The sequence below is a fragment of the Anabaena sp. PCC 7108 genome, from assembly GCF_000332135.1.
Lineage (GTDB): Bacteria > Cyanobacteriota > Cyanobacteriia > Cyanobacteriales > Nostocaceae > Anabaena.
On the sequence record NZ_KB235896.1, the window covers coordinates 887,026 to 989,953 of the forward strand.

Consider the following 102,928-nt stretch of genomic DNA (forward strand, 5'->3'; position numbering starts at 1 on the left):
GAATGAACTCATTAGCAAACAAAGTTGCGCTAGTTACGGGTGGAACTTCTGGAATTGGACGCACAACAGCGATCGCATTTGCTCGTGCAGGGGCTAAGGTTGTGGTGGCTGGAAGGCGTGAAGAAGAAGGTAATGAAACTATCCGTCTTATTCGTGAAGCTGGTAGCGACGGTTTATTTGTGAAAGCCGATGTAGCTCAAGAGGCAGATGTCAAAGCACTCATTACCGCCACAGTAAATACCTTTGGTAGCCTTGATATCGCCTTTAATAATGCGGGACTGCTGGGGGAAAATGCTTTGTTAGCAGACCAATCAGAGCAAGCTTATGACCGACTTTTTGGAGTTAATGTTAAGGGTGTTTTTCTCTGTTTGAAATACGAAATTGCCCAGATGTTAACTCAAGGGAAGGGGGGAACGATTGTTAACACTTCATCTATTAACGGTTTCCGTCCATTAGCACCTGGACTTTCCCTGTACGACACCTCAAAAGCTGCTGTGGTAATGCTGACAAAATCAGCAGCGTTAGAATATGCAGCCCAAAAAATTCGGATTAATGCGATCGCTCCTGGCCCTATTGAAACTGAGATGCTAAATCAGGCTACAGGCGGCAATTCTAAAGCTTTTGAAAGTTTTGTGCCAGCAGGACGTTTAGGACAGCCTAATGACATTGCTAATGCTGTCCTCTGGCTTTGTTCAGATGCTGCTGATTTTATCAATGGTCATACTCTGGCAGTAGATGGTGGAATTTTGGCTGCTTAAATATCTGTTTGGAAAAACAAAAGGAATGTAATTATGAGCAAATTAGCAGGTAAAGTTGTATTTATCCCCGGTGGTGCAGGTAATGTAGGTGAAGGCATTGTGCGGTCATTTCTCAAAGCTGGTGCGATCGTTGCAGTTCCATCTCGTAAACCCGAAAAACTAGAGGAACTACGCACATATCTAGGTGATATTGCCACAAGCGATCAATTTATTCCCATTGTCGGAGAAATTAGCCAAATTGAAGATGCAGAACGCATTCGTGACCAAATACTCAAGCAGTTTGGTAAACTTGACGCTGTGGTTGCTTCCCTTGGAGGTTGGTGGTTTGGAAACAAGCCGATAACAGAGGTATCAATCGCTGAATGGCAACAATATCTGAATAGCAATTTAACCAGTCATTTTATCACTGCTCGGACTTTTCTGCCTCTTTTGAAAGAACAAAAAGGCGCTAGTTACACACTCATAGGAGGAGCAGCAGCAGAAAATGCCGTTCCTAATGTTAGTTTAGTCAGCATTCCAGCCGCTGGACAACTGATGCTGGCTCAGATATTGATGGCGGAAAATAAGAATAGTGGTGTGCGAATTAATGAAGTTATTATCCATAGTTGGGTAGCAACTCGTGTTAGCCAAGAACAAAGTCAACCTAGTTGGATTACAACTGAGGATATTGGTGAGTTTACCGCTTGGCTTGCTTCTGATGCTGCATCTATGGTGAATGGTAGTCTTTTACGTTTATATGAAAAGCCTGCTGTTTAAATTCGGCTTGGTGATGTTTTAAATATAGTCGTAGGGACATAGAAATCCTGTGTCTCTACATAGTCTATGTACTGGAAAATATATTATTGTTTACTCGGAATTTGGATGATAAATTCAGTTCCCCTGCCAATATTAGAGGAACACTCTAATTTACCATGATGTTTTTCAGTAATAATTTGATAGCTAATAGCCATTCCTATTCCTGTTCCTTTACCTATGGGTTTGGTAGTAAAAAATGGGTCGAAGATGCGATTTTTTACATCTTCTGACATTCCTATTCCATTATCATATATCCTGATTTCTACCCATTGCTTATCTATAACCTTAGTCCTAATTGTAATCTGATTGGGATTTGCCTTAATCTCTTGAAAAGTTAGATTAATATTGCTTTCTTCAAGAGCATCAATTGCATTAGCTATAATATTCATAAAAACTTGATTTAATTGCCCAGCATAACATTCTACTTCGGGTAAATTACCATAATCTCGAATAATCTCAATTTCTGGCTGTTCAGATTTAGCTTTCAGACGATGTTGTAAAATTAATAAAGTGCTTTCAATCCCATCATGTAGATCAACTTGTTTAAATTCCGCTTCATCAAGGCGGGAAAAATTACGCAAAGATAGAACAATATCACGAATACGTCTAGTTCCTATCTCCATAGAATTAATAATTTTGGGCATATCTGCTAGTAAAAATTCTAAGTCAATCTCTTTTTCTAACTTTTGAATTTTTGGATTATTATTACTATGATTTTCTTGATATAAACTAACTAGTTTTAATAAATCTTCAGAATACTGCTTCAAATGGGCAATATTGCCATGAATAAAGTTAACTGGATTATTAATTTCATGGGCAACTCCTGCTACTAATTGACCTAAACTGGACATTTTTTCACTTTGAATAACTTGTGACTGGTTTAACTTCAATTCTTGGAGGGTATCTTGTAACTCTAAAGTCCTTTCTTCTACTTTTTCTTCTAAAGTTTCATTAGCTTGTTTGAGACGAAATTCTGCCCACCACTTTTCTCGAACGGCTGCGGATAAAACTAAAGAAGTGAGGGCAAATACCCCAATAAAAGATTGTAATAAAACCATAGATGCTATCGTTGATGGACGATGGAACGATCCTGTACCGCTAACTACTCCCCATACAGCAAGAGAATTAATTAAAAGTGTAATTAATGTGGTTTCTTGTAACCGAAAACGAAAAGCACACCAGATTAAAATAGGTAAGAATGTATATTCTAAAGGATAACCCAACCCAAAAGAAATTTTACTAATTATCCCCACTATAACTATTATTAAAAATAATTCTATTTTCCCTGATGAAGGAAGTTTTTGTTGGTGTTTAAAGGGTTTAATCCATATTAATAAGGTAGGACTAATAACTAAAATTGCTAAAGAGATGCTAATCCACCATCCCCACCAAATGAGAGCATAAGCATCCCAAGAAGTAGCTTTAGTAATATATAAGAATCCTGCAGCAATATTAGAAGTAATAAAACATTCACTCAACACAATTCCTATAAATTTAAAGATGTCTTGAGTTTTTTCTAGAAAATTACGATTAGGAATAAACTTATTAACTAATAAGTATATGATTACCGGATCTAAAGTATCAGTCAAAGAAATAACAAGAGCAATTAATTTACCATGATTATAATTGTGATAAAGCCACGTATTAACAATTATTTCACTTAAGAAAATAGCTGGTAAGAATGAAAAATCAAAAAGGAACATTCCTGCCATATAAATTCCTGATGATGGCCAAAGAACTGTGCTACCATTATCAAAGGAAATACTAACAATAAGTTTAGTTAATAAAAAATGAATTACAGGCAAACAAATCAAAGATAAAAGGGCTGTTTTGTTAAAAACAAAAGAGATTTTATTCTTAAGGGACATAAAATTAAATTTGTTCATTGATTTATTGATAAATCAATATATTAGTACTTACGCATGGGAAAGGAGAAATCATAAGTTTGGGCTAGGTATTGGACATGAAAAATTTCCAATGCCATAAAGCAACATATCCTATTACTCACCTCAACAAATAATCTATTTGCATTAATTGGTATCGCAATTGATTTAATTAAAAATAAAATTTAATGCCTGTTTGATAATTAATTCTTGATCTACCATATTTTTTAACGTTAATTCATCATAAATTCCGCCAAAAGCTTCTAAAGAAGCATTATCTAAAGCTCGATTATACGCTTCTGCTAAAATTTCCTCTATTTCTTGTTTGTTCAGGTAATATCCTCCAGCTTTTCGGCGCTTGTTGATCCGATCAATTGCGTCAATAGCATTGCGAAGGGAAACATCCCAAGAATGAGTTGTCCTTTTTTCTGCCTGTTGTTTAATTAAATGGACTAAAAGCACTACACAATAGCTATAAATTTTATTGATTTTATCTTCTTTGCTCATTTCTTCTAATTCGTCAATTAAAGATAAAGCCGCTTCTAGGTTGCCAGAAACGACTAATTCTCTGAGTTCTAGTAATTCTTCCATGATTTGCTCTCTCCTTGAAGTTTGCTATTTCTAGCATAGCGCTGATAATACTATCAACTAAATATCCAGATCCCCGACTTCTCCAAGAAATCGGGGATCTAAATACTACTCAAATTGTCATTAGTTAGCGGAATTTAACAGCTTACGCTTCATCTAAAGCTGCAATACCAGGTAAAACCTTACCTTCTAGCAACTCTAAACTAGCACCACCACCGGTAGAAATGTGGCTCATTTGATCAGCCAAACCGACCTTTTCCACAGCGGCTACAGAGTCACCACCACCGATAATGGTAGTTGTGCCGGTTTTGCCGATTTCTGCTAGAGTATGTGCGATCGCTTCCGTACCCGCAGCAAACTTATCAAACTCAAATACACCCATTGGACCGTTCCAAATCACAGTCTTACAATCAGCCAAAGCCGCTTGGAAAACCTTGATAGAATCGGGACCAATATCTAAACCCATACCATCGGCAGGGATATCTTCAATGCTGACAGTAGTAGCATTAGCATCAGGCGCAAACTTATCTGCGGAGACGATATCTGTAGGTAGCAACAAAGCCACACCGCGTTCTTTGGCCTTAGCTTCCAAAGACTTCGCTAATTCCAGCTTATCTTCTTCCACCAAAGACTTACCAACACTCAAACCACGGGCTTTGTAGAAGGTGAAAATCATCCCACCACCAATGATCAGTTTGTCGCACTTTTCCAACAAAGTTTCAATTACGCCGATTTTGCTGGAAACCTTGGAACCGCCAATAATTGCTGCCAAAGGACGTTGGGGATTTTCGATCGCATTTTGCAGATATTCCAATTCCTTCTCCACCAAATATCCAGCCACAGAAGGACTGAGAAACTTGGTTACACCTTCAGTAGAAGCATGGGCGCGGTGTGCAGTACCAAAGGCATCATTTACATAAAAATCAGCATTAGCTGCCAACTTCTTCGCAAATTCAGGATCGTTTTTCTCTTCTTCTGGGTAAAAGCGGACATTTTCTAGTAACAGCACTTGGCCATTTTGCAAAGCCGCAACCTTAGCCGCAACATCATCACCGATACAATCATCAGTTTTGACAACTTCTTGTCCCAACAACTCAGAGAGGCGTTTAGCAACAGGCGTTAGACGCAATTTTTCAGTTACACCCTTGGGACGACCAAAATGGCTGGTTAAAATCACCTTAGCGCCCTTTTCGGTCAAATCCTTGATGGTTGGCAGCGCAGCGCGAATGCGAGTATCGTCGGTAATGTTACCTTGATCATCTACAGGAACGTTAAAATCAACCCGCACCAAGGCGCGTTTACCAGAAATATCAGCCGCAGATAAACTTGCTAAACTTTTTTTGGACACAACTAAACCCTCCTGATTGCCTTTTTGTTATTGTTTTGAAAGTATAACTATGAAGATTTTACCGGAGTACGGGGTGTCCCAGTGATTTATGTTTAAGACAGTTCTGTTTCCAATTGATCAAAGTCGGGCTGCGCGGGAAGCTGCGGATGTAGTTGCCAACGTAGTACAGAAGTACAGTAGTCGCTTAGTACTCCTGTCAGTCGTGGAAGAACCAACCTCAGATACCCCTAATCCTGATCCTATGGTGTCTCCAGAGGCGGTTGCTAAACTGTTAGAAAATGCCCAAGCCTTATTTTCTCAGCAAGGAATTACAGCCGAAGTGTTGGAAAGACAAGGTAAACCAGCCTTTACTATCTGTGATGTTGCTGATGAAATCGAGGCCAGTTTAATTATTATGGGCTGTCGGGGGTTAGGCTTAACGGATGAAGGCGCAACTGATAGCGTCACCAGTCGCGTCATTAACCTTTCCCCTTGTCCAGTTTTGATTGTTCCTTAGTGATTTATTTGGGCAGGCATCTCGCCTGTCCTACTCCTTCCCACTAGAAGAATACGGTTTAAATGAACCGCGAAGACGCGTTCGCGGTAGCGTTGCGAAGCAAAGGACGCGAAGAAAGAAGGAAGAAGATAAGTAATCTTACACTGGAAAGGGAGTATCATGAATTTCTCACAGACTTTTAATTGCTATTAATATTGGTAATTTCCCGCTAGGATTTTCTCAACCAACTGTTTTATAGTGAAAAGAATTGACTTAGGCAATCAAAGGAGTGGTCATAGGATTGCGGGCAAAAATACCTGTTAATTGAAATTTTGGCTTCTCGTGTTTTATCTTCCTCTGAGGAGAGATAAAAAAGTTTGAGATTGGGGAATCTCTGGAAAAGACTCGAAACTTGCGTAAATCGGCTTAGTTTATAGCCCCACATTTGTTGTGTGTGGGTACAGACTTAATTCCCCAACCGGCTAGAGTACGCCAATTATGACCCCTAGTATTACAGATTCAGCAGTCAAAGCAGCGATCGCAGCTATTGCTTCGGAGTCAGCAACAGCAGAGGAAAAAATCCAAATGCTGATAGAAATGGCGCAAGGCTTTCAGAAAAAGCCGAAAACTGCCCAAGACTTGCGAAATGCGGTAGGGTTGTTTTATCGTGCCTATGAAATGTGCAGTGACAACTATCCTTTGTTAAAAGCACGGACTAAGGTGGGAATAGCAGGTACTCTGCAAATGATTCCTGATGCAGATTCTCAACTGTTGCTACAAGCAAAGGAAGGTTATGAAGAAGCCTTACCAATATTACAACAATTTGCGACACCAGAGGAAGTAGCAGAAGCACAGATGAATTTGGGGTTAGTTTTGCAATCCCTAGTTCCCGACAATTTAGCGCGGATAACTGACAGCATTCAAGCTTATCATCAGGCTTTGCGGGTGTTTACCTGGGAAGATTACCCACAGGAATATGCGATTTTATCTAACAATATAGCGATCGCATATCTTTCTATGCCCATGGCATCAGAACGGGAATATTTACGTCAAGGGTTAGCAGTGCAGTCTTTTGAAGTAGCACTCAAACATATTAACCTCATTGACCATCCGAGGGAATATGCGATGTTGCAAAATAACTTAGGTAACGCTTTGCAATATTTAATCAGTTCCCATCCTGTAGAGAATAACTTACGCGCTATTTCTGCCTACAACGAAGCCTTAAAAGTGCGAAATTCTCAAGATACACCCTTAGAATATGCTAACACAATTTCTAACAAAGCCAACGCCCTATTTAACTTACCCGACAACCCAGAAAAACCCGAATTAGGTAATCAGCAAAATCTCTTAACAGCCAAATCCTACTATCAAGAAGCTTGGCAAATATTTACCGAAAATCAACAACTAGAACAAGCAGAAGTAGTAGCCAAAGCACTACAAGATATAGCAGCAGAAATGCAAGCAGTTATGTTGCATTAAACCCTCAATCGGAGAATTCCATGTTTGATTTTCTCAATAACCCAGCATTTAAAGAATTTCTGTATAGTTTGAATACAGAATTAAATTTCACGACAGCATTTACTTGGTTAATCATTGCTGTGATTTTATCCATGATTGGTGGTGCAATTGGCGGCATGATACTTGCAGGTAAAGACTTAGGCTATAAATTCGCTGCAACTATTGGTAGTTTATTCGCACCTGCGGGAATAATTCCTGCCCTGATTCTCGGCTTATTAATGATGAATTTCTTATCTAACTACTAGGAGGATATATGTTAGAACTAAGCTGGTTTTCTTTCAAGTTACTTCTCAAAGGTAAACTATTACGAGATCCTATCTATTTTCTCCGTCAAACCACTATTGCTAGTGGTGTTGGTACACTAATAATAGTATTATTAGCACAGGCAGCTATCCCTCTTTGTATTCCCATCACTGTAGCGAGTTTAGTAACTGGTGTCATGATGCCTTTTCTGCTACAAGACTTTAGAATGAAATGAGTTTGCATAAATATCAAATTAAAAGTTATCAATCCCTACAGATTTATCTGTGGGGTTGAGTTTTAATGTTTATGATTAATTAAGCGCAGATAACCGCAGATTAATAATGACTCAACTTGAAGAATTGATTACAGATATTAACAGATTTGAAGCGATTATTTCTGAATGGGATGAAAGTCAAAGGTGTGTAGCCGTAGGTTTACAACGGGCGATTGAATCTTTACATAAAGCCGCATTAACTAATTTAATTAAAAGTCTTAAACAAGAAAATTTATCAGCTTTAAATCAAGCTGTAAATGATGAAATTGTTTATGCAGTTTTGTTATATCATAACTTAGTTAAACCTCCATTATCAGAACGTATCCAAACAGCATTAGCCGAAGTTCGTCCCAGTTTACAAAATCATCAGGGAGATGTAGAATTAGTAGCTATTAAATTACCAGATATAGTTGAAGTTAAATTAATTGGCAGTTGTAGTAATTGTGCCACTTCCACCTTAACTTTAACCCAAGGAATAGAACAGACTATTAAAAAACATTGTCCAGAAATTACAAGAGTAGTTGCGGTTAAGGGTAATTCTCATCCTCTTGCTAATTCTCTCCCTACAGATTCCTATTGGGTGAAAGCAACAACATTAAATGACATAATTGAAAATCACATTTTAGCAGTTAGAGTTGCCAATAATGATGTAATTATGTATAGACAAGGTGATAACATTAGTTGTTATCAAAATAGTTGTTCTCATTTGGGTTTTCCGTTAGATAAAGGTAAGATTGAAAATGGCATTATTACTTGTGCATCACATCAGTTTCAATATAATTTAAATACAGGTGAATGTTTAACAATACCTGATGTTTCTCTACAATCCTATGAGGTAAAAGTTAAGGGTGATAATGTTTATGTGAAAGTGCAAAAATAAACACAGATGAACTGAGATAACTATCTGCTTTTATAGGACTCCTATTTTATTTTTGTTGGCGCAGCCTGCGCTTTGCGCTTACAAAACTCGTATACCTTGATTCATTCTTCTCTCTTCCCTGTTCCCTACCTCTACGAGTAAATATGGCTACGCCACGCAAGCTATCAGAAACCAAACCGGATTCCTATATATGCATTAAATACATTCATATGTTTTATCTGAACCTAGCAATGAGAAATCCGGGTACAGCATTCTGAAAGCACACGTAAATTGAAAAACATCCTTTAAAGCTTTTTGGGAAACAGGCAAAGTAAAAAATTACAATACACTTTGGGTGATCTTGGACAAATAACCCAAAATGGGTTATACTGTGATCAGTCAAAACTTAATTTCAGAGTAGGTGTATCAGTGAAGACTAACAGAGATAGTCTACCTTTAAATCAGATTCTCTGGGATGATTGCTTGCTTATGCTTAATAATCTACCAGATGAATGTATCGACTTAGTTATATCCTCACCACCATATAATCTAGGTAAGGAATATGAGTCAAGACAGGCTATTGAGATTTATTTAGAAGAACAAACAGCCATACTGCGTGAATGTAGTCGAGTTCTCAAAAATACAGGCTCACTATTTTGGCAAGTAGGCGCTTTTTCTGAGAAAGGGATGCTTATCCCTCTAGATATTCGCTTTTTTCCCATTCTTGAATCTTGTGGTTTAATTCCCCGTAATCGAATTATATGGGCTAGACAGCATGGGCTTCATGCTCAAAAAAAATTTTCTTGTAGACATGAAACTATTCTCTGGTTTACTAAATCTGATACCTATAATTTTAATTTAGATGCCATTAGAGTTCCACAAAAATATCAAAATAAAAAACATTTTCGTGGAAGTCGTAAAGGTGAACTTTCTTGTAATCCAGATGGTAAAAATCCTGGTGATATCTGGCTATTTCGTAATGTTAAACATAACCATGAGGAACAAACCATACATCCCTGTCAATTTCCAGAAGATTTAATAGCTAGAATAATTTTATCTACAACTGAAAAAGGTGATATAGTTTTAGATCCTTATATGGGTTCTGGTACTGTAGCTGTTGTTGCTAAAGATTATGAACGATATTTTATTGGCTCAGAGATAGAACAAAAATATCATCAAATTGCCTTACGTCGCTTAAATGGAGAACCTGATGAAAATGGTTATTTTCCAAATTTAAAAACATTGCGTGATTATGTAGAAAAAACTGGTCAACCTATTGAAAAATTTAGATTTGATGTGCAAATAGGAAATAAAGCTTCAGAACGCACCCAAGCTAAAATTTATCCTGAAGAGTATCACTTACAGACAATGGAAGAGAGATTAATCTATGAAGAAGCTGCTTTTGCTGCTAATCTACGTAATGAAAAAATTCCCATAGATCCAAAACTGAATGGAAACGGAAAAAAGGCACAATTACCAGATCAAAAAGTTGAACAAATTGAACTGAAATTGTGGGGCTAAATATTTAATCTCACAGCAAGCGAAGCTGACAACGACTACGAGAAGAAAGTCCAGCAATTATCTCGCATTGTCGAGTAATTCTATTATTTACTGTTCTGGAGTATCTTTCAGATAAATATTGACTCCAAATTACAGGTACTGTTGTATTTTTTTGTTCAAATAAACCTATTAGTCTGATTGGTATATCAAACACTTTGTTTATAACTAAAGCCGTCAACTGATTAACAGCTTGCTCATAATAAAGGGTACTATTAGAAGCTGGAAACATCAGTGCTTTTGTAACCAAAATCAGTATATTTGTTGGGTGTCCAGCAAATTCTGTTTTGGCTTTAAAAAATAATTCTGAGCGTAATGTATTATTTAATAAAAAGGGATAGTTGGAAAACTGAATCTCAATAATAATACCAGATTTACAAAAATCTACTTCTTTGCCCAAAAACCTATAGGGTATAGGAATAGGTATATTAGATTGCCAACCAGATTGAATTAAAGCTGCTTTAATGTACTCATTTGTGCCTACTGGATCAAATATTGGATTACCTTGAATTCCTGCTTGATCGGAAGCTTTAATATGTAATGGCATTTGAGTGAGAATAGCATTAAGCGACTGCCATTCCTGATTGTATTGACTATCAATGATAGTATCTGCCGCATTAAAATCGGTGTACTTAATAAGAATAGTTATTTCTCCTTTTGAGATTCTATTAGGGTTTGTATAAAATCAATCGGATCTATCTCCAAAGCTTCAGCAACTTCTAAAAATTCAATTAAGTCTAAACGACGTTCTCCCCGTTCATATTTTGATACATAGGATTGTGGATGTTGTAACTTAGTTGACAACTCGGCTTGAGTGAGATTTGCAGCTTTGCGGGCTGCAATCAGCATTTTACGAAACCGATGGTATTCCTCTGTATAAACGGATTTAGACACTTTAGCTGGAGATGGGTTTTCATGAGCGATCGCATATCGACTTTAATCTTAAAACCTAATATGGGATAAACCCAAAATAGGTTTTTATGGCACAAGCAGTAATAGCAAATCAAATTGCCATTAAAACTACATCTTTCCATCCCCAAATATCCTTAAATAAATAAACCCCCAAAAATTCTATCTTCTCTCTGTACCTATGCCTGAGATAAATAATGACCTTAATACCCAAAATACCAAACCCAACACCCCTTTCCCCTCATGGTGCAGAAGTAATATTAGGAAACAACACCACACCTGAACAAATAGCCATACCTATTGCACCTACCCCTTCAACAATGTTCGGTCCCCGTGCAGCTTGTTTATTATCAGAAACAGGAATATTATGGGTAGCAGATACAGGACATCATCGTTTATTAGGTTGGCGAAATTTACCCACAAAAGATCATCAACCTGCTGACTGGGTAATAGGACAACCTGACTTTTATTCTGAAGGACAAAACGCCAAAGGTACACCAGGAAAATCTACATTTAGTGTTCCTACAGGTATTTGTAAATGTGGTACAGGTTTAGCCGTTGCCGATGCTTGGAATCATCGCATTTTAATCTGGTATAATGTTCCAGAAGATAGTAATGTTCCCGCAGATTTAGTATTAGGACAAATTAATTTTATTGATAATGAACCAAATCGAGGAAATCGAGAACCTGCGGCAAATACCCTACATTGGCCTTACGGTATTTTCTATCATCAAGGTAAGTTATTTGTAGCCGATACTGGAAATCGTCGTTTATTGATTTGGAATCAATTTCCCACCGAAAATGGACAACCTGCGGATATAGTTTTGGGACAACCGAACATGATATCACGCAATGAAAATGGTGGTGGTTCTCCCACTGCTTCCAGTATGCGTTGGTGTCATGATATCACCCTTTGGGAAGATAATTTAGTGGTTACTGATGCAGGTAATAACCGGGTAATGATTTGGAAAGGAATACCAACAGAAAATAATACCCCTTGTGACGTGGTTTTAGGGCAAAAAAACTTTAATTTGGTGGAATTAAATCAAGGGGTTTATTTTCCTAATGCAAGTAGTTTAAGTATGCCTTATGGAGTAGATATTGCAGGAGATTGGTTAATAGTTGCAGATACAGCTAATTCTCGTTTGCTAGGATGGAAGAAACGAGAATCTCTTTTATTATTACAGGGTGCAGTTGCTGATGGTTTGGTTGGACAAGATAACTTTACCAAGAAAAGCGAAAATCGGAATTTTGGACTACCAACAAGACAAAGTTTAAATTGGTGTTATGGAATTAAAGTTTGTGGTGAGATTGCGGTAATTGCTGATTCTGGGAATAATCGCGTTTTGATTTGGAAGTTTTGATTATCTCACGCAGAGGCGCAGAGGAAGAAAAATGCCGATTGAGGAAATTCGGGTTTGTGGGACTGTGCAAGGTGTGGGTTTTCGTCCTATTGTGTATCGTTTGGCGAAAGTTTTTGGGTTAAAGGGTGATGTTTGTAATGATGGTGAAGGTGTTTTAATTCGTGTTTCTGGTAGTGAGGAAGAAATAACAAAATTTATAAATAAATTATATCAGGAATGTCCTCCTTTGGCAAGAATTAATGAGGTGAAGAGGAGTCCATATTTGGGGGAATTTGATTTTAATGACTTTGTGATTTCTTCTAGTGTTAATAGTGTGGTGAAAACAGAAATTTCTCCTGACGCTGCAACTTGTCCCCAATGTCAAAAGGAGATTTTTGATCCTTTTAGTCGTTATTTTCGTTATCCTTTTACTAATTGTACTCATTGTGGACCACGTTTGAGCATTATTGGCGCTATTCCCTACGATAGAAATAACACCAGCATGGTGAATTTTCCGATGTGTGGAGAATGTGAAAAGGAATATAAAAATGTAGAAAATCGTCGTTTTCATGCCCAACCTGTCGCTTGTTATCTATGTGGTCCTCATGCATGGTTGGAAAGGGCTGACGGTAAACCTGTCATTTCTGATATGTTCTCAATGTTAGATGATGTGGATGCTGTTTGTACTTTATTACAAAAAGGTGAAATTGTCGCTATTAAGGGTTTGGGTGGGTTTCATTTAGCTTGTGATGCAACTTTAGAAAATGCAGTTATAAAACTGAGAAGCCGCAAACAACGTTATCATAAACCTTTCGCTTTAATGGCAAGAGATATTAATATTATTTCTGAATATTGCTATATTAATGATTTAGAAAAACAATTATTAACAAGTCCGGCTGCACCAATTGTTTTATTAAAACTAAAAACTGATAAACAATTACCATCTTCTATAGCACCAGGACAAAATACTCTGGGTTTCATGCTTCCTTATACCCCCTTACATCATTTAATTCTCAGACGTATGAACAACCCGATAGTTTTAACTAGCGGGAATATTTCTGATGAACCACAATGTATAAATAATGAAGATGCAAAAGATAAATTATCAAAAATAGCCGATTATTTTCTTTTACATAATCGAGATATTGTCAACCGAGTAGATGATTCTGTTGTCAGAGTTATTGATAATAAAATACAAACCCTGAGACGTGCTAGGGGATATGCACCTGAATCCATTATTTTACCACCAGGATTTGAAAAAATACCGCCAATTTTAGCAATGGGTAGCGAGTTAAAAAATACCTTTTGCTTATTAAGAGAAGGTCAGGCAATTTTATCACAACATTTAGGCGATTTAGAAAATGCTGCTGCTTTTAACGCTTATCAAGAAACATTGAATTTATATCTAAACTTATTTGCACATAAACCCGAAATTATTGCTATTGATAAACATCCAGAATATCTATCATCTAAACTTGGTAAAGAACTAGGAACAGCTAATCAAATTCCACTTGATCAAATCCAACATCATCATGCCCATATAGCAGCTTGCATGGCAGAAAATCAAATTCCCTTAAACTCAAAACCAGTTTTAGGAATAGCATTTGATGGATTAGGTTATAGTGAAGATGGTCAACTATGGGGCGGAGAATTTTTATTAGCAGATTATCATGATTTTCAACGATTAGCGACATTTAAACCCATGCCCATGATAGGAGGACAACAAGCAATTAATCAACCGTGGAGAAATACATACTCTCAATTAATTAATGCTTTTACATGGGAAGAAATCAAACAAAAATACAGTGAATTAGAAATAATCAAACTTTTAGAAAATAAAAATCCCAAATTACTCAACCAAATCATAGAAAAAGGTATTAATTCACCCTTAACATCATCAGTAGGGAGATTATTTGATGCAGTAGCAGCCGCAATAGGTATTTGTCCAGAAAAATGCAGCTATGAAGGACAAGCAGCCATAGAAATGGAAGCAATAGCTGATACAAATATTTTAAACAATGATAAAGAAACTGTAAATTATTCCTTCAAACTTGAAAAATTAGATAATATTTATTATATAGATACATCTTCCACATGGCAAAAAATACTCAATGATATTAAACAGCATATCTCACGATCAGAAATAGCAGCAAGATTTCATCAAAGTTTAGCCATAACCATAGTTCAAACAGTTAAAAAACTTCAACAAGAACATGAATTTCATCAAGTAGCACTAACAGGAGGAGTATTTCAGAATCGAATTTTATTACAACAGGTAAAAATGCAATTAGAAAAATTAGAAATAAACGTTCTCACTCATAGTATAGTACCTGCAAACGATGGCGGTTTATCACTAGGACAAGCTGTAATTGCTGCTGCTAATTACTTAAAAACATAACATAAAAATCTCCGCGCCCTCTGTGGTTCGTAAACCTTAAAAAAAAGGAAAAATAAAATGTGCTTAGGAATACCCGGACAAATAACAGAAATAACCAACATAGAACATAAACTAGCCATAGTTAATATTGGAGGAGTAAAACGCCAAGTAAACATAGCTTGTATAGTTGACGAACAACACCCACCCGAAACTTGTATAGGAGACTGGGTACTCGTCCACGTTGGTTTTGCAATGAACCGAATTAACGAACAAGAAGCCGCAGAAACATTACAACTATTGCAAGAAATAGCAGCAGCCCAAACAACAATTACCAGTTAAATATTCTCTTCCTTCTTCCTTCTTCCTTCGCGTCCTTCGCGCCTTTCCTGCGGAACGCTTCACGAACGCGGTTTATTAAAAATTGATATGAAATACGTAGACGAATTTCGTAACCCAGAAAAAGCCCAAGCATTACAAAAAGAAATCGAAAAACTCAGCCAAAAAATAGACAAACACATCAAAATAATGGAAGTATGCGGAGGACATACCCATTCAATTTTCAAATACGGAATCGAAGAAATATTACCCGATAACATCGAACTAATTCACGGCCCAGGCTGTCCAGTTTGCGTAATGCCTAAAGGGAGAATAGATGATGCGATCGCACTTTGCCAAAATCCTAACATAATCTTCACCACATTTGGCGACGCAATGCGCGTACCCGGTTCAAAAACCAGCCTCTTACAAGCCAAAGCCCAGGGTGCAGATATTCGCATGGTTTACTCACCCTTAGATAGCCTGAAAATAGCCAAAGAAAACCCCAATAAAGAAATAGTATTCTTCGGTTTAGGCTTTGAAACCACCGCCCCCAGCACAGCATTTACCATACTCCAAGCCGCAGCAGAAAACATCACCAACTTTAGTATGTTTTCTAATCATGTATTAGTAATTCCCGCCCTGCAAGCATTATTAGAAAATCCAGATTTAAAACTGGATGGTTTTGTCGGTCCCGGTCATGTAAGTATGGTCATAGGTACAGAACCCTACGAATTTATTGCCCAGAAATATCATAAACCAATAGTTATTTCTGGCTTTGAACCATTAGACATATTCCAATCAATTTGGATGTTGCTAAAACAAATAGTCGAAAAACGTTGTCAAGTAGAAAATCAATATAATCGCTTAGTAGAACCAGCCGGAAATCAAAACGCATTAAAAGCTATGAATCAAGTTTTTGCAGTCCGCGAAAAATTTGCATGGCGTGGTTTAGGAGAAATCCCCAATTCTGGTTTTAAAATCCGCCCAGAATATGCCCAATTTGATGCTGAAGCCAAATTTACAATTCCTAACTTAACAGTAGCAGATCATAAAGCTTGTCAATGTGGAGAAATTCTCAAAGGAGTCTTAAAACCTTGGCAATGTAAAGTATTTGGAACAGCTTGCACACCAGAAACACCCATAGGAACTTGTATGGTTTCTTCCGAAGGTGCTTGTGCAGCATATTACAAATATGGGCGACTTTCGACTATGGCAAAAAGAGATAAATCAGGTGTATCGACCGAACCCCTATCAGTCTAAATTGCACAATTTGAGGAAAATTACATGGCTTATGTAACCATCAGAATTAGTAAAAATAACTCCATAGAGAAAAAACGGAAATTAGTCAAAGCTATGACTGATGCTTTAGTTTCTATTTTAGATACTAAATCTGAATCAATAATTATTCATTTTGAAGAAATTGAACGAGAAGATTGGGCAGTTGGTGGCGTTTTGCATTATGACAAAAACAGCAATAAGCGCGAAGATAGAGATGACAGAAAAGACAGAGATGAAAGAGATGAAAGGAAGAATTGGTAAATAATTTAAAACGACAGGCATATGCCTGTCAAAAAACACAAAAAATATACTTATAAAACAATTTAAAAATGACAATTAACTCAAATCAAAATTCCCTCTTTCAAAAAATAGAACAAGTTCGTCGTCGTCAAGGAAAAATCCGCGATACCCATATTAATCTCGCACATGGTAGCGGTGGTAAAGCCATGCGTGATTTGATAGATGATGTCTTTGTAAAAACCTTTGATAATCCCATTCTTTCCCAATTAGAAGATCAAGCAACATTTGATTTAGCCAGCCTTTCCCAATATGGAAATAGATTAGCATTTACCACAGATTCCTATGTAGTAGATCCCTTATTTTTCCCAGGTTCAGATATAGGAGAACTAGCTGTTAATGGCACAATTAACGATTTAGCTGTGAGTGGGGCAAAACCTTTATATCTTACCTGTAGCGTCATATTAGAAGAAGGTTTACCAGTAGAAACATTACGCTGTGTAGTTTCCAGTATGCAGCAAGCAGCCCAAAAAGCTGGAGTACAAATAGTCACAGGAGACACAAAAGTTGTTAATCGTGGTTGTGCTGACAAACTATTTATTAACACTGCGGGAATTGGCATAATTCCCCCAAATATTGATATTTCTCCCCGCAATATTCAACCGGGAGACGTAGTAATTATAAACGGAGAAATAGGAAATCATGGCACAGCAATATTAATTGCTAGAGGAGAATTAGCATTAGAAACAGATATAGAAAGTGACTGTCAACCATTACATGAATTAGTCGCTGAAATTATCAAAGTTTGCCCCCAAATTCACGCCATGCGAGACGCTACCAGAGGAGGTTTAGCCACAGTATTAAATGAATTTGCCCTCACAGCAAACGTAGGAATACGCATCAATGAAAATGCAATTCCCATTCGAGAAGAAGTCAATGGAGTATGCGAAATACTCGGTTTAGAACCATTATATCTAGCCAACGAAGGAAAAATAGTCATAATTGCACCACCAGAAAAAGCCGATTTAATTTTAGCAGCAATGCAAAATCACCCAACAGGAAAACAAGCATCTATCATTGGTGAAATTATCCCCACACCACCAGGAATAGTCCTCTTAAAAACCGCCTTCGGTGCAGAAAGAATAATTGATATGCTAGTAGGAGATCAATTACCACGAATTTGTTAAAAATACCTCATTTTTCCTCTCTTTGCGCCTCCCTTCGGGTTCACCAGTCGCCTACGGAGGGAAACCCTCCTGCAGCGCTGGTTCACTGCGTCTCTGCGTGAAATAAAATCATAAACATTATGCACGAACTAGGAATTACCCAAAACATCATCGCCATAGTTAGGGAAAACGCCCAAGGTAAAAAAGTCCAAAGAGTATTATTAGAAATTGGTCAATTATCAGCAATTATGCCAGATGCGATTAAATTTTGTTTTGATATTTGCGCTAAAGATACAATAGTGGAAGGTGCCTTATTAGAAATATTAGAAATACCAGGAATGGCTAAATGTCGTCAATGTGGGAAAAGTTTTGGTATAGAAAAACCTTTTGGAATTTGTGAATGTGGTAGCGTACAGTTAGATATAATTACTGGTGAAGAACTGAAAATTAAAGAAATTGAAGTGGAGGAATTATGTGTGTAACTTGCGGTTGTTCCGATGATAATCAAACGACAATTACAAATATGGAACATGAACATCATCATACTCATACTTTAGCAGATGGGACTGTAATTACCCATACTCATCACCAAAAAGAAGCGCCCCAAATTCATGCGAAAATCCATAATACAACAATATCTTTAGAACAAGAAATTTTAGGAAAAAATAACTTATTAGCTGCACAAAATAGAGGTTGGTTTAAAGGACGAAATATTCTCGCTTTAAATTTAATGAGTTCTCCTGGTGCGGGAAAAACTACTTTATTAACTCGGACAATTAATGATTTAAAAGATAAATTAACTATCAGTGTTATTGAAGGAGATCAAGAAACTACTAATGATGCTGAAAAAATTAAATCCACAGGCTGTAAAGTCGTGCAAATTAACACAGGTACAGGCTGTCATTTAGACGCATCAATGATAGAAAGAGGTTTGCAGGAACTTAACCCACCTTTAAATTCTGTGGTGATGATTGAAAATGTCGGAAATTTGGTTTGTCCGGCTTTGTTTGACTTAGGAGAACAGGCTAAGGTTGTAATTTTATCGGTGACGGAAGGGGAAGATAAACCAATTAAATATCCTCATATTTTCCGCAATAGTGAAATTATGATTCTCACGAAGATTGATTTATTACCTTATCTACAGTTCGATGTAGAAAAATGTATTGAATATGCTAAACAGGTAAACCCAAAAATTCAAGTTTTCCAAATTTCTGCTAATACTGGTGAAGGGTTAGCAGGTTTATATAACTGGTTATATCAACAGGTTAATAATTCATCAAATTTGATTTCTGTTTAAATATTATAGCGTTTCCTAGTCTCATGAGGTACAAAATCATCTGCGTTCCATTCGGACTGTTTGTACTTCACTTGAAGGGAATTGCCATATAGGAATAATATTTGATTTATGAAAAGATACGTAGGGTGCGTCAGACTCCATAAATTCTATTAATAAACAGATTTGTAATATCTGACGCACCCTACAATACCTAATTTTTTTCAAAAATCAAATATGACTTCTATATATCAAAATGGTGCGTTATCCTATTGCTAACGCACCTTACGCAGATTATCTTTCAAAAATAGTTAATAGTACAAATCCTAATAAGTAATAATGATCTATACAAGTTAACCCAGCCTTATTACCCATTTCTTCTCTTTGTTTTTGGCTATAAAACTCAATTCCTGTAGGAGAATGGGGCGTAATTGGACATGGTGATGAGTTATTAAAAGTTATATCTACTAAATAAAACTTACCACCGGGAGAAAGTACCCTTGCTACCTCATTTAAAACCTGTTCTGGTTGAGGATAATGTAAAAAACTAATAGTATTAAAAACCGCATCAAATTGTCCCTCAGCAAAAGGTAGATGTTCAGCATTACCTTCAAGATAAATTAACCGGGGACGGTGACGGTTATTTTGTCTAGCTACCCGTAACATTTGCGGAGATAAATCTAAACCTGTAGCTGTAATTTCTGGAAAATGAGTTGCTAATCTATCTAATAATCTGCCTGTTCCACAACCTAAATCTAGAATATTTGCATGAGGTGATAATTCAACTTTTGTGAGTAATCTTTGGTGAATTGCTTGGTAGATAAAAGAAGGAAATATCCAATCGTAACTATTTGCCCAACGGTCAAAAAGTCCTTTTTTATTATTGATAAAGTTAGTAGTCATGGCTGGTATATTTTTGTATTGATTGTATTATAACAAGATAGATCCCGGACTTTTTTGACAAGTCGGGGATCTGGTGATTAAAATATAACTTAAGACTTACAACCAGTCTCGATAAGCCGAGATTTCATTAATGCCAATTTCAAAGGGCATTCCTTTGCCAAATGGCGGATAAACTCGAATTTTTGCGTCTGTAGTAAATCTTTCCAGTCGATTACCCAATTGAGGAATATTACTGACTATATGCCAGTAGGATACTATATCTGGGCAGTCTACAATCAGCATGAGAGTGGTAATATTAGTTGTCATATACCACTGACAATTAGATAGTAAAACTTGGGTAATGCGATCGCACGAATGATAAAAGCACCTCCCAATAGACTGTTCTAATTCCATATGTAGCATTCCGTCCTGTTTTGTCACCTCTACAGGAGGTAAGTCATCAGGAGGAAGCAACGGTAATTTAGACATAATTTCGCACCTCTTGATTGTAGCGTTGCAAACTCTCTCGATTTTTTTGCAGAGACGAGGATGAGGGTTTGAGTGCTAGTGTGCCGATATCTAATTCGTCCTGAAATTTCTTGATTTTGTCGCGGCAGGTTTCCACATCACCAATAATCGAATTTTCAAGCAAATAGTCTTCATCAAAACAGATATTTGTTCGATCAAATGGTTTCTGAGGCTGGGGACTATTCTGCATTACTTGAGTTGTGTTAGCGATCATTTTTTGGCTAAATTTACGGATAAAAGGTAAGGCTTCACTTACGGCTTCATCAGAGGTTTTAGCCACAAAAAAGAACCGTGCTAACAGGAATTTATCTGCACCACTGGAATTTAATTGCCGATATTTGCTGACTGTATTCTTTAATCTTGTTAGCGAAAAGGGTGGACCTCCCATTAAGCCAAAAGAATTTTCGGCAGCAAATTTAATAGCATCATCATCACCACTGGCAATATAAACAGGAATAGGTTTTTGTAGTGGTTGGGGATAAACTGTCAAGCGATCGCACTGATAGAATTGCCCATTAAATGATACGTCAGTTTCATATAATAGCTTTTGAATAAGTGCTACTGCTTCCAGCATCATGGCGCGGGATTCAGACATCAATACACCAAAATGCTGATTTTGTTGAGGAAAGGGTCCCCCTTTAGCTATCCCAAAAGCCAATCTACCACTACAAAGATTATCCAAAGTCGCAATATCCTCAGCCACCCGAATTGGGTTATAAAACGGCAATAATACCGCCCCAGTCCCTAAACGAATAGTTGACGTAACACCCGCCAAATGTGCCATTAACAGCAAAAGTGACGGGCTGAGATTGGATTCATTAAAATGATGTTCACTCACCCAAGCTTCTTCAAAACCTAAATTCTCCGCTTGTTTCACCAGTAAAACCTGTTCAAAGATGGCGCGACGGACATCTTGATGATGATTTTCGTAATTGCAGAAAAGTCCAGTTTTCATTTTTGGCAAAATTTTAGTACAGCATGGCAGGAATAATTAAACAGTTAGAATTAGACAAAAACGTCAATTACATAAACATTATTGCCTTTTAACTTCTGCCTCCTTCCACTAAGCTGCCACTAAATGCAACTCCAACCATAACCGTGGTTGGGATTGCTTCAGTTTGGACATCGGGTCATGTAGCAATCGCTTGGCACTCATGCAAACAACTTGAATAAGTCCCATATTATCTGCTACTTCCCTCAGTATTTCTTTTTGCGCTTGCACATAGGGCAAAATATCTTCAGAACAATAAATCCCTACATATTGAAACCGTTTAGCAGGTCGTCCCCAGAAGCAGGTGATGACTTTCACATGGCACCCTTCCAGTAGTTCCCCAGTGTTAGGGTAATAGTGGTTAACGACTCTTGTGAATTCTTTAGCTAGGATATCTTCAGCAATCATTTGACTGACTATTTCTGTAGCGTCCATCACTCTAATTAGCATAACATAAATTTGTCAAACAAACCTGACATAATGCCAATTAAAGTTAAATATATTCTTAAAATAATTCGTAATTCGTAATTCGTAATTCGTAATTCGTAATTCGTAATTCGTAATTCGTAATTCGTAATTCGTAATTCGTAATTCGTAATTCGTAATTTGTTAAATATATCTTCAAAAAAAAGAGGTGTACTCTAATTAAGTATCACCTCTAAATAATGACCATATATAATGAATTCAAAATTTATTAACTGGAACAATTGAGTAATAGACACTGAGTAATAGACACGGAACAAGAGTCTTTTATCAGCTGTTTATTGTTGGGCAAAAAACAGTAATATCATGTCCGACTAATCACCTATCAAAAAAAATCTCCGCGTCCCCGCGTCTCACTGTCTCCGCGTCAGTTTAAATGATAAGTATATCTCTGACGAGACGCTACGCGAACAACCGGACATGATATCCTTTCCCCATCTCCCGCTGATTAGTACAGCACTTCTGAATTAACGGGAATTGCGTTCAGCAACTAAAACATCAGCGATGATATCTGGTACATTCTTTAAATCCACATATCCCTCAGAACCAGAGATAGGAGAATTAAATGTATAATTTGGGTCACAGGCTCCTGTATCGTAAACTTGAATAAACCACTTATCAGGAAAACCTTCAACACCCAATTCTACAATGTACCAAAACTCACCCATTAACCGCGAGTTAAAGATAGTGAACCAATCTCTATAATCTTCAGAAATATTCCAGTCTGCCAAAAGGAATTCTAGAGCTATTTTTCCAGCATCAGTTGAAGTCAATAGCATTATTACTCCTGATGTGCAACCTCATTGGAAACTTCAGGATACAAACCCAATTGTTTCGCTAATTCCTTGGCTATAAAAAATAAAAATTGAGCGCCATCTTGATTGCCTTCATGAGCAAACATAGTAGCTACTTGTAACATTGAATGTACTAAACCAGAATCAACCAATTCAGGCTGAGATTCTAAAACTTCTGGTTCTTGACCATTAGGACATTGGAGCAATTCATCAATCAAATTAAAATATTGTGTTTGGCGTTCGTCTGTCATGGTAAATTAATTTAGGGTGAATAGGAAAACTAAAACTTATTGCTCGATACTTTGTTGCCAAAGCCTTTCTAGCATTTCAATTTGTGCTTTGAAAACAGCAGCGCGATAGACAAGATACCTGTCATAAACAAGAATCCCTACACCAATACCAATAGGTGTACCCAAAACCAACCATTGCAAAATTGTAGCGATTTTATATTGTTCTACTAGAATTTGCAGTTGTACAAAAAAATTATATTTAGATAATTTTTTGTTAGCTGGAGATTGAGGAGTATTTATACTCTCTGTCTGGAGAGGCAAATGCTCAGAAACTTTATTAATATTGGTGAATTGGCAGGATAAATTCTGTGTCTTAACTAACTCTATATGTCGTCCCCAAATTAAATTAAATACTAGAAACCCTGGAGAAAGCACAGCTAAAGTAACTAAGCAAACTGTCAGAATATTTAAAACTTTTAATTTCATCTTCGCTCTCCCTTCCTAGGTAGCATTTACCCAGTAAGAAAATTTATTTTATGGTTTACTACTGCACCTTATTATTGTCAATTCTCAAACAGCCATGGAATTTTAGATTTTCAAATTAGATTTTCCAAAGACACCTAGTAGATGACATACAATAATTTAAAATTTCAAATCTAAATTTTTCAATCTAAAAATTGGCAAGTTGATGAGTTACAACTCTATGTACAATCTACTCATAAAGTATTACTAAGCAATTGAAAATTAAAAATCTCAAATACACTCCCTTTTGTATTCACTAATACTGACAAGATTTAACCGGTTGTGAAGAGAGATTAGAACTCAGTTAGGGTGAAGAAGTCCCCCCTAGTTCTCTAGACTTGCGTCCAGGAATTTCGGGGGGTAGAGGGGAATCTCTGCGTAAATCCTATTCATGTTTATAGCAGTCACCCCTCCAGGACACAGTTTACCCCACTGGGATTAAGATTATTAAACTCATTACAATAGTACTCAAAGCCTAAAAGACTTATATAGTCAGACTTATAAAAAAAATTTGGGGTAGAGGTGCTAGTCTTTTTAAGAAGGGGTACTAGCATTTATCAGGTAGGGTTCGGGGATGATTGTACTCAACTTTAATGCTTGATTGGCTGATGTTTAAGGAGATTTACAAATCGTTTTTAGCCTTAAAAATTTGTACTCAAATAATAACATATCCTGACAAAGTGGAACTGAATTAAAAATAAACTAAATCACCAAAAAAAACAATTAAAATTTATAACTCAGGTGATTTGATCTTGACATCATCAAAATCTGGAGATAGCCACAGCGATCAAGATTAGGACGTTAAAAATTATAATTAGTAGGGGTTTAGCACTGCTAAACCCCTACAACTGAAGATTATCTAATGTCCTAATTATCTTGGCTACAGCCATATATCACAACTAAATAGGTTTAAAAAATTCTAAAAAATTCTATAGGTATAGCTAAAGAGCAATTAAAAATCGGCAAGTATGTTATGTGGGGTATAAATCTCGGTTACAAAACTTAATTGTGTTGATCTAGGCTACCGCTAATAACCCGTTAAGTGGCAGATTGAGTTAGTTGGCGGGGCTTGAGAAGTAGATTTACGAGTTTTAAAATGTTGCTCAAATACAAATTAAATAAGTCAAAACCTATTATTATGAATAAGGACTTAAAAGTAATATTTAGAATATTAGGAGTTAATAAATGCGAATTGCTCAAGATGTAACAGAACTTATTGGCAAAACCCCCTTAGTTCAGTTGAACAAAATTCCCCCAGCAGAAGGAGTAGTTGCCAGAATAGTTGTTAAATTAGAGGGCATGAACCCAGCGGCTTCAGTCAAAGACCGAATCGGTTTGAGTATGGTGCTTTCAGCCGAAGCAGAGGGTTTAATTACCCCCGGAAAAACCGTTTTAGTCGAACCTACCTCTGGTAACACCGGCATAGCTTTAGCAATGGTAGCAGCTGCCCGTGGCTACAGTTTGATTTTAACCATGCCAGAAACCATGAGCCAAGAAAGACGAGCCATGCTGCGAGCTTATGGTGCAACTTTGGAGTTAACACCAGGCCCCCAAGGAATGCGGGGAGCAATTAGCAAAGCTGAGGAAATAGTGGCTAAGACTCCCAATGCATTTATGTTGCAACAATTCCGCAACCCAGCTAATCCGAAAATTCACCGAGAAACAACGGCTGAGGAAATTTGGACAGATACTGATGGTGAAGCAGATATATTAATTGCTGGTGTAGGAACTGGAGGAACGATTACTGGTATTGCAGAGATACTTAAACAACGCAAACCCAGTTTTCAAGTGATTGCGGTTGAACCTAGCAACAGTCCTGTCCTTTCTGGAGGTGAACCCGGCGCTCATAAAATTCAAGGAATTGGTGCAGGATTTGTCCCCGATGTTTTGCGTCAAGAATTAATTGATGAAGTGATTCGCGTCAGTGACGACCAAGCAATGTCTTATGGACGCAGATTAGCAAAAGAAGAAGGTTTATTATCAGGAATATCATCTGGTGCGGCTTTGTGTGCGGCTATTCAAGTCGGTCAGCGTCCAGAAAATGCTGGTAAATTAATTGTCATGATTCAGCCTTCTTTTGGTGAACGCTATCTGAGTACAGCAATGTTTCAAGAATTGATGAGTTAAGTTAATTTATTGACCCCAATTTTTAGTGTTTTTTAGGTTGGGTATTGAAACGCTCACATAATCAGTATTTACTCAATTTGGAGATTTGCAAGATTGAGGATTATTCTGATTCATCCTGTAAATCCTTGAATCCTAAAAATCCTGATTCTGACATTTTTAATCATCAGAATCAGGATTTATTGAATATTTAAATATCTAATGCTGGTGTTGTTCTTTTCCGTGATGTTTACAACCACCTTCACCCTTATGGTGTTCGTGATTATGACCATGAGAGCAACCTTGGAGGTCTTGCTGCATTAAGCTTTCGCTCATTTCCTTTAAAGAGTTATCCACAGCTTTTAAGCCTATCCATGCGTCGATTTTCTCGACATCAAAGCCTACTTCACGTCTATCTCCTACTTCCAGTAAAGGACGACGAATTAATAAAGGATCTCTGAGCATCATTAATAAAGCGGTGTCACCGTCGATTTTCTCAGGGTTAACCTCTCCAGATTTTACCCTCGGTGCGGCTTTGTTGAACCATTCAACTACAGGGCGATTTCCAAAAAATGAACGCAATCTTTCTGCTGTCCAAGGTTCTGTTAATAGACTATATGTTACTACCTCATGACCTGCGGCTGTCAGCAAAACTTTTTGCTTTGTACCACCTTTACAGCCTGGTTTTTCATAGAAAATTACTCTGGCCATTGCTATATCTCCTATAAGGTTTTTATTCGATTTCTGGACAGTAAATAATTAACCGCAGATAAACGCAGATAGACGCAGATAAAAGAAAGATGGTGGGTTTTAATGATAGGTAAATATTCAGGATTTTTTACCTATTACTATTAGTTGCTATCTATTTATCACAATAATCATTTATTTCTGTTTTTGCCACTACATTTAAAATTTTTTAGCAATGTGGTTAATGATATCAAATTCAAATCTTGTTTTGGGGTCGGTTTCTCCATATATATTAAATGTAACTGTCGGTTCTTCTCCCACAGCTTGCACGCAATGTATTGTATCAGGTGTAAAACTGATAATATCACCTGGAAATAAATTTATTTCGCCAGTTGTTTCAATTTTATCAGGAAACTCTGGATGAGAACTGCGCCGCCAAAATGTATTTTTTTCCTCGCCTTTTAACAATGCTACTACTCCCCATGTTCCATGATTATGAATATTGGAAATTGTCCCCGGTGCAAATGTGACTGTTTGCACAGTTAAGGGAAATCCTAATTCATCGTATAACAGTAAAACTGATGTTCCTGTTTTACTGTCAGCTTCTAAAAATTGACTGTTTACCCAATAGGAATTTATAATTAATCGCCTGACTAGCATTCTAATTTCAGGGAGACGAGTTGATTCATCCTCAACATTATTGAGAACATCTTCTATCTCAGTTAGAAACCGATATAGGCGATAATTATCACGCAATAAATCCCAAACTCTCGCTGATTTACAGGCTTGATGCTGTCCATCTCCAGCGACAAACCAATCCTTACCTTCCATAATTTCTATACTATCAATTATGAATATTTGGGTAAGAAAAGCATGGGAGGATTGGTTTGAGGCATCATAGTTATAGGAGCTACTGGAGATGCAGGTAGCGTAGGTAGGAGAACAGTATTATTATTAGATGTAGAGAGAGATTGATAAGAAAATGAAGTAGATAACCAATTGTTCATGACTTTTGATTGGTGATTAGTGATTGGTGATTGATCAAACTCTTACGTAGTCTCTATAATTAATCATCTTCTTCTGGTGGACGGGTTAAAATATCCAGAAGAATACCAGCACCAAAATCATTTTTTTCATCAATACCTTTAATTCTGGTACTGATTTCCTTAGCTTGTTCTAAATCTCCTAGTTTAGCTAATACCAAACCAGAAGCAGCATAAGCATTTAAATACAATCTGATTTGTGGTTCTTCGTGTCGCTGAACTAAGATGGATTTTAGGTCTTCCCAATTATCAGGTAATTTTTCTATTTCTTTAATTTTAGCAATTAATTGCTCTGCTGTTGTCAGTGCTAGAGGATAATTATTTTTGTAGTAAAAATATCTATAAGCTGCAACTAAAACATCTGTATTTCCTTGGGTTTTAGCTAAAGCTTGTTGCATATATTTTTCTGAGACTTCTGTATTTTCCCAAGTCTGTGCTGCTAATATCAATAATTCCTTCACCTCATCAGATACGTCAAACCATGAGAATTTGTTGGTGTTGGTTTGCATAATATTTTAACATTGTAAATTGTCTGAAATGGCTAACGCCTCCCGTCAGGGATACAGGATTTACAGGATTTGAGGATTTACAGGATGTAATTTACCAATTACCAATCTAATTTATTTTAGAACATACACTAGACGTAATTCTGTAAATTTTAGATTATCTCAATATCTATCTTGAAAAAGAATAAATAGTTAACCAAAATCATAACTTACACACAAATAATACCATCCTGTAAATCCTGAAATCCTGGACATTATCTCGACTATGGCTACGCCACGCAGGCTATCGCTCGATAACCACCTGATTCTGACAATTAAAATCCTTAAATTCTGAACATAACACAGAAATCTAGAATATTTTTTACTCAAAAACAACACCACGATAAATTTCTGCTATTGGTAATTCTACCCCAATTGACTCCAGAGAAATAGATTGTTCTAAATTATTGAAATCACTTAATAACCAACCTTGAGATTGTTTACTATATTTTTCTATAAAAATTTCATCTTGTTCAACTAATAAATATTCGCAAAAACTGCTAATTGAACGATAGATCCGAAACTTTCCTATGCGGTAATAATCTGCTGTAGAAGGAGATAATACTTCCACAATTAAAATAGGATTTAAAACTTCATCACTGCGATTTTCATTTAGTTGCGGTTCTCTTTCAAAAACCATCACATCTGGATATAATCCGCGTTGATGTTCAGGAATCCATAGCCGCAAATCGCTATTAATTGGCTCAAATTTACTATCCCGTAGCAGAAATTTTAGAAATGCAAAAATATTACCACCTATACGGCTGTGGTTGAGTGATCCTCCTGGCATTGGTATAATTTCCCCATCATGATATTCGTTGCGCCCTTCAGCTTTTTCTTCAATGGCGCGATATTCATCTAAACTATAACGACGCTCAACAGTGGTAATCATTATGCTGTCACCGATTACGTAGCAGGTATTATGATTATAGCAAAATTGCGGCTATAAGTAATGATGGAGTTTGTCAGAATCAGGATATCCAGGATTTAAGGATTTACAGGATGTGTGATTGGATGATGTTTTAATACTTATAAATAATGTTAAAATTAAACCAGCAGTAATCATGGAGTAAGTGTCATGGTACAAACTAAACATAGATTTGCAAGTTTTGAAGAATATTTATCTTATGATGATGGCACAGATAACTTGTATGAATTGTTTAATGGTGAGTTGATTGAAATGCCACCAGAATCAGGTATTAATGTGCAGATTGCCACATTTCTATTAATTCAATTCGTTTCACTCTTAGGCTATAAAAGAGTGCGGGGACATGGTTTAGAATTGGAAGTAAGAGGAGAACCAAGAAACCGTTATCCTGACCTGACTATTATTCGAGAAGAACATATTCAACAATTAGCAAACCGTAACACGATTCGCCTCTCAATGTCACCACCTTTGTTAGTTGTTGAAGTTGTTAGCCCTGGGGAATTACAAAGAGATAGAGATTTTATCGCCAAGCGTCTACAGTATCAAGATTGTGGTATTGCTGAATATTGGATTATTGACCCCCAAACCAAAAGTATATTAGTTTTAGAATTAGTGAATGAAATTTATAATGAAGTTGGTGTTTTTGCAGGGGATGAATTAGTTATTTCTCCACAATTTAAGAATTTGAATTTACAAGCATCACAGATTTTTGAACAAGGAAGTTAGGGGTTTAGCATTGCTAAACCCTTACATTTAAAATGCGTTAAGAATGTAAACCAAAGTGAAGAGAACAATCCAAATGATATCAACGAAGTGCCAGTAAATTTCTGCCATTTCGATGCCTGTATGTTTGGTAGCAGAATAATGATCACGACGAAGAGAACGCCACAAAACACCCAAGATTAACAACAGTCCGATAAAGACGTGCAAACCGTGGAAGCCGGTCATTAAATAAAAGCAATTGGCGAAAACATTGGTAGTCAAACCATAGCCTAAATTCATGTATTCATAAACCTGACCGGCTAAGAATACAGCCCCCATAACTGCGGTAATAAAATACCAAAACCGCATCCAGCCAACACTATTTCTTTTAATTGCCATATCACCAAAGTGAATGACAAAACTGCTAGAAATAAGAATGATAGTGTTAATTGTGGGGATAAATAATTCTACTTCTGTTCCTTCTGGTGGCCAAACTGCGGTAGTACCTCGAAAAAACAAATAGGTGGCAAAAAATCCACCAAACATCAAAGATTCGGAAACTAAAAAAGTCAATAGTCCCCAAACTCGCAAATCTTGATGTTCTTCGTGTCCAGCTTCGTGATGTTCACTGGTTGTAATTGCAGTCATGCTATTTTCCTAGTATTCGTTTCTCGATTAGCTGTCTCACCCGTCTGGGAATAAATTCCCAGTCTAATAGCCAAAGTCCGTTAAAACCGACTGAAAACCGGATTTGTTAGTCGGTTTTAACCGACTTTTGCTATTAGCCTTGTACTTGAGTACAAGGTGGGTAAACTATTCCTATGTCTGCGTTTTAACTAACAGCTTCTGTCACTGATGAAGATTCATCATGAATATGACCGTAGTCATAAGGACCATGAGTGACAACAGGTAAAACTTCCCAGTTTTCAATTATTGGAGGGGAACTGGTTGTCCATTCCAAAGTCAAACTTTCCCAGGGATTATCACCTGCGAGTTCTCCTTTTTTCCAACTGGTAATGGCGTTGTAAGCGAAGGGAATCACGGAAATACCCAAAATGAATGCGCCAATGGTGCAAAGCTGGTTTAAGCTCACAAATTGGGGGTCATACATGGCAACTCGGCGTGGCATTCCTTGTAAACCCAGTTTGTGCATGGGTAGGAATGTCAAGTTAGTACCGATTAAAGTGAGGACAAAATGAACTCTTCCCCAAGTTTCATTCATCATTCTGCCGGTCATTTTGGGAAACCAGTGATATATACCTGCGTAAATACCAAAGACGGAACCACCAAAGAGAACGTAGTGGAAATGTGCGACTACATAATAGGTATCGTGGACGTGAACATCAAAGGGTGCTGTTCCCATGGTTACGCCGCTTAAACCACCCATGACGAACATGGATAATAAGCCAATAGCGAATAGCATGGCGCTGGTGAAGCGGATTTTTCCACCCCAAAGAGTGGCAACCCAACCGAATATTTTTACACCTGTAGGAACGGCAACTATAAGTGTAGAAATGGTGAAGAACATCCGCATCCAACCGGGTGTTCCACTGGTGAACATATGGTGTACCCAAACGAATAAACCAACGACGCAGATTGCTACACTAGAATATGCGATCGCTCTATAACCAAAGATTGGTTTGCGTGCATGGGTAGGAATTACTTCAGACATAATCCCGAAAATCGGCAGAATCATCAAATAAACTGCCGGGTGGGAATAAAACCAGAATAAATGTTGGTAAATAACGACGTTACCACCTGCATCTGGTTTGAAGAAGGAAGTACCGAAGTTAATATCAAACAACAACAGAATTAAACCTGCTGCTAATACTGGTGTAGATAAAAGTGCGAGGATGGAAGTTGCTAAAATTGCCCAGCAAAATAAGGGAACTTGATCCCATTTCATGCTGGGAACTTTCATCATCAAAATGGTGATGACAAAGTTTAAGGAACCTAAAATAGAGGAAGTTCCTACCAATACAATCGCCAAAATCCACATGGTTTGGGCGATTGGTGCTGTGACTAAGCTTAAAGGTGGGTAAGCTGTCCAACCCGATTGGGAACCACCAAAAATAAAACTTAGTAACAGTAATAATCCTGCGGGTGGGTTTAACCAAAATGCGATCGCATTTAATTTGGGAAACGCCATATCTCTAGCACCCACCATCAAGGGAACTAGATAGTTACCAAATCCCCCAATTGCACTAGGGACAATCCATAGAAAGATCATGATTGTCCCGTGATTGGTCATGAAAGCATTGTACAGATTCGGATCAAGAAAATCGGAATCTGCGGTTGCTAACTCGGTGCGGAGTGCGATCGCCATCAACCCACCGATCAGATAAAATACAAATGCGGTCACTAAATATTGAATCCCAATTACCTTGTGATCAATATTAAATGTGAAGTAATCCCGCCATTTCCACGCTGTAGGGTGTGAGGTGTGTGACGTATTTGGTGAAACTTCTAACTGTGTCATAAGCTATTTTGGAAATTTGTCCAGTAGTCAACTGAACGCTGCTATTTTGCAATTTGAGCCAGATTTTCTGCACTCACTCCCATATCATTAATGTATGGAGCCAGAAATTCAGGTGTCGATAAATTAGCTGGATTTACAGCCACAACTTGGGTTTGTCCTTGGTGTTGAGCAATCTGGTTTTCTGTTAACCAGTTATCAAAATCTTCTTGGGTATGGACAACAACTTGTGTCCGCATGGAACCGTGATAACCACCACACAATTCCGCGCAAACTATAGGATATGTACCTGGTTTTGTAGCCACAAAACGCAATTCTGTAGCAATACCAGGAAGTGCATCTTGTTTGAGTCGAAATTGAGGAACCCAGAACGAATGAATTACATCATCTGCTGATAAATTTAACTGCACATCAGCGCCAACAGGAACGTGTAATTCACCCGCAGCAATACCAGTTTGGGGATAATTAAATAACCAAGCAAACTGAATCCCTTTCACATCAACTACCAAATCCGCTGGTTTACCTTGAGTTTGTGGACTTCCACCAATACCAATTCCAGCAGTTACAGATTCAGAACCATCATTCATGGTAGCAGCCATTGCAGTACCGGAGACATGAGCCATCTGTCCATGAGGATGGCTTCCTGGTTCTAAACCTCCCATTTGGTTATAAATATCTACACTGTAGATACCCAAAGCAACCACAATCACAGTTGGTACTGCTGTCCAAAAGATTTCTAAGGCTAAGTTACCTTCTACGGGTGTACCATCACTATTGTCTCCAAGACGGCGACGATAGATAAACAAGAAAATTAGAATCGTTCCTTCTACTACTAAAAATAGAGCAATAGCAATGGTAAACATGATATTGAATAATCCATCTACCAAAGGCGCTTGTTGCGATGCTTGTACTGGTAGTAGATTATGGTTTTGACCAATCCAGATGCTGATAGGGGAAATTATCATCCCAGCTAACAGCGTCCACAACGATACAGGAACTTTTTGCATACTAGCTGATCTCTATCAGTTATCAATCTTTTCACTGATTTAAGGCAGTGTTTTGACTTTCACTTATTAAAGTTCTAACTTACACCTAATAAGAAATAGCGAAAACTTCCATATTTTTTCATATCTTTATCTATCAATATGTTCAGATTCATAACTTATTATATAAACCAGGAATCTAGCTTTTAAAATTTGTTAATTAATAACGATTTGTAATTTATATATATGTTTAATATAAACTTTTTTAAAATTTTAGCTAAGGATTGAGTATTCCCCTCTAATTACCTTGTTTGGCTTATGTACGGAATTCAACAATGTCTCCTGGGATGATAACTTTAGCTAATTCCCAAAAGTCTTAGTTGTCTGCTGTTGTATGAGAATAACAATTCTTGGGACAAATCCGAGAACAGGCTTCACAACCAATACAGTTTTCTGGAGTCACTACTGACATGACTTTACGTTCAATTTCTTCATCATCTTCATCTTCTACAAATTCGCCTTCTTCATTTAGCGCCTTCAACCCTAAAACATTGTGACCACATACTTTAATACATCTGCCACAACCGATACATTTATCTTTGTCAATTTCTTGAGCAAATTTAGGTGTCCAAGCCTTACCGCCAAATGTAACCCCTGTTAATGTTGCCATGATTTTATCCTCAGCAATTCTGCTTACAAATTAGTTGGTGATTTAATCTTAATACTAGCCTAATATTTTTTGATTTTGCTAATAAAAATTAATTTTTTATCATGTTTTGCTGACTTGGTAAACAATCTCAATTTGGTTTAAATAATTTAGGATATTAAATGCAACTAATTATTAATAAATTTCCTAAAAATAAATTCTGATAAATGCTTATTTAGAGCAATTTTGATTTAATGAAATACAGGCTTAAATATATCCTCCCAATCTAGACACCTTACAGGCAAAGTCTCTATATAGCCTGAATCACACATAGTCACTTCATCGCTTGTGGGTTAGAGTTTTTATCCCTCGCTCAACCAAGAACCGCTATATCTTAATAAAATCAGCCATATTCATCTATTCAATATTGATATTTTCTAGCAAATACAATATAGAAACTCTAGATAAATAATGTATTTTAATAGTGTTGCTAGATACTAAAGAATAGCAATTTTAAAAAATATGATGGCAGATAAAAAACTGCGAAGCTTATGCAGTCAGCTTTTGACAATTCTCAAGCCAAAATCTCCAATTAAAGATAATAAATAGATGAGTTCACTGTTGTGCAAACATCTATACAAATACAATGAGAATAAAAGTTATATTTTTGTCTTAACTCAATTTATTCCCAAGAATTAATTTATGAAAAAAACTGTAACTTCTATAGCAATACCTGAATTTATATTAACTGTAAATAAAAACAATTCAGCATCACTTAGATGTTCCTCAAAAACACTTTAAATGATAATTTTGGCTCAAAGAACAACACAAATATTAAGAAATAATCCTAAGCTCATTGTGAACAAACTTAGCAAAATCTTTATGAAATGTATAGTTAATGAAGAAGTAATGAAGCCTTAGTTTCAATGTCTTAAATCAGTGAATAGTCAACAGTGAGCAGTTATTAAGGATATGCTGTGATATTTCACCAAGCTATAAAACTAATCACTGATCACTGATAACTGATAAGTGAGGCGAGAAAAACTTTTCTTGTCATGGAGATACTTTGGTAACAAGTTATGAATCAAAAGGAGACATCGAGGGGAGACTTGAGCCAAACATCTCAGCAATTCAAGTAGGAAGAAGTCTAATGCCTTATACAATTCCTAACAAAAATTGCATTGGATGTGACAACTGCCGCCCCCAATGTCCTACGGGTGCAATCAAAATCGAAAATAATGAATATTGGATCGATCCTTGTCTTTGTAATAATTGTGAGGGTTATTATCCAGAACCACAATGTGTGATTGCTTGTCCAACAAACGCTCCCATACCTTGGCAAGCAAAAAAAGGCAGATGCAAAGTTGACGCGCGAGAACCTACCAGTTCTGATTTGTTTTCCAATGGCAAAAATCACCCCTTTGCTTCGGCAATAGTTATCTGGGAAGCTTGCAATTTACTAGCGCAACGCAAATCATTAAATTGGGAAACAGATCCAGAAGGTAATTTACATTATAGTCGACAAGTTAATCAAGGTCGCGGTGCAATTTCTTTTCACATTCAAGACCCATTTCAAGTTAGCAACCTAGCTCAAGATTTACAAGCAATCGAAAATCTAGATATTCGAGCCGCTTGTATTCATCTGATTTTTGCTGCTCATGCTACAGCCTTAGATCAATCATGGAATCAGGAATTTACCATTGATGAACGACAAATTGAAAAATACTTAGGGTTAGAAAAACGCAAAGACCTGAATAAAATAGCCAAGCTTTGTTTAATCAAGAACATCGTCCAGCAAGCAAGCTCGCTTATTGTTTCCATTGACTGGCCTGAAAGGGGTAGAGTTCCCGGATTTTCCATCACAAATAGTCGCTTATGGGATTTAACAAATATTCAGCACCATTTTCAAGAAGATGATCAAGGTTCTAAATATTTGATTGGGCTGACATTTACAGTCAAAGCTGGTATGTGGGCGCAGCATTTCTTAAATAAACAAGCTTGCAAGGAACGAAGTGGATTCTATCAATATGGTAGTCTCCCCAAAACAGTATTAACTACAGTTATGAGTCTTTGGCAACAGCATGAAGGCGCAGTTAGACTTATGTTATGGTTACTATTTAAAACCAAAATGGGTAGAGAACAACGCATCACCATTCCTACCTTACTGCGCGTTGCCTATGGTGAAGAAAAAGTCAACTTAGCTTCTAGATTACGAGATGAACGTAAACGCTTATTGCGAACATTTGAAAATGATTTGGAAGTTCTCAATCATTATGGAGTAAAACCATTATTTGACCCTGTTACTTATCCCCCAGAAATCCAACCTTTATGGGCAAAATTAGTTGATATTCCTGAAGATCCAGATGATGCTTTAGAATTTTGGATTAATGATGGTGGTGGTGATCATCGTCTCACAGATAGTGGACCTCGTGGAAAGTGGAATTTGTTGATGAATGCACGAATTTTATCTTTTGAACTTCCTTCAGAATGGGAACATCACAGTTCAGAAGTGGAGAAAAAAAAGCAGCGTCATGTTAGGAGTAAAAAAACTCTTAAAAGTACAGATGATTTATTAGGTGAACAAATTTTGCAAGCTAGAAAAAATATCAATATTTCCCAAAGGGAATTAGCAAAGCTTACGGGTAAAAGCCAAAGCTGGATTCGTGATGTGGAAAATGGTCGTCTTAAACCTAAGTTAGAAGATCAAGCACTTTTGAGGAAGGTACTGAATATACTTTAATTTAGAGTATGGTTTGGTTCAAAATGCTTAACTATTTGATTTGATAAGTAGGGGTAAAGTACCATGCTCAACCCCTCGCAGACTTTTTTTACTTCTACCTTCCCATTGATTCGCACTAAAAATTATTTGCATAGGTAGCTACTTTTCTATCAGCAAGCCAAAGGTTAGATATAGCATATTTAACAACTACTGACTCTTGTGTGGCATGACAAGAACTTTTTAAGGCTTGAGTTTTAACTGGATCTTTTACAAGTTTAGCCTGGTATGTGTAGAGAAAACCAGAGGGTTGTTCAAAAGTTAGCTCGGCTAAAATTGTATTATTATCTAAACTTTGCTCTAAAATTTTACCTACTACTTTGTAGTTAAACCAATCCCAACCTTGATGTAGAATTATTTCTCTTTCTAAAATCTGTAATGCAGATGGCAAAATTCCCCAACCACGATAGACTTTATTCAAAAGTTGAATATCACCAGTCCGAGTTAAAATTGCTTTGAAGGAATCTTGATCTAGTACACCATAATATCTAGCTTCTGGAAAATCTATAACTGTGGGAGCAAAACGATGTCCACCAAAATGAGTCGATTTCCACATCCTGACATCATCTAAATGTAAATCAGCAATAGTATTTGTAGCGTAAAAGTAAAAAGGATTGCCATATCTGGCACAACACTGATCATGGCTACCGTGAGTACATACTAAAATATCTCTAGTTATACTGGTTTCTACTTGATAATCAGCACTACCTCCAGATAACCACTTCTGCACAACTCCGGCAACTTGCTCAATATTCGGCAACTTAAACTCTTGCTGACAGTAGCCATTACTTAAACCCTTTTGTTTTTGATAAATCAGCAAAGTTGTCTCTTCTACTTTATGTGATTCATCATTAGCAATTAATAGAAACCGAATTGGTAGTTTACTGCGCTGTACTTCTTCTACTAAAACACGCAAATTATCTGGAACCCATTTGGATTTAAATGCTTCTGATATCCAGGGTTGAGGGCATTCAACTAAAATATAAGTTTGATAATTTGTAGCACTACCAATAATTTCTTCTTCTATGTGTCGAGAGTAATCAGAGCAAAAGAAAGTATCCATATAGGTTTACTCAAGAATCAATTTTATAAACAAAGCTAATGAAAAACTAAAATTGTGTTTCTAGCTACAAGTTCTGAGGTTAATAGATTTATCAACTCACAACAGGTGGACACTTTATAAGTTTCTGGTTTTTTAAAGTCCTTCCGGTTAATAAATCCTCTATTCCCTAAACTTAGCCGCTATGAAAATGCTGTTTCCGTAGCAACTAATTAAATTTGGTATTTAATTATTTTTTAACTAAGTTGAATAGCGTAGTCTCAGATCAGATATTCCTGCATCCCAATCTTTTACTAGTAAGGAAAATAAGATTAAAAACCTTTCTTTCTGTAGAGTGAGAAGTTTGACAACAGGTATCATATTTGGAGAAGATTGGGATTGATAAATTTCTTGGCATATATTGCAAATAATTCTCAATTAGTTAGAAAAAAATATAGTCTTTAACCTATGGTTTGGAAGAACAATCAGCAAATTGAACTTGCTAACTAAATATTAAATCATTTAACTCACTTTAGCTTCAACCTATCTAGGCTATGCAGAAAATCTGCCAAAAGATAGACAGGAAAAGAGATTAGAGTTTTAATGTCTGGTGCTGCACTCAAAGTACATCTACCATTAAAATACTGAAAACTTAATTTTGCCAGTTTTTTGATCATCTGTATCAAGAGTAACAGAATTTAATTATAAAAGCAAGTAACTGAGAAATTTTTTCAATTTTGCAAAAATTTGTCATTTTGTTGAGTTTTAAACAAGTTTAATCCCCATTAAATCAAATAATCATTAGAGTTTTCAATGTCATAAATAGATATGCTGTCAAGAATGCACCCAAATTTATAGGAAAGGGTCACATTATGCACGACGGCAAGAGTCTATTGGCCTGATAATTGAGTAATTGGTAATGGGAAAAAAGGTAATGAGTCAGATTGGTTTCCTATCACCAAGAACCGATAACCAATAACTGATTATGACATTAATATTAGCTCTTGATTTTGGTGGCACTAAACTAGCCGCCGCGACAGTAAAAGCGGGTTCTAGAGAGTGGTTGCGTTATGAAAATCGCCTCTCACCAGTAAATGCGGATGCTTTGAGTGATGTAGAAATTATGCGATCGCTCATTGATTCCGTGCTAGATAAAAATAAACCCGATGCTATCGGTGTCAGCTTTGGTGGTCCAGTAGACGCAGCCACAGGAATGGTAAGACTCTCTCATCATGTCCCCGGTTGGGAAAATATTCCCCTCAAAGACTTGCTAGAAGAAGATTATAATGCTCCTGCCAGTGTAGATAACGATGCGAACGTGGCTGCTATTGGCGAACATCGCTTTGGTGCAGGACGGGGATATGATAGCTTATTTTATATTACCATCAGTACAGGCGTGGGTGGCGGTTGGATACTCAACGGTAAACCTTGGCAAGGTGCTGGTGGTATGGCTGGAGAAATTGGACACATGGTTGTAGACCCTACGGGGCCAGTCTGTTTATGTGGAAAACGGGGATGTGTAGAACGTTTAGCCTCTGGTCCTTACATGGTGCAAAATGTGCGGGAACTTTTGGAGAAAGAAAGCCATAATTTCCCAGTCAGCACAAGAGGAGAAATACTTAGATATTTAGTAGGCAATGATTTAAACTTGCTCACCGGGCAAGTTATCAGTACAGCTGCTGCTCATGGGGATGAATTAGCACAGGAAGTTCTACACAAAGCGGCTTGGGCTTTAGGTGTAGGTATTGGTAATGTGGCCAATTTGATGAATCCCCAACGCTTTGTTTTAGGTGGTGGTGTTACCAAAGCTGGGGATAGTTTTTGGGCAACAGTACGCAAGGTAGCACAGGAAACCGCATTGCCAGAAGTTAATTTTGAAGTTGTGCGGGCTTTGTTAGGTGATGATGCACCTTTATGGGGGGCTGTGGCTTTAGGTTTGGATGTTGCGCGGTGAATTAAAAGCTAAAACCAAAATCCACCCACACATAAAAGTGTAAGTGGACTGGTTAATTATTTAAAATGGAGCTTATGGGAGTTGAACCCATGTCCAAATTGGGTATTAACCCACCGCTCATTCACAGGTTTAGCCTTTCTGACCCTCAAGGCGGGAATCGTTCATTATCCCGAACGTAGGATGCTCTGATTTAATCTTAACCTTCAAGCCAACCAGAGAACGCTTGTTGGAGCATCCGTTGGGGGTTAGGTCTTTAATCCTTAACGGAGTCAAATTAAAGACGCTCGAACCTAAAAGAGGTTTCTTAGGCAGCTACTAGAGCTTCCCGACGAGCAAATTTTACGATATTGTTCGCATTTACTTTTTTTTCGAGTCTTTGATTTCCGAGAGGAGACTCACTCTCGACCTGAATCACAGAGTAGCGTTCGCCAACCTGTCGAAACCGTTAAAGCCCCATGTGCTTCACACTTTTATTATAGTACGCATTTTTGCCATTTGACAAAAAGAAAGTATAGCTATTTTATTTTGGGAATAAATTAAAGTTAGAGATAGATAGTTTACAGGTACAGTAATACGCCATGACTAGCCAAATTCTGATGCAACCGCAAGAAATTGTCCATTTATCAGGGATTAGTTGGCATACTTATGAGAGTTTGCTAAATGAACTCAGTACCAGTCGCCGTCTTCGCTTGACGTATTATCGGGGTAATTTAGAAATTATGGTTCCTTCACCTGAACACGAACGTTATAAAAAAATTGTTGGTCGTTTTGTCGAAACTTTAGCGGAGGAATTAGAATTGGATATTGATCCTCTAGGTTCTACTACTTTCAAACGTCCAGAAATATCTGGTGGAGAACCTGATGAATGTTTTTATATCAAAAATGTCAAGTTCATTCAAGGTAAAACTAGAATTAATTTACAACAAGATCCTCCACCTGATTTAGTTGTCGAGATTGATATTACTAGCAGTTCAAAAGATCGTTTTGCGGTTTATGCAGAAATGGGTGTGCCAGAAATTTGGCGATATGATGGTAATGTATTTACTATTAATATTTTAGAAGATGGTAAATATATAGTTGTTGATGAAAGTTTAGCTTTTCCTAATCTGCCTTTAACAGAAATTTCCAGTTTCTTGAAAAATGCTGGCAGTAAAAAATATTTGGAATTAGTGAGAGAATTTAGAGACTGGGTGAGAACTCAAATTCAAGAATGATCAAAAATTTAAATTGGGATTGAATTTTGAAGAATAAAGCAAGAGGAATATCAATGATAAATCAATCTGTAGTCAATACCCAAAATCTTTATGATCAAGACTTTTACTTATGGACACAAACAATTGTCCAGCAGTTGAAAGAAAATAATTTGCATCAAATAGATATACTTAATCTGATTGAAGAAATTGAAAGTATGGGGAGAAGTGAGAAACGCGAGTTAAAAAGTCGTTTAATCGTGCTATTGATGCACTTACTAAAATGGCAATATCAACCCGAAAAACGCAGCGAAAGTTGGCGGAGTACCATTACAGAACAACGTATTTGTATTGAAGCATTATTGGAAGATAGTCCTAGTTTGCAACCTTTATTTACGGAAATATTTGCAGATTGTTATGAGAAAGCTCGTTTCAAAGCATCGGAAGAAACAGGGATTAAGTTAAATTTCTTTCCTAAAGAATCTCCTTTTACTTTAGAAGATACTCTGAATAATTATTTTTTAAATAATTGAATTGGATAAAAATAAAAATTTATTTTGAGTATGAATTATTTTGCAATATTATAAAGAAATGTTTTATTTTATGGTGAAATTGTCCCAGATAATGATACTAATCAGGTTCATGAACCTGCATAGCATATTCTATATACACTAGTTCAAGTTCTGTAACCTATTTTTATAATTCTCAGACTCTTAAGTATTTAATTCATGAAATTAGCCGACATTCTCAAAGATTCAAATTACAAACTTTCTCAATTTACTACTGAAGAAATTGCCCAGCTAGAACAGTCAATTATCCTCAAGTCTACTAAAAGCGGTGAAGCACCCTACACGGTTTGTTTAGTTCGCAAAAAAGAAATTAAACTCACACCAGAAGAAGCAATTCGACAACTATATCTGCGGGTGTTAACGGAACGGCTTTACTATCCCCTTAATCGGATTCAAGTAGAATATGGGGTAAATTTTGGGCGCGAGGTGAAACGGGCTGATATTGTGGTTATGGACAAAGATCGGTTAAATACAGTCTATATGTTGGTGGAGGTGAAAAAGCCAAAACTCAAGGACGGTAAAGAACAATTACGATCTTATTGTCACGCTACAGGTGCGCCTATTGCTATTTGGACAAATGGCGATCAAATTTCCTATTATCAGCGTAAAGATCCTAACTATTTTGAAGAAATTTCTGGTTTACCTAATGCTAGTCAAACTCTAGCTGATATTCTGCAAATTAAGTTCACGCTAGAAGATTTAATTGCTAATGACAAATTATTAAAACAGAATAAATCTCTCAAAACCATAGTCGAAGAAATGGAAGATGAAGTATTAGCAAATGCTGGAGTAGATGTTTTTGAGGAACTGTTTAAACTAATTTTTACTAAACTTTATGATGAGTGGTATTCTGGTCAAGGAAACCGCCGTAAAACTCGTTTACTGGAGTTTCGCAATACAGGACAAACAGAAGCCGCACTGAAAACTAAAATTCAAGATTTGTTTGATAGGTCTAAGAAAAAATGGGAAGGTGTATTTAGTGAAGATGCGAAAATAAGCCTTTCTCCTTCTCATTTATCGGTATGTATATCTTCTTTAGAAGATGTGAAGTTGTTTAACTCTAATTTGGACGTTGTTGATGAGGCTTTTGAATATTTAATTAATAAAAGTAGTAAGGGAGAAAAAGGACAATTTTTCACGCCTCGTTATGTGATTGATATGTGTGTGAAGATGCTTAATCCTCAATACGATGAATACATGATTGATACGGCTGCTGGTTCGTCCGGGTTTCCAGTGCATACTATTTTTCATGTGTGGCGGCAAATTTTGGAGGATGAAGGTTTATCAGCAAGTCATTTATTTTCACTGGAAGAGAAGCCACCACGATGTAGAGAATATGTGCAAGAACAAGTATTTGCAATTGACTTTGATGAAAAAGCGGTAAGGGTAGCGCGAACGTTAAATTTGATTGCTGGAGATGGTGAAACAAATGTTTTGCATTTGAACACTCTGGATTATGAAATGTGGGATGAAGTAACAGGACAAGAGGAGTGGGATGATATTTATAATGCTGGATTCAAACGTTTAAAACGACAACGACCAAAAGGTAGTAAGGACTATCGAGAATTTCAGTTTGATGTGTTGATGGCAAATCCTCCTTTTGCTGGAGATATTAAAGAAACGCGCATTATTAACCATTATGATTTAGCTAAAAAGGCTAATGGTAAATGGGAAACTAAAGTCGGACGCGATATTTTATTTATTGAACGCAATCTGGATTTTTTAAAGCCAGGGGGAAGAATGGCAATTGTTTTACCTCAAGGACGTTTTAATAATTCTTCTGATAAAAATATTCGTGATTTTATTGCGGAACGTTGCCGAATTTTGGCGGTAGTTGGGTTACATGGAAATACTTTTAAACCCCATACAGGTACTAAAACTTCGGTGTTGTTGGTGCAAAAATGGAATGATGATCCAAAAGTAGGCGCGTTATGTCCCCGCACGGATGATTACAATATCTTTTTTGCGACGATGGGAAAGAACGAAAAGACAGGAAAGAATAACTCAGGGGATAAAATTTATGTAATAAAGTCTGATGGTTCTAGAGAGTTCCTGTTAGATAGTCACGGTCATTTGATTGTTGATCATGATTTATATAATCACGAAGGTTTGACGCAAGATGGTATTGCTGAGGCGTTTATTGAGTTTGCAAAAAAGGAGAACTTCAGTTTTTTTAAATTAAGCCCATCTGTTGCACCGTTTGATGCTGTGAAGTATGAAAGGTTGATGGATGGGCTAGAGGCAGTTGAATTAAATTTGATCGAAGTAGTTAAACATAATATTACTTTTAGATTTGATAGTGAATTCTTTGAAACAAAGTATATTGAAGCTGAAAAAGCTATTAAATCTAAAAATATAGCCTTGCTAGATTCTATTGCAAGTTGGATTACTCAGGGACCAAATCCGAATTTTTTGGATGATAAAAATGGTGTTCATTGCCTCAATGGAAGGAATATTGCTGGAGGAACTGTTGCTTATGAAGGTTCTGATTATATATCGGAGTCTGAATATCAAAATCTTGAGAGATTTCAAATAAATAAGAATGATATTCTGATTACACTTAAAGGTTATGGTTCTATTGGAAAAATAGGCTTTGTTAGTACAGCTAAAAAATCTATTTTTAGCCGAGATATTGGCATTATTAGATTAAAAAATAACATAATTAATCCAGCCTATTTATTTGTTTTCCTACTTAGCAAGTATGGCAATTTAACTATAGATAGAGGTAGTACGGGAGGAACAGGGCAGCGAACTTTAACAACAACTTATCTAAAAAATATGTATATCCCTCGATTTAAATTCGAGGATTTTATTGGTGAATTTATTTATAAATCAGAAGAAATTCTTCAGGAATCAAATCTAATTTATAAACAAGCTGAAGATTTACTGTTGTCAGAACTCAATTTGAAAGACTGGCAACCTAGTAAAGAAACCATTGCTATCAAGAGTTATAAAGAGTATTTTCTGTCTTCTGGTCGCCTTGATGCTGAGTATTACCAACCAAAATATGATGAATTAATTCAGAAAATAAAGTCTTATTCTCAATATACCAAAAGTATTAATGATATTCAAAACTTTAATACAAGAGGATTACAGCCTATATATTCAGAGAATGGGACTTTGAATGTAATCAATAGTAGGCATATTTTAGAACAACATTTAGATTATGAAAACCTTGAAAAAACTAATGTTGAAAACTGGAATATTCAAGAGAAAGCTAGAGTTTATAAAAATGATATATTAATATATACAACGGGAGCAAATATTGGTAGGACTAATGTATATTTGAGTGAAGAAAAAGCTATAGCAAGTAATCATGTCAATATTTTAAGACTAAAAGAGGAAAATCAAATATATGTAGGTTTTGTTATAAATTCAATTATTGGAAGACTTCAAACTGAAAAACTAAGTGCAGGAAGCGCCCAAGCAGAACTCTATCCAAAAGACATTGACAACTTTGTTATTCCTTTTATTTTAGGAGATAAGCAGAAACAAATTATAGATAAATACGTTATGTCTCTTGAACAAAAACTAAAATCCAAACAACTCCTAGAAATTGCTAAAATAGGAGTAGAAAAAGCAATTGAAACTGATGAAGCAACAGCTAAAGATTGGATAAATCAACAATTAGAAAATTTAGGAATTGATATCAACAATGGAGGAGACAATAAAAATTAATGCTGATGTCATTTATAATAGAATAATAGCCTAAGTAGTAGAGGTAAAACTATGACTATTGAACAAGCAGTTTTAGAAAACCTGCGAGAGTTACCAACCGATAAACAACAGGAAGTTTTAGATTTTATTAAATTTCTCAAACATAAATTACCACCAAACAAACCACGTCCTAGTTTTTACGGCTTATGGAGTGACTTGGATATAAATATTACAGAACAAGATATTACAGAAATTCGCCAAGAAATGTGGGCTAATTTTCCCAGGGATATTGAATTATGAGAGCTATTGTATTAGATACTCATGCTATTATTTGGTATTTTCTAAAATCTCCAAAACTATCAAATGCAGCATTAACAGCAATTGATCAAGCAGATTCAATTTATATACCTTCTATTTCGATTATTGAAATTATTTACTTACAAGAAAAAGGCAAAATACCAGAAACAGCATTACAAAGATTAATTGAAATTTTAGGAAATAGTAATACTGGATGGTCTGTAATCGCCCTAAATTTAGAAGTTGCTCAAACGATTACACAAATACCCAGGAATATTGTTCCAGAAATGGCAGATCGGATTATTACCGCTACGGCGTTTTATTTGAATTTACCTTTGGTAACTTGTGATTCCAAAATTAACTTGTTTAATATCCAAATAATTTGGTAATTAATTCAGTTAATAACAAATACTTTATTATTATTGAGGAGGTTTGAAAATGACATTACAAGAAATAATTAAATCTCTTGATGATTTATCTGTAGAAGATAAAACTTCTCTGCTTAATGTACTTGAGTCTCAATTGTCACAAATAAAGGAACAAGTTGAGGAAAAACCATTACAAAATAAAGGAGATAGCTTTTGGCAAGGAGTTTTAAGGTTTCGAGAAACAATTGAAAGAGAAGGAATTGAATTTACAGATGAAGATTTTGCAAATCTTAGAGATCGTAGTCCAGGACGCGAAATTGATTTATGACAGTTCGCTTTTTACTAGACTCTAATATTATTTCAGAACCGAGTCGGCCAATTCCCAATATTCAAGTTTTAGATCAATTAAATCGCTATCGTTCAGAGGTAGCAATAGCGAGTGTTGTTGTTCATGAAATCCTGTATGGCTGTTGGCGTTTACCACCATCTAAACGCAAGGATTCTTTATGGAAATACATTCAAGACTCTGTGTTAAATTTGCCAGTGTTTGATTATAATCTCAACGCTGCAAAATGGCACGCACAGGAAAGAGCTAGATTATCAAAAATTGGTAAAACACCTGCTTTTATTGATGGACAAATTGCCAGTATTGCATTTTGCAATGATTTGATTTTAGTAACAAATAATGTGGCAGATTTTCAGGATTTTCAGGATTTGGTGATTGAGAATTGGTTTATTTAGGTTGCTTATGTTCAGGTAATTTATAACAAAATTAAATAATATTGGAACTGCAAATTACTGGTTATAGTATAGATTAAATATAAAAGTTTCAAGTAATTGTTTACGTATAATTTTTAGATTAATAAACCAGTAATGGATGATTGGCTATGGTTCATTTAACAATTACCCATTACCAATCACCAATCACCAAATTAAGTTAAAGCCTCTGCACCACCCACAACTTCTAGGAGTTCTTGGGTAATTGCAGCTTGACGGGCTTTGTTGTAAACCAATGAAAGGCTCTTAATCAATTCACCGGCGTTTTCACTGGCGTTACTCATGGCTGTCATTCGTGCTGCTAATTCACTAGCTGCTGACTCTTGGAGCGATCGCAATAACTGATTACTCAGATACAATGGCAACAGAGAATCAAGAATTTGTACAGGGTCTTGCTCGAAAATCATATCACGAGGCAAGGCGCGGACTTGGCTGACCACTTTCTCCCGTTCTACTTGGAATTGACCACCACGGCTAGTTAAGCGGAAGATTTCGTCATCCGCTGCTTCTAAACCTTGGGTATCAAGAGGAAGCAGAGTTTGGACTACGGGACGAGAGCTAACCAAGGAAACGAATTTGGTATAAACTAGCTCAATCCTGTCTACTTTTTCCGAGAGAAACAAGGAAAGTAGTTCATCAGCAATATTAGTAGCTTCTGCGGCGGTGGGAATTTGTTCTAAACCGCTGTAGTTGGCATCAATAGGCTGATTGCGACGTTGAAAGTACTGAGTAGCTTTACGTCCGACAGTTACAAATGTGTAGTCTATACCTTCTGCCTTCAGTTCCTTAGCGCGGTTTTCTGCACGGCGAATGACGTTACCATTGTAACCACCGCACAGACCCCGGTCGCCGGAAATGACCAACAAACCTACTGATTTAACTTCGCGTTTTTTCAGTAGTGGTAAGTCTACGTCTTCAAACCGCAGACGGGTTTGTAAACCATACAATACTTGTGCCAAGCGGTCTGCAAAAGGACGGGTGGCGATTACCTGTTCTTGGGCGCGACGTACCCGTGCCGCAGCCACTAGCCGCATGGCTTCTGTGATTTTTTTGGTGTTTTTGACCGACTGAATGCGATCGCGTATTGCTTTAAGATTGGCCATAATCCGATTTTAGATTTTAGATTTTAGATTTTAGATTTGGAATTTCGGATTTTAGATTAGACTCATCTGCAAATAAGCATTACAGTATCTACTGCCAGGGCTAATGTCTAATTGTTGGATCAGTCTATTTCATCCAAAATCCAAAATCCAAAATCCAAAATTGTTACGCTGCTGCTTGGAAGGTCTTTTTGAACTCGGTTAATGCGGCTTTCAAAGCTGCTTCTTCTGGTTCACCGAGGACTTTTGCTCCTTGTACTGCTTGGTAATAAGCAGTATTAACATTTTTCAAGTAATCACGTAAACCTTTAGCGAATACGGTTACTTTATTTACGGCAATGTCATCCAAATAACCGTTAATACCAGCGTAAAGAACTGCTACTTGTTCAGCTACTGACAGTGGGTCGTTTTGGGGCTGTTTGAGGAGTTCCCGTAAGCGGACACCACGTGCTAACTGGTCTTGGGTGGCTTTATCTAAATCAGAAGCAAATTGTGCGAAAGCTTGTAAGTCGTCAAACTGTGCCAATTCCAACTTAATCTTACCGGCAACTTTCTTCATTGCCTTGGTTTGTGCCGCAGAACCTACGCGGGATACTGAGATACCGGGGTTTACAGCGGGACGGATACCAGAGTTGAACAAGTCAGAAGACAAGAAAATCTGACCGTCGGTAATGGAAATTACGTTAGTTGGGATGTAGGCGGATACGTCACCGGCTTGGGTTTCGATAATTGGTAGGGCGGTCATGCTGCCTTTACCCAGTTCATCGCTCAATTTAGCGGCACGTTCTAATAAACGGGAGTGGATGTAGAATACGTCTCCGGGATATGCTTCCCGTCCGGGTGGACGACGGAGTAGCAAGGACATTTGGCGATAAGCCTGAGCTTGCTTAGAAAGGTCATCGTAAATTACTAAGGTCGCCTTGCCTTTGTACATGAAGTACTCAGCAATTGTTGCGCCTGTGTAGGGAGCTAGGTATTGTAAGGTAGCTGGGTCACTGGCGTTAGCGGCTACAACTACGGTGTAGTCCATTGCGCCTTTTTGTTGTAAGGTTTGAACTACGTTGGCAACGGTGGAAGCCTTTTGACCGATGGCAACGTAAACACAAACTACATCTTCACCTTTTTGGTTGATGATGGTGTCAATTGCGATCGCAGTTTTGCCTGTTTGACGGTCACCAATAATCAATTCCCGTTGACCACGACCGATGGGAATCATCGAGTCAATAGCGGTGATCCCGGTTTGCATTGGTTCGTGTACAGACTTACGGGCAATAATCCCAGGTGCTGGGGATTCAATCAAGCGGGTTTCTGTAGTTTTCAGATCGCCTTTACCATCAATGGGGCGACCCAAAGCATCGACAACGCGACCAACTAAGGCTTCACCTACAGGTACTTGAGCAATTCTACCAGTAGCAATTACGGAGCTACCTTCTTGAATTTCCCGGCCTTCACCCATTAACACCGCGCCCACGTTATCTTCTTCTAAGTTTTGGGCGATGCCGATTGTGCCATCTTCAAATTCTAGGAGTTCCCCAGCCATAGCTTTTTCTAAGCCATAGATGCGGGCAATACCGTCACCAACTTGTAAGACTGTACCAACGTTAGCAACTTTAACCTCTTGGTCATATTGCTCGATTTGTTGTTGGATAATGTTGCTGATTTCGTCTGGTCTGATGGAAATACTCATTTGTCGTGCTATTAGTTTTCTTTCGAGACGGAAGAAGTCAAGACAATTCAAAATTAAAAATAGTTTTTTCTAATTTTTAATTTTGAATTATTAATTATTTCAGCTACTGCTTAAGCGCAAGGAAAGACGACGTAGTTGACCGCGCAAACTAGCATCAATTACTTGTGAGCCGACTTTGATAATCACACCGCCAATCAACTCGCTATCTATCTTGGTTTGTATTTCTACCTGGCGAGCCTTGGTGATGGCAATTACTTTTTCTGTAATTGCTTGCTGTTGAGCTTCTGTCAAAGCAACCGCAGAAGTAACTTCGGCTAATACGGTTTGATTGAGCTGCCGCAACAGTACCAAGTACTGTTGTAAAATCGGTTCCAGAAAAGAAATGCGTCGTCTGTCAACTAGCAGCAACAAAAAGTTACGCAGGTAAGGACTAACGCCCTCACCAAGCACTTGTCTGAGCAGACTCTTCTTGTTTTCAGCCTGAATAAAGGGGTTGCTCAAATATGTCTCCAACTCCTTGTTGGCTGTAAAGAAGCCGAGGAAAGTACGCGCGTCTGTGCCGAAATCTTCTGTTAAGTTTTTCGATTGCGCCAGGGACAACAGCGCCTGTGCATAAGGCTGGGCTATTTCGGCTGCTGCTGCATTACTTTTCATACTTTCCCTCCCAATTGTGAGATGCTGCGTTCAATTAAAACTTGTTGAGCATCGTCAGCAATTCCGCTCTTGAGTTGCGCCTCAACTTTTTGTAGTGCTTGAGCAACTACTTTTTGACGTAATTGAGCGATCGCTTTATCTAGTTCTGCACTCAAATCATCTGCACCTGCTACCTGCAAGCGCTCAATATCTACAGCAGCTTGTGCCAAGATAGCTTCTTTAGCAGCTTGGGCATTGTCTTGGGCTGCTTTTTTAATTCTTTCAGCTTCGGCGGTAGCTCGTTCTAGGTTTTGCTGCGCCTCTTTGAACTTTTCGGCTGCATCCTTAGCTCTTTGCTCTGCATTCTTAATTGCTGTTTCAATATTTTCTCGGCGAGTTTTGAGGGTGTTACCCACAACTTTCCGTCCGAAGACAAACAGCACAGTAATAATAATGGCCAGGTTAATCAGGTTAGTGTCTAAAATATTTGTGTTTAGACTAAACCCTCCTTCTGCCAATTCACCTCCGACGGCGCTAGATTCGGCCATCAACAGTAAAAAAGTCCCCATGATTTTTCATCCACAACTGCGCTGCCAAAACTTTTTTGTCAGTTGTCAGTTGTCAGTTGTCTTACTTAATGACTAATGACTAATGACTAATGACCAATGACTATTTTTTGAGTTAGCGCTGGTTAACTAAATCGGCTCCTAAAAGCTTTTCTAGCATTTGCCGACTGAGCGCATCAACTTGTGCTTCCAAAGAACTTAAAGCTTGTTGTTTTTGCTGCTCAATTTCACCAGCTGCTTGTTCTCTTTGTGCCTGGGCTTCTTTTTGCGCTGCGGCAATTTTTTGGGCAGCGATTTTTTGAGCTTCGGCTTGAGCTTCAGCAACAATTGTTTGTGCTTGCCGTCTAGCTCCTGCTAGATCCTGCTCGTATTGCTGTGCCAATTTTTCTGTTTTTGACAAGCGTTCTTGAGCTTCTAATTGATTGCTACGGATATATTCATTCCGTCCATCAATTGCATTGCCCAAGGGCTTGTAAAGAGTTGCGTTCAATATTAGGGCTAAGATTAGAAACTGGATTGCCATCAAAGGCAGGGTAGCATCTAGATCAAACAAACCCCCTTCTTTGGCAACTTCTTCTACAGCCAATAAGGTGATCCAGTGTGTCATGTTTGCTTATTCCTATCTACTATTTTAGTGCTGAGTCCTGAGTCCTGAGTCCTGAGTTAATAGTTTTGAGTTATCTTTGTTAAACTCCCAACTCTTAACTTGTTTTTACTCAGCACTCATTACTCAGCACTCATTACTGATTATGCGAAGGGGTTAGCAAACAGTAGCACTAGAGCAACTACTAGACCGTAGATGGTTAGCGCTTCCATGAATGCCAAGCTTAACAGCAATGTACCGCGAATTTTGCCTTCAGCTTCTGGCTGACGAGCAATACCTTCTACAGCTTGTCCAGCTGCGTTACCTTGACCAATACCGGGTCCGATTGCAGCCAAACCAACAGCTAGAGCAGCAGCAATAACGGAAGCAGCAGAAACTAATGGATCCATGATATTTTTTCCTTACTTTACTGAGTTAGACGGGTCTTGTAGTTGTCGTTGTCAATAGTCAATTTTCAGTTTTCAGTTTCCAGTTTTCAGTTGACTACTTTCTGTCACCTGTTACCTGTTCTCTGTCACCTAAAATGACTCATGACTATTTTCTGAGAGATTTAATGATGTCCCTCATGCTCTTCACCACCATGATGATCTTCCATCGCTTCACCGATGTAAGCAGCAGCTAAAGTGGCAAAAATTAGTGCTTGAATGGCGCTGGTAAACAGTCCCAATGCCATTACTGGTAAAGGTACGAACAAGGGAACTAGCAAAACTAGTACTCCTACCACCAGTTCATCAGCTAAAATGTTACCGAATAAACGGAAGCTTAGGGAAAGGGGTTTGGTGAAATCTTCAATAATCTTGAATGGCAACATAAACGAAACTGGTTGCACGTAGTTGCCAAAATACCCTAAACCCTTTTTGCTGAACCCAGCATAAAAATACGCTAAGGATGTCAACAAAGCTAAGGCAACAGTTGTGTTGATGTCGCTTGTAGGTGCTGTTAGTTCACCTTCTGGCAAATGAATTAACTTGAAAGGAACTAGCGCCCCTGACCAATTTGACACAAAAATGAACAAAAACAAAGTGCCGACGAATGGCACCCAAGGACGATATTCTTTTTCGCCAATCTGGTTTTTCGCCAAATCTCGAATGAATTCCAGGGCATACTCCATCAGGTTCTGTAGTCCACTGGGAATTCTTTTGATGTTACTGCTTGCCAAGACGGAAACCAGTACTAGCACACCAATGACAAACCATGAAGTGAGAAACACCTGGCCATGTAGCTTTAAGTTACCTATTTGCCAGTACAGATGTTTTCCCACTTCCAATTCGGCAAGTGGAACAGAGTAGAAGTTCAGAAAATTCAGCATTTTCTTTCCAATTCGATCATTTCTCCAATATTACCTGGAGAGGAGGAGTCTTTTTAAGGTCGCCGTAGCTTTTGTTTAGTCAGCGCGGTTTTGGGGAGCCAGTCATTTGCGTGGGTTTCCCCCGTACAAGGAACTGGCTTGGTTTCCCTCCCCATGTAGGCGCTTCGCCTTCCCGTAGGGTTTGACTACTGTGCCTCTTTTAGAGGAGCTTCGCTAACACCTTTAGGTATACCGGAAGCATCACCTGGAGGGCGAGTCAGAGATAAACGCCAACCTAATTACGTAAATGATGAGGGTGGCTTTGTAGGTGAGAAATCCCAAAAATATGGGCAGTACTAGCAGCTGATTTAAGCGCGATGCTAGTAAAATCAGTCCTACTAATAAGGCTAACCGAGTTTTGCTCAGTGATTGTTTCTCTCGGCCCAAACGCTCAACATCTTTTGCCAACATCCTCAAGTAAAGCACACCTGCACACGCCCCTAACAAATAGTTCAGGGCAATGTTCAGAGAGTAAGCAATCCACACAGAGATGAAAATAACCCCTGTCAGAACAAGTGTGATTACTAACAACTCCTGATAGAGTTGATAGAAGTCATCCATGGAAGAGTCTACTGGTTCTGTCTCTTCAAAACCAAGTTGAGCATCTTGTTGTGTTGTCGGAGTCGGCGCAATTGATTCTTCTGACAAGCTCACGGGACTTGAAACCAGTAAAGCGGAATATGATGACTGCACATTCAGTCAGCTGAATCATATCACGATCCGGTAACAATACTTTAGGAAAAAACAATTAACTTCTTGGCATTGGTCATTGGTCATTGGCAACAGAACTACTTGTTACCGATTTCTTTCATGAAGAGGGGGTTAGTAAGAGCAGTTGTTGTTTGCGGAGGTGTCTTAACTCCGTCTAAGTCTAGTTCGACTTGGGCTAAAATTTCAGCCACTGTGGCATTATTATCGCATTTTTTTAGAAACTCAACTTCTGTTGCTCATAAGTTAACAATTTGGTAATGGTCAGGACTTACGCAACTGGCACATTGGTAGGGTGCGTCAGACTGCATAAATCTAGTAAATAAACAGATTTTTGATATCTGACGCACCCTACAACAGATTTTTAGTGTGACACGCAGCTTTAGTCCTAATCGTAATAAGATAAATATTTAGATATTAACAAAATTAAAATATGTGTTATTGACAACGCTTGAAGAGACGCTGTCTGTAACGTCTCTATATTCTTTTTCGCTTCTATACTTTTACTGTTTTTCTAGCAGCTTTAGCTTTTCTCAGCGCCAGATTTCCCAAAGTGTAAGCCCCAAATATTCCTAAGCCTAAATTGGTAGAAAAGTCAAAAGGTACGGGAGTTGCGGCACTTGGCGTTAAGGTTCCATTGGTTAAATTAGTGGATAATACGCGACCGTTAAATATGCCATTTGACACACCAAATGCCAAGAGCGATGAATCAGGGCTGCTAAAAAATCTGCTACTATCTGTCAGTGTACCACTGTTTCTATAAAACTGAGTTGGAGCAGTACCATCCCACAAAAAGCCCTGTGTCGGCTGATTTTCGGTAAAAGTTGCCCCTACCAGTGAGGGAGCAACTGTGGAACTGGTGACAGCAACTGTAGCAGCGTTAATGGTAAAGTTAAAAGGACCTGTGGTATTGGCAAAAGTACCATTTGTTTCAAAAGTACCAGCTTCAGCACCGCCATTAAAAGACCAGTTCCATGTTAGTGCTTGTGCTGGTTTGGTTTCGGTTAAAGCCATAGTCAAGGCTATACCAGCAGTTGCTATTCCTAGTTTTGTAACTAATTTCACGAGGATTATCTGTAAAAAAACTACACGTATATGATAAACTGAAACTAGCTTATATAGAAAGTAAGAAAGTATTTTTTACAGGAATCTTTATCTGATTGTGAATTTTAGGTAAAAAATGAGGATTTGGCTGTTAAGTCCATAGCAATTTCAATCCCGTTATTCTACTTAACCAGGTGTCAGTAAAATCATTTGTTGTTGCAAAAGATTCCTGACTCCATCTAACCCAAACTGCTCTTTGGTTAAAATCTCTGCTACGGTAGATTTCCCATCACAGTTTTGCATAAACTCAAATTCGGCTGTTGATAAATTAACTATTTGGTAATCGTAATTAAATAAGCATTGACTCGGAAACCCATCTATGCACGGGTTAAGTTCGGGAATTGCTGCTAATAAAGTGTTATCTGCTGTCCATTCAGTTTTGGTAAGGGGGGGACGACTCAGGAAAAATTCGTAATGTGTTACTTCTGGATTCAGTAATTCTATCAAGCGGTAACGTTGGCGTTCTGTTAATTCTTCGGCTCGTTCAATTAACTCCGGTGCTTTTTCTAGAAGCTTTTCTAGTTGCCAAAATCCCGGATTGGAAAAACCTACAAAGTCTAATCCAGAAGCGTCTATTAATTCAAATAGTGTATCACTGTTGTAATCAGTTTCCTGGGGATGTACGTACATATCCGCAAAACATTCATCTCGCTGGTTTTCTAATGACCAGCGTTCTTTTTCACGCTTGACAATTCGGTTATTTTCTGGTAATGAAGCAAATATTTGTCGTCCGACTTGAACACCATCACGATAGTCACCTTTTTTGTTACCTTGGAGGAGTGCGATCGCTTTTTGCATGAGTTGAATTTCCCAGCGTCCCAATTCCCCATAGACAAAAATGTGCATTAAGCCACCGGGGGCTAATTTTTTCGCTAATGCTTGAATACCACGAATGGGATCTGGGAGATGATGGAGAACACCGACGCAGTTAATTAAATCAAATTCTCCTGGTATCTGTTCCACATCATATATACTCAGATGATGGAATTCTACACGGTCAGCACCAGAACTTTGACAGCGTTGTTTTGCTACTTCTAGAGTTCCTGCACTTAAATCAATTCCGACTACCTGCGCGTGGGGGTTGAGATGTACTAAATATTCCGTTCCGACTCCTGAACCACAACCAGCATCTAAAATGCGGATATCTTGCTTTTGTGGTTTTCTGCCGGTGCAGAAGTTGTAAGCAGCTAACCAATTCCAACGCCAATTATAACCTGGTGGTGGTTCGTCGAGTATTGGTTCTGGGGGGAATGGGTAGGTGTCGTAGAGTTTAGCTACAGCAGCACTGACGGTTTGGGAGTCGGACATGATCAGGATTAATGCAGTATTTCTGAGTTTAGCCGATGGTGGTAATTAGGGCAAAGGTTATAGCAGGGAATTCTTAACTCTTAACAGGATTGAAAGTCTATTCTTCAGAATAATCACCACCAGAACCAAACTTCCAAGCATCTACTAGACGATGCCAATAATATTGTTGTTGAATGGGTAGATTATTAACTAATGGTTTAAACATTGGATTTATAGAAAACAAACCACTATAAATACATAGATTGATGTAATGAAACATCCAGTCTAGCAAACTATCTAAACCAACTTGGGGAATTATCTTCGCAACTAACAAAGGATGAGATAAACCTGTTTTTAACAATGTTTGTGTTAAAGCTCCAAACTGCACCACATCTTGTAAAAATGGTTTAAGTACGGGAGTTCCAAGTTGTTGCATTTCCTGAAAAACGGCTGAGAGAAGTTGGTTAATTTGATTTGGGTCAATTTTTTGTTCTACACCCACACTCATTGCCTTTTGAAATAACCAAGTTACACTTAAACTCGGTTGATAGGGTTGCAATATTGTCAAGTCTTGAACAGATAATTTATCTATTTGTAATGCTTCTTCAATTCCTAATGTTAACCTTTTTAAATGACGTACGATAGCCCCAAAACCGCCAAAACTCAAAGGTGATTGATTACCGCTACTATCACCAACTGGTAAAATGCGATTCCAAGGAGTTTGGAGAGGACTTTGACGATAACTAGGAAAAAAACCAAAGAGCGCTCTTTTAAACTTCAGTTGACTAAGTTCCACGCCCTGATATTCTGGTAAAAGACGGAAATATTCTGCAAATAAAGTTTCTAAACTCAAGCGTTGTGGATTTGCATCCATATAAGTAAATAAATAAGTTGTTCTACCATCTTTTGCAGGGAAAGCTTCCCAAAAATATTGACATTGATTTTGCAAAGTGGTGAAAGATAACAACAAATCACCAGAGTTATTTTTAATAAATCCTTCAGCACAACTTCCGACAACTAAACAAAGGGCATCTGGTTTTTTACCTTGACGTGCTTGTTGGCTAATTGGTGAAAGGTTTCCCATTGCGTCAAGCAACAATCTTGCTGTAAATTGATTATTTATATTAACTCCATTTGGGTGAACAACTACATCGCTAAAAGGTGTATTTTCAAATAATTTTCCCCCAACATTGATAAATCTAGTTTTTAAGGTTTCCAGTAAATAAATAGGATCTACACCAATGTTAAGAACATCTTCTACCCAAACTTCTGTACCACCTTGAAAGCTGACTCGTGCAGGGTTATATTTAGTGACAATAGTCTTTTCTAATTCTGCTGCTGTTAGCAAGTCCAATTCTCGAAATACTTGCAATTCTTTCCGGGAAATATTCCATTCTTGTTCCCTTCCTTGCAAAATTCCCCTTTCCAGCAATGCTACCCGCACACCGCGTACAGCTAAAGCGCAACCAATGAGAATTCCTAAAGTTCCACCACAAATAATTACATCCCATTCCACAGAGTTTAAAGGTTGTGAATTTTCTTTAACTACGTTAGGAATGGGTGTGTTGTCTGTTCGCAGGGATGTTAAGATATTATCGGTGCGGCGTAAACCGCTTAAAACATTTCCTGGTAGTTGAGAAAGAATTTCTTCGGTTAGGGACATAACAGTTAATTCCAGCAGAGTTATAGTATTTTAGGACTTACGCATTAACAAAGTTAATCAAATATGAATTGTGGATTTTATCTCTTTGATGGTGCGTCAGACCCGATAATTTGCCTACAATTAACAAAATTTTGCCATCTGACGCACCCTACTAATATGCCGACCGGAAATAACTAATTTCGGTTGATACACATCATGTCTAATTTGTATAGTGCGTAAGTCCTATATTGATATTATCTTTTCAGACAAAAGTTTGAAAAAGCTGACTGTTGACTGCTATAAGTCTTGAGTTTATGGCAATGTGGATATAGAAACGAGACAATAACTTAACTTGTAGGAAATATTTATGAATCGCTCAAAAATAGTGGCCGTTATTACAGGTGCGATTTCTATCCTTTTAGCTGTTGCTTACCTGATAGTTGTGCAAATCCTCGACTACCGAGATATGAAACCTGCGCCCATTAGTGAATTGTACCCACCAGCAGTAATTGCAGAAAGTATAGCAGGTGACAAGGAACAGGTGATAGGTGACAGGATATAGGATATAGGTGACAGGTGACAGGTGACAGTGTGAGAAGTCTTTTAGTATCTAAGTTTTATTATCAATTGGTTTCCTAATTGCTATATCTCCGTGTCTCCATATCTCCGCGTCCCCCCGTCACCGTGTCTCCATATCTCCGCGTCCCCGCGTCCCCCCGTCACCGTGTCTCCATATCTCCGTGTCTCCATATCTCTATATCCCCGCGTCACCGCGTCACCGTGTCTCCATATCTCCGTGTCCCCGTGTCACCGCGTCACCGTAACGGGGTAAGTAAGGTAGCCTTTACAAACTTTTCAATCCATAGATAAAAACTCATGGTTATTATTCAATAATTCCATCCATAGAACTATAAGAATAAATTACAGAAAATATCGTGGATTTATCTAGGAAAGTAATTCCCATTTGGGACAGATAAAGGTAAGCTAAATCTAACAATATTAAACAAAGATAAAGTTCCATTAGTGGTCGTCACTGCGTTGATAGGGATCAACGCTAATTGATGTGATCGCTTTAAGTTTTGTTGCAAATATAGAGGTAATTGAATGGCTCAGTACTTGCTAGACAGTGTTTGGCTGATTCCTGTTTATGCTTTAATAGGCGGTCTTTTAGCAGTTCCTTGGTCACCGGGAATAATTCGGAAAACGGGACCAAGACCGGCGGGATATGTAAACTTGGTAATGACGTTTTTCTCATTTTTTCATGCTGTGTTTGCTTTCACAGCGATATGGCATCAACCAGCCCAAGAAGTATTTATTCCTTGGTTATCTACAGCAGGCTTAAACCTAACCATTAATTTAGAAATTTCCTCGGTTAGTGTGGGGGCGCTAATTGTCATTACTGGCTTAAACTTCCTGGCGCAGATATTCGCCATTGGTTACATGGAAATGGACTGGGGCTGGGGACGTTTCTTTTCCTTATTAGGATTATTTGAAGCTGGGCTTTGTGCTTTAGTTCTGTGTAATGACTTGTTCTTCAGTTATGTAATCTTAGAAGTTTTGACGCTGGGGACTTACCTGCTAGTTGGTTTATGGTTTAGTCAGCCTTTAGTGGTGACAGGCGCAAGAGATGCGTTTTTAACCAAACGGGTGGGAGACTTGTTTTTGCTTATGGGGGTGTTGGGAATATGGCCTTTAGCAGGAACTTGGAATTATACAGAGTTAGCTGAATGGGCGGCGACTGCGAATGTTGACCCCACGGTGATGACATTGGTATGTTTGGGGTTAATTGCTGGACCAATGGGTAAATGCGCCCAATTTCCGCTGCATTTGTGGTTAGATGAAGCAATGGAAGGCCCTGTACCAAGTACAATTTTACGGAATTCGGTGGTAGTGGCGAGTGGTGCATGGGTGCTGATTAAATTGCAACCTGTGTTTAGCTTGTCCCCCACAGTTTCTTCGGCTATGGTTGCCATTGGGGCGGTGACAGCAATTGGTGCTTCGTTAATTGCGATCGCTCAAATTGACATTAAACGCTGTTTATCTTATTCTGTCAGTGCTTACATGGGCTTAGTGTTTATTGCTGTGGGAACACAACAAGATGATGCAGCAATTTTATTAGTTCTCACCCACGCTTTAGCCTCTGCATTATTAGTAATGAGTACCGGGGGAATTGTTTGGAACAACATTACCCAAGATGTAACTCAATTAGGCGGACTGTGGACACGTCGCCCCGTTTCGGGAATAGCGTTTATTGTTGGGACTTTGGGCTTCATTGGATTTCCCCCCCTAGGCAGCTTTTGGGCATTATTTAAATTAGCCGATGGACTTTGGACAACTCATCCTGTATTAGTGGGAATTATCGTTGCTGTCAATGCTTTAACTGCCTTTAGTTTAACTAGAGAATTCGGTTTAATTTTTGGTGGTAAACCCAAACAAATGAGTGAACGTTCTCCAGAAGCTCATTGGCCAATGGTTTTACCAATGGTAATTTTAGTAGGCTTTGTTTTACATCTGCCTTTAGTATTGCAAAGCTTATCATTACTACCCAATTGGACTACCTTAAATAAAGATATCGCTCTACTTTTAATTTGGTCGAGTATCTTCGGTTGCAGCATCAGTGGCGTGATTTATTTAGGCAATATTCCTAAACCGATTCGTCTGCCTTGGAAAGGATTACAAGATTTACTGGCTTACGACTTTTATACACCCAAACTCTACAAAATCACCATCATTTTCGGTGTTGCCCAAATTTCTAAATTCGCCGATATGCTTGACCGTTTTGTAATTGATGGCATCGTTAATTTAGTTGGTTTATTTTCTCTTCTGGGTGGAGAGGGACTCAAATACAGCACCACTGGACAAACTCAATTTTATGCCTTTACCATCCTGTTAGGAGTTGGTGTGTTAGGCGCGTGGGTAACTTGGCCATTTTGGGGAATACAGTTTTTAGATTTAGTGTTCTAAACGTAGATCATGGCAGATAGTTCGGTAGGAAAAATCTGCCTCAAAAATTGTGAATTTGGAATTGTAAATTTTGAGAATAATCTATTATGCTGAGTGTTTTAATTTGGATACCAATTATATCAGCTGCAATTATTGGGTTTTGGCCTGGTAATGCCATTCAACCAAGTCGCGCCCGGTTAGCATCTTTAACAGTAGCGGGAATGGTATTACTCTGGAATCTATTCATTCTCCTCAAATTTGATATCAGTTATCCAGGGATGCAATTTCAAGAATATTTACCTTGGAATGAAACTCTAGGATTGAACTATCAATTGGGAGTTGATGGGCTATCAATATTAATGTTAGTTTTAAATAGCTTTCTCACTTGGATAGCTATTTATAGTAGTAACAAAAACACCGAACGCCCCCGCCTTTACTACTCGATGGTTTTATTAGTCAGTGGTGGTGTTGCTGGTGCTTTCCTAGCAGAAAATTTACTGCTGTTTTTCCTGTTTTATGAACTTGAATTAATCCCCTTTTATTTATTAATTTGTATTTGGGGAGGAGAAAAAAGAGCTTATGCTGGCATCAAATTTTTGATTTATACAGCAGTTTCTGGGGCTTTGATTCTGGCAACATTCTTGGGTATGGTATGGTTAACCGGTTCTCACAGTTTTGCTTATGATGCCGTTTCTACCCAAAACATTTCCGCCGGAATGCAATTACTGCTTCTAGGGGGAATAGTATTAGGGTTTGGGATCAAAATGCCCTTGGTTCCCTTCCATACATGGCTACCCGATGCTTATGTCGAAGTTTCTGCACCTATCGCTATCTTGCTGGGTGGTGTATTAGCAAAGCTGGGAACCTATGGACTATTGCGGTTTGGACTGGGTATGTTTCCCCAAGCATGGAGTGTGATAGCGCCTAGTTTAGCAATATGGGGCGCTATCAATGCTATTTATGGGGCAATCATAGCGATCGCGCAAAAAGACATCAAGCGCATGGTAGCATATAGTTCCATTGGACACATGGGCTATATTTTACTAGCAGCCGCAGCCAGCACACCTCTATCATTAGTTGGTGCAGTTGCCCAAATGTTCAGTCACGGCATCATACTCGCAATTCTTTTCCATTTGGTAGGTATCGTAGAAGCCAAAGTCGGAACAAGAGAATTAGATAAACTCAACGGTTTAATGAGTCCTATCCGTGGTTTACCTCTCATTAGCGCCCTACTCGTTTTAAGCGGAATGGCTAGTGCTGGTATTCCTGGTTTAACCGGTTTTGTAGCTGAATTTATCTCTTTTCAAGGTAGTTTTTCTACCTTTCCCATTCCCACACTTTTATGTGTAGTTGCATCTGGTTTAACCGCAGTTTATTTTGTTATTCTTCTCAACCGTACCTGTTTTGGTAGACTTCAAAACAATTTAGCCTATTATCCTCAAGTTGTCTGGGCGGAAAAAATGCCCGCTTTAATTTTGGCATCCGTGATCATCTTTTTGGGAGTGCAACCAACTTGGTTAGTGCGTTGGAGTGAAACCACAACTACATCAATGGTAGCAGTCATTCCTACTCCTGAAAAAACTGTAATCTCAAAAATTGCTTTGAAGTAGTTATATAGCAGGTGACAGGGGACAGGTGACAGGTGACAGTCTGAAGAGTCTTTTGGTGTCTAGGTTTTATAATCAGTTGGTGTCCTAACCGCCCTACCCCTTGCTATATCAACTTCTTCTATTTACTCTCTTTCCACCAGAAGAATTATGATTAAATGAACCGCGTTCACGCAGTGTCCCGTAGGGATAGGCGCGAAGGACGCGAAGGAAGAAGGAAGAAATAAGAAGGAAGAAGAAATAGCCATGACGTTAATACTGCCAGAGTGGCAACATGATGTTTTGAGTATTTTTCATGCCCTGAAAATACGTAAAGATTTGCCCAATATTTCTACACCATAAATCAATATTTCATCTTTTTTACAGGAAATAACAATGGTACAAACTCCAGAAAAATCAACAACCAAATTACCACCCTCTAGACACGAATTTGCAGAAATTATTCATCGCTTGGAAGCTGGCGGTTCAATGTTGCCAGATACCCCAGAAAACTTAATGCAAATTATCGGTATCTACAAAGCTTATGCTGTACCGATGGATTTCTACTGGCGGGACTTACTTTATATAGCTGAACGTGAGTTTTTGAACCCATTTGCCTTCTTTAAATACTTCCTACCTCAAGAGTATTTAGATTTACATAATCATTATGCTGGTGATGATGCTGATTTAAGAATTTGGCGCGGTGAAGCCACTGCACATCCTGAACTTTTGGCATTTATGGAGAAAGGTGAAACTTTCAAAATGCCCAAATTAGTGCATCATTTATTCCATGACAGAATTAACATGGAATTTGCAGAAGCTTGTATGCGGGCAATGCTGTGGCATCGAAAAATGTACGCCCCAGTAAATCAGTTTGATGCTTATTTAGATTCAGAAGAATATAAAGCTAATGCTGATAAAGCAATTACAGCTTACTTTAAAAATAATCCCCTAATGTTGGGAATGTACAAACTGTTTCCAGATATGTTTTTGGAACAGTGTCGTCAAATGTCTTATTATTCCAATTTGGGATTATTTTGGGAAGTAATGGCACCAGTATTTTTTGAAATGTCTGACATCTACGACGAAGGTGGATTTAAAGGCGTTCCAGATGCAATGGATTTTATAGTAAATGGCATATTTGCTATTGCTGGCCGTCCCATTTATCATCATATATATGTAGATGGCGAATGCTATGAAATCATTCCCAAATCAAAGGGTTTCACCTGGCTATATGAAGCTGCATTACCCTATGTAGAAGCCGTTTTTTACCGGACTGCACCTTTCCGGGGGACAAAATCCTATAATGCCCAAGCCGGACAAGTACCGGAAGATCAAAAAGACTTTCACTATGGTATTCTCTATGCTGATGTGTTTCCTGTGGGAACAGCAGGAATTCCACCCACATTATTAATGCAAGATATGTTGCATTTCTTGCCCCAATATCTGATTGATTATTACCAAAAATATTGCCGGGGTGAAGAGGATATGTTGATTCAGTTGGGGATTACTTTTCAACGTTCCATGTATAATGTCACCTCTGCGGTAATTCAAGCTTTAAGAACTGCGCTTTTGTATCCGTTAGATGATACAAACCCCAAGCATTTACAGGCAAATCGTGAATTTTTTGAAATGCAGATCAATCGCTTTACGCGTGCTGATTATAATATGCGCGATGCTGCTAGGTTACGGGATATTCAAAGACAAGATTATCGATAGAATAGAATATCTTGCTTGATGAAAATAAAAGTCTCAAAACCTGATTATTTTGTAAGGTGGGCAATGCCCACCAACCTTTATTGAGAAAATACAAGATGTCCTTCTACCTCCTTTAATAAGGACTCTAGGTAGAAAATTCTGCCCTTAACTGATTGACTACCCGATCTAATCCTACGGAATGGGCTGCTTTGAATAATAAGCGATCGCCCTCTTGCACAAATGTTTTTAATCTGGCTACCAAATCAGCATGATTAGTAAAACACTCAGAAGGTATACCTATAGCGCTGTTAACCATAACTTGGGCATCTTGTCCATCCACCAAAACTAGCAAACTATCTAAGTTCAATTTTCGCACCATTTCGCCAACTCGTTGATGTAGCTGCGGCGATCTTTCTCCTAATTCCTTCATTGCACCCAATACGGCAATTTTTCGCTTTCCAGGAGTATCTGCCAATAACTGCAACGCCGCTAACATGGCTTCTGGGGCAGCATTATAGGTTTCATCTAAAATTAAAACATCATTAGGTAAAGTAAAGCGTTGGCATCTACCTGTAGGCATATTCACCATGACACCAGATTGTAGATTTGCCCAATCAATTTCTAATACCTGGGCGACTGCTAAAGCTGCTAAAAAATTAGTAGCATTGTGACGACCTGGTAAGGGTAAAGGTAAGCGAATTCCTGCCAATTCTACAACTTCATTGTCAATTAATTTTCCTTGGATATCGCCACCAGAAAAACCGTAACTGATAACTTTCCCCTGCCAAAATTTCGCTGCTGTTTCCATTAACAGGGGATTGTCATGATTGAGAATTGCCACACTATTAGCAGGCATTTCCGCCAATAACTCACATTTAGCTGCGGCTATAGCTGCTTCTGAACCGAGTAATTCAATATGTGCTGTCCCCACATTGGTAATTACGCCAATTGTTGGTTTAGCGATTTGTGTGAGTTCGGCGATTTGTCCTCTTCCCCGCATCGCCATTTCTATGACAGCGAAATCATGTTCTGTACCAAGTCCGAGGAGAGTTTTGGGTACACCAATTTCGTTATTGAAATTCCCATAAGTTTTGTGAACTTGTCCTTTGGTGGCTAAAACTCCGGCGATGAGTTCTTTCGTTGTCGTTTTTCCTACTGAACCTGTTACCCCAATCACAGGAATAGAAAAACTATCACGCCACCATCTAGCAATTTGCTGATATGCCTGAAGAGTGTCTTTCACTCGCAATACAGGAAATCCAGGGTTTTCATAAGCATAATCAACAATTGCTGCGATCGCACCAAAAGCCATCGCCATTGGCACAAATTCATGTCCATCGAACTTTTCGCCCCGTAAAGCCACAAACACTTGACCAGCTTGCAACATCCGGGTGTCTGTTTGAATACCACTGCCCAATTGGGCTAAGGCAGATGCAGATAAATTCACTGGTTGGGCTAACAGGACTTCAACCAGTTGGGATAGAGTGGCAGAAACAGGCATACTGATAAATAATAGGGTGTTTTAGTTTTAAATTAAAAAAACAGCAGACCGATATTTGCAAGGATGACGAGGAAGATAATTACCAAATCCTACAATCCTTATGGTCAAAATATAAAAATATCAGGGGAATATATATGCCTGTTCCTGATTGTCTTTAATATCGTGTCCGGTTAAATACTTATAACCAAGGCTAATGCAGAGACACGGGAATGAGGAGAATCTGTTTAATTAGCAATTAGCCGGACTCGATATGAGAAACTACGCAGAATATACGCAAGCCTTCTTGATCAAAAAATAGATTGTTGCCAAAGTACTTTTGTACTGTGACCAATTATGTTTCCGTTTCCCCGCTTCGGCTTTAAATCAGCCCAGTTCTGTGGGGAGTAATAATATTGATGTCCCAATAGCAGTTCATCACTTTTAGATAAACCTGTAGCGCCCTGAGACTTATAGTGTGTCCTGTTACCAAGATTGGTACAAGCTGAAAACCTACATTGAACAGTTTTCAACCAGAACTGTACAGTGAAGTGCAAATCTAGTTTTCTGTTTTTTCAATTGTCTCAATCACTGCTAAACCTATGCTAGAAAAGGCAATTAGCAGTACTGCCGATATCAAGTAGGCATTGGTAAGCATCCGGAGGGCATCGTCAAAAAAAATGTAGGTACTCATTGTTTCAGCCTTTAAACTCTATGCTGGCGCTAGTACTATCTGTCTACAGCCTGATGACTGAATTTTCTTGATTAATTCCTAGCACTTGCATCTTAACAAAACTTTAGATGTTTCAGGACATCATGACAAATTTTTTTTGCTAAAGTTTTGATGAATTTAACCCAAATTTGGTTAAGCACAATACAGAAAAATACTGAAAGTAAAAATTAAGGCAATCTTCATTACCGTACTTTTTTCGGATTTACAGTCAATTCGGTCACTATTACTTAAGCAAATATCATGGCATCTTTACATTTAGCAATATTAAAAAATATAATATAAACCTAACCCCCCAACCCCCTTCCCTACCAGAGGAATGGAAGCGAGGTTTTCTATTTAATTATGCCAAGCTAAGTAGGTAAGCACAATAAAATCAAACTGTGTAAAGAAAAGTAAACAAGGCTAAAACCCTTTCTCTCCCTGCCCCCTGCCCCCTGCCTTATCCCAACGACTATTTTTAACGCCAACCTACTTACTTAGATACTGAATTTTTTATTAATCAATCTTTACTAGAGATGGAAAGAGGAGAGAATTTAATAGTTGTGCTTTTAAGGAAAAATTCTCAAAAAATCAAAACTACTGGCAATTTAAACAGGGTTTAATAGTAGCGATTACCGATTCTGATAGTGTTGGTAAATCATAGCCACCTTCTAAACCAAATAAGATTTTGTGAGTTAAGCCTAAACAATATTCTGTAAATAAACCATAATCTTCTGGACGTAAATTGATATTTGCTAAAGGATCATCCGCATTAGCATCATAACCAGCGCTGACAATTAGTAAATCTGGCTGAAAATTAACTAAAAATGGGATGATTTTACTTTCCCACAAGGGTTGATATTCAGTAATATTACTACCTGGAGGAATAGGTAGATTTAACACATTATTATGAAAACCTTTTTCGGAAGCTTTGCCAGTACCGGGATAAGCTGGGTACTGATGTAGAGAACAATATGCAATTTGTGAGTGAGTTTCTACGATGGCTTGAGTACCATTACCGTGATGGACATCCCAGTCTAAGATAGCAACACGGTTAACTCCCGGTTTTTCTAAGGCATAGACAGAGGCAATGGCCGCATTGGAAAATAAACAAAACCCCATCCCAGCATCACTTTCGGCATGATGTCCCGGTGGACGCGCCAATACAAATGCGGGATTTTCTGTGGCTAAAACAGCATCTACCCCATCCAACCAAGCACTCACCGCCAACAAAGCTACATCATAACTACGGGGGGAAACTGGGGTGTCTCCATCCAAATAACCACCACCCGTGGAAGCAATTTCTTTAAGTTTGTTAATATATGTGGCAGTATGGACTTTTTCTATCCAAGTCATCTGTCCGGGTTTTGTGGTAGGGGATAGCCATTCAATTTGTTTGGTAAAACTCCCAGCTTTTAAAGCTTTAACAATCGCGGTTAAGCGTTCTGGTTTTTCAGGATGATAGCGTCCTGTTTTATGTTCTAGAAATTCATCAGAATAAATAATTGGTAGCATAAATAAAACTGTGTAAATTCATCCAATATGAAAAATCTCTAAAGAACTGGTACGATATGGATTTTTTAGATTGTTATGTGAGATTGATGTGAGATTTTTAATTCTCCTCTGCGAAGTGAGTTGGTAGTGATAAAAATGCGATTAAAAGTAACTCCAATTTTATGATCTAACCGATTACAACTAAATGAATTCCCAACGGAAAATCAAAACTCAAATATCAACAAAACTCAAATATTAAGCGGCTTTTACTTCTGATATCATCTGGGCTTAATTATTTATCAAAAAAACTCCCCGCGTCACTGCGCCTACCTATCTCCGGTTCAGCCCTAATTATAAATCTTTCACCAAAGACAATATGACTCATGGCTCCTGAATTTTGCTGTAACTGTAATTGATATAATATTTTAATTTGGAGTTGCTAATCTATTATTGTTTTGTTAGCCATTCTTGCCACAAAGTACCTGAATATATGTTAGGATTATATCAAAATATGGCAATTTTTCAAGATTAATTTGACATAATTTTGTGTTTTGTCAATTACAAAGGCTAAAATCTACAATTTTTGGAGTTGTTTAGGTTATGACAACCTCACAGGAGAGGATTATCCCGACGGATTTGCGAAATGAAATGTCGCGGTCTTATCTGGAATACGCCATGAGCGTAATTGTAGGTCGGGCGCTGCCAGATGCAAGGGATGGTCTAAAACCTGTGCATCGTCGCATCCTCTATGCTATGCACGAGTTGGGTTTGCTGCCAGACCGCCCCTTTAGAAAATGCGCCCGTGTGGTGGGGGAAGTACTAGGTAAATTTCACCCTCATGGTGACACAGCGGTGTATGATGCCTTGGTGCGGATGGCGCAGGATTTTTCGATGCGATCGCCCTTAATCAACGGACATGGTAACTTTGGTTCAGTAGATAACGACCCGCCGGCGGCAATGCGGTACACAGAATGTCGCTTGCAAGCCTTAACGAGTGCCGCCCTACTGCAAGATATTGAAGCCGAAACTGTAGACTTTGCCGATAACTTCGATGGTTCTCAACAAGAACCGACAGTTTTACCATCACGTATCCCCCAACTACTGCTAAATGGTTCTTCTGGGATTGCGGTGGGAATGGCGACAAACATTCCTCCTCACAACTTAGGGGAATTGATTGATGGGTTAGTAGCGGTAATTCACAAACCCGAAATTACCGATATTGAGTTAATGCAGTATATCCACGGACCAGATTTCCCAACTGGGGCGCTGGTTTTGGGAACTTCAGCAATTAAAGAAGCTTACACCACCGGGCGCGGTTCTATCACCATGCGCGGCGTTGCCAATATTGAAACCATTGAACAACGAAATAGACCAGAACGGGAAGCAATTATTATCACAGAATTGCCTTACCAAACCAACAAAGCGGCCTTGATTGAAAAAATAGCCGAGTTGGTAAATGATAAACGCATTGAAGGGATTGCAGATATTCGGGATGAAAGCGATCGCGACGGAATGCGAATCGTCATAGAATTAAAACGCGATGCTTATCCCCGCGTTGTTCTCAACAACCTTTACAAACAAACTCCACTCCAAGCCAACTTTGGCGCGAATATGTTGGCCTTGGTGAATGGTGAACCCCAAGTCCTCACCATTAAAGACTTCTTAAGAGTCTTCTTGGATTTCCGCATTGAAACCATTAACAGACGTACCCGTTATCAATTACGGAAAGCACAAGAAAGAGATCATCTTTTACAAGGTTTATTAATTGCTTTATCCCAATTGGATGCAATTATTATCTTGATTCGTCATGCACCGGACGCACCCACAGCTAAAGGTGAGTTAATCACAACTTACGGACTTTCGGAAGTCCAAGCAGATGCAATTTTACAGATGCAACTGCGGCGATTAACAGCCCTAGAAGCCGATAAAATTCGTCTAGAACATGAAGAATTACAAAACCAGATCGCCGACTTACAAGATATCTTGGATAGACGGGAACGGGTGCTAGAAATCATCGAAAGCGAAGTTAGCCAAATTAAAACTAGTTTCGCCACACCCCGACGCACACTCATTACTCACGCGGAAGGGGATTTAGACGATCTTGACTTAATTGCAAATGAAAAAGTCCTGATTCTTCTCACCAAACAAGGTTATATCAAACGGATGCCCGTTAGTACCTTTGAAGCCCAAAGTCGTGCCACCAGAGGCAAAGCCGGCGCTAAAGTCAAAGATGATGATACCATTGAGCATTTCTTAACTTGCTGCGACCATGATAGCGTCTTATTCTTTAGCGATCGCGGAGTCGTCTACTCCCTGAGAACCTATCAAATACCCCTTGGTTCCCGTACCAGTCGCGGTACACCCATCGTCCAAATGTTACCCATTCCCAAAGAAGAAAAAATCACCTCTATCGTACCTGTAGACGAATTTAGAGATGATGAATACTTGGTCATGCTCACCAAAGGCGGTAACATCAAAAAAACCGCATTGGCAGCATTTAGTAACATTCGCGCCAACGGTTTAATTGCCATATCCTTAGAAGAAGGCGATCAACTACGTTGGGTACGGAGAGCCAGAGTAGAAGATAGTATCATCATTGGTTCCCGTCACGGTATGGCGATTCACTTCCGCTGTACTCATGAACAATTGCGCCCTCTTGGTAGAGCGACTCGTGGAGTAAAATCCATGAAACTAAAAAAAGGTGATGAATTAGTAGGAATGGATATTCTTCCAGCCGCTATTCTGGAGACTTTGAATACAGAGACAGAATTAGAAACTGAAGACATCATCGAAACTGAAGACATCATTGAAACCGAAGAAATCACCGAAACTGAAGACATCGAAAATAACGAAGAAACCATAGAAGTAGCCAATAGCAACAGCACTGGTCCTTGGGTTTTGGTGATTACAATGGGAGGATATGGAAAGCGCGTACCAGTTGCACAATTCCGCCTGCAAAACCGGGCTGGACAAGGTTTAAGAGCTACCAAATTCAAAGACCGCAAAACCAAAGACAAATTAGCCACCCTGCGAATTGTCAACAACGACGAAGAAATCATGATGGTCACAAATCGCGGTATTATCATCCGTCAAGCAGTGAATGCAATTTCTACCCAATCGCGTTCTGCTACCGGAGTGAGAGTGCAGCGTTTAGACGAAGATGACGCAATTACAGGAGTAGCAATTGTTCCTCCCGATACTGGTGATACAGGAGAACTAGAAGAAACAGAGTAAAGAAGAGACAGGAGGATTCAACGCAAATTCACTTTAGTAAAACTCTGCGTGACTTTGCGCTTACCTCCGCGTTCCTCTGCGTTAAAAAAATTACGACTGATGTGAAGATGAAGTATTTAGGAAAAAAGCCGTTTTCATCCTTCCACCTTTACGCTTTATCCTTGATCAGTGGACTGTTAATGGGAGTGACAGTCGCCCCCGTCGGTGCTTGGTTTCTAGCCTGGGTTGCCCTTGCTCCTCTCTGGGTAATAGTAGTAAAATATACGACTCCCCCTGCCTCCTGCCCCCTGCCCCCTGCCTTCTTGTGGGCGATCGCATATCATGGAGTTGCCCTGTCCTGGATTACTGGCATTTATCCTATGGATTGGTTAGGTGTTCCAGCCTTACCAGGTATAGCAATTACCATCTTTTGTTGGTCATTTATTAGCCTCTGGGGAGGAATATTAGTCTCAGTTTGGGCAGCTTTAATGGTGCGTTTAGACCAGCAAAAACCCTGGTTGCGTGTATTAGTTGGTACGGCTTTATGGTGTGGTTTAGAAAGTCTTTGGAGTGCCAGTCCTTTATGGTGGAGTTCCCTTTCATACACCCAATCACCGCACAATCTGGTAATTTTACATTTGGGTCAATTGTCTGGAACTACCACTGTAACCGCTGTGATTGTCGCTGTTAATGGGTTGTTTGCGGAAGCTTGGATTTATTTAAGACTTACGCAAAATCATGAAAAAATGAACCGCGAAGACGCGTTCGCGAAGCGTCTCGAAGAGAAGAACACGAAGGAAAGAGAGTTTAGGGAAATTTTGCCTAAGCCCTATTATTATGAAAATCTCACGCAGAGTCGCAGAGGCGCAAAGGAAGAAAGAAGAGTTAATTTTTACTTAATTTCGGCGGTTACAATATTTATAATTTCTCATATTATTGGTTTCATTATTTATAATCAACCCCTCACCCAAAACCAAGATACAAATTTAAAAATTGGCATTATTCAAGGTAATATTCCCAATCAAATAAAACTGCGTCCTGAAGGATTGCGTCGAGCCATTGAAGGTTATACTGAAGGATATTTAAAGTTAGCAAATCAAGGTGTAGATGGAGTTGTCATTCCAGAAGCTGCGTTACCATTTTTTCAACGCAATCTACCAGAAACATCTTTTGTGAAGGCAGTCAGAGAAAAAGGTGTAGTTGCTTGGATAGGTGCTTTTGGTGAAAGGGAAAACAGCTACACAAACAGTTTATTTACTGTTACAGGTAAAGGAGAAATTACCAGCCGCTACGACAAATCCAAATTAGTCCCACTGGGTGAATATATTCCTTTTGAACAAATTTTAGGCGGGATTATTCAACGTTTATCACCACTAGATGAACATCAAGTTCCTGGTTTACCAAATCAGGTTTTTGATACTCCCTTTGGACGAGCAATTGTCGGTATTTGTTACGAATCAGCCTTTCCAGAAATTTTCCGTCGTCAAGCTTTCCTGGGTGGACAATTTATTCTCAGTGCCTCCAACGATGCCCATTACACAGCGGCAATGTCAGATCAACATCATGCCCAGGATATCATGCGAGCAATTGAAACCGATAGATGGGCAGTCAGGGCAACAAATACGGGATATTCGGCTTTTGTTGATCCTCATGGGAGAACCTTGTGGAAATCAGGACATAATACCTACGAAACCCACGCAGAAACTATTTATCGCCGCCAAACGCAGACTTTATATGTGCGTTGGGGTGATTGGTTGATGCCTTTGTTGTTGGGTTTGGCTGGGGTGGGGTGGTTTTTAGGCGGAACGATTAAACGGCTCTAAGTAGCAAGACTGAATAAAAGAAAAGTTAGTAGTAAGGGCTTTAGCCCTATCAAACCTAGCAAGAGAGCGATAAATCGCTCACTACGACCAAAATTTTATCTGACATTTAATTCTGTCTACCTACTTAGAATTAGGATATACTGTTTTTGCAATTAATTATTATATATCTAGCCTTGAGCCAAAAGGCAATCAGAAATGTCTTGACATTGCCAACAAATACAATAAGTATCATAATCAACTGACTATTAAGAGGCATTAATATGACAAATTCAACATCTGATATGTGGGCAAAAATTCGCCAGCAATTTGATAGCTCACCCTATCCCACAATTCCCTTAGATAAATCTCCTGAAAATGACACTGATTCACTTTATCTTCACAACTTAATCACCCCCTATTATCTGAGAAATCAAAAAGTTATAGACACCAAAGACAAAGTAATTTTAGATGCTGGATGTGGCACTGGTTATAAATCATTAGTTTTAGCAGAAGCAAATCCGGGGGCGAAAATAGTTGGTGTCGATATATCAGAAGAGTCAGTTAAACTTGCCCGGCAGCGTTTGGAATATCATGGTTTTGATAATGCTGAATTTCATGTTTTGTCAATATATGATTTACCCAAGCTAAATTATCAATTTGATTATATTAACTGTGATGAAGTTCTCTATCTTTTCCCTGATATAGCTGTGGCGTTGCAAGCAATGAAAGCTGTATTAAAACCGGATGGTATTATTCGCAGTAACCTACATAGTTCACTTCAGAGAACAAATATTTTTCGCGCACAGCAAGTGTTTACCATGATGGGTTTGATGGAAGGAAATCCAGAAGATTTAGAAATAGAAATCGTCACTGATACCATGAAGGCTTTAAAGGATAATATCAATCTCAAAGCTACAACTTGGACTGCTGGCTATGAAGGAAAGGACAAAAAACAGACTATTCTCATGAACTACTTATTCCAAGGGGATAAGGGTTACACTATTAATGATATTTTCTCAGCTTTGAGGGTTGCTGATTTAGAGTTTATCAAGATGTCGAATTGGCGACAATGGGACTTGATAAACCTGTTCAAAGAACCAGATAATTTACCTGCTTTTCTCGCAATGAGCTTACCGGAAATATCTACAGAAGATAGTTTACATTTATTTGAACTTCTCCATCCTATTCATAGATTACTAGATTTTTGGTGTGGTAATCCTCAAACTGCACATACTGTTGTCCCATTTTCCGAATGGACTGATTCTAACTGGGAAAATGCAATAGTACATCTGCATCCACAGTTCAACAACTCTAAGTTCAAAACAGACGTTAGGGATTGTATAAGCATAGGTAAAACTTTTCCTATCCGTAAATATCTAGCTTTAACAGAGGAATTTGTCTATATAGATAGCTCAATGGCTCTTTGCTTGCTACCTGTGTTTGATAAACCCTTACCCATGATGTCCCTAGTGGAGCATTGGCAACAATTTAGACCTCTTGATCCTCTGACAGCAGAACCCACTGATAAAGTCAAGGTTTTTCAGTTATTACAAACGCTGCTACAGGTTTTAGAGGATTTTGATTGCATTATGTTAGAACATCAATCTTGATTCTAGTCAGTAGTGAGCCAATACTGTTCGGTTAAGAATTTTTGTAGGTGGGGTTAAGCGACAGCCATTGATGTCAACTTAATCTCAAACCGTTGTCCCACAGCCGTTTGACCCCTCCCCTTAATCCCCTCCCCGTTTACGGGGGGAGACAAAGCATAGCTTTGGCAGGGTGGGGTTCTTTGGGATTGATTCCTAATCGAATAAGTTTGATATAACGTCATGACAAGGCTTTCACGTTAAGTTGACACCTATGAGCGACAGCGCAACCCAACAAATACTTATAAATGTTGGGTTTCCTAACGTCAACCCAACCTACTTAATTCTATTTTTTTACCTTAACTGACAATATTGCGTAGTGAGTGATTTAAAGTGCAAACGGGTGTGTATCCTTTACTGAAGCGTTAGTCATACGCAATGTATTACAGAGAAATATCCTGGAGATTTTTCAGCAAATACTAAATAGCTGTAAGACTTAACAAATAAGGCTTTTTAGTCTATTTATGCCATCTGGTAAAAAAAGTTTTTTAGTAGGATGATATGAAACTGAATAAGAGTGGGTAAGTTATTTGTACAAGGAAACGATACTTCACCAGCAAGGAAAACTACTATGAAAACTGAACTGAAAGCCAAGTTTATCCAACACCTTCTAGGTAAAAAGAAAGAGAACGAAGGTTTTACCCTGATTGAATTGTTAGTTGTAATTATCATTATTGGTATTCTATCAGCGATCGCTCTACCTTCCTTCTTGAACCAAGCAAACAAAGCTAGAGAATCTGAAGGTAAACAATACGCTGGTTCTATGAACCGAGGTCAACAAACATACTATCTAGAAAACCAGAAGTTTGCGAGTGATATAGGCGAAATGGGTCTAGGTATCCTCACCCAAACTACTAACTATAAGTACAAACTCGAAGGTGGAGATACAGTCGCTTTGACACCAACTACAGCTGTTAGAAACGTTGCCGATCCTATCAACCCCATCAACTTAAGATCCTTTATAGGTGTTACTGACCTGATTCAATCTGGTGGTGCTTCCACAACAACTTCTATCTTGTGTCAGAAGAAAGATGCAGGTGCTTATGATACCGCAGGTGCAGTTGTTGATCCTGCTGCTAACACTGTAATACCCAAATGTGATGGTACTGTTTTCAAATCAATTGAATAAGATAGTTGATTAAATGCTTTTGAAAACTATCTTATTTCTAACAATATGAAACAGATAATTTCATCTAATTAATGTAAAAGTAGGTAATCATTTTACCTACTTTTTATTTTTTTATTTTCCTTTTCACAATTATGAATAATCTTGAATCTTTAGCACAACAAGCATTTCATACTTTCCAGCAAGGTGAGTATTTTCAAGCCTTAGAACTTTATCAAGAACTAACTAATCATCAACCAGAAGTCAAAGAATATCATTGGTATTCAGGATTATCCTTACTTTTACAGGGTAAAGAAGCAGAAGCACAAACTACTTGGATGTTAGCAATTTTTGAAGGGGAAGAAGAACAAATTGAACAGTGGACTTATGAATTAGTTAAAATCTTACAAACAGAAGCACAAAAACAAGAAGAATTAACACAATATCAACTTGCTTGGGTTATTCGTCAACATATACGAGAAATTTATCCTGGTGAAGTTAATAATATTTTAGAACTAATCAAGTTATCTTTAGATTTAGAAAATCTGACTCAGGATAGCTTTCAGGAATTAGGCATTATTGAACTTTTAAATTCTGAACTAGAAGAAATAGATAGAGATTTGTTATTTTCTGTCCTCAAAAAAACTCTAAAACTATTATGGTTTGAACCTTGGATATTAGATTTTTCTGAAGCGTGTATTTTCTATTTAGATCCTTTGCAACTGACTCACCGCGTCATGTTAACTGCTACGGAAGCTGCTTACGCAGGACACAAGTTTAACTTAGCAATTAAATATGCTGAATTAGCTGTAAAAATAAATTATGCAGATCCAGATGTTGTCTCAGAAGTCCTCAGTCACTTAGCAAGTTTTAATTATGAAGTTGGTAATTTTGAGCAAGGAATTAATTTTTCTAAAACTATTCATGATTTAGCAACTAATACCACTGATTTAATTAATGCTAACATCATGATATTACAGGGTTTATTACGTTCTGGTGGACGTTGGTATGAAGCTATTCCAATTATCCAAGAATATGAAAACTCTTTAAATCAGCTAATTACAGAACAACCAAATTTAGCGAGAAATAAAATTTATCGTTTACTTAATTGTACATATTATTTACCTTATCTGCGTGATGCTGCTCGACAAAATCGCTTTTTACATAACGAGATTGTCAAATTATGTCAAAACAGTATACAAGTTTATGCCCAAGAACAATATCATCGTTACTCTCTCGCTAACGCTCAAAGAATAAAAGCACCCAAGAAAAAACTAAAAATAGGTTATCTTTCCCATTGTTTGCGAGAACATTCAGTAGGTTGGTTAGCACGATGGTTATATCAATATCATAATCGAGAAGAATTTGAAATATATACTTATTTTGCTACTTACCGTTCTCACGTTCATGATTTTCTGCAAGATTGGTATGAGGAAAAATCAGATCATGTCAGAAAATTAGGCCGAGACGGTATCGAAATTGCTGAACAAATTCATCAAGATGAAATTGATATTTTAATTGATCTTGATAGCATGACTGCGGATATTAGCTGTGAAGCAATAGCACTAAAACCAGCCCCAATTCAAGCAACATGGTTAGGTTGGGATGGTTCGGGAATCCCTGCTATTGATTACTATATTGCTGATAATTATGTTTTACCAGAATATGCCCAAGAATATTACAGTGAAAAAATTTGGCGTTTACCAAATGCCTATTTAGGGGTTGATGGTTTTGAAGTGGGTGTACCAACTCTACGACGAGAGGATTTAGCAATTCCTAATGATGCAGTAATTTATTTTAGCGCTCAATCAGGTTATAAACGCAATCCAGAGAATGTGCATTTGCAAATGAAAATTCTTAAACAAGTACCAAATAGTTATTTTTTAATCAAAGATATTAATAAAGATGTCAGTGTAGTTAGAGAATTTTTTGAACAAATTGCGGAGGAAGAAGGAGTCAGTAAAGAGAGATTACGCTTTTTAGAAAAAGTACCATCATCCTCAATTCATCGTGCTAATTTAACAATTGCTGACGTGGTTTTAGATACCTATCCCTATAATGGTGCAACCACAACAATGGAAACTTTATGGGTGGGTATACCTTTAGTCACGAAAGTAGGAGAGCAATTTTCCGCTCGTAATAGTTATACAATGATGGTGAATGCGGGTATCAGAGAAGGTATTGCTTGGAGTGATGAAGAGTATATAGAGTGGGGTGTGCGTTTAGGAAAAGATGCCGATTTGAGAAAAGAAATACATTGGCAATTATTAAAGTCACGACAGACAGCACCGCTTTGGAATGGTAAACAGTTCACCCGTGAAATGGAACAAGCCTATCAACAGATGTGGCAAAAATATCTTAATACTTAATTAGCTCGTAGTCAGGGCTTTAGCCCTTAAATTTAATATTATAGAGGCACTAAAGTGCTTACTACGAACTTATAATCAGGGCTTTATCCCTTCAATTCAATATTATAGAGGCACTAAAGTGCTTACTACGAACTTGTAATCAGGGCTTTATCCCTTCAATTCAATATTATAGAATAAAGTGCTTATTACGTACTAATCATCCCAATTTTTACCAAAATCTAGAACTGGATACTCAATCCAAGAATCACGTAACCATTGCCGTCCATAATTTGCTAAAAAGTGCTTACTACGAACTTGATGATAAAACACTTCTAACCCAGCAACACAAGCTTTGTCATCAAAAACACGGTCTTGATTCTGACTCATTCTTTCTGAAATGCTATTTCGCCAAGCAGAATCCAATCCTAATTTAACAGCGATTTCGATATATTCTGCTTCATTTTTAACAATAGTATCTGTCACTCCTAAAAGTTTCAGGAAACTATCAGTGTGACGACCACGCATAAATTCCCCAGGACAAGTTACTATAGGGATATTGCAAGCGATCGCTTCTAGGCTAGTATTACCACCAGACCAGGTAAATGTGTCAAGATAAACGTCTGATAATAAGTTAATCATCAGATAATCTAGCCGTTCTGGAATATTAAGATGGACACAGTAATCTTCACTATTTAGCCCAACCGCAGCAAAAGCACATTCCAATCGGGACTTTAATATAGTACCCCGTAAAAATACAAATTTGGCTTGGGGAATTCGACTAGCAATTTCTGCCAATATAAAATCATATTGCGGTAAATATTTAAAAGGTGCTTGACAACATAAATAAATTACATCATCATCACTTAAACCATAATCTGAACGAGTTTTAATAACTGGAGGAATATAAGGTTTAGGATAAGCAACACCAATATTAGGTAAGAGAATTAATTTTTCTGAGTAATGTTCTTGAGCATTTTCTCCTTCCATTAACTCGCTAGATAAAAAATAATCAATAGTGGGTAAACCCGTTGTTACAGGATGTCCCCAAGCTACACACTGCACAGGTGCAAGTCGTAAACCTCCCATTTGCATAGTTGGTGCATCCATGCCAATTTCTGGATACACTAAAATGTGTAGTTTATCAGCAATTATTTGTTCACAAACTGCTGGTAAGTTATGAGGAATATGATAGAAAAAGTCGCTATAATCTTTAAATTGTTGAGTAATTGGATCTGGCTGATTACCTGTGTAATAACAGTAAATTTCCAAATTTTGATGTTCACAGTAACGTAACCAACCAGTTAACCACAGTGTACCGCTATAAGAATGTAAATAATTAGAAGCATAACCAATGCGGATTTTTTCTTGCGGCTGAAGTTCTGGCATAGATAAAGGTACAACCCATTGGGGAAAGTTAGCCGCCATAATTTTATGCACTAACTCTCCATATTGGCGTTGTAAATCTACATCATTTTGAGCTTGATAGGAGAGGTAAAAATTAGTTAGTCTGCCTATTCCAGCTAAAGCATTACTTCGTTCTTGAGGCGTGTTTAAAGAAGTTTCCTGAATTAAAGTTTGTAATCCTTGCGTATATCTCTGACGATAAAATTTGATTTCTTCTTGGTGGTTGTATATAGTCGGGACTGTTAAATATTTAAGTATTTTAAAAGTATAATCATCTGGTAATAATTGACAAGCATTCTCTGCACTTACAATTGCTTCTTGATTACGTCCATTAAGCCGCAGGTCTATAATTAATGAAAAATGTAACCTAGGATCAGTATTGTGAATTTTAATTCCTGCTTCAAGTGTTTGAAAATATTGATCTAACAGGTTTAAATTTCTATAGCATTGACTTAAATGCCAATAAACTTCCACATTTACCGAATACATTTCTACAAGTATTTGGTATTGTTGACTAGCTGCTTGCCATTTCCCTGCTTGAAATAATCTATTACCTAAATCAAAAATCAATTTATGTAGTGGAATATTAGGGAAATTCTCTATTTTATAGGCGGGAATTTTCTCCATATCAAACAATGCTAATGCTTGCAGATTTTGATGTTGGAGAATAATTTGAGCATAAATAAAATTGGTTAGACTCTCTCTTTCATATTCATTTAAACCTGCTAGTAGAGAAATTTCGCATTCTGTAGTGATATCAAAATTTTCTCCTATGAGTAAATTCATCGCCACAGCAGATAAAAATAAATTAGCTTCTTCAACATCACTACCATTTGTATCTATCAGCAATGTCATTTGATGACTATCAGGATGATTTACTACAGCTTTAATGGCTTGTTCTAATTCTAACAGCAGTAACTCTTCCGGTTGTTTCCAATCAGGAAAAATTATAATATTAATGTTACCTGGAGTTATTTCCAGAAGCTCTAATATAGATTCTTGTATTTGATTAATTAGTGTGTTTTTTCCCATTTTCGATTTTTGATGTTGAATTTAAATAAGCTTTTAAAGCGAGACAATTGAAAACCTATTCCTTGCTAGAACCTTGAATAAGGTACAGCATAAAATACCCCTTAATTTATGTTACACAAATGTTCTTAAAGTTAATTTATCAAACTATCTATTTGATAATTCTGTAGCTGGCTCACTGAGGCTTGTGCTAAAGCCAATTCATCTTCATTTTTCAAAACTACTCTGCCATAAATGCGCGGTAATAAAGATTCCCATTCCCTATCCCCTAACTCAGCTACTAGGGAAATATTTATGCTATCACTAATATCTAAATCTTCTTCCATTAATAAATTCATGGCAATACTAGATAGAAACATTGTTGCTTCTTCAGCATCAATATTACCTGTGTTAATCAGTAAAGTAATTTTTTCGCTTTCAGGATGATTGGCTAATGCTTTAATTATTTCTTGTAACTCTAATCCAAGTTCATCCTCTGATTGTGTCCAATTAGGGAAAATAATATAGTTAATTTCATGAAGATTGAGTTTAACTTCTAGTTCGCTAATGATCAGACTTGTTGTCGAAATTTTTTCGGCTATTGCGTAAATCGATTCATATCTTCTACTTTCCAGATCAATACTAGGATCAAAATCTCGCAATCTAACATTATTAAAACCTGCTTGAGATAAAATACTTACCAAGTTATCTTCATCAAACAGATGATAGTGATGCCCTGCCATATAGGCAATATAATTTATATAATCTATTGGAGAGTTATAATGATAAGCAGGTTTAAATTGACAGTATCTTTCAGTATCAAATTGGTCAGGATTCAAATATGCTTCAATATATATTCGGGAATTAGGTACACATACTCTAAAAATCCCTCCTTTTTTCAAGATCCGATAACATTCATTTAAAATACCTGCCATTTGATAAGGATATAAAAAATGCTCAAGAACATGAGAAGAGTATATTTCAGTAACACTTTCATCTGGAAACGGAAGTGGATTTCGCAAATCTAAGATGAGATCACAATCTCCACTAATATCTATGGTAGTCCATCCTTCTAATTGGTGTTCTTTTCCTGCTCCTAGCTCAATTTTAATTGGTTTATTCTCAGATAATAGTTGTGTAATTAGATTATTATTTCTATTAGATATTTTTTGTAAAACCTCTTGTCTGTGAAGCACTTGCTTTTTCCATTCCACATATTCAGCTAAGTTGACTTGATCATCTAATTCCATAAATTATTACTCTTTTGAATTTTTTTATTGCTGAAATTTTCAATCCAACTAATTAATTAAATACAAAATTAGCATATGAAAACTATCCCTAATTATAGCAAATATTTATTTTCAAAGATTGTTGAAAACATAAATTGATTAATTTGAAGTAGAGAGTTGATTCATCCAGGTATCTAATTCATAGGATTTTAGATTTCCAACTGGTACTTCTGCTAAAGCTTGTTGATCTTCATTAGGTAAAACAATTCTGGCATAAATACGAGGTAGTAAAGCTTCCCATTGAATAGCTGCCAAATTTCCTACTGGAGCAATTTCTAACCCTTCACTAATATCTAAATCTTCTTCCATCAGTAAATTCATAGTAACACTAGATAAAAACATTGCTGCTTCTTCAGCATCAATGCTACTTGTACTAATCAGTAAAGTAGTATTATAACTCTGAGGATAACTAGCTAATGCTTTGATGATTTCTGTTAATTCTAAACCTAGTTCATCTTCTGGTTGTGACCAATCAGGGAAGATGATTAAATTAGTTTCTTTGAGATTTAAGGATAATAAAGTTGTGTTAATTAACTTGGAACTCACAATTTCAGCCATCTTTATCCAAGAGAACTTTTGAGATTGCACTAAACCTGCGGTAATTAATGATTGACGAACGTTAGGTTTCTGAACTTCACACAGAGCATTTGTCAGTGCTTCCACATCATTATCATTGACATAAATAGCTGCTTCTCCTGTAACTTCTGGTATTGAAGCATTAGGACAAGTAATCACAGGACAACCACAAGCTATTGCTTCTAATACAGGCATTCCAAAGCCTTCATACTTAGAAGGATAAACTAGTGCCACTGCACCAGAGTAAGCTATTGCTAGTTCTTCATCACTTAGCTGTAGCATATATACAGCACTACCTGCCGTGTAGGTTCTTAAATCTGGCGCTAATATTCCACCAATACCAGTACAAATAATATCAAATCCGGATCTAGTAGCTAGTTTTGAAAAAGCTTTAAAAAATAAAATACCATTTTTATAATCACCACCACTACCAACTAATAGGAAGTATGGTTTATTAATGCCATACTTATATTTAAAAGCGTTAATTTCGCCTTCATTAGCAGGTGAAAAAAGAGGATCTACACCACAATGAGCAACAGTAATTAATTCTGAGGGTATATCAGGAAAACATTTATTTAAGTCTTTGGCTGTATTTTTAGAGATGGAAATATAAGCAGAGGCGTGTTTAATTCCATGATGTTTCTCACGCCACATAGGTTCATTAAAGTTAGCCCCCAATACTTCTGGTATCATGTCATAAGCCATAAATACTGAAGGGGTGTTAATGGGGGTGGTGTAGTAGCTAGAAATAAATAATTCGGCTTCTTGTTGATCACAGATGTGCTGTAACATCTGTTTATCAGCTTCGGTATTGTTATAGTTGTAGCGGGAAATAGTAAGATAACGAATACCGGGAATTTGGGGTGCTGTATTGGCTCTATCTAGGACTAAGATATGATTAGCAAATTTAGTGTTTGCCCATTGTTGCAGGAGACTGCGCCAAACTCTAGCAATTCCTGTTTGATATAGTTGGAAAAAGACACCATCAATGAGAATAGTTGGTTTTATTTTTTGAATTTTATTTTTTCGTTCTTCTACTTCTTCTGGTTGTAAAAACTTCCAATTATTACTATTAGTTTCTCTCTGTGCTATTGGTACAATACCAAAAGAGTCAGCAATGTCTACCCTCGTTTCATCTCCTACCCATGCAAAATAATCTCGCAGCAAAATAGGAAATTTATTGTTTGCTTGTAAAGCTAACCATTGAGAAACAGCATTACTATAGCCATAATACTGTTCTTTAAACCGCAATTGTTCTGACGTAACATAGGCAAAGTGTTGAAACACTAAACCATTCTTTTCAGTTTCATCATGTAAAAAAGGATTTATGGCTGCAATATTTTGATGTTTTCCATCTAGAAGAGGTTCAACTAATATGGGAGGTTCATGTGCTGCCCAAAATGCACCAGGTTTAAATTGCCAAGTTCTCAACCAGTCTTGTTCAGGATTTTGTGCATAACAGTTACGGGTACTGATTATGAGTTTTTCTCCGACGAAATACCAGCACCAATAAAATGCAGCAGTTTTTTCAGGGTTACTTATGAACATTTCTCTAACAGTACAAATCTGCTCTAATGTCCACAGTTCATCTACATCTATTTGCCATAATAAACACTCTTCTTCAATATTAGCAAGCGGTGCATTCACCATTTCCCTTTTACCATCCCAAAACGCGCCTTCGGGTTTGCGGTAAATCGTAATATTATCTGGATATAGTTTCGCTAGTTCATCCAGATATTCTTTAGTACCGTCATAGCTCAGAGCATTTTTATGGAATTCTTCACTAATATTTCCACCAAGTTGTACACTCCAACTTGTATCGTGCTTTAAGTCAGCTACACCTTCAATAATATGCCAATGCCATTTAAATGGAAGTTGCTGGAGGACTTCTATATGATATTGAATAAATGGTTGCCCATTTAAAACAATGGTAAAAAAGTTAACTGGTAGTATGGAAAAAGCAATATAATTTTCATAAAAAGAATTAGAATCTACTACTAATTCTCCAATATTTCCATCTTCAGTTATTCGATGGCATTCATAACCGTTTTCAATCAAGATATCAAAAGTAGATTTTGCCGTATGATTTAATCCCTCCAACATCTTTTGTGATATTTCAAATTGTATATATCTTATGGATTTATTTTTTAATAATTCTCTAGCTCCTTCTAATACATCGCTTTCAGCACCTTCGACATCAATTTTCAAATAATCAATATGATCAATACTGTTTTCTAAGCAAAATGAATCTAACTTAATTGCTTCAACAATTTCTGTATTTATAATGGGTACATATTGCCCTGATCCTTGCGGATCTAGCATTTGTGGTTTTCCAATGCTATTCCACACTGAAAAATCATCTGGAAATTCATTAAATTCTATTTGAGTATCATCAGAATAAAATGCTTTTTTAAATCCGTAAACATTATTAATTTTTAATGCAATAAGTCTCTCTTGCAGTCGATTGAAGGTAGTTGACGTTGGTTCAAATGAATAAACTTTTCCAGAAAAACCTACTATTTTACTTAGAAGGATTGAATAATCACCAATATTAGCACCAATATCAAAAACTAGCATTCCTGGTTTAACAAGTCTAGTCACTAGTCTTTGCTCAGATTTTTCATACACAGAAAAATAATTTTCAACACTATCCTTTTTTTTGAAAATAGAATATCCATTTCTAACAGACGTGTTTTGAGAAACAAGTATATAACTAGAGTCATTTAGTAATTTATGATGATTGATATTATTTTTGAAGGTAGTAATATCATCTAAACAAATAAATTTCGCTCCATATACTTCGTTTAATTCGGCAACACCAGTAAATTCTGATCCATCTATTAAAACTACATCAAAATCTTCTATATTATTGTCTTGTTTAATTTTCTTAATACCAGCATCAGCAACTCCAGAATTTTTTACATATTCAATATCTTGTTGTAACCAATTAAGAACTTGTTCTAATGGATATAAATTTAAATTAGTTATATTATTCCTGTAAAAACTTATAACTTCTTGCTCCTCAGGAAAACTTTCTAGTGAAACAGAAGAAAAGTTATAGCATTTTACAAATAATTCATTTCTGTACCTATTTTGTAACTCAGCAAATCTAGGTTTTGAAATTTCCATACAAAACAAAATTGGTTTGTTCGGGTTTTCTCTTAAACCTATCACAAATGCTTCTGTACTTCCTTCGCCTGAAGATGAGCCAATTTCTAAAACAGTTTGAATATCTTCTTCCCTAGCAATTCTATGAATAGCTGTATAAAATTCATCATTTTTAATTTCTGGCGGAATTAAACGATTCAGTTCAGAATTAGTAATTTCATTATTCATAGTCATACTCTTATTTACTTACTCTAATAATCAAATTTTACTAGTGATCAATCTTACCTTTCCCCCTCCCTCTTCTTCATATTCCTCAAAACAACCTTATAATCCTGCCTATCAGGATGCTGCTGCACCAACTTCTCCATGAGTGCGATCGCACCCTTAGTATCTTTCATTTCTAGCCGTAGTAGAGAAAGTTTCTCCAACGCCAATTGGTTATTTGGTTCTCGCTGCAAAACCAACTCATATTCTTTTTCTTTAGCCTGTTGTTGCAATTCACCGTCAACAGACTGAATAACTGGAACGGCAGCTTGCTGAGGTTTCTCCCAGGATTCTCTTAGAGTATTAACTGCTCCAAATAGAATTGAACTACCAAAAGACAAGACAGAAATATATGTTAATATTCTTTGTTTTAGCTCAATTTGCTTACGGCGCTTAACTAAGTAATCATCTCCAGATATTGCCATATTTTACAATTTGCTGCGGTAAATACTTAAGTAACAGCTATCCTCCTCTTCTATTTATGAGATTACCCACAACCTCACAGAAACTATCACCCAATGTTTAGAGTTGAGTTAATTCTCTGCTCCAAGCTGAAAATTTCCGAATAGCGTTGTTTAAGGCTGGTGTTTTCTCAAATAAATTTATAATATATTTGATTTAGGATGCTCCCCAACTTCTAAACTCAGCTTTGGCAATGACTGCTAGGCATAAGTAACAGTCCGTGGTGGTGATTACCGTACAAAACCTCATTTTCTAGCAATTTATCAGAATAAGTTGTGATATACTCAAGGAGTTGAAACTAGCTTTGCCAGAATATAGCGCTCTACGCACAAGTAACAATGGCAAAACGGAAAGCAGTTTTGATTAAGCATTTACCCAAATAAAATCTGAACTACATCGAGGTTATGACTCAGCAAGTAATTCACCCTATGGTGAAATTGCAGCGTAACGTGCAATCACTCGTAGAATCCAATATCATCAAGCCAACCGATAGCATTTGGAAAATTGCTTTACTATACGGCAATGACTGGCAGCACTGGAAACAGGAACTGCAAGACTTTGGTTTTAGTATGCAAGATCCAATTGGTGACCTACTGGCAGTAGAAACTTGGGATGAAGAATAGGGATGGGGCAAGGGGGACAGTGATAACTGATAACTGCCTCCGTTGCCCATCACCGACAAATAAGCAATGCCTGAGCCAATTCCTTAGCAGTTTGGTAGCGATCGCGTGGCAAAGGTTCCGTAACGCGCTCGATAACTTCTCGGAGTTGAGGAGTAATGGTAGGTACGCTTTTCACGTCAAAGCCAAAAGCTCGTCCCTTTTGACGGAAAAACTTCAAAGGATTTTCGCCAGTGAGCAAAAAAATCAGCGTTGGTCCAATCGCATACAAATCTGATTGTGTCAAAGGTTGTCCGCGTTCCTGCTCAGGGGCGCAATAACCTTCGGCACCAATCCTTGTCCCTGGTGCGGTTCCAGTTTCTTTCACTGCCCCAAAATCCAATACAACAACACTATTGTTATAACCTCGCACCATTAAATTCGCAGGTTTAATATCACGATGAATCAGTGGCTGCTCTTGGTTATGAAGATATTCTAATATCTCGCAGGTTTGAATCATCCAAGCGATCGCTTGATTAGGTGTCACCGGACCGTTAGTATATATACGTTTTTCTAAATCTTGTCCATGAATTAATTCCATCGCCAAGTATTTTTTGCCAGCTTCCACAAAAAAATCGTAATACTTGGGAATTCCTGGATAGTTAAGACATTTAAGAGTGTTAGCTTCCCGTGCAAATAACTCTTGGGCTTTAGCAATTTTAGCCATATCCGCATTCATTTGCTTTAAAACTAACAATTGCGGTACACCCGTAGTCAAACCAGTGCCATCCCAAGCCAGGAAAGTAGTACCCATACCTCCCTGTCCCAGAATTCTCAACACCTGATAGTGACGAATTATCTGTTGTACGGAAAGAGGTTCACCACAGTGAACGCAAAAAAGATTATTTGGGGAATTACCTTCGTGGGTACATCTAGAACTATTGAAAGCAGTAGTGACATTCTGAATTTCATTCCCAGGTAAAGCCTTCGGTTCTGGGATCTCCTGAAATTGGAATTTAAGGATTGGACCACCCTGCGCCAATTGCAACAGGGAATTATTGGGCAATGTAGTTTTATTTATCAGAGTACCATTCAGGAAAGTCCCATTTGTCCCATGACTAATTACCTGCCAAGCATCACCCTGCTTTCCAGTACTCACTTGCTTGAGTTCTAGATGATACCGAGAAACTAGATTATCATTTAAAACAACGTGATTATCCACCGCCCGACCAATTCGGATCACGGTGGAATTTTCAAAGCACCACTGCTGAAGCGGTGTTTTCTGTTGCCTGTCCAACAGGATCAGAGTAACCACATTGACACTCCCCGGTCTATTGAAAACTTTGCTGATTGGGACAAACTTTTACCCGAACAAGTATACCCGTAATGTTGTCATGACCATTGTATTCGTTTGCCAAATCAATTAAGTCACTCAAACCTAGTTCTAGATTAACGCCAGAACTAAGCAGCGGTTCTAAGTAAGTTTGGTAGTTACTCTCTAATAAATCATTATCTGATAGACCGTCTGAAGCTAACAGCAAAAGAGTATCTTCATGAATCTCGAAAAACTCCACATCAGGATAAAGTGAATTTTCATCCCGTGGACCCAATGCTTGAGTGAGTTGGTAGGCATCAGGACGGGCATAAGCTATGCTGGGTTCTATTCCTTTGCTAATTTCTCTTTGACCAACCTCGTGATCTACAGTAACTTGTACTAGTCCCCCCTTACGAGTCAGACGATAGAGACGACTATCTCCCACATGAGCTACCGCTACCTTGGTATTCTGCACTAATAACATGACCAAGGTAGTACCCATCCGCCCAACGCCGGAACGGGAATCTTGTTGATTGAGATCGTATATTTTCTGATTAGCTAAATAAACTGCTTCGCGGATAGTTTCTACCGTGGGTAATTCCTGAGAAACCCATTTTTCTTGGAAGTATTGTTGCACAGTCTTCACTGCTAACTCACTGGCTACTTCCCCTCCAGCGTGTCCCCCCATACCATCACAGAGAACATATAAACCCCGTGCTTGCAAAGTCCGACTTCTGGGTAATTCCACCTTTTGCAGGTTGGTTTCAATGCCAAAGTAGTCTTCGTTATGATTCCGTTGACGACCTACATCAGTGCGTCCTGTATCTTCTACAGTTTTTAACTGCATTGACAATAGAATTGTCGGTGCATCTTCATTTCTATCATTGACTTCTTCTGCATCATCATTGGATGCAGTAGTATAGTTGTCCTCCATAGTGCTAAAATCTGGTTGTGTGGGTAATTCTATTTCTGAGGCTATTTCTTCCAAACGCGATCGCAATTGTGCCAACGTTTCAATCTTACCGATTTCTAAATCCTCCAACATATGCACAACTGAGCCAATGTGAGTACGTTGGGATTCTCTACATAAATTTTCCCAAAACCGCCCCAAAGCTTTGATATTTAAAGGTTGTTCTATATTTGGTAAATTCCCAGCAGATTTTTCCACATACAACCGTTGTAATCCTAAAGTTTGGTCTTCATCCAATCGCAAATTCGATAACTCCAACAAACTTTGGCGACAATTCAATGGTTCGAGTACCGCCCAAAGTTGAATCATCTGATAGCAACAGTGCAAAATTTGTAATGGATGTGTTGTGTTATCTTGCCACAAATTAGCTAAAAGCTGCCAATCAGAACGATCTTCAACGAGTATAACCTGTATATGATCTTGCTCCCAGGCATCATGAATTCTTGGTATCCCTGCTGGAATTTCTGCTGGTAATGCAATATAAGCCTTAGCAAAACTAGGTATTCCACCTACACCCACAGGTGGCATCATCAACCCCTTTGGATCATTTTCGAGCATAGCCTCAATGGGTGATATTTGATAGGGTCGGCAATCTAAAACCCTGACTTGAACTTCAACATTCATAGCCATAACTGGAGATGGTATCGACTCCAATAACTGATAACGTTGCTGTGGGTCTAAAAATGAGCCTACCGCCAATTGTGAGAGCAAAGAAGAATTACTCACCCCATCTTCTAAAATGGCAATAGGTGTCTTTTGAGTAATTATTGCCCACCAAATTGTGCCACATTCCGCATTACAGTTAGGACAGTGTTGTATATTCAAAGCTACTTGGGTACTGCACTGAGGACAGTCCTTGTGAATTAGGGAAGTACCACAATTTTGACAAAATTTATTGTCATTAGGGTTTTCAAATTGACAGTGAGGGCAAATCAGCATAGTGGAAGTTCCTCGATTTTCCTTCTAAAGTGCTGTTAGCCACTAGATCCAAAGTGCCACAATTAACTGACCCTGACTACAGTAGATATATAAGAGATTGTGGATTCACCAGGGAATATTGGTGGCAGTATATAATTGTAAACTACCCACACTGTCAGCAAGAAGCTAAAGTGTAGGCTTTCAGTAGCCCTGAACTATCTGTATTGAGACTACGACACAAACAATTCGTTCCGCTAGGCTGGTTTACTGTAGCAGCCAAATAGTAGCAATCTTTTTGGACTGATTTAAATTAGCATCACTACTCCATCTTTTTTCTTGAGCTAAATGAAGCTTAGGCTAGATGATATGGACAGACAGCTAACTTAAAGTGTATTTCGCCGACAGGGATTTTTTCAAAATTTTGATGTCCACAGGAGTTAGTTCGCGCCATTCACCTAGTTGTAAACCATTTAGTTGTAAGTGAGCAATACTGACCCTGATTAATCGTAAAGTCGGAAACCCTACCGCCGCAGTCATGCGTCGCACCTGGCGGTTTTTCCCTTCTGTGAGGGTCATTTCTAGCCAAGCTGTGGGGATATTTTTTCTAAATCTAATCGGGGGGTTGCGTTCGCGTAGCCAGCCGCAGGCATCGCTCACTTGTGGTTCTTCTAAAAGTAGTTTAACCTGGGCAGGACGAGTCCGATAATCTTGAATTTCCACCCCTGTGCATAATTTATTGATAGCCTCTGCATCAGGAATACGTTCTACCTGCACCCAGTAGGTGCGTTTATGACCAAACAGGGGATTAGATAGACGATGCTGTAATGGTCCGTCACTGGTTAACAACAGTAAGCCTTCACTGTCCCAGTCCAAACGCCCCACCGGATAAACATCAGGAACATCAATATATTCTTTTAAGGTAACGTGTTTGGGGGATTCCTGGGTAAATTGACTCAAAACTCCATAGGGTTTATGAAAAATAATATACTTATGGTCATTGGTTATCCGATTTGGGATTTGGGATTTGGGATTTGGGATTGATTCCACTGATAAATTTGGGGGCTTGTACTATGAAAGAATTATTGGTCACTGGATTTTAGATTTGGGATTTGGGATTTGGGATTTGGGATTTGGGATTTGGGATTAACTCCACCCTAAACCTCAAGTGTAGAGCTTGAAAATTTGGGATTTGGGATTTGGGATTTACGTTAGCGAAGCCTACGCAGCGCAGCGAGTATTTTGCCGTCATTCAGGACGGGGAACCCATACCAAATTTTTTTTAATCTAAAATCTAAAATTCCTGGTCAAATTTTAACTCCTGCGGGGAGAAAGTTGTCGAATGTAATTGTGGTTTATGATCCTAATAATCCCGCACCAACTCATTGAAAACAAGCATGGGAAAAGTTTCCAAAAGACGAGCTTCAGTTGGTATCCGGTTAAGGTAGCTTTTAATGAAAAATCTCATAACTAAACGGGTTGTTTGGATCAAATTAGCTTGCAGGGTTTTGAGTATAGGTTTATTACCAACACTAACAGCTTATCCTGTGTTAGGTGCAGAACGATTAACCCTTTTTTACGGCATTTTAGAGCAATCTATACCAATTAATGCACTGGAAAAATATGCGAAAACAGGGAAAATTGATGATGATTTAGCTGTATATGCTCGATATGCTAACAAAAAACAACTAACTCAATTGCGTAACGTTTTATTAACTCGTATTCCCCTGAATATAGTCAACATTTCCCAATTTCTTTATACACCAATTGGTGAGAAATTATTAGAAAATTTGGGAGAAATTATTCAAACAGAATCTCATTTATCAGGTTTTTATGCAATTCGGGCAGCACTCATTTTGGCAGCCACAGATCAAAATAATTTTACGCTTTTAAATGTATTACGCAAATTTCCCACAAACTCAATTTTAATTAATTTAGACCAGAGTTTGCAAATTGTATATACATTACAGAATTTAGTAAATCAAACCCAGAATGCAGTTGCACTTATTAACGAACAATCGCAAATACAATCAACTCCATCTAATCTAACTTCTAAACTTTTAGCAGATATCAAAAAAGCCAGAAAATTTACTTGGCAAAAGCAAACAATCATTCTCAATGACCAATCTCGGAACCGTACTTTCCCTGCCGACATCTATTTACCCAATATCTCAAATCCACGTCCAATTATTGTCATTTCCCACGGACTTGGTTCTGACAGAAACAGTTTTGCTTACCTGGCTGAACATCTAGCTCAATCAGGCTTTATAGTAGCTGTTCCAGAGCATCCTGGTAGTAATGCAGAACAATTTCAAGCACTATTGTCAGGCACAGCACAAACAATAACTAACCCCAGAGAATTCATTGACAGACCATTAGATGTCAAGTATTTATTAGATGAATTAACTTGGCTGTCTCAAAATAACCCAGAATTTAAAGGGCGTTTAAATCTCCAACAAATAGGAGTTGTCGGACAATCTTTTGGTGGTTATACAGCTTTAGCATTAGCAGGTGCAGAAATTGATTTTGAGCAATTACAAAAAGATTGCCCAGATATAAAAAATACAATAAATATTTCTCTTTTACTTCAATGCTTGGCCATAAATTTACCAAATAAAGAATATAATTTATTTGATCCACGAGTTAAAGCGATAATTGCAATTGACCCTGTAGATAGCAGTATTATGGGGAAAGCTAGTCTCAGCCAAATTAAAATCCCGGTGATGATTATATCTGGCAGTGCCGATACAATTGCTCCGGCTTTACCAGAACAAATTATACCTTTTACTTGGTTAACAACAGCAAATAAGTATTTAGTGATGATTAATGGTGGCACACACTTTTCTACTATTGCAGAATCACCGAATGCAGCTGTACCTGTTCCTATGCAAGTAATTGGTTCAAGTCCTGCATTAGCACGCAGTTATGTTAAAGCTTTAAGTGTTCCCTTTTTTCAAACCTATGTTGCTGAACAGCCAAGTTATTTGCCTTACTTGAGTGCAGATTATGTTAATACTATTAGTCGGCAACCGCTACCATTGAGTTTAGTTCAATCTTTGACACCAGAGCAACTTCAAGAAGCAGTTAAATAATTCGTAATTCGTAATATTTCCTACGGAAACGCTACGCGAACGTAATTCGTAATTCGTAATTCGTAATTCGTAATTTGGGAGAGCTATGCCTACGGCACACTGCGTGAACGCTAACGTAATTCGTAATTAGAAAGAGCGATTCCTACGGAGCGCTTCGCTATCGCACTGTAGTATCATAATATTCAACTAGAATAGATGCAACCGAGTCTTTAACCCAAACCCCCAGTTCTATGACTCTTGCTAAATCTACTGAATTAAACATTATTCATCTTCCCGACCATACTGAGTTACCAGAGTCGGATGGAACATTCGTGTTAGCGAAGCGTACCGTAGGTCAAAATTTTCAAGAACATCCTCAAAGCATCTTGCTAACTGACTCTATTAACAGCGTATTGCAACAACTACATTCTGATGGACAATATGCGATCGGTCAAGATTGCGGTATTTACTGGCGTTTAACTGACCCTCCAGAAAAAGGCGCAGAAGCACCAGATTGGTTTTATGTAGCCAATGTACCACCAATGTTAAACGGTAAATTTCGCCGTTCTTATGTATTGTGGCAGGAATACATAGCACCTTTAATAGTTTTAGAATTTGTTTCTGGTGATGGTTCAGAAGAACGAGATAAAACACCCATAAGTGGTAAATTTTGGGTATATGAACAAGCAATAAGAGTACCGTTTTATGGCATTTATGAGGTACAAAAAGCCAGTATTGAAGTTTATCACCTAGTTGATGGTCATTATCAGTTAGTTACAGCTAATGAAAGAGGTCATTATCCTATTTTACCTTTAGGTGTAGAGTTAGGCATTTGGGAAGGAAAGTATAATAATATGCAAGCGCCTTGGTTACGTTGGTGGGATATTCAAGGGAATTTATTGTTACATAGTGGTGAGAAATGCCTACAGTTATCTACTGAAGCACAGGAATTAACATCTCAGTTAGAACAGGAACAGCAAAAAGCCGCACGTTTAGCGGAACGGTTGCGTGAGTTGGGGGTTAACCCGGACGAGGTTTGAGGGGTAATGAACGAACCACAGAGGCACAGAGGACACAGAGGGAAGAGTTAAAGAATGATGCGTTTGATGCCGTCTTTGAGCAGGGAAACGTTAAAGTTGATGAGAAGACCTAAAGAAAGGTTAGTGATTTTAAGGTAGGACAAAAGTTGAGCTTCATGAATGGGGGCTAGGTTTTGTACAGCTTTTAATTCCACAACTAAAAAGTCTGCAACTAAAAAATCCAATCTACCTCTACCTACATCATGTCCTTTATATGTCAAACTTATTGACTTTTCAACCTCATGATGTATACCCCGAATCATAAATTCAACAACCAGTGCCTCCTTATACACTTCCTCCAAAAACCCAGGACCCAAAACCCGGTGTACCTCAATTGCAGCCCCAATAACCTCCCCCGTAAGCTCATTTATATCCTGTCCTAAATCTCTTACCTCTGTGTCCTCTGTGCCTCTGTGGTTCGTATTCATCACATAATCCTTGCTTGTTTTCAGGATATTGGTATTGTTGTAAGACTTTACATATTTTTTTACAAAAGTCAATAGTTTAATCCATAGATTTTTACTGTGAAGTCATGATTGTGGCACGATTTAATCTTATGGATTTATTTAAATCCCTTATTCATGCTTGCTTTCAGGCGTTGGTAATTTTTACATGGTTTTTGTAAAAACAACGAAATTACGTGGTTTTTTATTGGTTTCTGACACTGGCACGATTTAATTTAATATTGCCTTCAATTAATTATTTTGCTATTTTTTAGTTGTTGATATTAAAAGGAATTTAGAACGAATATTATTTGATGCTTATTTATTCATCCAAAATACCAAACTCCCGCTAACCATTTTGCAAAAATACTAATGGCGAGAAACTAATGTCTGTAAACCCAAAAAGGCTTGTAAACCCTTACGAAGAAAGAATGTTAGAATTTCTCCAAACCTGCATAGATGAGAATTATAAAATTCATACACAGGTAAGCTTATGCTCATTTCGTGAATTAGGTAGCAGCCTTGATATTAAACTCAGAAACTTCTTCTTTAGCTCCAGTGTAGATGCTCTCATTACAAACAAAGACTATAAACCTTGTTTAGTTGTAGAATTTCAATCTACATATCATGATAATGATAAAGCAAGAGAGCGTGATAATAAAAAATTAAATTTACTAACATTGGCAGGAGTTCCATTACTCTATTCACGAATTAAAGACTTTGGCTTATTACATCTTTACTCTCAGAATGAAGAAATAATCTTTAACTTATTCACAGGTGAAAAACGAGAAAATGCCAAAGCCTTAATTAGAAACTATTGCGAACCGGATAATTTTACTAATGTTCTAGCTATAGCGTAGTAATTATTTACTTACCCGCCTAGCACTGAAGTGCAAGGCTAATAACAAAAGTCGTCTAAAGACGACTGGAAAAAGAAAAGATTTGAGTCCGTTTTAACGGACTTTAGCTATTAGCCTGGGGTTTCAACCCAAGGCGGGTTATGCAACCAACCACAAACCCTCTATCCCCCCATCCTCACAATTCATAACATCCCTCCCCCCATCCAAAACCAAAATGCTACAATCTACACCATGCTAGGGGTGCTTGGGAAAACTAAGCTGAGATCAAACCCTTAACACCTGAGTCTGGGTAATACCAGCGGAGGGAAGCTGTTTATTTGAGGAATTTCATAATGCGTACAGAATGGGTAGCCAAGCGACGTGGACAAGCTAACGTATCGCAAATGTACTACGCACGTCAAGGTGTTATCACTGAAGAAATGCAATACGTTGCCAAGCGGGAAAACCTTCCTCCTGAACTAATCCGCGCCGAAGTGGCACGGGGAAGGATGATTATCCCTGCGAATATTAATCACACTAACTTAGAACCGATGGCCATTGGTATCGCTTCTAGTTGCAAAGTTAACGCCAATATCGGCGCTTCTCCCAACTCCTCCAACTTGCAGGAAGAAGTTGACAAACTCAACTTGGCAGTAAAATACGGTGCAGATACCGTCATGGATTTGTCCACAGGTGGCGGTAATTTAGATGAAATTCGCACCGCAATTATCAACGCTTCACCTGTTCCCATTGGCACAGTTCCAGTTTACCAAGCTTTAGAAAGCGTTCACGGCACTATCGAAAATCTCACCGCTGACGACTTTCTCCACATCATCGAAAAACACGCCCAGCAAGGGGTAGACTATCAAACTATCCACGCAGGAATTTTGATTGAACATTTACCTTTAGTCAGAAACCGTCTGACAGGAATTGTTTCTCGTGGTGGCGGAATTTTGGCGCGGTGGATGTTGCATCACCACAAACAAAACCCCCTTTATACCCATTTCAACGACATCATTGAGATTTTTAAAAGATATGATGTTTCCTTCAGTTTAGGCGACTCCCTGCGCCCAGGATGTACCCATGATGCCTCCGATGAAGCCCAGTTAGCAGAACTGAAAACTCTGGGAAATCTCACCCGCAAGGCTTGGGAACATGATGTCCAAGTCATGGTGGAAGGTCCCGGCCACGTTCCTATGGATCAAATTGAGTTCAACGTCCGCAAGCAAATGGAAGAGTGTTCAGAAGCACCTTTCTATGTTCTCGGTCCTTTGGTAACAGATATTGCTCCTGGTTACGACCATATTACCTCAGCGATTGGCGCAGCTATGGCGGGTTGGTATGGAACAGCGATGTTGTGTTATGTGACTCCTAAAGAACACTTGGGTTTACCTAATGCTGAAGATGTGCGTAATGGCTTAATTGCGTATAAAATTGCGGCTCATGCTGCGGATATTGCTAGACATCGCCCTGGTGCTAGAGATAGAGATGATGAACTTTCTAAAGCTCGCTATAATTTCGATTGGAATCGTCAATTTGAGTTATCTTTAGACCCAGAAAGAGCGAAGGAATATCACGACGAAACTTTACCAGCAGATATCTATAAAACCGCTGAGTTTTGTTCAATGTGTGGTCCTAAGTTCTGTCCAATGCAGACTAAGGTTGATGCTGATGCTTTGACTGAGTTGGAGAAGTTTTTGGCTAAAGAACCTGTAGCGCAAGTTTAAGTATTAAACAACAAAATCCCCGACTTCTTCAAGAAGTCGGGGATTTGAAATCTCAATATACTCTTAAAATTTACTGGATAAGTAATATGGATTTATCTCTTTTGAAGTGGACTAAAAACGTGAGACGTGACGATGGTGATTGGGCATATTCACAATGCAAAGTTTATGATCTCTTCAAACTGGCTTGGAAAGACAATGAAGAGGATGCTCGTAAACCAGAAAAGGACGATTTAATTTTGCTCAGACAACGCGGATATGTCACTCATTTGGTAAGAGTTATGGACTATAAGCCTGAACGTGAAGATTGGAAAGGTGATTACAACATATACCGAATTGTTGAGGTATTTTGGGCTATTGATTTTGTTAATCCACCCGAATCAGCAAGAGCGGATAAAATATTTGATTATTCAGCGGTTCTCCGCTATGAGGGTGGAAATATGATGAAATTACAGGACTTGCCCACTTTTAAGGCTCGTTGGGATAAAGATGGTGGTTTAAAAGCTTTTCAAACCCACATTTTCCATTCCTTTCTGTTGTTAAAAGATCACTTTTAGGAACAATTAAAAAAAGCGAAAAAGTTAAAAGTGAAGTTCAAAAAATTGATATTTGGTTTGAAATATTTTCTTCTCAAAATCAGGAAAATTTACCTTTAGGCTTATTAGGGAAGATGGCAAAAACTTACTGTGCATCAATCCAAATTTTCATGCTGTCAAACGCACAAATTCAGTCCGTCGTGCAGCAAACACAAGACAAGCTTGGATATCTTCCGGTTCTAAATCAGGAAAGTCTTCTAAAATTTCGCTAACGCTGACATTTTCCGCTAACATTTCTAAAATATCGCTAACTCTAATTCTCATTCCGCGAATGCAAGGACGACCACCACATTGACCAGGTATTTGTGTAATACGAGTTAATAGTTCGTTCATTGAGTTAATTAGTGATTTTCATAAAGAATATTGTACCATGATTTTTGATATAATCAAATGACGCGTCAATTTCATGATCAGTTCGCCAAAAAATCATGAAATTGTGTATATTTAAGTTGATGATATCTCATGAGAAATTTAGATTCATAAAATCATGCAACTAATTAAATCTGCGACAGCAATCATAATTTCTTCTTTGTCTATGTTGACAATACCTGTATTTGCTCAAGTAGATCAAGACAAGTGGGTAGATTTTGGTAAAACTCATAGCGGTGAGATACTAAAACTAAATGAAAGCAGTGTTAAATCTGAAATCATGTTAGCTGATGATACTCTCAATAATCAAGATGGTTTCTATAGCAATAAAGATAATTACCCAAAGGTAAAAGTTGTTGTATTTGACTACAGTATTGGTGATAAAAAAAGAAGTGCATACACCAAATCTTGTGATAATGGCAGATTAACTGCTAATGCTAGATGGAAAACCTATACTTCTGTTACAGATTATTGGCCTCAATATTTTGAAGTTGAAGCTGATAGTGTTGCCAGTGAAAAAATGTTACAGCAGGTTTGCACTTTAAGCCTGTCTAAATAACCATCTTTTTTAATTTAGAAGATGCAAAATTTGAAAACTTTATTCAAAAAGAGTTTTCAGGCATAACAATATTAATTGTTCAACTGTGTATGAATTGCAATCTCTAATATCAACACCCTACAAATCTATGAGTGAACAAATTAAATGGACTGCTGAATCAGAAGAGAAAATAAAAGAAATCCCTTTCTTTATTCGTCCCTTTGCTCGGAAGAAGATTGAAACCTATGCTCAAGATAATAGTATATCTCTCATAACTCTGGAAATTTATGAACAGGTTAAGCAACAATTTAATAAAAAATTTGACTAACATATCATGACTCGACAATCTCATGATCAATTCGCTAAAGAATATCTGGAGGAATTATTGACACCTCTAGGAACAATTAAAAAAAGCGAAAAGGTGAAAAGCGAAGTTCAAGAAATTGATGTTTGGTTTGAACCATTTTCTGATCAAACTCAAGAAAATCTACCTTTAGGTTTATTACTGGAGTTTAGACTAAATCGGTGATGTTCAAGAAAAAAAAGGGGGTCTGATTGAATACAGACCCCCTTTTGGCAGAAGCTGAGAAACGAACTACCATTACTCACCTGCCAATATGAAACTTGCCAGATTAGAAGAATTCCGTCAAGCAGCCTACCAACATTTAGGCAAAGCGAAAGACGCTACCTTTGAATTGACAGATGCGATATTACTGACTCGAAATGTTTATTGCCTAGCAGAGTTGTCCTTATCGCCAGTATTTAGACGCAAGTGGCCAAGCATCTATGACGGCCTACAAGATAGCAGACCAAACGACAGAAATTTATGCAAGCTTATATCAAACAGATACCACTGTGGAGCGACCTCTATTGGCAGGAGATCATACGAACTGGTCACGACCAGATGCAGTCAAACTCAAAGAAAGAACTTATCAACATAGTGGCACATCCATCGCCGGAAATAAACCAATAACTGTAGGACAGGGATATAGCACAATAGCCTGGATACCAGAAAAAGAGGGGAGTTGGGCATTACCTTTAAGACATGAAAGAATCACAAGTGCCGAAAGTCCAATTAGCAAAGCAATTTGGCAACTCAAACAGGTGTGTAAATATTTTCTGGAGTTTAGACTAAGGCATGAAAAAAGACTCAGGAGGGCTGAGTTAATCAGAGACTTCGTAAAACTATGAATAATCTTAGGTATTAAACAGTAACTGATGGTTCTTTACGTGGTCGTGTTACTGTTTTTTTAACAATGGGGCAGGGGTTTTTACGGTGACGCTGTTTTCCTGATTCCCAACCAGGAGACTTTCCGCGAGGTTTGGGTGCAGAGGCGGGAGTACCAATGGCCGCAAAAACTCCACCCATAGATTGAGCAACTCTTCCAGGGGTCAAATGACCCTGAGATTTCTGCCAAGGAAGAGGATTATCCGTAACAATATCACGAGCTAACCACAATTCCCAAGTCATTAAAGGCATCAGGTCACTCCACCTCTCACATTGTTTGGGAGTGCTTAAGTTTGGCACTGTCCAATGTAGACGCTGCTTCAAAAAGCGATACCAATGGTCAATCGTAAAGCGACGCAAGTAAAGAGACCAAACTTCTTCTAGAGGTGGTATTTCTTCTCCTACCCAAGCCAACCATAAAGGTTTGGATACCCTCATGTTACCTTGCGCGTCCAGACGTTCAACTCTGATGATTAACATTGGGTGTGTAGCAGCTTTACGGAAGTGTAAATCTTTCCACAAGCTCACACGCACACGTCCTAATTTTGAGTCATTTATTTCCAAAACAGATGTCGCTTCACTCCATGTTGTTGGCTCATTGAGTTTAAATTTATCACCGGTAAAGGCAGAGGGCAGGAGGCAGGAGGCAGAAGGAATGTCTCCTCTGCCCACGACTGAAAGGAGTAAGGGTATGAAGCCCCTCCCAAATCGAAAATTTGGGAGCTTCCGATTGGGAGGGGTCACAATCCCTTTCCAATTGGTTCCTTCTGCCCTCTGCCCTCTGCCTCCTGCCTTCTTGAACATGTTTTTTGGGTCGTCCCTTACCAGAATAAGCTCCCGGTTCACCCCATAAACACAAATTTGAACGCAACCGAACCAGAATATCTGCGGGAATACTGGCAGTTTTTAAGACAAACGGCGCACAACCGTATTCACTATCCCAAACGGAAATTGGTCTAGTAGGAAAATATTTACACACCTGTTTGAGTTGCCAAATTGCTTTGCTAATTGGACTTTCGGCACTTGTGATTCTTTCATGTCTTAAAGGTAATGCCCAACTCCCCTCTTTTTCTGGTATCCAGGCTATTGTGCTATATCCCTGTCCTACAGTTATTGGTTTATTTCCGGCGATGGATGTGCCACTATGTTGATAAGTTCTTTCTTTGAGTTTGACTGCATCTGGTCGTGACCAGTTCGTATGATCTCCTGCCAATAGAGGTCGCTCCACAGTTGGTATCTGTTTGATATATAGCTGCATCAATTTCTGTCGCTGTGGTCTGCTATCTTGTAGCGCCTCATAGATGCTTGGCCACTTGCGTCTAAATACTGGCGATAAGGACAACTCTGCTAGGCAATAAACATTTCGAGTCAGTAATATCGCATCTGTCAATTCAAAGGTAGCGTCTTTCGCTTTGCCTAAATGTTGGTAGGCTGCTTGACGGAATTCTTCTAATCTGGCAAGTTTCATATTGGCAGGTGAGTAATGGTAGTTCGTTTCTCAGCTTCTGCCAAAAGGGGGTCTGTATTCAATCAGACCCCCTTTTTTTTCTTGAACATCACCGATTTAGTCTAAACTCCAGTCTATAAAAGTTGCTGTTGTTTCATCCCCACGTTCACGCGCAAATTGAGCAGCGCAGATTAAGCCAGCAATGTTACAAGCTAGGGTAGAAGGTGAATAACCACTACATTCCTCCCATCGTTCTTGTTGGGTAACAGGACTATGACGAATTAAATAACCCGCCGCCCGTAAAATCATGGGATAAATATCAAAGTTTAAGCAAGTATTTTGCTGGTGTAATAGCCATGCTAATAAAATAGGAAATGCCACTTCATCCAGTTGAATACCTTGCCAGTAAGGTTCACCATCAACCCAGAAATTTTGGGCAAAACCGCCGTCTTCCTGCTGACTGGTGGCCAGATAAATGAGCGATCGCGCTGCCGTATCAATTTCCCCAGCCGCCACTAAACCTGCTACACTACTGACCATATCCCGCGTCCAGACAAGGTGATATCCTCCTCGATCTTGGTCGTCTTTGGCTTCACCCCAAGGGATAGCCAGGGAAGCGATTAAAGCACCAGGATAAGTTTTGTCTTCATGTGCTAACAATAAACTAATGCTGTTGTGATACAACTCGCCATGATCACAGGAAAGATTCTCTAATGGTTTGATATTATCGCGCGATAGCTTCCACTGTTTAATATAGTGTTGCTTCTGTTCTGAGAAAGGAATATTGAGTGATTGAAATAATGTAGATATGGCATTGTGAAATGTTGTTCCAAATGCCAATCCTAAAGTAAACTCTTTAGTGCTATCTAAATTTAGTTCTCCAGTCAGAGCCAGGTTGCCATCTACAGCGCTATCAAACTCCCAATCCATCTGAAAATTATCAGCTAAATCTGTCCAACCATCACTTTCACCAACGTAGCCACAAGAAAGACGGGTAAAGGGAATTGTTGCCACTACTGCTAACCATGTACCCCCTTTCTCAGCTGTCAGGATTCGATGTCCAGCAACTTCTACAGCGTAACCATTATTACCTCTACCTCCAACTTCCAAATGTGGCGCACACAAAGCGTATAACTGGAGTTGGGAAATAAACTCACTCTCTCCTGTGATTTTTGTGTGTTGTAAAATGCAGGATAAATGGGGGTCGGCAATCACTTCTTTAATGACAGCATAACGTCCTTGAGGATCAGAATTAGTGATTCGGTATCCTAAACTATTAGTGCATAGAGGTTCTGTGATTGATTGAAGATGGCGTTTCTCTTCGTGAAAAAAGCTTTTGCCATCAGAAATTAGGTATTGCAAATCTCGAATTTGGGGTCTGTCTACTGTGGGATAGTAAACTTCAGTAATCACACCGTTCCAAACAGTAAACCAAACGTGACTGGAGGTAGAGTAAGCTGTTCCGACTCCATCTTTATTGGCATGAGTCCAGCGCGGATCAATGCCTGGTGAGCCAAAAGCCGTTTTTTGTCCAAGAATTTTCATATTAACAAATTAACAAATTTTATTGAGAAGGTTGAGAAGATTTGCCAACGGAACTTAAAGATTTAGCTTCTATAAAAATTTGTTTAATTTCTGGATGATGTTGGCGAATTTTTGCTTCTAAATTATCTACAGTTAATGCTATTTTTTCACTTGTAAGATTTTGGGAAAATTGAATTTCTAAATTAAGTAATACTTCCTGTGGCGCAAGGTGCATTGTTAGCACCCGGATGATTGTTTGTACTCCTGGTTCTGTTTTTGATAAAGAACGAATATTAGCTACGGTTTGAGGATCTGCACTTTCCCCAACTAATAATCCTTTACTTTCTCTTGCTAATACCAAGGCGACAACCGCTAAAATAATGCCAATAATAATTGAGGCGATAAGTAGGTCGGCGTTAAAAATTGTCGTTATGACAAGGCAGGAGGCAGAGGGCAGAAGGCAGGAGGGAAGAGGTTTTTAGGCAACTTTACGTTTCGTTACATACTTCTGTTTTTCTGCGCCTTTCTACTTACCATCGAAATAAACATTATCAAATAAATGACCTAAAAAGATGCCGATCAAAGCGACAAGTAAACCTAAAATTGCGGCAGAATCTTCAAATAAGATCGTGAATACTGTCGGATCTTTACTGTTTCTAACTGCTTGCCAGAAATTTTGTTTACCCTTGGTTGGCAAAAACTCTTTTAAAGCTATAGTCCAAGAAAAGCCTTCAAAGAATATTGCGATAGCTAAGACAATATAATTCCAGATGGGGTTTTCTAAAGGACTAGGATTTATTAAATGAGTAATTCCTTGATAAATGGACATCCCGCCACCAATAGAAAAGATGAAGATAGCAACAATGAAAGTCCAGAAATAAAGTTCTTGACCATAACCAAAAGGATGACTATCATCTGCTGGTTTTTGACTCATGCTAATTCCTAGCAGAAGTAATAATTGATCTGTAGTATCTACTAGTGAATGAATACCCTCAGAGATCATCGCTGAACTATTGGTAATGAAAGCAGCAATAAATTTAGTAATAGCGATTGCTAAGTTAGCTCCCATTGCAGCAAAGATTGTTTTC

General features: G+C 38.0%; 93 protein-coding genes, 1 other RNA gene, 2 pseudogenes and 1 riboswitch. Of the genes and pseudogenes, 46 read left to right on the forward strand and 50 right to left on the reverse strand.

Features of this window, described 5'->3' with window-relative positions; genetic code table 11:
- Nucleotides 1–2: 2 nt before the first annotated feature.
- Entirely contained in the window at nucleotides 3–758 is a 756-nt protein-coding gene (locus ANA7108_RS0104680; RefSeq protein WP_026103985.1) for a glucose 1-dehydrogenase, read from the forward strand.
- Nucleotides 759–791: 33 nt separating this feature from the next.
- Nucleotides 792–1,514, forward strand: coding sequence for an SDR family NAD(P)-dependent oxidoreductase (locus ANA7108_RS0104685; protein ID WP_016949611.1), 723 nt, complete (start codon nucleotides 792–794; stop codon nucleotides 1,512–1,514).
- A gap of 83 nt (nucleotides 1,515–1,597) precedes the next feature.
- On the opposite strand, the gene ANA7108_RS0104690 is transcribed toward ANA7108_RS0104685, so the two are convergent.
- The 3 genes from ANA7108_RS0104690 to ANA7108_RS0104700 form a co-directional block, all read right to left on the reverse strand.
- Nucleotides 1,598–3,439 carry an MASE1 domain-containing protein gene (locus ANA7108_RS0104690; RefSeq protein ID WP_016949612.1) on the reverse strand — a complete coding sequence of 614 codons (1,842 nt, stop codon included), beginning with the start codon at nucleotides 3,437–3,439 and terminating at the stop codon, nucleotides 1,598–1,600.
- Nucleotides 3,440–3,604: 165 nt separating this feature from the next.
- A complete protein-coding gene (locus ANA7108_RS0104695; protein ID WP_016949613.1) occupies nucleotides 3,605–4,027 on the reverse strand; it encodes a DUF29 family protein in 423 nt (140 codons plus the stop codon).
- A 142-nt stretch (nucleotides 4,028–4,169) separates the two neighbouring features.
- Nucleotides 4,170–5,372, reverse strand: coding sequence for a phosphoglycerate kinase (locus tag ANA7108_RS0104700; RefSeq protein ID WP_016949614.1), 1,203 nt, complete (start codon nucleotides 5,370–5,372; stop codon nucleotides 4,170–4,172).
- Between the two features lie 88 nt (nucleotides 5,373–5,460).
- Between ANA7108_RS0104700 and ANA7108_RS0104705 the strand changes: the two genes are divergently transcribed.
- From ANA7108_RS0104705 to ANA7108_RS0104730, 6 genes are all read left to right on the forward strand, one after another.
- Nucleotides 5,461–5,868 (forward strand): universal stress protein, encoded by a 408-nt coding sequence (locus ANA7108_RS0104705; protein ID WP_016949615.1) that lies wholly within the window; start codon nucleotides 5,461–5,463, stop codon nucleotides 5,866–5,868.
- A gap of 477 nt (nucleotides 5,869–6,345) precedes the next feature.
- Entirely contained in the window at nucleotides 6,346–7,326 is a 981-nt protein-coding gene (locus ANA7108_RS0104710; RefSeq protein ID WP_016949616.1) for a hypothetical protein, read from the forward strand.
- Nucleotides 7,327–7,346: 20 nt separating this feature from the next.
- Entirely contained in the window at nucleotides 7,347–7,610 is a 264-nt protein-coding gene (locus ANA7108_RS0104715; protein ID WP_016949617.1) for a hypothetical protein, read from the forward strand.
- 8 nt (nucleotides 7,611–7,618) lie between these two features.
- Nucleotides 7,619–7,843, forward strand: coding sequence for a hypothetical protein (locus ANA7108_RS0104720; RefSeq protein ID WP_016949618.1), 225 nt, complete (start codon nucleotides 7,619–7,621; stop codon nucleotides 7,841–7,843).
- Nucleotides 7,844–7,949: 106 nt separating this feature from the next.
- A complete protein-coding gene (locus ANA7108_RS0104725; protein ID WP_016949619.1) occupies nucleotides 7,950–8,762 on the forward strand; it encodes a NifU family protein in 813 nt (270 codons plus the stop codon).
- A gap of 468 nt (nucleotides 8,763–9,230) precedes the next feature.
- A complete protein-coding gene (locus tag ANA7108_RS0104730) occupies nucleotides 9,231–10,262 on the forward strand; it encodes a site-specific DNA-methyltransferase (protein ID WP_237741481.1) in 1,032 nt (343 codons plus the stop codon).
- 10 nt (nucleotides 10,263–10,272) lie between these two features.
- Here ANA7108_RS0104730 and ANA7108_RS0104735 read toward each other — a convergent pair whose 3' ends face one another.
- Both ANA7108_RS0104735 and ANA7108_RS0104740 read right to left on the reverse strand, forming a co-directional pair.
- The gene (locus ANA7108_RS0104735; protein ID WP_369750734.1) at nucleotides 10,273–10,962 is read right to left on the reverse strand and encodes a BglII/BstYI family type II restriction endonuclease; all 690 of its coding nucleotides are present in this window, start codon (nucleotides 10,960–10,962) and stop codon (nucleotides 10,273–10,275) included.
- Complete coding sequence (locus ANA7108_RS0104740; RefSeq protein WP_026103987.1) at nucleotides 10,944–11,192, reverse strand: helix-turn-helix domain-containing protein; 249 nt, start codon at nucleotides 11,190–11,192, stop codon at nucleotides 10,944–10,946. Before ANA7108_RS0104740 ends, ANA7108_RS0104735 begins: the two co-directional genes overlap by 19 nt.
- Nucleotides 11,193–11,404: 212 nt before the next feature.
- On the opposite strand from ANA7108_RS0104740, the gene ANA7108_RS0104745 reads away from it, so the two are divergent.
- From ANA7108_RS0104745 to hypB, 8 genes are all read left to right on the forward strand, one after another.
- Nucleotides 11,405–12,571 (forward strand): hypothetical protein, encoded by a 1,167-nt coding sequence (locus ANA7108_RS0104745; protein ID WP_016949623.1) that lies wholly within the window; start codon nucleotides 11,405–11,407, stop codon nucleotides 12,569–12,571.
- A gap of 31 nt (nucleotides 12,572–12,602) precedes the next feature.
- Nucleotides 12,603–14,948, forward strand: a complete 2,346-nt coding sequence (hypF, locus tag ANA7108_RS0104750; protein ID WP_016949624.1) for a carbamoyltransferase HypF — start codon at nucleotides 12,603–12,605, stop codon at nucleotides 14,946–14,948.
- Nucleotides 14,949–15,005: 57 nt separating this feature from the next.
- On the forward strand, nucleotides 15,006–15,266 hold the full coding sequence (locus ANA7108_RS0104755; protein ID WP_016949625.1) for a HypC/HybG/HupF family hydrogenase formation chaperone: 261 nt from the start codon (nucleotides 15,006–15,008) through the stop codon (nucleotides 15,264–15,266).
- An 87-nt stretch (nucleotides 15,267–15,353) separates the two neighbouring features.
- Nucleotides 15,354–16,505: a hydrogenase formation protein HypD gene (hypD, locus tag ANA7108_RS0104760; protein WP_016949626.1), complete on the forward strand. Its 1,152-nt coding sequence runs from the start codon at nucleotides 15,354–15,356 to the stop codon at nucleotides 16,503–16,505.
- 24 nt (nucleotides 16,506–16,529) lie between these two features.
- On the forward strand, nucleotides 16,530–16,784 hold the full coding sequence (locus ANA7108_RS26770; protein ID WP_016949627.1) for a 4-oxalocrotonate tautomerase family protein: 255 nt from the start codon (nucleotides 16,530–16,532) through the stop codon (nucleotides 16,782–16,784).
- 68 nt (nucleotides 16,785–16,852) lie between these two features.
- Nucleotides 16,853–17,947 carry a hydrogenase expression/formation protein HypE gene (gene hypE / locus ANA7108_RS0104770; RefSeq protein WP_016949628.1) on the forward strand — a complete coding sequence of 365 codons (1,095 nt, stop codon included), beginning with the start codon at nucleotides 16,853–16,855 and terminating at the stop codon, nucleotides 17,945–17,947.
- Nucleotides 17,948–18,066: 119 nt separating this feature from the next.
- The gene (hypA, locus tag ANA7108_RS0104775; protein ID WP_016949629.1) at nucleotides 18,067–18,408 is read left to right on the forward strand and encodes a hydrogenase maturation nickel metallochaperone HypA; all 342 of its coding nucleotides are present in this window, start codon (nucleotides 18,067–18,069) and stop codon (nucleotides 18,406–18,408) included.
- The gene (hypB, locus tag ANA7108_RS0104780) at nucleotides 18,399–19,223 is read left to right on the forward strand and encodes a hydrogenase nickel incorporation protein HypB (RefSeq protein WP_016949630.1); all 825 of its coding nucleotides are present in this window, start codon (nucleotides 18,399–18,401) and stop codon (nucleotides 19,221–19,223) included. Before hypA ends, hypB begins: the two co-directional genes overlap by 10 nt.
- Before the next feature lie 270 nt (nucleotides 19,224–19,493).
- Here hypB and ANA7108_RS0104785 read toward each other — a convergent pair whose 3' ends face one another.
- The 7 genes from ANA7108_RS0104785 to ANA7108_RS0104815 form a co-directional block, all read right to left on the reverse strand.
- Entirely contained in the window at nucleotides 19,494–20,102 is a 609-nt protein-coding gene (locus ANA7108_RS0104785) for a class I SAM-dependent methyltransferase (protein WP_016949631.1), read from the reverse strand.
- A gap of 96 nt (nucleotides 20,103–20,198) precedes the next feature.
- Entirely contained in the window at nucleotides 20,199–20,570 is a 372-nt protein-coding gene (locus ANA7108_RS0104790) for a hypothetical protein (protein WP_016949632.1), read from the reverse strand.
- Nucleotides 20,563–21,564, reverse strand: a complete 1,002-nt coding sequence (locus ANA7108_RS0104795) for an LLM class flavin-dependent oxidoreductase (protein ID WP_016949633.1) — start codon at nucleotides 21,562–21,564, stop codon at nucleotides 20,563–20,565. Before ANA7108_RS0104795 ends, ANA7108_RS0104790 begins: the two co-directional genes overlap by 8 nt.
- Before the next feature lie 108 nt (nucleotides 21,565–21,672).
- Nucleotides 21,673–22,035 (reverse strand): hypothetical protein, encoded by a 363-nt coding sequence (locus tag ANA7108_RS0104800; protein WP_016949634.1) that lies wholly within the window; start codon nucleotides 22,033–22,035, stop codon nucleotides 21,673–21,675.
- 515 nt (nucleotides 22,036–22,550) lie between these two features.
- Complete coding sequence (locus tag ANA7108_RS0104805; protein WP_016949635.1) at nucleotides 22,551–22,862, reverse strand: hypothetical protein; 312 nt, start codon at nucleotides 22,860–22,862, stop codon at nucleotides 22,551–22,553.
- Nucleotides 22,863–22,864: 2 nt separating this feature from the next.
- A complete protein-coding gene (locus ANA7108_RS0104810) occupies nucleotides 22,865–23,128 on the reverse strand; it encodes a hypothetical protein (protein WP_016949636.1) in 264 nt (87 codons plus the stop codon).
- A 36-nt stretch (nucleotides 23,129–23,164) separates the two neighbouring features.
- Nucleotides 23,165–23,593 carry a hypothetical protein gene (locus tag ANA7108_RS0104815; protein ID WP_016949637.1) on the reverse strand — a complete coding sequence of 143 codons (429 nt, stop codon included), beginning with the start codon at nucleotides 23,591–23,593 and terminating at the stop codon, nucleotides 23,165–23,167.
- A 1,221-nt stretch (nucleotides 23,594–24,814) separates the two neighbouring features.
- Here ANA7108_RS0104815 and cysK point away from each other — a divergent pair.
- The gene (gene cysK / locus ANA7108_RS0104820) at nucleotides 24,815–25,756 is read left to right on the forward strand and encodes a cysteine synthase A (protein WP_016949638.1); all 942 of its coding nucleotides are present in this window, start codon (nucleotides 24,815–24,817) and stop codon (nucleotides 25,754–25,756) included.
- A gap of 195 nt (nucleotides 25,757–25,951) precedes the next feature.
- On the opposite strand, the gene ANA7108_RS0104825 is transcribed toward cysK, so the two are convergent.
- The 4 genes from ANA7108_RS0104825 to ANA7108_RS0104840 all read right to left on the reverse strand — a co-directional run bounded on the left by ANA7108_RS0104825 (nucleotide 25,952) and on the right by ANA7108_RS0104840 (nucleotide 28,899).
- Nucleotides 25,952–26,443: an ArsC/Spx/MgsR family protein gene (locus ANA7108_RS0104825; protein ID WP_016949639.1), complete on the reverse strand. Its 492-nt coding sequence runs from the start codon at nucleotides 26,441–26,443 to the stop codon at nucleotides 25,952–25,954.
- Between the two features lie 195 nt (nucleotides 26,444–26,638).
- Nucleotides 26,639–27,250 (reverse strand): cupin, encoded by a 612-nt coding sequence (locus tag ANA7108_RS0104830; RefSeq protein ID WP_016949640.1) that lies wholly within the window; start codon nucleotides 27,248–27,250, stop codon nucleotides 26,639–26,641.
- Between the two features lie 235 nt (nucleotides 27,251–27,485).
- Nucleotides 27,486–27,971: a hypothetical protein gene (locus ANA7108_RS0104835; RefSeq protein ID WP_016949641.1), complete on the reverse strand. Its 486-nt coding sequence runs from the start codon at nucleotides 27,969–27,971 to the stop codon at nucleotides 27,486–27,488.
- 358 nt (nucleotides 27,972–28,329) lie between these two features.
- A complete protein-coding gene (locus ANA7108_RS0104840; protein WP_016949642.1) occupies nucleotides 28,330–28,899 on the reverse strand; it encodes a Uma2 family endonuclease in 570 nt (189 codons plus the stop codon).
- 186 nt (nucleotides 28,900–29,085) lie between these two features.
- On the opposite strand from ANA7108_RS0104840, the gene ANA7108_RS0104845 reads away from it, so the two are divergent.
- Nucleotides 29,086–29,661, forward strand: coding sequence for a Uma2 family endonuclease (locus tag ANA7108_RS0104845; protein ID WP_016949643.1), 576 nt, complete (start codon nucleotides 29,086–29,088; stop codon nucleotides 29,659–29,661).
- Between the two features lie 27 nt (nucleotides 29,662–29,688).
- Here the strand turns inward: ANA7108_RS0104845 and ANA7108_RS0104850 are convergent, their stop codons facing one another.
- The 4 genes from ANA7108_RS0104850 to fdxB all read right to left on the reverse strand — a co-directional run bounded on the left by ANA7108_RS0104850 (nucleotide 29,689) and on the right by fdxB (nucleotide 33,766).
- On the reverse strand, nucleotides 29,689–30,285 hold the full coding sequence (locus tag ANA7108_RS0104850; protein WP_016949644.1) for a heme-copper oxidase subunit III: 597 nt from the start codon (nucleotides 30,283–30,285) through the stop codon (nucleotides 29,689–29,691).
- 184 nt (nucleotides 30,286–30,469) lie between these two features.
- Nucleotides 30,470–32,116, reverse strand: a complete 1,647-nt coding sequence (gene ctaD, locus ANA7108_RS0104855; RefSeq protein WP_016949645.1) for a cytochrome c oxidase subunit I — start codon at nucleotides 32,114–32,116, stop codon at nucleotides 30,470–30,472.
- Nucleotides 32,117–32,157: 41 nt separating this feature from the next.
- A complete protein-coding gene (locus tag ANA7108_RS0104860; protein WP_016949646.1) occupies nucleotides 32,158–33,120 on the reverse strand; it encodes a cytochrome c oxidase subunit II in 963 nt (320 codons plus the stop codon).
- 352 nt (nucleotides 33,121–33,472) lie between these two features.
- Entirely contained in the window at nucleotides 33,473–33,766 is a 294-nt protein-coding gene (gene fdxB, locus ANA7108_RS0104865) for a ferredoxin III, nif-specific (protein ID WP_016949647.1), read from the reverse strand.
- Nucleotides 33,767–34,892: 1,126 nt separating this feature from the next.
- Here fdxB and ANA7108_RS0104870 point away from each other — a divergent pair.
- Nucleotides 34,893–36,482 carry a helix-turn-helix domain-containing protein gene (locus ANA7108_RS0104870; protein WP_016949648.1) on the forward strand — a complete coding sequence of 530 codons (1,590 nt, stop codon included), beginning with the start codon at nucleotides 34,893–34,895 and terminating at the stop codon, nucleotides 36,480–36,482.
- 115 nt (nucleotides 36,483–36,597) lie between these two features.
- Here ANA7108_RS0104870 and ANA7108_RS0104875 read toward each other — a convergent pair whose 3' ends face one another.
- Nucleotides 36,598–37,581 (reverse strand): sucrase ferredoxin, encoded by a 984-nt coding sequence (locus ANA7108_RS0104875; protein ID WP_016949649.1) that lies wholly within the window; start codon nucleotides 37,579–37,581, stop codon nucleotides 36,598–36,600.
- Nucleotides 37,582–38,542: 961 nt separating this feature from the next.
- Between ANA7108_RS0104875 and ANA7108_RS0104880 the strand changes: the two genes are divergently transcribed.
- Nucleotides 38,543–39,511, forward strand: a complete 969-nt coding sequence (locus ANA7108_RS0104880) for an ROK family protein (protein WP_016949650.1) — start codon at nucleotides 38,543–38,545, stop codon at nucleotides 39,509–39,511.
- A gap of 63 nt (nucleotides 39,512–39,574) precedes the next feature.
- On the opposite strand, the gene ssrA is transcribed toward ANA7108_RS0104880, so the two are convergent.
- Nucleotides 39,575–39,966, reverse strand: a transfer-messenger RNA (tmRNA) gene (gene ssrA, locus ANA7108_RS28555).
- Between the two features lie 123 nt (nucleotides 39,967–40,089).
- Between ssrA and ANA7108_RS0104885 the strand changes: the two genes are divergently transcribed.
- The 7 genes from ANA7108_RS0104885 to ANA7108_RS0104915 all read left to right on the forward strand — a co-directional run bounded on the left by ANA7108_RS0104885 (nucleotide 40,090) and on the right by ANA7108_RS0104915 (nucleotide 46,333).
- The gene (locus tag ANA7108_RS0104885; RefSeq protein WP_016949651.1) at nucleotides 40,090–40,725 is read left to right on the forward strand and encodes a Uma2 family endonuclease; all 636 of its coding nucleotides are present in this window, start codon (nucleotides 40,090–40,092) and stop codon (nucleotides 40,723–40,725) included.
- A 53-nt stretch (nucleotides 40,726–40,778) separates the two neighbouring features.
- Complete coding sequence (locus ANA7108_RS0104890) at nucleotides 40,779–41,234, forward strand: DUF29 domain-containing protein (RefSeq protein ID WP_016949652.1); 456 nt, start codon at nucleotides 40,779–40,781, stop codon at nucleotides 41,232–41,234.
- Nucleotides 41,235–41,429: 195 nt separating this feature from the next.
- Nucleotides 41,430–44,948 (forward strand): N-6 DNA methylase, encoded by a 3,519-nt coding sequence (locus ANA7108_RS0104895; protein WP_016949653.1) that lies wholly within the window; start codon nucleotides 41,430–41,432, stop codon nucleotides 44,946–44,948.
- A 51-nt stretch (nucleotides 44,949–44,999) separates the two neighbouring features.
- Entirely contained in the window at nucleotides 45,000–45,227 is a 228-nt protein-coding gene (locus ANA7108_RS0104900; protein ID WP_016949654.1) for a DUF2281 domain-containing protein, read from the forward strand.
- On the forward strand, nucleotides 45,224–45,613 hold the full coding sequence (locus ANA7108_RS0104905) for a type II toxin-antitoxin system VapC family toxin (protein ID WP_016949655.1): 390 nt from the start codon (nucleotides 45,224–45,226) through the stop codon (nucleotides 45,611–45,613). Before ANA7108_RS0104900 ends, ANA7108_RS0104905 begins: the two co-directional genes overlap by 4 nt.
- Nucleotides 45,614–45,662: 49 nt before the next feature.
- Nucleotides 45,663–45,920, forward strand: a complete 258-nt coding sequence (locus tag ANA7108_RS0104910) for a hypothetical protein (RefSeq protein ID WP_016949656.1) — start codon at nucleotides 45,663–45,665, stop codon at nucleotides 45,918–45,920.
- Complete coding sequence (locus ANA7108_RS0104915) at nucleotides 45,917–46,333, forward strand: type II toxin-antitoxin system VapC family toxin (RefSeq protein ID WP_016949657.1); 417 nt, start codon at nucleotides 45,917–45,919, stop codon at nucleotides 46,331–46,333. Before ANA7108_RS0104910 ends, ANA7108_RS0104915 begins: the two co-directional genes overlap by 4 nt.
- Nucleotides 46,334–46,524: 191 nt before the next feature.
- On the opposite strand, the gene ANA7108_RS0104920 is transcribed toward ANA7108_RS0104915, so the two are convergent.
- The 11 genes from ANA7108_RS0104920 to ANA7108_RS0104970 all read right to left on the reverse strand — a co-directional run bounded on the left by ANA7108_RS0104920 (nucleotide 46,525) and on the right by ANA7108_RS0104970 (nucleotide 57,069).
- Nucleotides 46,525–47,472, reverse strand: coding sequence for a F0F1 ATP synthase subunit gamma (locus ANA7108_RS0104920; protein ID WP_016949658.1), 948 nt, complete (start codon nucleotides 47,470–47,472; stop codon nucleotides 46,525–46,527).
- A 163-nt stretch (nucleotides 47,473–47,635) separates the two neighbouring features.
- Nucleotides 47,636–49,156, reverse strand: coding sequence for a F0F1 ATP synthase subunit alpha (gene atpA, locus ANA7108_RS0104925; protein ID WP_016949659.1), 1,521 nt, complete (start codon nucleotides 49,154–49,156; stop codon nucleotides 47,636–47,638).
- Nucleotides 49,157–49,255: 99 nt separating this feature from the next.
- The gene (gene atpH / locus ANA7108_RS0104930; protein ID WP_016949660.1) at nucleotides 49,256–49,810 is read right to left on the reverse strand and encodes an ATP synthase F1 subunit delta; all 555 of its coding nucleotides are present in this window, start codon (nucleotides 49,808–49,810) and stop codon (nucleotides 49,256–49,258) included.
- The gene (locus ANA7108_RS0104935) at nucleotides 49,807–50,358 is read right to left on the reverse strand and encodes a F0F1 ATP synthase subunit B (RefSeq protein WP_016949661.1); all 552 of its coding nucleotides are present in this window, start codon (nucleotides 50,356–50,358) and stop codon (nucleotides 49,807–49,809) included. Before ANA7108_RS0104935 ends, atpH begins: the two co-directional genes overlap by 4 nt.
- 112 nt (nucleotides 50,359–50,470) lie before the next feature.
- Nucleotides 50,471–50,962 carry a F0F1 ATP synthase subunit B' gene (locus ANA7108_RS0104940; protein WP_016949662.1) on the reverse strand — a complete coding sequence of 164 codons (492 nt, stop codon included), beginning with the start codon at nucleotides 50,960–50,962 and terminating at the stop codon, nucleotides 50,471–50,473.
- Between the two features lie 140 nt (nucleotides 50,963–51,102).
- Nucleotides 51,103–51,348: an ATP synthase F0 subunit C gene (gene atpE / locus ANA7108_RS0104945; RefSeq protein ID WP_015206126.1), complete on the reverse strand. Its 246-nt coding sequence runs from the start codon at nucleotides 51,346–51,348 to the stop codon at nucleotides 51,103–51,105.
- A gap of 161 nt (nucleotides 51,349–51,509) precedes the next feature.
- Nucleotides 51,510–52,268 carry a F0F1 ATP synthase subunit A gene (gene atpB, locus ANA7108_RS0104950; RefSeq protein WP_015213883.1) on the reverse strand — a complete coding sequence of 253 codons (759 nt, stop codon included), beginning with the start codon at nucleotides 52,266–52,268 and terminating at the stop codon, nucleotides 51,510–51,512.
- Nucleotides 52,269–52,508: 240 nt separating this feature from the next.
- The gene (locus ANA7108_RS0104955) at nucleotides 52,509–52,961 is read right to left on the reverse strand and encodes an ATP synthase subunit I (protein WP_016949663.1); all 453 of its coding nucleotides are present in this window, start codon (nucleotides 52,959–52,961) and stop codon (nucleotides 52,509–52,511) included.
- A gap of 549 nt (nucleotides 52,962–53,510) precedes the next feature.
- Nucleotides 53,511–54,080, reverse strand: coding sequence for a hypothetical protein (locus tag ANA7108_RS0104960; protein ID WP_016949664.1), 570 nt, complete (start codon nucleotides 54,078–54,080; stop codon nucleotides 53,511–53,513).
- A 165-nt stretch (nucleotides 54,081–54,245) separates the two neighbouring features.
- Nucleotides 54,246–55,427 carry a class I SAM-dependent methyltransferase gene (locus tag ANA7108_RS0104965; RefSeq protein ID WP_016949665.1) on the reverse strand — a complete coding sequence of 394 codons (1,182 nt, stop codon included), beginning with the start codon at nucleotides 55,425–55,427 and terminating at the stop codon, nucleotides 54,246–54,248.
- Nucleotides 55,428–55,524: 97 nt separating this feature from the next.
- A complete protein-coding gene (locus ANA7108_RS0104970) occupies nucleotides 55,525–57,069 on the reverse strand; it encodes an FAD-dependent oxidoreductase (protein WP_016949666.1) in 1,545 nt (514 codons plus the stop codon).
- A 346-nt stretch (nucleotides 57,070–57,415) separates the two neighbouring features.
- Here ANA7108_RS0104970 and ANA7108_RS0104975 point away from each other — a divergent pair, with 346 nt between their 5' ends.
- The 4 genes from ANA7108_RS0104975 to ANA7108_RS0104990 all read left to right on the forward strand — a co-directional run bounded on the left by ANA7108_RS0104975 (nucleotide 57,416) and on the right by ANA7108_RS0104990 (nucleotide 63,296).
- Entirely contained in the window at nucleotides 57,416–57,610 is a 195-nt protein-coding gene (locus ANA7108_RS0104975; RefSeq protein ID WP_016949667.1) for a hypothetical protein, read from the forward strand.
- Between the two features lie 542 nt (nucleotides 57,611–58,152).
- Nucleotides 58,153–60,012 carry an NAD(P)H-quinone oxidoreductase subunit F gene (locus tag ANA7108_RS0104980; RefSeq protein WP_016949668.1) on the forward strand — a complete coding sequence of 620 codons (1,860 nt, stop codon included), beginning with the start codon at nucleotides 58,153–58,155 and terminating at the stop codon, nucleotides 60,010–60,012.
- A gap of 86 nt (nucleotides 60,013–60,098) precedes the next feature.
- Complete coding sequence (locus tag ANA7108_RS0104985) at nucleotides 60,099–61,601, forward strand: NADH-quinone oxidoreductase subunit M (protein WP_016949669.1); 1,503 nt, start codon at nucleotides 60,099–60,101, stop codon at nucleotides 61,599–61,601.
- Between the two features lie 372 nt (nucleotides 61,602–61,973).
- Nucleotides 61,974–63,296 (forward strand): CO2 hydration protein, encoded by a 1,323-nt coding sequence (locus tag ANA7108_RS0104990; protein WP_016949670.1) that lies wholly within the window; start codon nucleotides 61,974–61,976, stop codon nucleotides 63,294–63,296.
- Between the two features lie 124 nt (nucleotides 63,297–63,420).
- Here the strand turns inward: ANA7108_RS0104990 and murF are convergent, their stop codons facing one another.
- The 3 genes from murF to ANA7108_RS0105005 all read right to left on the reverse strand — a co-directional run bounded on the left by murF (nucleotide 63,421) and on the right by ANA7108_RS0105005 (nucleotide 66,979).
- The gene (gene murF, locus ANA7108_RS0104995) at nucleotides 63,421–64,776 is read right to left on the reverse strand and encodes a UDP-N-acetylmuramoyl-tripeptide--D-alanyl-D-alanine ligase (protein WP_016949671.1); all 1,356 of its coding nucleotides are present in this window, start codon (nucleotides 64,774–64,776) and stop codon (nucleotides 63,421–63,423) included.
- 535 nt (nucleotides 64,777–65,311) lie between these two features.
- Nucleotides 65,312–65,446 carry a hypothetical protein gene (locus tag ANA7108_RS31160; RefSeq protein ID WP_016949672.1) on the reverse strand — a complete coding sequence of 45 codons (135 nt, stop codon included), beginning with the start codon at nucleotides 65,444–65,446 and terminating at the stop codon, nucleotides 65,312–65,314.
- Between the two features lie 615 nt (nucleotides 65,447–66,061).
- Nucleotides 66,062–66,979 carry a histone deacetylase gene (locus tag ANA7108_RS0105005; protein ID WP_016949673.1) on the reverse strand — a complete coding sequence of 306 codons (918 nt, stop codon included), beginning with the start codon at nucleotides 66,977–66,979 and terminating at the stop codon, nucleotides 66,062–66,064.
- Nucleotides 66,980–67,558: 579 nt separating this feature from the next.
- Between ANA7108_RS0105005 and gyrA the strand changes: the two genes are divergently transcribed.
- The 5 genes from gyrA to ANA7108_RS0105030 all read left to right on the forward strand — a co-directional run bounded on the left by gyrA (nucleotide 67,559) and on the right by ANA7108_RS0105030 (nucleotide 77,093).
- Nucleotides 67,559–70,192 carry a DNA topoisomerase (ATP-hydrolyzing) subunit A gene (gene gyrA, locus ANA7108_RS0105010; RefSeq protein WP_026103988.1) on the forward strand — a complete coding sequence of 878 codons (2,634 nt, stop codon included), beginning with the start codon at nucleotides 67,559–67,561 and terminating at the stop codon, nucleotides 70,190–70,192.
- 107 nt (nucleotides 70,193–70,299) lie between these two features.
- The gene (gene lnt / locus ANA7108_RS0105015) at nucleotides 70,300–71,994 is read left to right on the forward strand and encodes an apolipoprotein N-acyltransferase (RefSeq protein ID WP_052311089.1); all 1,695 of its coding nucleotides are present in this window, start codon (nucleotides 70,300–70,302) and stop codon (nucleotides 71,992–71,994) included.
- Between the two features lie 260 nt (nucleotides 71,995–72,254).
- Nucleotides 72,255–73,583 (forward strand): class I SAM-dependent methyltransferase, encoded by a 1,329-nt coding sequence (locus ANA7108_RS0105020; RefSeq protein WP_026103989.1) that lies wholly within the window; start codon nucleotides 72,255–72,257, stop codon nucleotides 73,581–73,583.
- Nucleotides 73,584–74,190: 607 nt separating this feature from the next.
- Nucleotides 74,191–74,748: a type IV pilin-like G/H family protein gene (locus ANA7108_RS0105025; protein ID WP_016949677.1), complete on the forward strand. Its 558-nt coding sequence runs from the start codon at nucleotides 74,191–74,193 to the stop codon at nucleotides 74,746–74,748.
- Between the two features lie 131 nt (nucleotides 74,749–74,879).
- The gene (locus tag ANA7108_RS0105030; RefSeq protein ID WP_016949678.1) at nucleotides 74,880–77,093 is read left to right on the forward strand and encodes a hypothetical protein; all 2,214 of its coding nucleotides are present in this window, start codon (nucleotides 74,880–74,882) and stop codon (nucleotides 77,091–77,093) included.
- Between the two features lie 192 nt (nucleotides 77,094–77,285).
- On the opposite strand, the gene ANA7108_RS26775 is transcribed toward ANA7108_RS0105030, so the two are convergent.
- From ANA7108_RS26775 to ANA7108_RS0105050, 4 genes are all read right to left on the reverse strand, one after another.
- Nucleotides 77,286–79,508 carry a hypothetical protein gene (locus tag ANA7108_RS26775; protein WP_016949679.1) on the reverse strand — a complete coding sequence of 741 codons (2,223 nt, stop codon included), beginning with the start codon at nucleotides 79,506–79,508 and terminating at the stop codon, nucleotides 77,286–77,288.
- A 131-nt stretch (nucleotides 79,509–79,639) separates the two neighbouring features.
- A complete protein-coding gene (locus tag ANA7108_RS26780; protein ID WP_016949680.1) occupies nucleotides 79,640–80,734 on the reverse strand; it encodes a methyltransferase domain-containing protein in 1,095 nt (364 codons plus the stop codon).
- Between the two features lie 138 nt (nucleotides 80,735–80,872).
- Nucleotides 80,873–84,685 (reverse strand): FkbM family methyltransferase, encoded by a 3,813-nt coding sequence (locus tag ANA7108_RS0105045; protein ID WP_016949681.1) that lies wholly within the window; start codon nucleotides 84,683–84,685, stop codon nucleotides 80,873–80,875.
- Between the two features lie 53 nt (nucleotides 84,686–84,738).
- Complete coding sequence (locus ANA7108_RS0105050) at nucleotides 84,739–85,146, reverse strand: tetratricopeptide repeat protein (RefSeq protein WP_016949682.1); 408 nt, start codon at nucleotides 85,144–85,146, stop codon at nucleotides 84,739–84,741.
- A gap of 441 nt (nucleotides 85,147–85,587) precedes the next feature.
- On the opposite strand from ANA7108_RS0105050, the gene ANA7108_RS0105055 reads away from it, so the two are divergent.
- Nucleotides 85,588–85,806 (forward strand): DUF4327 family protein, encoded by a 219-nt coding sequence (locus tag ANA7108_RS0105055; RefSeq protein WP_016949683.1) that lies wholly within the window; start codon nucleotides 85,588–85,590, stop codon nucleotides 85,804–85,806.
- A gap of 49 nt (nucleotides 85,807–85,855) precedes the next feature.
- Here the strand turns inward: ANA7108_RS0105055 and ANA7108_RS0105060 are convergent, their stop codons facing one another.
- The 3 genes from ANA7108_RS0105060 to ANA7108_RS0105070 form a co-directional block, all read right to left on the reverse strand.
- Complete coding sequence (locus ANA7108_RS0105060) at nucleotides 85,856–87,097, reverse strand: FHA domain-containing serine/threonine-protein kinase (protein ID WP_026103990.1); 1,242 nt, start codon at nucleotides 87,095–87,097, stop codon at nucleotides 85,856–85,858.
- Between the two features lie 16 nt (nucleotides 87,098–87,113).
- Complete coding sequence (locus tag ANA7108_RS0105065) at nucleotides 87,114–89,006, reverse strand: serine/threonine phosphatase (RefSeq protein WP_016949685.1); 1,893 nt, start codon at nucleotides 89,004–89,006, stop codon at nucleotides 87,114–87,116.
- Between the two features lie 357 nt (nucleotides 89,007–89,363).
- Nucleotides 89,364–89,990: an rRNA large subunit pseudouridine synthase E gene (locus tag ANA7108_RS0105070; protein ID WP_042490808.1), complete on the reverse strand. Its 627-nt coding sequence runs from the start codon at nucleotides 89,988–89,990 to the stop codon at nucleotides 89,364–89,366.
- A gap of 446 nt (nucleotides 89,991–90,436) precedes the next feature.
- On the opposite strand from ANA7108_RS0105070, the gene ANA7108_RS0105075 reads away from it, so the two are divergent.
- Both ANA7108_RS0105075 and ANA7108_RS0105080 read left to right on the forward strand, forming a co-directional pair.
- A complete protein-coding gene (locus ANA7108_RS0105075) occupies nucleotides 90,437–92,074 on the forward strand; it encodes an alpha/beta hydrolase (RefSeq protein WP_016949687.1) in 1,638 nt (545 codons plus the stop codon).
- 230 nt (nucleotides 92,075–92,304) lie between these two features.
- The gene (locus ANA7108_RS0105080; RefSeq protein WP_016949688.1) at nucleotides 92,305–93,093 is read left to right on the forward strand and encodes a Uma2 family endonuclease; all 789 of its coding nucleotides are present in this window, start codon (nucleotides 92,305–92,307) and stop codon (nucleotides 93,091–93,093) included.
- Nucleotides 93,094–93,140: 47 nt separating this feature from the next.
- On the opposite strand, the gene ANA7108_RS0105085 is transcribed toward ANA7108_RS0105080, so the two are convergent.
- On the reverse strand, nucleotides 93,141–93,560 hold the full coding sequence (locus tag ANA7108_RS0105085; RefSeq protein ID WP_016949689.1) for a GxxExxY protein: 420 nt from the start codon (nucleotides 93,558–93,560) through the stop codon (nucleotides 93,141–93,143).
- Nucleotides 93,561–93,961: 401 nt separating this feature from the next.
- On the opposite strand from ANA7108_RS0105085, the gene ANA7108_RS0105090 reads away from it, so the two are divergent.
- The 3 genes from ANA7108_RS0105090 to ANA7108_RS0105100 all read left to right on the forward strand — a co-directional run bounded on the left by ANA7108_RS0105090 (nucleotide 93,962) and on the right by ANA7108_RS0105100 (nucleotide 96,695).
- A complete protein-coding gene (locus tag ANA7108_RS0105090; RefSeq protein WP_026103992.1) occupies nucleotides 93,962–94,435 on the forward strand; it encodes a DUF2726 domain-containing protein in 474 nt (157 codons plus the stop codon).
- A 226-nt stretch (nucleotides 94,436–94,661) separates the two neighbouring features.
- A riboswitch (TPP riboswitch) is annotated at nucleotides 94,662–94,759 on the forward strand.
- An 8-nt stretch (nucleotides 94,760–94,767) separates the two neighbouring features.
- The gene (gene thiC / locus ANA7108_RS0105095) at nucleotides 94,768–96,141 is read left to right on the forward strand and encodes a phosphomethylpyrimidine synthase (RefSeq protein ID WP_016949691.1); all 1,374 of its coding nucleotides are present in this window, start codon (nucleotides 94,768–94,770) and stop codon (nucleotides 96,139–96,141) included.
- 86 nt (nucleotides 96,142–96,227) lie between these two features.
- Complete coding sequence (locus ANA7108_RS0105100; RefSeq protein ID WP_016949692.1) at nucleotides 96,228–96,695, forward strand: hypothetical protein; 468 nt, start codon at nucleotides 96,228–96,230, stop codon at nucleotides 96,693–96,695.
- A 147-nt stretch (nucleotides 96,696–96,842) separates the two neighbouring features.
- Here ANA7108_RS0105100 and ANA7108_RS0105105 read toward each other — a convergent pair whose 3' ends face one another.
- A complete protein-coding gene (locus tag ANA7108_RS0105105) occupies nucleotides 96,843–97,067 on the reverse strand; it encodes a DUF433 domain-containing protein (protein ID WP_016949693.1) in 225 nt (74 codons plus the stop codon).
- Between the two features lie 154 nt (nucleotides 97,068–97,221).
- Between ANA7108_RS0105105 and ANA7108_RS0105110 the strand changes: the two genes are divergently transcribed.
- From ANA7108_RS0105110 to ANA7108_RS26785, 4 genes and pseudogenes are all read left to right on the forward strand, one after another.
- Complete coding sequence (locus ANA7108_RS0105110; RefSeq protein ID WP_016949694.1) at nucleotides 97,222–97,662, forward strand: hypothetical protein; 441 nt, start codon at nucleotides 97,222–97,224, stop codon at nucleotides 97,660–97,662.
- Between the two features lie 127 nt (nucleotides 97,663–97,789).
- The gene (locus ANA7108_RS0105115) at nucleotides 97,790–97,969 is read left to right on the forward strand and encodes a PCP reductase family protein (protein WP_016949695.1); all 180 of its coding nucleotides are present in this window, start codon (nucleotides 97,790–97,792) and stop codon (nucleotides 97,967–97,969) included.
- Nucleotides 97,970–97,975: 6 nt separating this feature from the next.
- Nucleotides 97,976–98,170 carry a hypothetical protein gene (locus ANA7108_RS0105120; protein WP_016949696.1) on the forward strand — a complete coding sequence of 65 codons (195 nt, stop codon included), beginning with the start codon at nucleotides 97,976–97,978 and terminating at the stop codon, nucleotides 98,168–98,170.
- Between the two features lie 88 nt (nucleotides 98,171–98,258).
- A pseudogene (locus ANA7108_RS26785) lies at nucleotides 98,259–98,757 on the forward strand (transposase); the annotation flags it as partial.
- Between the two features lie 88 nt (nucleotides 98,758–98,845).
- Here the strand turns inward: ANA7108_RS26785 and ANA7108_RS30810 are convergent.
- The 5 genes and pseudogenes from ANA7108_RS30810 to ANA7108_RS28565 form a co-directional block, all read right to left on the reverse strand.
- Nucleotides 98,846–99,487 (reverse strand): annotated as a pseudogene (locus tag ANA7108_RS30810) (transposase); the annotation flags it as partial.
- Nucleotides 99,483–100,337 (reverse strand): transposase, encoded by an 855-nt coding sequence (locus ANA7108_RS26795; protein WP_237741483.1) that lies wholly within the window; start codon nucleotides 100,335–100,337, stop codon nucleotides 99,483–99,485. The pseudogene ANA7108_RS30810 and the gene ANA7108_RS26795, both read right to left, overlap by 5 nt.
- A gap of 96 nt (nucleotides 100,338–100,433) precedes the next feature.
- Nucleotides 100,434–101,861 carry a glycoside hydrolase family 15 protein gene (locus tag ANA7108_RS26800; protein WP_016949697.1) on the reverse strand — a complete coding sequence of 476 codons (1,428 nt, stop codon included), beginning with the start codon at nucleotides 101,859–101,861 and terminating at the stop codon, nucleotides 100,434–100,436.
- Nucleotides 101,862–101,880: 19 nt separating this feature from the next.
- Nucleotides 101,881–102,201, reverse strand: a complete 321-nt coding sequence (locus ANA7108_RS28560; protein ID WP_016949698.1) for a hypothetical protein — start codon at nucleotides 102,199–102,201, stop codon at nucleotides 101,881–101,883.
- Between the two features lie 165 nt (nucleotides 102,202–102,366).
- A partial coding sequence (locus ANA7108_RS28565; RefSeq protein ID WP_016949699.1) for a cation diffusion facilitator family transporter occupies nucleotides 102,367–102,928 on the reverse strand: 562 nt, incomplete at its 5' end.

Bases quoted from the DNA above. Each gene is read 5' to 3' on its own strand.
- ANA7108_RS0104970 (WP_016949666.1), bottom strand. From the start codon at position 57,069: ATGTCCCTAACCGAAGAAATTCTTTCTCAACTACCAGGAAATGTTTTA.
- ANA7108_RS0105055 (WP_016949683.1), top strand. From the start codon at position 85,588: ATGACTCAGCAAGTAATTCACCCTATGGTGAAATTGCAGCGTAACGTG.
- hypB (WP_016949630.1), top strand. From the start codon at position 18,399: ATGTGTGTAACTTGCGGTTGTTCCGATGATAATCAAACGACAATTACA.
- ANA7108_RS0104875 (WP_016949649.1), bottom strand. From the start codon at position 37,581: ATGGATACTTTCTTTTGCTCTGATTACTCTCGACACATAGAAGAAGAA.
- ANA7108_RS26795 (WP_237741483.1), bottom strand. From the start codon at position 100,337: ATGAAACTTGCCAGATTAGAAGAATTCCGTCAAGCAGCCTACCAACAT.
- ANA7108_RS0104990 (WP_016949670.1), top strand. From the start codon at position 61,974: ATGGTACAAACTCCAGAAAAATCAACAACCAAATTACCACCCTCTAGA.
- ANA7108_RS0104860 (WP_016949646.1), bottom strand. From the start codon at position 33,120: ATGCAAAAAGTTCCTGTATCGTTGTGGACGCTGTTAGCTGGGATGATA.
- ANA7108_RS0104965 (WP_016949665.1), bottom strand. From the start codon at position 55,427: ATGTCCGACTCCCAAACCGTCAGTGCTGCTGTAGCTAAACTCTACGAC.
- ANA7108_RS0105100 (WP_016949692.1), top strand. From the start codon at position 96,228: ATGGATTTATCTCTTTTGAAGTGGACTAAAAACGTGAGACGTGACGAT.
- ANA7108_RS0104730 (WP_237741481.1), top strand. From the start codon at position 9,231: ATGCTTAATAATCTACCAGATGAATGTATCGACTTAGTTATATCCTCA.
- atpA (WP_016949659.1), bottom strand. From the start codon at position 49,156: ATGAGTATTTCCATCAGACCAGACGAAATCAGCAACATTATCCAACAA.
- ANA7108_RS0105045 (WP_016949681.1), bottom strand. From the start codon at position 84,685: ATGAATAATGAAATTACTAATTCTGAACTGAATCGTTTAATTCCGCCA.
- gyrA (WP_026103988.1), top strand. From the start codon at position 67,559: ATGACAACCTCACAGGAGAGGATTATCCCGACGGATTTGCGAAATGAA.
- ANA7108_RS26770 (WP_016949627.1), top strand. From the start codon at position 16,530: ATGGCTTATGTAACCATCAGAATTAGTAAAAATAACTCCATAGAGAAA.
- ANA7108_RS0105005 (WP_016949673.1), bottom strand. From the start codon at position 66,979: ATGCTACCAATTATTTATTCTGATGAATTTCTAGAACATAAAACAGGA.
- ANA7108_RS0104795 (WP_016949633.1), bottom strand. From the start codon at position 21,564: ATGAAAACTGGACTTTTCTGCAATTACGAAAATCATCATCAAGATGTC.
- ANA7108_RS0105025 (WP_016949677.1), top strand. From the start codon at position 74,191: ATGAAAACTGAACTGAAAGCCAAGTTTATCCAACACCTTCTAGGTAAA.
- thiC (WP_016949691.1), top strand. From the start codon at position 94,768: ATGCGTACAGAATGGGTAGCCAAGCGACGTGGACAAGCTAACGTATCG.
- ANA7108_RS0104785 (WP_016949631.1), bottom strand. From the start codon at position 20,102: ATGACTACTAACTTTATCAATAATAAAAAAGGACTTTTTGACCGTTGG.
- ANA7108_RS0104850 (WP_016949644.1), bottom strand. From the start codon at position 30,285: ATGACTGCAATTACAACCAGTGAACATCACGAAGCTGGACACGAAGAA.
- ANA7108_RS0105050 (WP_016949682.1), bottom strand. From the start codon at position 85,146: ATGGCAATATCTGGAGATGATTACTTAGTTAAGCGCCGTAAGCAAATT.
- atpH (WP_016949660.1), bottom strand. From the start codon at position 49,810: ATGAAAAGTAATGCAGCAGCAGCCGAAATAGCCCAGCCTTATGCACAG.
- ANA7108_RS0104805 (WP_016949635.1), bottom strand. From the start codon at position 22,862: ATGCTATTGACTTCAACTGATGCTGGAAAAATAGCTCTAGAATTCCTT.
- ANA7108_RS0104720 (WP_016949618.1), top strand. From the start codon at position 7,619: ATGTTAGAACTAAGCTGGTTTTCTTTCAAGTTACTTCTCAAAGGTAAA.
- ANA7108_RS0104890 (WP_016949652.1), top strand. From the start codon at position 40,779: ATGATAAATCAATCTGTAGTCAATACCCAAAATCTTTATGATCAAGAC.
- ANA7108_RS0105080 (WP_016949688.1), top strand. From the start codon at position 92,305: ATGACTCTTGCTAAATCTACTGAATTAAACATTATTCATCTTCCCGAC.
- ANA7108_RS0104900 (WP_016949654.1), top strand. From the start codon at position 45,000: ATGACTATTGAACAAGCAGTTTTAGAAAACCTGCGAGAGTTACCAACC.
- ANA7108_RS0104935 (WP_016949661.1), bottom strand. From the start codon at position 50,358: ATGGGGACTTTTTTACTGTTGATGGCCGAATCTAGCGCCGTCGGAGGT.
- ANA7108_RS26800 (WP_016949697.1), bottom strand. From the start codon at position 101,861: ATGAAAATTCTTGGACAAAAAACGGCTTTTGGCTCACCAGGCATTGAT.
- ANA7108_RS0104835 (WP_016949641.1), bottom strand. From the start codon at position 27,971: ATGCAAACCAACACCAACAAATTCTCATGGTTTGACGTATCTGATGAG.
- lnt (WP_052311089.1), top strand. From the start codon at position 70,300: ATGAAGTATTTAGGAAAAAAGCCGTTTTCATCCTTCCACCTTTACGCT.
- ANA7108_RS0104755 (WP_016949625.1), top strand. From the start codon at position 15,006: ATGTGCTTAGGAATACCCGGACAAATAACAGAAATAACCAACATAGAA.
- ANA7108_RS0104685 (WP_016949611.1), top strand. From the start codon at position 792: ATGAGCAAATTAGCAGGTAAAGTTGTATTTATCCCCGGTGGTGCAGGT.
- murF (WP_016949671.1), bottom strand. From the start codon at position 64,776: ATGCCTGTTTCTGCCACTCTATCCCAACTGGTTGAAGTCCTGTTAGCC.
- cysK (WP_016949638.1), top strand. From the start codon at position 24,815: ATGCGAATTGCTCAAGATGTAACAGAACTTATTGGCAAAACCCCCTTA.
- ANA7108_RS31160 (WP_016949672.1), bottom strand. From the start codon at position 65,446: ATGAGTACCTACATTTTTTTTGACGATGCCCTCCGGATGCTTACCAAT.
- hypF (WP_016949624.1), top strand. From the start codon at position 12,603: ATGCCGATTGAGGAAATTCGGGTTTGTGGGACTGTGCAAGGTGTGGGT.
- ANA7108_RS0104790 (WP_016949632.1), bottom strand. From the start codon at position 20,570: ATGTCTAAATTACCGTTGCTTCCTCCTGATGACTTACCTCCTGTAGAG.
- ANA7108_RS0105090 (WP_026103992.1), top strand. From the start codon at position 93,962: ATGTCTGTAAACCCAAAAAGGCTTGTAAACCCTTACGAAGAAAGAATG.
- ANA7108_RS0104880 (WP_016949650.1), top strand. From the start codon at position 38,543: ATGACATTAATATTAGCTCTTGATTTTGGTGGCACTAAACTAGCCGCC.
- fdxB (WP_016949647.1), bottom strand. From the start codon at position 33,766: ATGGCAACATTAACAGGGGTTACATTTGGCGGTAAGGCTTGGACACCT.
- ANA7108_RS0105075 (WP_016949687.1), top strand. From the start codon at position 90,437: ATGAAAAATCTCATAACTAAACGGGTTGTTTGGATCAAATTAGCTTGC.
- ANA7108_RS0104845 (WP_016949643.1), top strand. From the start codon at position 29,086: ATGGTACAAACTAAACATAGATTTGCAAGTTTTGAAGAATATTTATCT.
- ANA7108_RS0104940 (WP_016949662.1), bottom strand. From the start codon at position 50,962: ATGACACACTGGATCACCTTATTGGCTGTAGAAGAAGTTGCCAAAGAA.
- ANA7108_RS0104715 (WP_016949617.1), top strand. From the start codon at position 7,347: ATGTTTGATTTTCTCAATAACCCAGCATTTAAAGAATTTCTGTATAGT.
- ANA7108_RS0104800 (WP_016949634.1), bottom strand. From the start codon at position 22,035: ATGGACGCTACAGAAATAGTCAGTCAAATGATTGCTGAAGATATCCTA.
- hypE (WP_016949628.1), top strand. From the start codon at position 16,853: ATGACAATTAACTCAAATCAAAATTCCCTCTTTCAAAAAATAGAACAA.
- ANA7108_RS0104690 (WP_016949612.1), bottom strand. From the start codon at position 3,439: ATGAACAAATTTAATTTTATGTCCCTTAAGAATAAAATCTCTTTTGTT.
- ANA7108_RS0104885 (WP_016949651.1), top strand. From the start codon at position 40,090: ATGACTAGCCAAATTCTGATGCAACCGCAAGAAATTGTCCATTTATCA.
- ANA7108_RS0104840 (WP_016949642.1), bottom strand. From the start codon at position 28,899: ATGATTACCACTGTTGAGCGTCGTTATAGTTTAGATGAATATCGCGCC.
- ANA7108_RS0104985 (WP_016949669.1), top strand. From the start codon at position 60,099: ATGCTGAGTGTTTTAATTTGGATACCAATTATATCAGCTGCAATTATT.
- ANA7108_RS0104980 (WP_016949668.1), top strand. From the start codon at position 58,153: ATGGCTCAGTACTTGCTAGACAGTGTTTGGCTGATTCCTGTTTATGCT.
- ANA7108_RS0104910 (WP_016949656.1), top strand. From the start codon at position 45,663: ATGACATTACAAGAAATAATTAAATCTCTTGATGATTTATCTGTAGAA.
- hypA (WP_016949629.1), top strand. From the start codon at position 18,067: ATGCACGAACTAGGAATTACCCAAAACATCATCGCCATAGTTAGGGAA.
- ANA7108_RS0105020 (WP_026103989.1), top strand. From the start codon at position 72,255: ATGACAAATTCAACATCTGATATGTGGGCAAAAATTCGCCAGCAATTT.
- ANA7108_RS26780 (WP_016949680.1), bottom strand. From the start codon at position 80,734: ATGGAATTAGATGATCAAGTCAACTTAGCTGAATATGTGGAATGGAAA.
- ANA7108_RS0104810 (WP_016949636.1), bottom strand. From the start codon at position 23,128: ATGACAGACGAACGCCAAACACAATATTTTAATTTGATTGATGAATTG.
- ANA7108_RS0104745 (WP_016949623.1), top strand. From the start codon at position 11,405: ATGACCTTAATACCCAAAATACCAAACCCAACACCCCTTTCCCCTCAT.
- ANA7108_RS0105065 (WP_016949685.1), bottom strand. From the start codon at position 89,006: ATGCTGATTTGCCCTCACTGTCAATTTGAAAACCCTAATGACAATAAA.
- ANA7108_RS0104920 (WP_016949658.1), bottom strand. From the start codon at position 47,472: ATGGCCAATCTTAAAGCAATACGCGATCGCATTCAGTCGGTCAAAAAC.
- ANA7108_RS0105110 (WP_016949694.1), top strand. From the start codon at position 97,222: ATGCAACTAATTAAATCTGCGACAGCAATCATAATTTCTTCTTTGTCT.
- ANA7108_RS0104915 (WP_016949657.1), top strand. From the start codon at position 45,917: ATGACAGTTCGCTTTTTACTAGACTCTAATATTATTTCAGAACCGAGT.
- ANA7108_RS0104905 (WP_016949655.1), top strand. From the start codon at position 45,224: ATGAGAGCTATTGTATTAGATACTCATGCTATTATTTGGTATTTTCTA.
- ANA7108_RS0105120 (WP_016949696.1), top strand. From the start codon at position 97,976: ATGACTCGACAATCTCATGATCAATTCGCTAAAGAATATCTGGAGGAA.
- ANA7108_RS0104680 (WP_026103985.1), top strand. From the start codon at position 3: ATGAACTCATTAGCAAACAAAGTTGCGCTAGTTACGGGTGGAACTTCT.
- ANA7108_RS0105085 (WP_016949689.1), bottom strand. From the start codon at position 93,560: ATGAATACGAACCACAGAGGCACAGAGGACACAGAGGTAAGAGATTTA.
- ANA7108_RS0104870 (WP_016949648.1), top strand. From the start codon at position 34,893: ATGCCTTATACAATTCCTAACAAAAATTGCATTGGATGTGACAACTGC.
- ctaD (WP_016949645.1), bottom strand. From the start codon at position 32,116: ATGACACAGTTAGAAGTTTCACCAAATACGTCACACACCTCACACCCT.
- ANA7108_RS0105105 (WP_016949693.1), bottom strand. From the start codon at position 97,067: ATGAACGAACTATTAACTCGTATTACACAAATACCTGGTCAATGTGGT.
- ANA7108_RS0104895 (WP_016949653.1), top strand. From the start codon at position 41,430: ATGAAATTAGCCGACATTCTCAAAGATTCAAATTACAAACTTTCTCAA.
- ANA7108_RS0104815 (WP_016949637.1), bottom strand. From the start codon at position 23,593: ATGAAATTAAAAGTTTTAAATATTCTGACAGTTTGCTTAGTTACTTTA.
- ANA7108_RS0104825 (WP_016949639.1), bottom strand. From the start codon at position 26,443: ATGGCCAGAGTAATTTTCTATGAAAAACCAGGCTGTAAAGGTGGTACA.
- ANA7108_RS0104830 (WP_016949640.1), bottom strand. From the start codon at position 27,250: ATGGAAGGTAAGGATTGGTTTGTCGCTGGAGATGGACAGCATCAAGCC.
- hypD (WP_016949626.1), top strand. From the start codon at position 15,354: ATGAAATACGTAGACGAATTTCGTAACCCAGAAAAAGCCCAAGCATTA.
- ANA7108_RS0104705 (WP_016949615.1), top strand. From the start codon at position 5,461: ATGTTTAAGACAGTTCTGTTTCCAATTGATCAAAGTCGGGCTGCGCGG.
- ANA7108_RS26775 (WP_016949679.1), bottom strand. From the start codon at position 79,508: ATGGGAAAAAACACACTAATTAATCAAATACAAGAATCTATATTAGAG.
- atpB (WP_015213883.1), bottom strand. From the start codon at position 52,268: ATGCTGAATTTTCTGAACTTCTACTCTGTTCCACTTGCCGAATTGGAA.
- atpE (WP_015206126.1), bottom strand. From the start codon at position 51,348: ATGGATCCATTAGTTTCTGCTGCTTCCGTTATTGCTGCTGCTCTAGCT.
- ANA7108_RS0104695 (WP_016949613.1), bottom strand. From the start codon at position 4,027: ATGGAAGAATTACTAGAACTCAGAGAATTAGTCGTTTCTGGCAACCTA.
- ANA7108_RS0104975 (WP_016949667.1), top strand. From the start codon at position 57,416: ATGAATCGCTCAAAAATAGTGGCCGTTATTACAGGTGCGATTTCTATC.
- ANA7108_RS0104725 (WP_016949619.1), top strand. From the start codon at position 7,950: ATGACTCAACTTGAAGAATTGATTACAGATATTAACAGATTTGAAGCG.
- ANA7108_RS0105030 (WP_016949678.1), top strand. From the start codon at position 74,880: ATGAATAATCTTGAATCTTTAGCACAACAAGCATTTCATACTTTCCAG.
- ANA7108_RS0104710 (WP_016949616.1), top strand. From the start codon at position 6,346: ATGACCCCTAGTATTACAGATTCAGCAGTCAAAGCAGCGATCGCAGCT.
- ANA7108_RS0105115 (WP_016949695.1), top strand. From the start codon at position 97,790: ATGAGTGAACAAATTAAATGGACTGCTGAATCAGAAGAGAAAATAAAA.